This is a genomic window from Actinoplanes sp. KI2 (assembly GCF_025630775.1).
Lineage (GTDB): Bacteria > Actinomycetota > Actinomycetes > Mycobacteriales > Micromonosporaceae > Actinoplanes.
On the sequence record NZ_JAOSZE010000016.1, the window covers coordinates 1 to 112,346 of the forward strand.

114 protein-coding genes and 1 pseudogene are annotated in these 112,346 nt (G+C 71.8%); 54 read left to right on the plus strand and 61 right to left on the minus strand.

From position 1 onward, the window contains the following. The coding region (locus tag ODJ79_RS18015) for a LysR family transcriptional regulator (RefSeq protein WP_263024639.1) at positions 1–919 on the minus strand (919 nt) is incomplete at its 3' end. 144 nt (positions 920–1,063) lie between these two features. Between ODJ79_RS18015 and ODJ79_RS18020 the strand changes: the two genes are divergently transcribed. Genes ODJ79_RS18020 through ODJ79_RS18030 form a run of 3 tightly spaced genes read left to right on the plus strand, consistent with a single transcriptional unit; the run spans position 1,064 to position 4,407 of the window. Then, entirely contained in the window at positions 1,064–1,714 is a 651-nt protein-coding gene (locus tag ODJ79_RS18020; protein WP_263024814.1) for a succinate dehydrogenase cytochrome b subunit, read from the plus strand. A 6-nt stretch (positions 1,715–1,720) separates the two neighbouring features. Then, on the plus strand, positions 1,721–3,664 hold the full coding sequence (locus tag ODJ79_RS18025; protein WP_263024640.1) for a fumarate reductase/succinate dehydrogenase flavoprotein subunit: 1,944 nt from the start codon (positions 1,721–1,723) through the stop codon (positions 3,662–3,664). Further along, the gene (locus ODJ79_RS18030) at positions 3,664–4,407 is read left to right on the plus strand and encodes a succinate dehydrogenase/fumarate reductase iron-sulfur subunit (RefSeq protein ID WP_263024641.1); all 744 of its coding nucleotides are present in this window, start codon (positions 3,664–3,666) and stop codon (positions 4,405–4,407) included. The genes ODJ79_RS18025 and ODJ79_RS18030 overlap by 1 nt, the downstream gene beginning before the upstream one ends. Before the next feature lie 84 nt (positions 4,408–4,491). Here ODJ79_RS18030 and ODJ79_RS18035 read toward each other — a convergent pair whose 3' ends face one another. Next, entirely contained in the window at positions 4,492–5,067 is a 576-nt protein-coding gene (locus ODJ79_RS18035; RefSeq protein ID WP_263024642.1) for a TetR/AcrR family transcriptional regulator, read from the minus strand. A 35-nt stretch (positions 5,068–5,102) separates the two neighbouring features. Between ODJ79_RS18035 and ODJ79_RS18040 the strand changes: the two genes are divergently transcribed. From ODJ79_RS18040 to ODJ79_RS18055, 4 genes are all read left to right on the plus strand, one after another. Next, the gene (locus ODJ79_RS18040) at positions 5,103–6,470 is read left to right on the plus strand and encodes an FAD-dependent monooxygenase (RefSeq protein ID WP_263024643.1); all 1,368 of its coding nucleotides are present in this window, start codon (positions 5,103–5,105) and stop codon (positions 6,468–6,470) included. Between the two features lie 81 nt (positions 6,471–6,551). Continuing rightward, entirely contained in the window at positions 6,552–8,753 is a 2,202-nt protein-coding gene (locus ODJ79_RS18045; RefSeq protein WP_263024644.1) for an EAL domain-containing protein, read from the plus strand. A 148-nt stretch (positions 8,754–8,901) separates the two neighbouring features. After that, positions 8,902–9,381 carry a hypothetical protein gene (locus ODJ79_RS18050; protein WP_263024645.1) on the plus strand — a complete coding sequence of 160 codons (480 nt, stop codon included), beginning with the start codon at positions 8,902–8,904 and terminating at the stop codon, positions 9,379–9,381. A 70-nt stretch (positions 9,382–9,451) separates the two neighbouring features. Beyond that, complete coding sequence (locus ODJ79_RS18055) at positions 9,452–10,645, plus strand: MFS transporter (RefSeq protein ID WP_263024646.1); 1,194 nt, start codon at positions 9,452–9,454, stop codon at positions 10,643–10,645. A gap of 18 nt (positions 10,646–10,663) precedes the next feature. On the opposite strand, the gene ODJ79_RS18060 is transcribed toward ODJ79_RS18055, so the two are convergent. Continuing rightward, positions 10,664–10,972, minus strand: a complete 309-nt coding sequence (locus tag ODJ79_RS18060; RefSeq protein WP_263024647.1) for an antibiotic biosynthesis monooxygenase family protein — start codon at positions 10,970–10,972, stop codon at positions 10,664–10,666. 177 nt (positions 10,973–11,149) lie between these two features. On the opposite strand from ODJ79_RS18060, the gene ODJ79_RS18065 reads away from it, so the two are divergent. The 3 genes from ODJ79_RS18065 (at position 11,150) to ODJ79_RS18075 (ending at position 13,691) form a co-directional block, all read left to right on the plus strand. Then, positions 11,150–11,584 (plus strand): HNH endonuclease, encoded by a 435-nt coding sequence (locus ODJ79_RS18065; RefSeq protein WP_263024648.1) that lies wholly within the window; start codon positions 11,150–11,152, stop codon positions 11,582–11,584. Positions 11,585–11,691: 107 nt separating this feature from the next. Further along, entirely contained in the window at positions 11,692–12,159 is a 468-nt protein-coding gene (locus ODJ79_RS18070; protein ID WP_263024649.1) for a MarR family winged helix-turn-helix transcriptional regulator, read from the plus strand. A 50-nt stretch (positions 12,160–12,209) separates the two neighbouring features. Then, positions 12,210–13,691, plus strand: a complete 1,482-nt coding sequence (locus ODJ79_RS18075) for an MFS transporter (protein ID WP_263024650.1) — start codon at positions 12,210–12,212, stop codon at positions 13,689–13,691. Positions 13,692–13,696: 5 nt separating this feature from the next. Here ODJ79_RS18075 and ODJ79_RS18080 read toward each other — a convergent pair whose 3' ends face one another. Both ODJ79_RS18080 and metF read right to left on the minus strand, forming a co-directional pair. Then, entirely contained in the window at positions 13,697–14,341 is a 645-nt protein-coding gene (locus ODJ79_RS18080; RefSeq protein ID WP_263024815.1) for a CDP-alcohol phosphatidyltransferase family protein, read from the minus strand. A 151-nt stretch (positions 14,342–14,492) separates the two neighbouring features. Then, positions 14,493–15,458, minus strand: a complete 966-nt coding sequence (metF, locus tag ODJ79_RS18085; RefSeq protein ID WP_263024651.1) for a methylenetetrahydrofolate reductase [NAD(P)H] — start codon at positions 15,456–15,458, stop codon at positions 14,493–14,495. Between the two features lie 121 nt (positions 15,459–15,579). Between metF and ODJ79_RS18090 the strand changes: the two genes are divergently transcribed. Then, positions 15,580–16,638, plus strand: a complete 1,059-nt coding sequence (locus ODJ79_RS18090; RefSeq protein ID WP_263024652.1) for a polyprenyl synthetase family protein — start codon at positions 15,580–15,582, stop codon at positions 16,636–16,638. Positions 16,639–16,641: 3 nt separating this feature from the next. Here the strand turns inward: ODJ79_RS18090 and ODJ79_RS18095 are convergent, their stop codons facing one another. The 4 genes from ODJ79_RS18095 to ODJ79_RS18110 form a co-directional block, all read right to left on the minus strand. Beyond that, positions 16,642–16,941: a lycopene cyclase domain-containing protein gene (locus tag ODJ79_RS18095; protein ID WP_263024653.1), complete on the minus strand. Its 300-nt coding sequence runs from the start codon at positions 16,939–16,941 to the stop codon at positions 16,642–16,644. Beyond that, the gene (locus ODJ79_RS18100; RefSeq protein WP_263024654.1) at positions 16,938–17,264 is read right to left on the minus strand and encodes a lycopene cyclase domain-containing protein; all 327 of its coding nucleotides are present in this window, start codon (positions 17,262–17,264) and stop codon (positions 16,938–16,940) included. Before ODJ79_RS18100 ends, ODJ79_RS18095 begins: the two co-directional genes overlap by 4 nt. Further along, the gene (locus ODJ79_RS18105) at positions 17,264–17,614 is read right to left on the minus strand and encodes an Rv2175c family DNA-binding protein (protein WP_263024655.1); all 351 of its coding nucleotides are present in this window, start codon (positions 17,612–17,614) and stop codon (positions 17,264–17,266) included. The genes ODJ79_RS18100 and ODJ79_RS18105 overlap by 1 nt, the downstream gene beginning before the upstream one ends. Before the next feature lie 89 nt (positions 17,615–17,703). Then, positions 17,704–18,207, minus strand: coding sequence for a hypothetical protein (locus tag ODJ79_RS18110; RefSeq protein WP_263024656.1), 504 nt, complete (start codon positions 18,205–18,207; stop codon positions 17,704–17,706). 360 nt (positions 18,208–18,567) lie between these two features. Here ODJ79_RS18110 and pknB point away from each other — a divergent pair, with 360 nt between their 5' ends. After that, positions 18,568–20,499 carry a Stk1 family PASTA domain-containing Ser/Thr kinase gene (gene pknB, locus ODJ79_RS18115; RefSeq protein ID WP_263024657.1) on the plus strand — a complete coding sequence of 644 codons (1,932 nt, stop codon included), beginning with the start codon at positions 18,568–18,570 and terminating at the stop codon, positions 20,497–20,499. Next, a complete protein-coding gene (locus tag ODJ79_RS18120; protein WP_263024658.1) occupies positions 20,490–21,347 on the plus strand; it encodes a deoxyribonuclease IV in 858 nt (285 codons plus the stop codon). Before pknB ends, ODJ79_RS18120 begins: the two co-directional genes overlap by 10 nt. A gap of 316 nt (positions 21,348–21,663) precedes the next feature. Here ODJ79_RS18120 and ODJ79_RS18125 read toward each other — a convergent pair whose 3' ends face one another. Further along, positions 21,664–22,545 (minus strand): LysR family transcriptional regulator, encoded by an 882-nt coding sequence (locus ODJ79_RS18125; protein WP_263024659.1) that lies wholly within the window; start codon positions 22,543–22,545, stop codon positions 21,664–21,666. A 72-nt stretch (positions 22,546–22,617) separates the two neighbouring features. Between ODJ79_RS18125 and ODJ79_RS18130 the strand changes: the two genes are divergently transcribed. The 3 genes from ODJ79_RS18130 (at position 22,618) to ODJ79_RS18140 (ending at position 24,402) form a co-directional block, all read left to right on the plus strand. After that, positions 22,618–23,325 (plus strand): glutamine amidotransferase-related protein, encoded by a 708-nt coding sequence (locus ODJ79_RS18130; protein ID WP_263024660.1) that lies wholly within the window; start codon positions 22,618–22,620, stop codon positions 23,323–23,325. A 65-nt stretch (positions 23,326–23,390) separates the two neighbouring features. Beyond that, on the plus strand, positions 23,391–23,840 hold the full coding sequence (locus tag ODJ79_RS18135; RefSeq protein WP_263024816.1) for an excisionase family DNA-binding protein: 450 nt from the start codon (positions 23,391–23,393) through the stop codon (positions 23,838–23,840). Positions 23,841–23,844: 4 nt separating this feature from the next. Next, positions 23,845–24,402, plus strand: a complete 558-nt coding sequence (locus ODJ79_RS18140) for a PIN domain-containing protein (RefSeq protein WP_263024661.1) — start codon at positions 23,845–23,847, stop codon at positions 24,400–24,402. Positions 24,403–24,441: 39 nt separating this feature from the next. On the opposite strand, the gene ODJ79_RS18145 is transcribed toward ODJ79_RS18140, so the two are convergent. The 5 genes from ODJ79_RS18145 to ODJ79_RS18165 all read right to left on the minus strand — a co-directional run bounded on the left by ODJ79_RS18145 (position 24,442) and on the right by ODJ79_RS18165 (position 29,979). Further along, complete coding sequence (locus tag ODJ79_RS18145) at positions 24,442–25,437, minus strand: sialidase family protein (RefSeq protein ID WP_263024662.1); 996 nt, start codon at positions 25,435–25,437, stop codon at positions 24,442–24,444. Between the two features lie 18 nt (positions 25,438–25,455). Then, positions 25,456–25,905, minus strand: coding sequence for a hypothetical protein (locus ODJ79_RS18150; protein WP_263024663.1), 450 nt, complete (start codon positions 25,903–25,905; stop codon positions 25,456–25,458). Between the two features lie 42 nt (positions 25,906–25,947). Beyond that, positions 25,948–26,976 carry a threonine aldolase family protein gene (locus tag ODJ79_RS18155; RefSeq protein ID WP_263024664.1) on the minus strand — a complete coding sequence of 343 codons (1,029 nt, stop codon included), beginning with the start codon at positions 26,974–26,976 and terminating at the stop codon, positions 25,948–25,950. Then, positions 26,969–28,375: a class II 3-deoxy-7-phosphoheptulonate synthase gene (locus tag ODJ79_RS18160; RefSeq protein WP_263024665.1), complete on the minus strand. Its 1,407-nt coding sequence runs from the start codon at positions 28,373–28,375 to the stop codon at positions 26,969–26,971. Before ODJ79_RS18160 ends, ODJ79_RS18155 begins: the two co-directional genes overlap by 8 nt. Positions 28,376–28,500: 125 nt before the next feature. After that, the gene (locus ODJ79_RS18165) at positions 28,501–29,979 is read right to left on the minus strand and encodes a glycosyl hydrolase family 18 protein (RefSeq protein WP_263024666.1); all 1,479 of its coding nucleotides are present in this window, start codon (positions 29,977–29,979) and stop codon (positions 28,501–28,503) included. 272 nt (positions 29,980–30,251) lie between these two features. Between ODJ79_RS18165 and ODJ79_RS18170 the strand changes: the two genes are divergently transcribed. Continuing rightward, on the plus strand, positions 30,252–30,929 hold the full coding sequence (locus ODJ79_RS18170; RefSeq protein ID WP_263024667.1) for a DUF429 domain-containing protein: 678 nt from the start codon (positions 30,252–30,254) through the stop codon (positions 30,927–30,929). On the opposite strand, the gene ODJ79_RS18175 is transcribed toward ODJ79_RS18170, so the two are convergent. After that, complete coding sequence (locus ODJ79_RS18175) at positions 30,916–31,893, minus strand: zinc-binding dehydrogenase (protein ID WP_263024668.1); 978 nt, start codon at positions 31,891–31,893, stop codon at positions 30,916–30,918. The genes ODJ79_RS18170 and ODJ79_RS18175 overlap by 14 nt on opposite strands. A 55-nt stretch (positions 31,894–31,948) precedes the next feature. Between ODJ79_RS18175 and ODJ79_RS18180 the strand changes: the two genes are divergently transcribed. After that, positions 31,949–32,734, plus strand: a complete 786-nt coding sequence (locus tag ODJ79_RS18180; protein ID WP_263024669.1) for an AraC family transcriptional regulator — start codon at positions 31,949–31,951, stop codon at positions 32,732–32,734. Between the two features lie 27 nt (positions 32,735–32,761). On the opposite strand, the gene ODJ79_RS18185 is transcribed toward ODJ79_RS18180, so the two are convergent. The 4 genes from ODJ79_RS18185 to ODJ79_RS18200 all read right to left on the minus strand — a co-directional run bounded on the left by ODJ79_RS18185 (position 32,762) and on the right by ODJ79_RS18200 (position 36,123). Continuing rightward, positions 32,762–33,235 (minus strand): carboxymuconolactone decarboxylase family protein, encoded by a 474-nt coding sequence (locus ODJ79_RS18185; protein WP_263024670.1) that lies wholly within the window; start codon positions 33,233–33,235, stop codon positions 32,762–32,764. 29 nt (positions 33,236–33,264) lie between these two features. Continuing rightward, a complete protein-coding gene (locus tag ODJ79_RS18190) occupies positions 33,265–34,143 on the minus strand; it encodes a sigma-70 family RNA polymerase sigma factor (RefSeq protein ID WP_263024671.1) in 879 nt (292 codons plus the stop codon). A gap of 66 nt (positions 34,144–34,209) precedes the next feature. Continuing rightward, complete coding sequence (proC, locus tag ODJ79_RS18195; RefSeq protein WP_263024672.1) at positions 34,210–35,034, minus strand: pyrroline-5-carboxylate reductase; 825 nt, start codon at positions 35,032–35,034, stop codon at positions 34,210–34,212. A 60-nt stretch (positions 35,035–35,094) separates the two neighbouring features. Then, complete coding sequence (locus ODJ79_RS18200; RefSeq protein WP_263024673.1) at positions 35,095–36,123, minus strand: 6-phosphofructokinase; 1,029 nt, start codon at positions 36,121–36,123, stop codon at positions 35,095–35,097. Positions 36,124–36,359: 236 nt separating this feature from the next. Here ODJ79_RS18200 and ODJ79_RS18205 point away from each other — a divergent pair, with 236 nt between their 5' ends. Continuing rightward, positions 36,360–36,593, plus strand: coding sequence for a PLDc N-terminal domain-containing protein (locus ODJ79_RS18205; RefSeq protein WP_263024674.1), 234 nt, complete (start codon positions 36,360–36,362; stop codon positions 36,591–36,593). A gap of 8 nt (positions 36,594–36,601) precedes the next feature. Here the strand turns inward: ODJ79_RS18205 and ODJ79_RS18210 are convergent, their stop codons facing one another. Next, positions 36,602–37,090 (minus strand): polyadenylate-specific 3'-exoribonuclease AS, encoded by a 489-nt coding sequence (locus ODJ79_RS18210; RefSeq protein WP_263024675.1) that lies wholly within the window; start codon positions 37,088–37,090, stop codon positions 36,602–36,604. 24 nt (positions 37,091–37,114) lie between these two features. Beyond that, on the minus strand, positions 37,115–37,969 hold the full coding sequence (locus ODJ79_RS18215) for a phosphotransferase enzyme family protein (RefSeq protein ID WP_263024676.1): 855 nt from the start codon (positions 37,967–37,969) through the stop codon (positions 37,115–37,117). A 254-nt stretch (positions 37,970–38,223) separates the two neighbouring features. Between ODJ79_RS18215 and ODJ79_RS18220 the strand changes: the two genes are divergently transcribed. Then, a complete protein-coding gene (locus tag ODJ79_RS18220) occupies positions 38,224–38,904 on the plus strand; it encodes a Crp/Fnr family transcriptional regulator (protein ID WP_411267345.1) in 681 nt (226 codons plus the stop codon). Here ODJ79_RS18220 and ODJ79_RS18225 read toward each other — a convergent pair. Next, positions 38,855–39,595, minus strand: a complete 741-nt coding sequence (locus ODJ79_RS18225; protein ID WP_263024678.1) for a lysophospholipid acyltransferase family protein — start codon at positions 39,593–39,595, stop codon at positions 38,855–38,857. The two genes, ODJ79_RS18220 and ODJ79_RS18225, sit on opposite strands and share 50 nt — an antisense overlap. A gap of 162 nt (positions 39,596–39,757) precedes the next feature. On the opposite strand from ODJ79_RS18225, the gene ODJ79_RS18230 reads away from it, so the two are divergent. Further along, positions 39,758–40,543, plus strand: coding sequence for a DUF308 domain-containing protein (locus tag ODJ79_RS18230; protein WP_263024679.1), 786 nt, complete (start codon positions 39,758–39,760; stop codon positions 40,541–40,543). Positions 40,544–40,655: 112 nt separating this feature from the next. Next, entirely contained in the window at positions 40,656–42,092 is a 1,437-nt protein-coding gene (locus ODJ79_RS18235; RefSeq protein WP_263024680.1) for a trehalose-6-phosphate synthase, read from the plus strand. Here ODJ79_RS18235 and ODJ79_RS18240 read toward each other — a convergent pair. The 4 genes from ODJ79_RS18240 to ODJ79_RS18255 all read right to left on the minus strand — a co-directional run bounded on the left by ODJ79_RS18240 (position 42,078) and on the right by ODJ79_RS18255 (position 45,914). Then, positions 42,078–42,848: an alpha/beta hydrolase gene (locus ODJ79_RS18240; RefSeq protein ID WP_263024681.1), complete on the minus strand. Its 771-nt coding sequence runs from the start codon at positions 42,846–42,848 to the stop codon at positions 42,078–42,080. The two genes, ODJ79_RS18235 and ODJ79_RS18240, sit on opposite strands and share 15 nt — an antisense overlap. Next, a complete protein-coding gene (locus ODJ79_RS18245) occupies positions 42,845–44,188 on the minus strand; it encodes a flavin-containing monooxygenase (protein ID WP_263024682.1) in 1,344 nt (447 codons plus the stop codon). Before ODJ79_RS18245 ends, ODJ79_RS18240 begins: the two co-directional genes overlap by 4 nt. A 79-nt stretch (positions 44,189–44,267) precedes the next feature. Further along, entirely contained in the window at positions 44,268–44,912 is a 645-nt protein-coding gene (locus ODJ79_RS18250) for an endonuclease/exonuclease/phosphatase family protein (protein WP_263024817.1), read from the minus strand. Positions 44,913–44,963: 51 nt separating this feature from the next. Then, on the minus strand, positions 44,964–45,914 hold the full coding sequence (locus tag ODJ79_RS18255) for an ROK family glucokinase (RefSeq protein ID WP_263024683.1): 951 nt from the start codon (positions 45,912–45,914) through the stop codon (positions 44,964–44,966). A gap of 1,050 nt (positions 45,915–46,964) precedes the next feature. Between ODJ79_RS18255 and ODJ79_RS18260 the strand changes: the two genes are divergently transcribed. Continuing rightward, positions 46,965–47,363 carry a hypothetical protein gene (locus tag ODJ79_RS18260; protein ID WP_263024684.1) on the plus strand — a complete coding sequence of 133 codons (399 nt, stop codon included), beginning with the start codon at positions 46,965–46,967 and terminating at the stop codon, positions 47,361–47,363. Here the strand turns inward: ODJ79_RS18260 and ODJ79_RS18265 are convergent. After that, positions 47,360–47,812: an SRPBCC family protein gene (locus tag ODJ79_RS18265; protein WP_263024685.1), complete on the minus strand. Its 453-nt coding sequence runs from the start codon at positions 47,810–47,812 to the stop codon at positions 47,360–47,362. The two genes, ODJ79_RS18260 and ODJ79_RS18265, sit on opposite strands and share 4 nt — an antisense overlap. Before the next feature lie 81 nt (positions 47,813–47,893). Here ODJ79_RS18265 and ODJ79_RS18270 point away from each other — a divergent pair, with 81 nt between their 5' ends. Both ODJ79_RS18270 and ODJ79_RS18275 read left to right on the plus strand, forming a co-directional pair. Further along, positions 47,894–49,582, plus strand: coding sequence for a GAF domain-containing sensor histidine kinase (locus ODJ79_RS18270; RefSeq protein ID WP_411267338.1), 1,689 nt, complete (start codon positions 47,894–47,896; stop codon positions 49,580–49,582). Positions 49,583–49,589: 7 nt separating this feature from the next. Next, complete coding sequence (locus tag ODJ79_RS18275; protein WP_263024686.1) at positions 49,590–50,258, plus strand: response regulator; 669 nt, start codon at positions 49,590–49,592, stop codon at positions 50,256–50,258. A 4-nt stretch (positions 50,259–50,262) separates the two neighbouring features. Here ODJ79_RS18275 and ODJ79_RS18280 read toward each other — a convergent pair whose 3' ends face one another. Further along, positions 50,263–50,673, minus strand: a complete 411-nt coding sequence (locus ODJ79_RS18280) for a DUF4395 domain-containing protein (RefSeq protein ID WP_263024687.1) — start codon at positions 50,671–50,673, stop codon at positions 50,263–50,265. Positions 50,674–50,718: 45 nt separating this feature from the next. Then, positions 50,719–51,228: a MarR family winged helix-turn-helix transcriptional regulator gene (locus ODJ79_RS18285; RefSeq protein WP_263024688.1), complete on the minus strand. Its 510-nt coding sequence runs from the start codon at positions 51,226–51,228 to the stop codon at positions 50,719–50,721. Between the two features lie 67 nt (positions 51,229–51,295). Here ODJ79_RS18285 and ODJ79_RS18290 point away from each other — a divergent pair, with 67 nt between their 5' ends. Further along, positions 51,296–52,525 carry an MFS transporter gene (locus tag ODJ79_RS18290; RefSeq protein WP_263024689.1) on the plus strand — a complete coding sequence of 410 codons (1,230 nt, stop codon included), beginning with the start codon at positions 51,296–51,298 and terminating at the stop codon, positions 52,523–52,525. Here ODJ79_RS18290 and ODJ79_RS18295 read toward each other — a convergent pair. The 7 genes and pseudogenes from ODJ79_RS18295 to ODJ79_RS18325 all read right to left on the minus strand — a co-directional run bounded on the left by ODJ79_RS18295 (position 52,522) and on the right by ODJ79_RS18325 (position 59,366). After that, positions 52,522–53,214, minus strand: coding sequence for a thioredoxin family protein (locus tag ODJ79_RS18295; RefSeq protein WP_263024819.1), 693 nt, complete (start codon positions 53,212–53,214; stop codon positions 52,522–52,524). The two genes, ODJ79_RS18290 and ODJ79_RS18295, sit on opposite strands and share 4 nt — an antisense overlap. Positions 53,215–53,264: 50 nt before the next feature. Continuing rightward, positions 53,265–53,771, minus strand: a complete 507-nt coding sequence (locus ODJ79_RS18300) for an ATP-binding cassette domain-containing protein (RefSeq protein ID WP_263024820.1) — start codon at positions 53,769–53,771, stop codon at positions 53,265–53,267. 100 nt (positions 53,772–53,871) lie between these two features. Beyond that, positions 53,872–55,176, minus strand: a pseudogene (locus ODJ79_RS47015) (ATP-binding cassette domain-containing protein); the annotation flags it as partial. 100 nt (positions 55,177–55,276) lie between these two features. Continuing rightward, positions 55,277–56,404: a glycosyltransferase family 4 protein gene (locus ODJ79_RS18310; RefSeq protein ID WP_263024690.1), complete on the minus strand. Its 1,128-nt coding sequence runs from the start codon at positions 56,402–56,404 to the stop codon at positions 55,277–55,279. After that, positions 56,404–57,660: a M48 family metallopeptidase gene (locus ODJ79_RS18315; RefSeq protein WP_263024821.1), complete on the minus strand. Its 1,257-nt coding sequence runs from the start codon at positions 57,658–57,660 to the stop codon at positions 56,404–56,406. The genes ODJ79_RS18310 and ODJ79_RS18315 overlap by 1 nt, the downstream gene beginning before the upstream one ends. Positions 57,661–57,682: 22 nt before the next feature. Further along, positions 57,683–57,901: a hypothetical protein gene (locus tag ODJ79_RS18320; protein WP_263024691.1), complete on the minus strand. Its 219-nt coding sequence runs from the start codon at positions 57,899–57,901 to the stop codon at positions 57,683–57,685. A gap of 79 nt (positions 57,902–57,980) precedes the next feature. Further along, a complete protein-coding gene (locus ODJ79_RS18325) occupies positions 57,981–59,366 on the minus strand; it encodes an NYN domain-containing protein (protein WP_263024692.1) in 1,386 nt (461 codons plus the stop codon). 104 nt (positions 59,367–59,470) lie between these two features. On the opposite strand from ODJ79_RS18325, the gene ODJ79_RS18330 reads away from it, so the two are divergent. The 10 genes from ODJ79_RS18330 (at position 59,471) to ODJ79_RS18375 (ending at position 70,691) form a co-directional block, all read left to right on the plus strand. After that, entirely contained in the window at positions 59,471–61,255 is a 1,785-nt protein-coding gene (locus tag ODJ79_RS18330; protein WP_263024693.1) for a DEDD exonuclease domain-containing protein, read from the plus strand. Between the two features lie 108 nt (positions 61,256–61,363). Continuing rightward, positions 61,364–63,157, plus strand: coding sequence for a RelA/SpoT family protein (locus ODJ79_RS18335; protein ID WP_263024694.1), 1,794 nt, complete (start codon positions 61,364–61,366; stop codon positions 63,155–63,157). A 32-nt stretch (positions 63,158–63,189) separates the two neighbouring features. Next, the gene (locus tag ODJ79_RS18340) at positions 63,190–63,702 is read left to right on the plus strand and encodes an NUDIX domain-containing protein (RefSeq protein ID WP_263024695.1); all 513 of its coding nucleotides are present in this window, start codon (positions 63,190–63,192) and stop codon (positions 63,700–63,702) included. Between the two features lie 5 nt (positions 63,703–63,707). Next, a complete protein-coding gene (locus ODJ79_RS18345; protein ID WP_263024696.1) occupies positions 63,708–64,559 on the plus strand; it encodes an NDP-sugar synthase in 852 nt (283 codons plus the stop codon). A 95-nt stretch (positions 64,560–64,654) separates the two neighbouring features. Continuing rightward, a complete protein-coding gene (locus ODJ79_RS18350) occupies positions 64,655–64,942 on the plus strand; it encodes an Lrp/AsnC family transcriptional regulator (protein ID WP_127501252.1) in 288 nt (95 codons plus the stop codon). A 220-nt stretch (positions 64,943–65,162) separates the two neighbouring features. After that, entirely contained in the window at positions 65,163–65,768 is a 606-nt protein-coding gene (locus ODJ79_RS18355; protein WP_263024697.1) for a hypothetical protein, read from the plus strand. A 120-nt stretch (positions 65,769–65,888) separates the two neighbouring features. Then, entirely contained in the window at positions 65,889–66,320 is a 432-nt protein-coding gene (locus tag ODJ79_RS18360) for a DUF4259 domain-containing protein (RefSeq protein ID WP_263024698.1), read from the plus strand. A 132-nt stretch (positions 66,321–66,452) separates the two neighbouring features. After that, complete coding sequence (locus ODJ79_RS18365; RefSeq protein WP_263024699.1) at positions 66,453–67,991, plus strand: hypothetical protein; 1,539 nt, start codon at positions 66,453–66,455, stop codon at positions 67,989–67,991. Positions 67,992–68,023: 32 nt separating this feature from the next. Beyond that, entirely contained in the window at positions 68,024–69,133 is a 1,110-nt protein-coding gene (locus tag ODJ79_RS18370) for an FAD-dependent monooxygenase (RefSeq protein WP_263024700.1), read from the plus strand. A 10-nt stretch (positions 69,134–69,143) separates the two neighbouring features. Further along, positions 69,144–70,691: a hypothetical protein gene (locus tag ODJ79_RS18375; RefSeq protein WP_263024701.1), complete on the plus strand. Its 1,548-nt coding sequence runs from the start codon at positions 69,144–69,146 to the stop codon at positions 70,689–70,691. Here ODJ79_RS18375 and ODJ79_RS18380 read toward each other — a convergent pair. From ODJ79_RS18380 to ODJ79_RS18400, 5 genes are all read right to left on the minus strand, one after another. Continuing rightward, on the minus strand, positions 70,642–71,283 hold the full coding sequence (locus tag ODJ79_RS18380; RefSeq protein WP_263024702.1) for a hypothetical protein: 642 nt from the start codon (positions 71,281–71,283) through the stop codon (positions 70,642–70,644). The genes ODJ79_RS18375 and ODJ79_RS18380 overlap by 50 nt on opposite strands. Positions 71,284–71,449: 166 nt before the next feature. Beyond that, positions 71,450–73,066 carry a cytochrome b gene (locus ODJ79_RS18385; RefSeq protein ID WP_263024703.1) on the minus strand — a complete coding sequence of 539 codons (1,617 nt, stop codon included), beginning with the start codon at positions 73,064–73,066 and terminating at the stop codon, positions 71,450–71,452. Then, positions 73,063–74,166, minus strand: coding sequence for a ubiquinol-cytochrome c reductase iron-sulfur subunit (locus ODJ79_RS18390; RefSeq protein ID WP_263024704.1), 1,104 nt, complete (start codon positions 74,164–74,166; stop codon positions 73,063–73,065). The genes ODJ79_RS18385 and ODJ79_RS18390 overlap by 4 nt, the downstream gene beginning before the upstream one ends. Beyond that, positions 74,163–75,026: a c-type cytochrome gene (locus tag ODJ79_RS18395; protein WP_263024705.1), complete on the minus strand. Its 864-nt coding sequence runs from the start codon at positions 75,024–75,026 to the stop codon at positions 74,163–74,165. Before ODJ79_RS18395 ends, ODJ79_RS18390 begins: the two co-directional genes overlap by 4 nt. A gap of 49 nt (positions 75,027–75,075) precedes the next feature. After that, the gene (locus ODJ79_RS18400; protein ID WP_263024706.1) at positions 75,076–75,675 is read right to left on the minus strand and encodes a heme-copper oxidase subunit III; all 600 of its coding nucleotides are present in this window, start codon (positions 75,673–75,675) and stop codon (positions 75,076–75,078) included. Positions 75,676–75,784: 109 nt separating this feature from the next. On the opposite strand from ODJ79_RS18400, the gene ODJ79_RS18405 reads away from it, so the two are divergent. From ODJ79_RS18405 to ODJ79_RS18420, 4 genes are all read left to right on the plus strand, one after another. Further along, complete coding sequence (locus ODJ79_RS18405) at positions 75,785–76,744, plus strand: cytochrome c oxidase assembly protein (RefSeq protein WP_411267339.1); 960 nt, start codon at positions 75,785–75,787, stop codon at positions 76,742–76,744. Positions 76,745–76,793: 49 nt separating this feature from the next. Further along, on the plus strand, positions 76,794–77,231 hold the full coding sequence (locus ODJ79_RS18410; RefSeq protein ID WP_263024708.1) for a hypothetical protein: 438 nt from the start codon (positions 76,794–76,796) through the stop codon (positions 77,229–77,231). Between the two features lie 39 nt (positions 77,232–77,270). Beyond that, positions 77,271–78,335, plus strand: coding sequence for an anthranilate phosphoribosyltransferase (gene trpD / locus ODJ79_RS18415; protein ID WP_263024709.1), 1,065 nt, complete (start codon positions 77,271–77,273; stop codon positions 78,333–78,335). A 94-nt stretch (positions 78,336–78,429) separates the two neighbouring features. Then, positions 78,430–78,639: a hypothetical protein gene (locus ODJ79_RS18420; RefSeq protein WP_263024710.1), complete on the plus strand. Its 210-nt coding sequence runs from the start codon at positions 78,430–78,432 to the stop codon at positions 78,637–78,639. A 739-nt stretch (positions 78,640–79,378) separates the two neighbouring features. Here ODJ79_RS18420 and ODJ79_RS18425 read toward each other — a convergent pair. Together ODJ79_RS18425 and coxB are read right to left on the minus strand one after the other, a co-directional pair. Then, positions 79,379–79,804: a cytochrome c oxidase subunit 4 gene (locus ODJ79_RS18425; RefSeq protein WP_263024711.1), complete on the minus strand. Its 426-nt coding sequence runs from the start codon at positions 79,802–79,804 to the stop codon at positions 79,379–79,381. Between the two features lie 10 nt (positions 79,805–79,814). After that, a complete protein-coding gene (gene coxB / locus ODJ79_RS18430; RefSeq protein WP_263024712.1) occupies positions 79,815–80,741 on the minus strand; it encodes a cytochrome c oxidase subunit II in 927 nt (308 codons plus the stop codon). A 177-nt stretch (positions 80,742–80,918) separates the two neighbouring features. Here coxB and ODJ79_RS18435 point away from each other — a divergent pair, with 177 nt between their 5' ends. Further along, positions 80,919–82,055, plus strand: a complete 1,137-nt coding sequence (locus ODJ79_RS18435; protein WP_263024713.1) for a cysteine desulfurase family protein — start codon at positions 80,919–80,921, stop codon at positions 82,053–82,055. Continuing rightward, entirely contained in the window at positions 82,055–82,264 is a 210-nt protein-coding gene (locus ODJ79_RS18440; RefSeq protein WP_263024714.1) for a sulfurtransferase TusA family protein, read from the plus strand. Before ODJ79_RS18435 ends, ODJ79_RS18440 begins: the two co-directional genes overlap by 1 nt. An 18-nt stretch (positions 82,265–82,282) precedes the next feature. Here ODJ79_RS18440 and ODJ79_RS18445 read toward each other — a convergent pair whose 3' ends face one another. The 4 genes from ODJ79_RS18445 to ODJ79_RS18460 all read right to left on the minus strand — a co-directional run bounded on the left by ODJ79_RS18445 (position 82,283) and on the right by ODJ79_RS18460 (position 85,478). Then, a complete protein-coding gene (locus ODJ79_RS18445) occupies positions 82,283–82,783 on the minus strand; it encodes an AAA family ATPase (RefSeq protein ID WP_263024715.1) in 501 nt (166 codons plus the stop codon). A gap of 12 nt (positions 82,784–82,795) precedes the next feature. Then, the gene (locus tag ODJ79_RS18450; protein WP_263024716.1) at positions 82,796–83,773 is read right to left on the minus strand and encodes a carbohydrate kinase family protein; all 978 of its coding nucleotides are present in this window, start codon (positions 83,771–83,773) and stop codon (positions 82,796–82,798) included. 135 nt (positions 83,774–83,908) lie between these two features. Further along, on the minus strand, positions 83,909–84,277 hold the full coding sequence (erpA, locus tag ODJ79_RS18455) for an iron-sulfur cluster insertion protein ErpA (RefSeq protein ID WP_263024717.1): 369 nt from the start codon (positions 84,275–84,277) through the stop codon (positions 83,909–83,911). Between the two features lie 97 nt (positions 84,278–84,374). After that, positions 84,375–85,478: a glycerate kinase gene (locus ODJ79_RS18460; RefSeq protein WP_263024718.1), complete on the minus strand. Its 1,104-nt coding sequence runs from the start codon at positions 85,476–85,478 to the stop codon at positions 84,375–84,377. 68 nt (positions 85,479–85,546) lie between these two features. On the opposite strand from ODJ79_RS18460, the gene nadA reads away from it, so the two are divergent. The 3 genes from nadA (at position 85,547) to ODJ79_RS18475 (ending at position 88,972) form a co-directional block, all read left to right on the plus strand. Continuing rightward, complete coding sequence (gene nadA / locus ODJ79_RS18465) at positions 85,547–86,752, plus strand: quinolinate synthase NadA (protein ID WP_263024719.1); 1,206 nt, start codon at positions 85,547–85,549, stop codon at positions 86,750–86,752. Between the two features lie 207 nt (positions 86,753–86,959). Then, positions 86,960–88,315: a UDP-N-acetylglucosamine 1-carboxyvinyltransferase gene (gene murA, locus ODJ79_RS18470; RefSeq protein WP_317620673.1), complete on the plus strand. Its 1,356-nt coding sequence runs from the start codon at positions 86,960–86,962 to the stop codon at positions 88,313–88,315. A gap of 36 nt (positions 88,316–88,351) precedes the next feature. After that, on the plus strand, positions 88,352–88,972 hold the full coding sequence (locus ODJ79_RS18475) for a DUF3043 domain-containing protein (protein WP_263024720.1): 621 nt from the start codon (positions 88,352–88,354) through the stop codon (positions 88,970–88,972). Positions 88,973–89,038: 66 nt separating this feature from the next. Here ODJ79_RS18475 and ODJ79_RS18480 read toward each other — a convergent pair whose 3' ends face one another. Then, positions 89,039–89,347 carry an AzlD domain-containing protein gene (locus tag ODJ79_RS18480; protein ID WP_263024721.1) on the minus strand — a complete coding sequence of 103 codons (309 nt, stop codon included), beginning with the start codon at positions 89,345–89,347 and terminating at the stop codon, positions 89,039–89,041. Continuing rightward, positions 89,341–90,015, minus strand: a complete 675-nt coding sequence (locus ODJ79_RS18485) for an AzlC family ABC transporter permease (RefSeq protein ID WP_263024722.1) — start codon at positions 90,013–90,015, stop codon at positions 89,341–89,343. The genes ODJ79_RS18480 and ODJ79_RS18485 overlap by 7 nt, the downstream gene beginning before the upstream one ends. A 65-nt stretch (positions 90,016–90,080) precedes the next feature. Between ODJ79_RS18485 and ODJ79_RS18490 the strand changes: the two genes are divergently transcribed. Continuing rightward, entirely contained in the window at positions 90,081–90,635 is a 555-nt protein-coding gene (locus ODJ79_RS18490) for a helix-turn-helix domain-containing protein (RefSeq protein WP_263024723.1), read from the plus strand. 89 nt (positions 90,636–90,724) lie between these two features. Next, a complete protein-coding gene (locus tag ODJ79_RS18495) occupies positions 90,725–92,623 on the plus strand; it encodes an acyl-CoA dehydrogenase family protein (RefSeq protein ID WP_263024724.1) in 1,899 nt (632 codons plus the stop codon). Here ODJ79_RS18495 and ODJ79_RS18500 read toward each other — a convergent pair. From ODJ79_RS18500 to ODJ79_RS47180, 6 genes are all read right to left on the minus strand, one after another. Further along, positions 92,608–93,558, minus strand: coding sequence for an ATP-binding cassette domain-containing protein (locus ODJ79_RS18500; RefSeq protein ID WP_263024725.1), 951 nt, complete (start codon positions 93,556–93,558; stop codon positions 92,608–92,610). The genes ODJ79_RS18495 and ODJ79_RS18500 overlap by 16 nt on opposite strands. Then, positions 93,555–94,355 (minus strand): ABC transporter permease, encoded by an 801-nt coding sequence (locus ODJ79_RS18505; protein ID WP_263024726.1) that lies wholly within the window; start codon positions 94,353–94,355, stop codon positions 93,555–93,557. The genes ODJ79_RS18500 and ODJ79_RS18505 overlap by 4 nt, the downstream gene beginning before the upstream one ends. Continuing rightward, the gene (locus ODJ79_RS18510; RefSeq protein WP_411267340.1) at positions 94,348–95,208 is read right to left on the minus strand and encodes an ABC transporter permease; all 861 of its coding nucleotides are present in this window, start codon (positions 95,206–95,208) and stop codon (positions 94,348–94,350) included. The genes ODJ79_RS18505 and ODJ79_RS18510 overlap by 8 nt, the downstream gene beginning before the upstream one ends. Positions 95,209–97,334: 2,126 nt before the next feature. Further along, the gene (locus ODJ79_RS47170) at positions 97,335–97,655 is read right to left on the minus strand and encodes a hypothetical protein (RefSeq protein WP_411267341.1); all 321 of its coding nucleotides are present in this window, start codon (positions 97,653–97,655) and stop codon (positions 97,335–97,337) included. Between the two features lies 1 nt (position 97,656). Then, positions 97,657–98,250, minus strand: coding sequence for a hypothetical protein (locus ODJ79_RS47175; RefSeq protein ID WP_411267342.1), 594 nt, complete (start codon positions 98,248–98,250; stop codon positions 97,657–97,659). Then, positions 98,250–98,729 (minus strand): pentapeptide repeat-containing protein, encoded by a 480-nt coding sequence (locus ODJ79_RS47180; protein ID WP_411267343.1) that lies wholly within the window; start codon positions 98,727–98,729, stop codon positions 98,250–98,252. Before ODJ79_RS47180 ends, ODJ79_RS47175 begins: the two co-directional genes overlap by 1 nt. An 829-nt stretch (positions 98,730–99,558) precedes the next feature. On the opposite strand from ODJ79_RS47180, the gene ODJ79_RS47185 reads away from it, so the two are divergent. Beyond that, on the plus strand, positions 99,559–100,410 hold the full coding sequence (locus ODJ79_RS47185) for a WG repeat-containing protein (RefSeq protein WP_411267346.1): 852 nt from the start codon (positions 99,559–99,561) through the stop codon (positions 100,408–100,410). 14 nt (positions 100,411–100,424) lie between these two features. Then, positions 100,425–101,423: an aldo/keto reductase family protein gene (locus tag ODJ79_RS18520; protein ID WP_263024729.1), complete on the plus strand. Its 999-nt coding sequence runs from the start codon at positions 100,425–100,427 to the stop codon at positions 101,421–101,423. Between the two features lie 28 nt (positions 101,424–101,451). Here ODJ79_RS18520 and ODJ79_RS18525 read toward each other — a convergent pair whose 3' ends face one another. Together ODJ79_RS18525 and ODJ79_RS18530 are read right to left on the minus strand one after the other, a co-directional pair. Continuing rightward, positions 101,452–102,279 (minus strand): site-2 protease family protein, encoded by an 828-nt coding sequence (locus tag ODJ79_RS18525; protein WP_263024730.1) that lies wholly within the window; start codon positions 102,277–102,279, stop codon positions 101,452–101,454. A gap of 3 nt (positions 102,280–102,282) precedes the next feature. After that, positions 102,283–102,480, minus strand: coding sequence for a hypothetical protein (locus ODJ79_RS18530; protein WP_263024731.1), 198 nt, complete (start codon positions 102,478–102,480; stop codon positions 102,283–102,285). An 82-nt stretch (positions 102,481–102,562) separates the two neighbouring features. On the opposite strand from ODJ79_RS18530, the gene ODJ79_RS18535 reads away from it, so the two are divergent. Together ODJ79_RS18535 and ODJ79_RS18540 are read left to right on the plus strand one after the other, a co-directional pair. Continuing rightward, positions 102,563–104,566: a bifunctional adenosylcobinamide kinase/adenosylcobinamide-phosphate guanylyltransferase gene (locus tag ODJ79_RS18535; protein ID WP_263024732.1), complete on the plus strand. Its 2,004-nt coding sequence runs from the start codon at positions 102,563–102,565 to the stop codon at positions 104,564–104,566. After that, positions 104,563–105,306: an adenosylcobinamide-GDP ribazoletransferase gene (locus ODJ79_RS18540; RefSeq protein ID WP_263024733.1), complete on the plus strand. Its 744-nt coding sequence runs from the start codon at positions 104,563–104,565 to the stop codon at positions 105,304–105,306. Before ODJ79_RS18535 ends, ODJ79_RS18540 begins: the two co-directional genes overlap by 4 nt. On the opposite strand, the gene ODJ79_RS18545 is transcribed toward ODJ79_RS18540, so the two are convergent. Both ODJ79_RS18545 and gcvT read right to left on the minus strand, forming a co-directional pair. After that, positions 105,292–105,645 (minus strand): MmcQ/YjbR family DNA-binding protein, encoded by a 354-nt coding sequence (locus ODJ79_RS18545; protein ID WP_263024734.1) that lies wholly within the window; start codon positions 105,643–105,645, stop codon positions 105,292–105,294. The genes ODJ79_RS18540 and ODJ79_RS18545 overlap by 15 nt on opposite strands. Before the next feature lie 4 nt (positions 105,646–105,649). Next, positions 105,650–106,753 (minus strand): glycine cleavage system aminomethyltransferase GcvT, encoded by a 1,104-nt coding sequence (gene gcvT, locus ODJ79_RS18550; protein WP_263024735.1) that lies wholly within the window; start codon positions 106,751–106,753, stop codon positions 105,650–105,652. Positions 106,754–106,893: 140 nt separating this feature from the next. Here gcvT and ODJ79_RS18555 point away from each other — a divergent pair, with 140 nt between their 5' ends. Then, positions 106,894–108,429, plus strand: a complete 1,536-nt coding sequence (locus tag ODJ79_RS18555) for a leucyl aminopeptidase (RefSeq protein WP_263024736.1) — start codon at positions 106,894–106,896, stop codon at positions 108,427–108,429. Here the strand turns inward: ODJ79_RS18555 and ODJ79_RS18560 are convergent. After that, positions 108,426–108,746 carry a hypothetical protein gene (locus tag ODJ79_RS18560; protein WP_263024737.1) on the minus strand — a complete coding sequence of 107 codons (321 nt, stop codon included), beginning with the start codon at positions 108,744–108,746 and terminating at the stop codon, positions 108,426–108,428. The genes ODJ79_RS18555 and ODJ79_RS18560 overlap by 4 nt on opposite strands. A 135-nt stretch (positions 108,747–108,881) precedes the next feature. On the opposite strand from ODJ79_RS18560, the gene lpdA reads away from it, so the two are divergent. Together lpdA and sucB are read left to right on the plus strand one after the other, a co-directional pair. After that, the gene (gene lpdA, locus ODJ79_RS18565; RefSeq protein WP_263024738.1) at positions 108,882–110,303 is read left to right on the plus strand and encodes a dihydrolipoyl dehydrogenase; all 1,422 of its coding nucleotides are present in this window, start codon (positions 108,882–108,884) and stop codon (positions 110,301–110,303) included. 43 nt (positions 110,304–110,346) lie between these two features. Further along, the gene (gene sucB / locus ODJ79_RS18570) at positions 110,347–112,245 is read left to right on the plus strand and encodes a 2-oxoglutarate dehydrogenase, E2 component, dihydrolipoamide succinyltransferase (protein WP_263024739.1); all 1,899 of its coding nucleotides are present in this window, start codon (positions 110,347–110,349) and stop codon (positions 112,243–112,245) included. Positions 112,246–112,346: the final 101 nt, after the last annotated feature.

Genomic DNA, 112,346 nt, shown 5'->3' on the forward strand with positions numbered 1-112,346 from the left:
GCGGGCGTACGCCGGACGGCAGCTCCTCGGTCGCCACGTGAGCGAGCAACGTCGTACGCAAGGCCTCGGCGGCGTGCGGAAGCACGGACCGCTTGCGATGCGCCAGGGCGATGGTCCGCCGCATGCCCGGCGGCGCCAGCGGCGTCGCCCGCAGCAGCGGACGGTTGGCCAGCACCATGCTCGGCACCAGCGCCACGCCCAGCCCGGCCTCGACGAAGGCGAGCACCGCGTCCATCTCCCCGCCCTCGACCGCGAACTTCGGGGTGAAGCCGGCCTGCCGGCAGGCCTCGAGGGTGACGCCGCGGATGTCGTAGCCGGCCCGGAACATCACCAGTGGAGTGTGCTCGAGCTCGGAGAGCACGATCTGCGCCTGGGAGGTGGGCGGCGGCCGGTCGAAGGCGGACGCCACCACCAGGCTCTCGCGCAGCACCGGCGCGGTGACCAGGGCCGGGTCGACACCGTGGTCGGGCTGCACGATCAGGGCCAGGTCCAAAGTGTGCGCGAGCAGGTTCTCGATCAGGTCCTGGGAGCTGCCCTCGTTCACGTACAGCTGGATCTCGGGGTGTTCGGCGCGGAAGGTCCGCAGCACCTCCGGAACCAGCGACGAGCAGAGGCTCGGGGTGGCGCCCAGCCGGACGTCGCCGCGGCGCAGGCCGACGATGTCCTGCACGGCCTCGCGGGCCGCGTCGGCGTCGGCGACCATCCGCTGCGCCAGCGGCAGCAGCGTCTCGCCGGCCACGGTGAGCGCGACCGCCCCCCGGATGCGCTCGAACAGGGGCGCGCCGAGGCTCTGTTCCAGGGTGTGAATTTGTTTACTGAGAGTCGGCTGGGAGACGCCCAGATTATCCGCCGCTTGTGTGAAATGCCGGGTTTCCGCGACCGCCAGGAAGTATCGAAGCTGTTGCAACTGCACCTGCATAGCCTATCGCTATGAACACCTACCCGATCATGCATTAGACGAATCGCATAGGGACTTCCTACCGTCAAAACCGTGGCGGTAGACACGAGAACTCCCAAGGTGGCACGGGCCACCCCGGCGCCGGTCAAGAAGCGGACCTCGTCCGTGGCGCTCAAGATCTTCATGGCGGTGACCGGCATCACGCTGGTCCTGTTCCTGTACCTGCACATGATCGGCAACCTGAAGATCTTCTTCGGCGAGACGACCTTCGATCACTACGCGCACTGGCTGCGCACGATCGGCACCCCGGTGCTGCCCACCGAGTGGTTCCTCTGGATCCAGCGGGGCGGCCTCACGATCGCGGTCGTCGGGCACGTCGCCGCCGCCACGATCCTGGCCCGGCGCGCCCGCCAGGCCCGGCCGGTCAAGTACGCCCACCGACCCAAGGTGCAGGGCAGCTACGCCGCGCGCACGATGCGCTGGGGCGGGGTGATCATCCTGCTCTTCGTGATCTACCACATTCTGGACCTGACCACGCTCACCCTGAACCCGGCGGCCGAGGCCGGGCACCCGTACGCGAACGTGGTGGCCGACTTCGCCCCGAGCCGCTGGTACGTGACCCTCGTTTACCTGCTCGCGATCGTGGCCATCGGCTTTCACCTGCGGCACGGCCTGTTCAGCGCGGTTCGCACCCTCGGCCAGCAGAAGCCCCGCGGCGAGCGGGTCGCCCGCGCGACCGCGCTGTTTCTCAGCCTTGTCCTGGTCATCGGTTACCTGTCCGTGCCGTTCGCGGTCATGACTGGATTGGTGGGTTAAGCCGGAATGTCGGAATACTGGAACGACGGCGACCCGATCGCCGACACCGCCGCCCCGGACGGCCCGATCGAGACCCGCTGGGAGCGCCGCAAGTTCTCGGCGAAGCTGGTCAACCCGGCCAACCGCCGCAAGCTCACGGTGATCGTGGTGGGCACCGGCCTGGCCGGCGGCTCGGCCGCGGCGACCCTGGCCGAGGCCGGCTACCGGGTCAAGTCGTACTGCTACCAGGACAGCCCGCGGCGGGCGCACTCGATCGCCGCGCAGGGCGGCATCAACGCCGCGAAGAACTACCGCAACGACGGCGACTCGATCTACCGGCTGTTCTACGACACGGTCAAGGGCGGCGACTTCCGCGCCCGCGAGTCCAACGTCTACCGGCTGGCCAGCGTCTCGGTGAACATCATCGACCAGTGCGTGGCGCAGGGCGTCCCGTTCGCCCGCGAATACGGCGGCCTGCTCGACAACCGCTCGTTCGGCGGCACCCAGGTGTCGCGCACCTTCTACGCCCGGGGCCAGACGGGCCAGCAGCTGCTGCTCGGCGCGTACCAGGCGATGGAGCGCCAGATCGGGCTCGGCAACATCGAGATGAACGCCCGGCACGAGATGCTCGAGCTGATCATCGTGGACGGCAAGGCCCGCGGGATCGTCGTCCGCGACATGGTGACCGGCGAGATCACCACCGAGATGGCCGACGCGGTCGTGCTCGCCTCCGGCGGCTACGGCAACGTCTTCTTCCTCTCCACCAACGCCAAGGGCTGCAACGTCACGGCGTCGTGGCGGGCGCACCGCAAGGGCGCGCTGTTCGGCAACCCCTGCTACACGCAGATCCACCCGACCTGCATCCCCGAGTCCGGCACGCACCAGTCGAAGCTGACGCTGATGAGCGAGTCGCTGCGCAACGACGGCCGGGTCTGGGTGCCGAAACGCGCCGAGGACTGCAAGAAGCCGGCCGCCGAGATCGCCGAGGAGGACCGCGACTACTACCTGGAGCGGATCTACCCGTCGTTCGGCAACCTGGTGCCCCGGGACATCGCCTCGCGCGCCGCCAAGAACGTCTGCGACGAGGGCCGCGGCGTCGGCCCCGGCGGGCTCGGCGTCTACCTGGACTTCGCGGACGCGATCCAGCGACTGGGCAAGAAGGCGGTCGAGGCCAAGTACGGCAACCTCTTCGAGATGTACCAGCGGATCACCGGCGAGGACCCGTACGAGGTCCCGATGCGGATCTATCCCGCGGTGCACTACACGATGGGTGGCCTCTGGGTCGACTACGACCTGCAGTCGACGATCCCGGGCCTGTTCGTGGTGGGCGAGGCGAACTTCTCCGACCACGGCGCCAACCGGCTCGGCGCGTCGGCGCTGATGCAGGGCCTCGGCGACGGCTACTTCGTGCTGCCCACGACCCTGGGCAACTACCTGGCCGCCGGCCCGTTCGAGAAGATCGCGGAAGATCACGACGACGTGGTCGAAGCGCGCAAATCGGTCGAAGACCGTATTTCGAAGCTGCTGGCCGTCGACGGCGACCGGACCGTGGACTCGTTCCACCGCGAGCTGGGCCACATCATGTGGGAGTACTGCGGCATGGAGCGCACCGAGGAGGGCCTCACCAAGGCCATCGGCCTCATCCGGTCGCTCAAGGAGGAGTTCTGGCAGCGGGTCAAGGTGCCGGGCACCGGCGAGCAGCTCAACCAGAACCTGGAGAAGGCCGGCCGGGTCGCCGACTTCTTCGAGCTCGGCGAGCTGATGTGCATCGACGCCCTGCACCGCCGCGAGTCCTGCGGCGGCCACTTCCGCGCCGAGTCGCAGAGCGAGGACGGCGAGGCGCTGCGTCACGACGACGAGTACGCCTACGTCGCGGCCTGGGAGTACGCGAAGGCCGACGGCAAGCCCACCCTGCACAAGGAACAGCTCGAATTCGAGTACGTCCACCCGAGCACCCGGAGCTACAAGTAATGGACATCCAGGTACGCGTGTGGCGCCAGTCCTCCGCGGAGGACAAGGGCCGCATGGTCACGTACGACGTGAAGGACATCTCCCCCGACGCCTCCTTCCTGGAGATGCTCGACGTCCTGAACGAGAAGCTGATCCTCGACGGGGACGACCCGATCGCGTTCGACCACGACTGCCGCGAGGGCATCTGCGGCATGTGCAGCATGGTCATCGACGGCGTGGCGCACGGCCCCGAGCGGGCCACCACCACCTGCCAGCTGCACATGCGGCACTTCGCCGACGGCGACGTGATCGATGTCGAGCCGTGGCGGGCCGCCGCCTTCCCGGTGATCAAGGACCTGGTGGTGGACCGCACCGCGTTCGACAAGATCATCCAGGCCGGTGGCTACATCACCGCGCCGACCGGCGCGGCGCCCGAGGCGCACTCCACCCCGGTGCCCAAGAAGGACGCCGACCTGGCGTTCGAGGCGGCCACCTGCATCGGCTGCGGCGCCTGCGTCGCGGCCTGCCCGAACGGCTCGGCCATGCTGTTCACCGCGGCCAAGGTCGCCCATCTGGGCCTCATGCCGCAGGGCCAGCCGGAGCGGGACAGCCGGGTCATCGACATGCTCCAGGCGCAGGACGACGCCGGCTTCGGCGGCTGCACCAACGCCGGCGAGTGCACCACGGTCTGCCCCAAGGGTATCCCGCTGACCCTGATCGGTCGCCTGAACAGCGACTACCGCAAGGCACTGCGCAACAGGTAACGCAGGCTTCAGTCCGCTTTTGGGCGGCGGGCGGGGCGGTCGGATGGGCTCCGGGCCGGGCACAATGGCGTGCCCGGCCCGGCATCAACCGTTGATGCCCGCGTACAGAAAAGAAGTCAGGGTTTCGATGGCTTCCTGGTCGGGGAGCTTGTCGATCCAGGTGTCGGCGAACGAGCCGACCACGGAATTGAAGATCGTCGCCAGCACCATCGGGTCGGCCGACGGGGCGGTCTTGGCCATGTGGTCGGCGATGTGCCGCAGATCGGGCTCGAGCATCTCGCGCTGCACCCGGTCGAACTCCGGATCGACGATCGCCGCCTGCCGCAGCGCCGCCATGACCGTCCGGTGCCGGCGGTAGACCGTCCAGAACTGCTCGATGTGCCAGCGGATCGCGGCCCGGTCGGAGAAGTCGTCCGAGTGCCCGGCCGCGAGCGCGCCCTCGTCGCCGAGCGCCAGCAGGTCGGACAGCAGCGCCTCGAGCAGCTTCTCCTTGCTCGGGAAGTGCTGGTAGAACGAGCCCGTCGCGCGTCCTGCCTCCGCCGTGATGTCCGTGATCTTGGTGTTGAGATAGCCCACCCGCTCGAACACCCGGATCGCCGCGGCCTTGAGCTCCGCCTCGGTCTGCGCCGCACGCTGCTTGCGCACACCCGTCTCCGCCATTGACGCAGGATATCAACGCGCCGTACGGTGAACCCATGTTCAGTGAATCTAAGTTCATAATGATCGTCGGCGCCGGCCCGACCGGCCTCACCCTGGCCCGCGAGCTCCAGCGGCGCGGTGTTCCGTTCCGGATCGTGGAGCGCTCGGCCGAGCCGTTCACCGGGTCGCGCGGCAAGGGGCTGCAGCCGCGCACCCAGGAGGTGCTGGACGACCTCGGGCTGATCGACGCGTTCCGCGCGGCCGGCGGGGAGTATCCCGAGCTGCTCCTGCACCTGCCCGACGGGAGCAAGATGCGGCGGCGGATGGACCCGCTGCACGAGGCGACGGCCCAGGTTCCGTACCCGAACATGCTGATGCTTCCGCAGTGGCGGACCTGCGCGCTGCTGGCCGAGGGGGTGCCGGTCGAGCTCGGGGTCGGGGTCACCGGGCTGAAGCAGGTCGAGGGCGGCGTCCGGGTGACGCTGGACAGCGGCGAGATCACCACGGCCCGGTACGTGGTGGGGGCGGACGGCGGGCAGAGCACGGTCCGCAAGCTGCTCGGCGTGCCCTTCGAAGGGGAAACCCACGAGACCGAACGACTGACCATTGCCGACGTCCGAATTGAGGGTTTGAGTCGGGAAAATTGGCACATATGGCCGGACGGTCAGTCGTTCAAGCTCGGCCTCTGCCCCTTGCCCGGCACCGAGGACTTCCAGCTCACCGCCCCACCATCCGATTTGTCCATTGACGAGCTGGTCTCCGATGTCGGCATGAAGGTCACCCGCATCGGGTGGACGTCGGAGTACCGGGCCAACATGCGGATGGTGTCCCGCTACCGCGTCGGCGACGTCTTCCTCGCCGGGGACGCCGCGCACGTACATTCGCCGGCCGGCGGCCAGGGCCTCAACACCGGCATCCAGGACGCCTACAACCTGGGCTGGAAGCTCGCCACCGGCAACGACCGGCTGCTCGACACGTACGAGGAGGAACGCCTGCCGGTGGCGGCCGAGGTGCTCGGCATCAGCACCCGCCTGCACCGCGCCGCCGTCGACCGCGAGCCCGGCGCGATGAACCGCGAGGACCCGGTGCTGCGTCAGCTCTCCCTCACCTACCGCGGCGGCCCGCTGGCTGCCGAGTGCCGCCCGGCGCCGGGCTCCGTGCGAGCCGGCGACCGCGCGCCGGACGCACCCTGCGGCGACGTGACCGTCTTCGACCTGCTCCGCGGCCCACACCCGACGCTGCTCGCCTTCGCCTGGCCGGGCGACCTGCCGCACGCCCACCACATCGACGACCCCGCGGCCCTCGCCGCGTACGACATCACCGCCCCGACCCTGGTGCTGGTCCGGCCGGACAACTACCTCGGATGCGTCACCCACGACCCCGCCGACATCGAGCGCTACGAACGATCAATTTCGCCGATTTGATCGGGGCCGCCGAATCGCTATCATCGCTTGGCCCGCATTCGACAGCCCTCATCACGGAGGGCTCGATCCCGGGGACAATCGGTGACGGACAAGCGCTATGCGGTAGTTGTCGGAGTTGACGACTCCGCGATCGGCGCTGCCCTGCCCGCCCTGCGATACGCGGCCCGCGACGCCGAATCCGTCCGCGACCTGCTCTGCGATCCCGCGATCGGCACCTTCGACCCGGCCGATGTGGAGCTGTTCGCGGGTCCGTACACCAGCGTCGCCGCGATCAAGACGGCACTGCGCCGGATCGCGCTGCACTCCGACGCGTCCGACACGCTGCTGGTCTACTTCGCCGGCCACACGCTGACCCCGGCGTGGAGCCTCGGCAACGACCTCTACCTGGTCACCCCCGACCTCGACGAGGCCGCGCTCGGCGACGACCCCGACGCCGGGCTGCGGCTGTCCTACCTGCACCGGGACGTGCTCGAGCTGTTCGCGGGCGCGGCCACCCTGATCCTCGACTGCTGCCGGTCGGGCAGCCTGCGCGGCCGGCACCGCGACCCGATCGGCCTGGGCGGGCGATACTCGGCGCTCACCGTCTGCGCCCGGGACGGCGCCGCCCGGGAGGATCCGTCGCTCGGCCACGGCGTGCTCACCCATCACCTGCTCGAAGGGCTGCGCGGCGGCGCCGCCGACTCCACCGGACGGGTGACTTTCGCGGCCCTCAGCGGGTACGTCCTGGAGCGCGGCCTCGACCCGCAGCCCGGCGTCATCCTCCAGGAGTGGGCCACGACCACGGCGCTGACCAGCTCCGGCCCCGAGCTGATCATCACGACCCCGGTGCCGGCGCCACGCGTCCCCGAGCCGGTCGAGGTGCTACCCCTGGAAAACCCGATCGACCGGCACGCCACGGCGATCGCCGGCCTGATCGATCGACTGTCCCGGGCCGCCCGCGAGCCGCGGCTCTCCGGCGCGATGCTGCGCGCCGACCGGGTGCACTACCTTCGGGCCGCGACCGGAGCCGAGTCGGTGGCCCTGCTGGAATACACCGCCACCGGCATCACCACGATCGACGCCACCGCGCGCTTCGACCAGGCATCGGTGCAGGACCTGTTGCAGTTCACCGACGACCCGTCGAGCCTCGAGTGGTTCGGCCGCATCTTCCGTGACACCAGCCGCACCCTGCTGTGCGTACCGGTCAGCCGCAGCGACGACACCGTGCTGCTGCTCGCCGTGGTCAATCCGCCCGCCGCCCTGGTCGCGATCGGCCAGCCGATGGCGAAGGTGATCGAGACGATCTGGCGCACCGACTTCGCCGCCTCCCCCGCCGAGGCCGAGATCCAGGTGCTCACCGCCCTCCGCGAGACGTTCGGCCGGCTGCCCACCCCGCTCTACGAGCGCTGCTTCCGCCTCTACCGTGAGGTGCTGAGCTCGTTCCGCATCGTCTTCCAGCCGGTCGTCACGATCGGGCCGGCGGTCGCGAACGTCGGCGTGCACAGCTACGAGGCGCTGGCCCGCCGCTCGCTCGACGAGTCCCGCGCGCCGGTCGCGATGCTGCAGATCGCCCGCATCTGGGGCGACCGCTTCGTCGTCGAGCGCGACAAGGTCATCCTCCGCACGGCGCTGCGCTCCTACGCCGAGGCGAACGCCGCCGGCCCGTGGGACGAGCCGAAGCCGGTCTCGGTCAATGTCTCGGTGCGCGCGCTGCTCAGCGACTCGTACGTGGAAACCCTCCGGATCGCGATCGCCGAGGCCGGGCTCACCCCGGCCGCCGTGACCCTGGAGATCTCCGAGCAGGACCCGATCGAGCCGCGCGACGGCGAGCAGTGGCCGGACGAGCCGCACGCGTACTTCCACAAGCGGCTGGCCACGATCGCCCGCGACGTCGGCGTGGCCTTCGCCGTCGACGACTTCGGCACCGGGTACGCCTCGCTCTCCCGGATGGCCGAGCTCCCGCTCACCCAGATCAAGGTCGACCGCGCGATCCTGCATCACCCGCAGGCGTTGCAGGAGCTCGCGCTGGTGGTGTCGGTCGCACGCGACGCCTCGCACACCCCGCGCGTGGTCATCGTCGAGGGCGTCGACGACGAGTCCCCGCTCACCCTGCGCCAGATCTTCGAGCGCAAGATCAAGCACGTCCAGGGCTACATCACCCGCGAGCCGGCCGCCCCTCGCCTGCGCCGGCTGCGCCCCGAGGCCCGCAAGGAGATCGCCGCCCGGGTCCGTGGCGACGACGGCCACCGCCCCTCGCGCCTGGCCGACGAGGGCGGCGTCTTTCCCTTGCAGCGCGGCGCTTAAAAACCTTTTCCCGTACGCGTCGGCAAAGTCCCCGGTGCGGCGCCACGCGCCGTCGCTGGTCACCCTCCGACCGCGGCCGCCGGGTTGTCCTGCATGGTTCCGCTCCTCATCGTTGTCAACTGTTCGTTGACAACTCTAGAATTGCGCCATGGCCGACCTCACCGCGCTCCGGGCGATTCCCGCCGAGCGAGCGCGCCTCGACGCCCACGAGCTGGCGCTGATCGACCAGGCTCGCCGGGCCGGCGCCACCTGGGTGGAGATCGCCGAGGCCCTCGGGCTGGGCAGCCGCCAGGCCGCCGAGCAGCGCCGCCTGCGGCTGACCACCGCCGTGCATCCGGCCGCCACCGAGCTCGACCGAGGCCTCGGCTCGCAGGTCAGCGAGCTGCGGGCCGCCGCCGCCGACCTGCACCGGCGGATCGGCGCCGATCGCCGCTGGGACCGTCGTTTCACCCGCGCCGCCCTCGTCCGCCAGACTCTCGCCACCGCCCCCGACGCCCCGGTCTCCGCGCTGTTTGCGCTGGTGGCCGACGCCGTGTCCGACCTGTCCGCGGCCGGCGCCCCGCTGCCCGCCGCCACCCGGGCGGCCGTGTCCCGGCTGAGCGCCGCGCTGGAGGCCGCCACGCCATAGACTTGACAGCTTGCCACTCAACTCTTGAGGATGTGAGTCCAGCCGACTCACCCCTCGGGAGGTCCCTGCCGTGCGCCGGAACGCGTCCCTGTTCGTCCTCATCTCCCTCCTGTCCGGCCTGGGCAGCACCGCGATGACCCTGGTCGCCCGCGTCTGGGTGCTCGACCTGACCGGTTCGGTGGCCCTGGCCGCCCTGACCGGCCTGTGCATCTACGCCCCCACCTTCGCGGCGCCGTGGCTGGGCACCCTGGTCGACCGCCTCCCGCGCCGCACGCTGCTGATCGCGGTGGATGTCGTCCTGGGCTTGCTGATCCTCGGCCTGCTGCCCGCGTCCTCCCCGGGCGCGGTCGGGCTGATCTTCGCGGTCCTCGTGGCCCGCGGCCTGAGCTACGTCCTGCTGGACGCCGGCGAGTCGGCAATCCTCCCGTCCGCCGTGCCGGCGACGTCGCTGGGCGACGTCAACGGCTGGCGATCGAGCGCCCAGGAGGGCATGAAGATCGTGGCGCCGCTCCTGGGCGCCGGCGTCTACGCCTGGCGAGGTCCCATCCCGGTGGTCCTGGCCTGCGCGGCGCTGCCCCTTCTGACCGCGACCTGCTACGCCCTCCTCCGTCTCCCGCGGACCCCCGCCGCGCCGGTCGCGCACGGCGCCGGAGGACGAGTCGACTGGTCGGGGCGCGGGGAGGTGCGGGCCGGGCTGCGCGCGCTCTTCGGCAATCCGGCCGTGCGCGGCCCGGTCCTCGTGGCGGCCGCCGCGATCGGGCTGTCCGGCCTGGTCAACGCCGCGCTGATCGGCCAGGTCGTGCACGGCCTGCACCTGCCCGCGACCCGGCTCGGCGTCCTCTCGACGGCCCAGGGCGTCGGCTCGATCGTGAGCGGTTTGCTGGTCGGCCGCCTCCTCGCCCGCCTGTCCCCACCGGCGGTGGCCGCCCTGGGCACGGCCATCTTCGCCGCCGCCTGCGTCTGCTCCTCGATCCCCTGGTGGCCCGCACTGATCGCCGGCGGCGCCCTGTCCGGCCTGGGCCTGGTCCTGGCCCTGATCGCCGGCGTCACCGCGGTACAGACCTGCACCCCCGGCCACCTGCTGGGCCGGGTCTCCGCCACCTCGAACACCGTCATGTTCGGCCCGGTAGCCGTCGCGATCCCGCTCGGCTCCGCCCTGGTCGGCTTCGGGCCGACCCCGCTGTTCCTGGCCGCCGCCGCGCTGGCGGCCGCCGCGGCGCTCTACCGCCCCCGGTCACCGGCCGTCCAGCCCAGCTCCGTGTGACGGCCGGCCCGCGATCGGTCAGATCAGGTCGGCGACCACCTCGTGGTGGCTCACCCGGTCGTCCCAGCGGCTCAGCACCCGCCGCGCCTCGTCCTCGAGAACCGGCAGCTCGGGCCGCTCCCCCGCGAAGCCCCGCACCGCGTCCATCCCGTCGAAGAACGTCATCGTGGTGAACATGACCTCGTCCCCGGCCGGCAGCGCCAGCAGCCGCGCGCCCCGGAAGCCGGGCACGCGGCGCAGATGCGTCGCCACCTCGCTCTCGAAATGCCGCCGATAGTCCTCGGCCGTCGCCCGCGAGGCCCAGCCCCGCCAAGTCCGCGCGATCATCCCCGCCTCCTGAAGACATCTCCTGTCCACAAGCTACGGCTGAGCTGGGCTTGATCGTTATTCGGTTGTCCGGGGTGGAGCCCGAACCTACCGTGTTCCGTGACACAGCCGATCGACAAAAGCGCGATCGGCCGTACCGACAAATTTCTACATTGCCTGTGGGGGAGGTGGGCCACGATGAGCGCGGTGCTGGTGCTTAACGCCGACTGCGGACCGCTGCACCGGGTCAGCCTCCGGCATGCCATCCGGATGCTGTTCCGTGAGGTCGCCGTCGTGCACGAGGCCGAGCCGGACCAGCGGATCGGCATCTATCCGATACCGACCGTCGTGCGGCTGGTCAGCTACGTGGTGACGCGGTGGCGACACAGTCGCGGGCCGGTCTGGTCGCGGGCCGGCGTGCTCGCGCGGGACGGGCGGAACTGCGCGTACTGCGGCGGGGCGGCGTCGACCATCGACCACGTGCTGCCCCGGTCGCGGGGTGGCCAGAACGAATGGGCCAACACGGTCGCGGCCTGCGGGCGGTGCAACAACCGCAAGGGTGACCGCACGCCCGGCGAGGCGCGCATGCCGCTGTTGGTGCGGCCGTACGCGCCGACCTGGTTCGACGCCTGATCGAGCCGCACGAGACGGCGACCGGTGGGCCGGCACGGGGGCAGGCCCGCCGGTCGTCCAGCGCACGGATCATCTACTAGCAGACGACCCGGCGGTAGGATAGGCCCATGGCAGCACCCCTCCGCACCGAGCGCGACATCACCGGCCTGCTCAACATGGCCGGTCATGCGCTGTCCAACCGGCTGTCCGCCGCCCTCGCGGACGTCGATCTCACCCCGCGTATGCAGTGCGTGCTGATTCACGCGCTCGAGGAGGAGCGCACCCAGATCCAGATCGCCGCCCTCGCCGATCTGGACAAGACCACCATGGTCAGCACCGTCGACGAGCTGGAACGGCGCGGCCTCGCCGAGCGCCGCCCGTCCACCACCGACCGGCGGGCCCGGATCGTCGCGGTCACCGAGAAGGGCCGGCTCGCGGCCGAGGAGGCGCAGCGGATCGTCGACCGGGTGCACGCGGACGCGCTCGGCGGACTGCCGGCCGACAGCCGGGCCGCCTTCGTCGAGGCGCTCGGCACCCTGGCCGGGACGACGCGTGATCCCGGGCCGCAGCCGATCCGACGGTCCCGGAACCGATGAAGCTCCGTTAGCAGATAGTCCACTACAGGATCATCTGCTAACGTCGAGCCATGGATACCAGCCGCCGCGCGGCCCTCGCCGTGCTCTGCGCCATGTCACTGATGATCGTGTTGGACAGCACGATCGTCGCCGTCGCCGTTCCGGACATCCAGCGCGATCTGGGCTTCTCCCCCACGGGCGTGGCCTGGGTTGTCAACGCGTACCTGGTCGCCTTCGCCGGCCTGCTGCTGCTCGCCGGTCGCCTCGGCGACCTGGTCGGCGCGTGGCGGGTCTTCCTCGCCGGTCTCGGCCTGTTCACGGTGGCGAGCCTGCTCTGCGGCCTCGCCCGCACCGCCGGCCTGCTGGTCGCCGGCCGCTTCGCCCAGGGCGCCGGCGGCGCGCTGGCCGCCGCGGTCGTGATCGGCATGATCGTGCGCCTCTTCCCCGCGCCCGCCGAGCAGGCCCGGGCCATGGGCATCTACAGCTTCACCCAGGCCGCCGGCGCCACGGTCGGCTTCGTGGTCGGCGGCGTGCTCACCGACGCGGTCGGCTGGCCGGCGATCTTCCTGGTCAACGTGCCCATCGGCGTCGCGGTCTGGCTGGCCGGCCGCCGCCTGCTGCCCCGCGAGACCGGCCCGGGACTGGCCGCCGGCCTCGACCTGCCCGGCGCGTTCCTGATCACGGCCGGCCTCTCGCTCGGCGTGTACGCGATCGTGCGTACCGGCTCATCGGACGCGGCCGTGCCCGCCACGCTCAGCGGAACCACCGCGGTGGTCCTGATCCTCGCCTTCCTGCTGCGGCAACGCCTCGCCCGCCGCCCGCTGATCGCCCTGCGCGTGCTGGCCCGCCGCTGGCTGCTCACCGCGAACGCCGCCGTGCTGCTGGTCTTCGCCACCGGCATGGGGTTCCAGTTCCTGAATGCCCTGTTCGTCCAGCGGGTGATGGGCTACGACGCGCTCGGCACCGGCCTCGCGTTCCTCCCGACGCCGCTGGTGATCGGTCTGGTGTCGCTGTTCGTGGCGCCGCGCGTGACCGGCCGCCTCGGCCCGCGCCCGGTGCTGATCGCCGGCCTGTCGCTGCTGCTCGTCGGCCTGGTGCTGCTCGGCCGGATGCCCGCCGACGTGTCCTACGTGGCCGACCTGCTGCCGCCGCTGATCGTGATGGGCCTGGGCGTCGGCGTCACCGTCCCGGCGATCATCATGCTCGCGATGGCGGGCGCCGCCCCGGCCGACACCGGCATGGTCTCCGGCTTCAGCAACACGGCCCAGCAGGCGGGTGGTGCGCTCGGCCTGTCGGTGCTGGCGGTGGTCGCGGCCGCGCACACGTCCGACCGGGCGGCCGCGGGGGTCCCGGCCGTGACGGCACTGCACGACGGATACGTCAGATCGTTCCTGGTGGCGGCCGGTTTCGTGGTGGCCGCCCTGCTGATCACGACGTTCCTGCTCCGCCGCCCGCCGCAGCCCGAGGCTCCGGCTTCGCACTGCGCCGCGCCCGCGCTGGATCCGGTCGCGCCGGCCGCGGATCGCGCGGCCCTCTGCAACACAGGCGCATGACTCGGTCAGGCGGCCAACGCACGACGGATCGCCACGCCCAACTGGGCCAGGCCGACGAGCCCGAGCCCGAGCCAGACGGCCGCCGCCACCGTCGTCGCGATCGGGACGACCGCCGCCGCCAGCAGGCCGAAGATGGCGACCAGCACCCGGGTCGGCCGCTCGGCGACGGTCACGACGCCGAGCTCCGCCATCCCCGCCGCCGTGGCCCGGGCCCTCGCGTACTCCTGCAACCAGCTCACCGTCCCGGCCGCGACCACCAGCCAGCCCGGCGCCCCCACCAGCCAGAACGCCAGCAGCCAGGCCACCTCGCCGAGCCGGTCGGCCACCGAGTCGTAGACGTAACCGAGCCGGGACGCCCGGCCGCTCACCACCGCGACGGCGCCGTCGAGCCCGTCGGCCAGCGCCGCGAGCAGCACCAGCGCCGCCCCGAGCGCCGCAGGGGCCCGGCCCAGCGCGGCCACCAGCGGCACGCACCAGCAGAGCACCAGCCCGGCCGTGGTCACCGCGGACGGCGCCACCCGCCGGGCGCCGAGCCACGAACCCATCCGGTAGGCCACGCGCACCCACCCCCGCACCACCGCGGAGGCCGCCCTCGGGTCGAAGCCGCCGTGCAGCCGAGCCCAGGCCGCGCAGTACGCCTCCCAGGTCACGGCCGGGTCAGGCGGCCCCGGCTCGTCCCCGGACACCGCCGGGTCAGGCGGCCGCGGCTCCTCTCCGGTCACGGCCGGGTCAGGCACCCGCGGCTCGTCCCCGGTCACGGCCGGGTCAGGCGGCCGCGGCTCGTCCCCGGACACGGCCCGGTCAGGCGGCCGCGGCGATCTCGCCTGTGCCGTCGCCGGCGGGCGGCGTGGAGGAGCCGACCGCCTTCGGCGAGAGCAGCTGCCACACCTCGCGGGTCGCCGTCGAGCGGTTGAGCGTGATGAAGTGGATGCCCGGCACGCCCTCGTCGAGCAGCCGGGCGCACATCTCGGCGCACAGCTCGACACCCAGTGCCCGCACGGCCGCCTCGTCGCCGGCCACCCGCTCGAAGCGCTCGAGCAGGTGCGGCGGGAACGGCGCCCCGGACAGCTGGCTGGACCGCTCGATCGTCGCCATCCGGGTCACCGGCATCACGCCGGGCACGATCGGGGTCGCGCAGCCGGTGGCGGTGACCCGGTCGCGAAGGCGCAGATATTCCTCCGCGTCGAAGAACATCTGGGTGATGGCGAAGTCGGCGCCCGCGCGGCATTTGCGGACGAAGTTTCGGGTGTCGCTCTCGACGTCGGGCGAGCGGGGGTGCTTGTAGGGGAACGCGGCCACCCCGACGCTGAAGTCGCCCGACTCCTTGACCAGGCGCACGAGGTCCTCGGCGTAGAGCACGCCGGCGGGGTGGCGCACCCACTCGCCCATCGGGTCGCCCGGCGGGTCGCCGCGGACCGCGAGCACGTTGCGGATGCCCGCGCCGGCCAGCCGGCCGATCACGTTCCGCAGCTCGGCGACCGAGTGGTTGACCGCGGTGAGGTGAGCCATCGGCAGCAGCGTGGTCTCGCTCGCCACCCGCTCGGTGACGGCGACCGTGGTGTCCCGCGTGGTGCCGCCGGCGCCGTACGTGATCGAGACGAAGCTGGGCAGCAACGGCTCGAGCTCGCGGATGGCCCGCCAGAGCAGCTGCTCGCCCTCGGGCGTCTTGGGCGGGAAGAACTCGAAGGAGAACGTGGGATCGGCGGCCCGGATCAGCTCACCGATCGCCGGTGTGCGGGGGAAGCGTGAGGGGAGTCCGAGTGCCACGACGAAGACTGTACCGGCTGCCCAAGATATTTGTGAGGTGGCATAAAGCGCACAAAACGGTAACCCCGGGTCGGGTACCCGGCCGATGGCCGCCCGGGGCGAGCCGATTAGCGTCTGACGGGTGACTTCCCCCGTTGAGCTGGCCGGACTGCGCCCGCGCGTCGACAAGGCGCTCGCCGCGTTCCTGGCCGAGCAGCGCACCCGGCTCACCGCGATCGACCCGGCGCTGGCGGAGGTGTCTGACGCGCTCGAGGACTTCGTGCTCGGCGGCGGCAAGCGGCTGCGCCCGGCGTTCGCCTACTGGGGCTTCCGCGGCGCCGGCGGCACCGACTCGGACGCCGTGGTGGCCGCCGTGTCCGCGCTCGAGCTGGTGCAGGCGAGCGCGCTGATCCACGACGACCTGATGGACGCCTCGGACACCCGGCGCGGCGAACTGTCGGTGCACCGCCGGTTCGAGCATCGGCATCGGCTGGCCGATTGGCGGGGGAAACCGTCCGGGTTCGGCGAGAACGCCGCGGTGCTGCTCGGCGACCTGGCGCTGGTCTGGTCGGACGAGCTGCTGCACGCCTCGGGGCTGGGCCCGGCCGAGCTGGTCCGGGCCCGCCCGGTCTTCGACGAGATGCGCACCGAGGTCACCGTCGGCCAGTATCTGGACGTGCTGACCCAGGTGACGGCGGACACGTCGCTGGAGCGGGCCGGCAAGGTGGCCCGGTTCAAGTCCGCGAAGTACACGGTCGAACGCCCGCTGCTGCTGGGCGCCGCGATCGCCGGCGGGACGTTCGAGGTGGCCGCGTCGTACACGGCGTTCGGCCTGCCGCTGGGCGAGGCGTTCCAGCTGCGCGACGACATCCTGGGCGTCTTCGGCGACCCGTCGCAGACCGGCAAGCCGGCCGGCGACGACCTGCGCGAGGGCAAGCGCACGTACCTGATCGCCGCCGCCTTCGGCCTGCTCGGGGACGCGGAGAAGGTCGAGCTCGACGCGGCGCTGGGCGACCCGGAGCCGGACGTTCCGCGGCTGCGCGCGCTGATCCGGGAGTGCGGGGCGCTGGCCGCCACCGAGCGCCGGATCGACGAGCTGATGTCGGCCTCGCTGGCCGCGCTCGAGGCCGCCCCGATCGACGAACAGGCCCGCACCGTGCTGCACGCCCTCGCCGACGCCGCCACCCGCCGTACTGTCTAGTTCCTAGTTCACGCCGCGGCGGCCCCACCACACCCACAGGTCGAGGGTGAGCAGCACCATCGCGAACCCGAACAGCAGGTCCTCCACCGGCGCGTACGCGATCCGCCACCCGAGGATCGCGCCCGGGTCGTACCGCACGATGGCGCGGCCGGTCAGGATGCCGTTCGACAGGAGCTGGAAAAAGAGGATCAGCGGGTACGTGGCCCAGAAGACCACCCGCCCCAGCAGCCGGACGCGCAGCACGAACAGGTCGAGCGCCACCGCGACCAGGACGCCCAGGACCGCCGCCGCCGTGTAGGTCATTCGTCGCCGGCCGGGCGGCGCAGCACCTTACCCACCGCCTCGAAGCCGAGCACCGCGCAGACCGGCACCACCAGGAAGAACAGCACCTCGTCGAGCGGCAGGCGGCCGGGGAACACCACCCCGGTCATCTGCGACTCGTCGAAGTGCCAGTGCCCGGCCGCGATCGCCGCCAGGTCCCACAGCACGAAGACCCCCGCGACCGGCAGGACGGTCAGCAGGAGCCGGCGCCACCGCCGGAACACGCCGACCCGCAGCACGGGCTCCAGCCAGATCGCGGCGAGCAGGCAGCCGGCCAGGACCGACACGTACGCCAGATGGCGCATCAGAAACCGAGGGCCTGCGCCCGCCGCTTCACCTCGCGGGCCCGGGGGCCGCCCAGGCCGAGCGCCGCGTTGCCGTCGAGATCAGAGTCGGGCTGGTACAGCCACCGGAGGGCCTCTTCGTCGTTATACCCGGCGTCGCGGAGCAAGGTCAGCACGCCCGGGAGGTGTTTGAGCACGGTGCTGTTAGCCAGCAGTTCGGCCGGAACCTGCCGGACGCCGTCGTGCTTGACCGCGAGCAGCTGCCCGTCGCGGATCATCTGGTGCACCTTGCTGATCGACACGCCGAGCTTCTCGGATGCGTCCGGCAGGTTGACCCAGGCGGACGGCGCGGCGGTAACGGATTCGCTCACTCCTACAGCGTGCCAGATCGGAGAACCAACGCGATGAGCCTGTTGCGGACAGTCCGTGCCGAGTGGTCCGGAGCGCTTCGATCGGTGCGCTACGACGTGAGCGGGCGGCCGGCCGAGCCACCGGAGCGCGGTCCGGACGTGACCTCGACCGGAATGAACACCTTCGGCGGGCTGCTGTCGGCCGGGGAACCCGCCCGGAGGCCTTCGGCCCGCGGTCCGAAGGTCCGCAGGTCGCGGCGGGCCGCGCTGGTCACGGCGCTGGGCGCGCTCACCGTGGTGGGTGCGGCCGGCGCGTACCTCGGGGTGGTGAACGGCCTGGGTTCGTTGCTGAACGGCCCCGAGGCGGAGGCGGGCACGGTCCCGGCGCGGGCGGGCGCCGCCGATGCACCGAACTCCGGGATCGGCCGCGGCCCGGCCAGGCCGAAGAGTCCGGCCAGCCGAAGCGGGCCGATACCGGCGACGACGCCGATCCCGGCCGGCTCCGCCGCGCCGGCCGCCGCCACCAGCCCCGCGACCGCCGCCGCGGCCGCCACGACCGGTGCCACCCCCACGGCGGCCGCCGCGGCACGCAACGCGACTCCGACTTGGACCACCGGTCCCGCGGCCGGTGAGTGTTTCACCTTCCTCGACCTGAGCGCCCGGTTTCGGGTGCTGGGCGCGTGCAGCGCGCCCCCGGTCCCCACGCCGACCGCTCCGCGGAGCGTGCCCACGCCCAGCGAGTCCGCGAACCCGGGCGACGACAACGACGACCTGTGGCCGAGCGAGACCTTTGCCACACGCAGCGATTCGGCCGATCCGCGCTATTACCCACATGCCTGGCATCGGCGTCGACACCACTAAATCAGCTTTTGTCGGGGCAGAACACCCGCGGGTCGCCGCTGTGCGTACCCGTTTGGACTCAGCTATGACATCCTGATCTGCCCTCAGCCGAAAGACACATACACTTCACGCCGATGGACACCACAGTCGCCGACACGTTGATCGGCACCACGATTGACGGCCGCTACCGGATCACCGGTCGCGTGGCTCGTGGTGGCATGGCGACCGTTTACACCGCCGTTGACCAGCGACTCGAGCGCACTGTCGCCTTGAAGATCATTCATCCTTCGCAGGCGACGAATGTCCACTTCGTGGACCGGTTCACCGACGAGGCCAAGACGATCGCCCGGCTCACCCACCCGAACGTGGTGGCGGTCTACGACCAGGGCCGGCACGTCGGCCTGCCCTACCTGGTGATGGAGTACGTGCAGGGCAGCACCCTGCGCGACCTGCTCAACGAGCGCCGCCGGCTCAGCCCCGTCGAGGCCTGCGCGATCCTCGAGCAGATGCTCGCCGCGATCGCCGCCGCGCACCGCGCCGGCCTGGTGCATCGCGACGTGAAGCCGGAGAACGTGCTGGTCGCCGCGGCCCCCAGCGGCGGCGCGGCCAACCTGGTCGACGCCGTCGTGAAGGTCGCCGACTTCGGGCTCGCCCGCGCCGTCGAGGCGAGCAGCGTCGACGAGTCCGGCCAGCTGATGGCCACGGTGGCGTACGTCGCGCCCGAGCTGGTGACCGACGGCCACGCCGACGCCCGCACCGACGTCTACTCGGCCGGCATCGTGCTCTACGAGATGCTCACCGGCCGCGTCCCGTTCGACGGCGAGGACCCGGTCGCGGTGGCCTGGCAGCACGTCGACAACGACGTGCCGCTCCCGTCGCAGACCGTCAAGGGCGTGCCCAAGGCGCTCGACGACCTGGTGGCCTGGGCCACCCGGCGCGACCCGGGCGCCCGCCCCACCGACGCCGGCGCGATGCTCTCCGCGGTGCAGTCGGTGCGCGACGACCTGGGCGCGCAGAACGTGCAGACCGCGCTGCTGCGCCAGGTGGCACAGACCCGGCACGCCGCCGCCGACGCGACCGCCATGGTGCCGGCGGTGACCGACCGGCCGAGCTGGGCGCGCCTGCCCGAGCAGAGCCGCAACGCGCAGACGTACCGGCGCGGCGACCCCGGCCTGCGCCCGGCCGGCGGGATCGACCGGCGGCGCATCTTCCTCTCCGCGGCGATCGCGGTGATGGTGCTCGTGGTCGTCGGCAGCACCTGGTGGGTGACGCTGGGCCGCTACACGGAGACGCCGACGCTGGTCAACATGACCAAGGAGCAGGCGCAGCTGTACGCCCGGCAGCACAACTTCGAGCTGCTCACCGCCGACGGCACGTACAGCGAGACGATCCCCAAGGACACCGTGGTCAGCCAGAAACCCGGCCCGCAGGAGCGGATCGTCAAGGGCGGCGCCATCACGATCACCCTGTCCCTGGGTCCGGAGCGCTTCGAGGTGCCCGACCTGGCCGGCGTCGAGGTGGCCTCGGCCAAGACCGAGCTCGCCCAGGCCCACCTGCAATACAAGGAGGGCGCCGGGCAGTACAGCGACACCGTGCCCGAGGGATCGGTGATCTCCACCAACCCGGCGAAGGGCACCGAGCTCAAGAAGGGCGAAACGGTCACCGTCGTGGTCAGCAAGGGCCGGGCGCCGATCCAGGTGCCCAACCTGGTCGGGATGAACATCAACGCCGCCCGCAACCAGCTGCAGAGCCTCGGCCTGACCGCCGTCGAGCGCTACAAGGACAGCGACCAGCCGGCCGACAATGTCATCGCGCAGTCGCCCAAGCCGGGCACCGGCGCGGCCAACGACGCCGAGATCACCCTCGACGTGAGCAAGGGCCCGCCGCTGGTCACCGTGCCGGACGTGAGCAACCAGCAGTGCCAGCAGGCGCAGCAGACGCTGCAGCAGGCCGGCCTGCAGGTGCAGATCGTCGGGTTCAACCCGAACGGCTTCGTCCGCGGGCAGAACCCGCCGGGCAACACCCAGGTGCAGCCGAACTCGCAGGTGGTCATCCAGTGCTTCTAGACCGCCGGATCGGGTCGCACACCAAGACGTCGGGCGGCCTGGCCAAGGCGGCCCTCCCGTACGTGGACGCGGCCGGGTCGGAGACGCTGCAGGTCTACGTCTCCAACTCGCGCGGATGGGCGTTACCGCCGGGCGACCCGAAGCAGGACACGCTGTTCCGCGACGGGATCGGCGAGCGCGGGCTTCCGGCGTACATCCATGCGTCGTTGCTGGTGAATTTGGGCTCGCCGACCGAGCTGACGGTCGAGCGCTCGGTCGCCACGCTGGCCCACTCGCTGGAGCGGGGCAGGGCGATCGGCGCGAGCGCGGTGGTCTACCACGCGGGCAGCGCGGTCGACGCCGAGCACGAGGCGAAGGCCCTGCATCAGCTGCGCGAGGCGCTGCTGCCGCTGCTCGACGACGCGGCCGCGCGCGGCCTGCCCAAGCTGCTGGTCGAGCCGAGCGCCGGCGGCGGCCGCAGTCTCGCGTCGAAGGTGCAAGATCTCGGCCCCTACCTGGCCGCCGTCGAGCGCCACCCGTGGCTGGGCGTCTGCTTCGACACCTGCCACGCCTGGGCGGCCGGCCACGACCTGGCCACCCCCGGCGGCATGACGGCGACGCTCGACGCGCTGATCGCCACGGTCGGCCCCGACCGGCTCCTGCTGATCCACGCCAACGACTCCAAGGACGAGTGCGGCTCCACCCGCGACCGCCACGAGACGATCGGTCAGGGCCGGATCGGCACCGCGGCGTTCGCGGAGCTGATGACCCACCCCGCGACCGCCGGCATCCCCGTCATCGTCGAAACCCCCAGCGTCGAGCACGAGGGCCACGCGGCCGACATCGCCCTGCTGAAGTCGTTGCGCTAAAGATCAAATTCATTTTCCGGTACGGGACGGTCGAGTCCCCGGTGCAGCGCCTCGCGCCGTCGTGGGTCACCCTCCGCGCGCGGCCGCCGGGTTGTCCTGCATGGCTTCGCGGCGCTGCCGCCCGTCACCCTCGACGTGCGGCCGCCCCGCCGGCGCGCCGTCACCCGTCACCCTCGGCGTGCGGCCGCCCGCCGGCGCGCCGTCGCCCATCACCCTCGATGTGCGGCCGCCCCGCCGGCGCGCCGTCGCCCGTCACCCTCGTCCCTCGGCCGCCCCGTCGCCGTCGTGGCGCGGCCGCCCCGCCGTCGCGCGGAGCTCACCCGGCCACGCCGAGCAGCGCGGCGAGGCGGTCGGCCGGTTCGTCGGCGACCGCCGCCGGCAGCCGCAGCAGCTCGACCCGGTGCACGAGCCGGGGTGCGCCGATCGGCACGCCCGCGAGCCCGGGATGGGTGGCGACCAGCGGGCCGGGCAGCACCGCCAAGCCGTGGCCGCCGGCCACCAGGCCGGCCAGCACCGCCGCGTCGGTGCCGTCGTAGCGCAGGCCCGCCCGCAGGCCGTCCACCGGCAGCCGGGCGAAGGGCGCCACCTCGGGTGCGTCGATCCAGTACGCGTCGGCCAGGTCGGCCAGGTCCACCGAGGACCGCCGGGCCAGCGGATGCGCCGCGGGTACCGCCACCACGGCCGGGCTCTCGGCCAGGCCCAGCGCTCGCGGGCCGCCCGCGCCCGGCTCGGGCAGGCGCAACGGATCGTTCGGGGCGGTGAAGCCGTCCACCAGGCCCAGGTCGATCTCGCCGGTGGCGACCGCCTCGACGATCCGATCCCGGTCGGCGACCCGCACCCGGGTGCGCAGCCGCGCGGACTCGGCCCGGATCGCGGCCAGCGCGCCGGCCACCGGGTCGGACCAGGCGAGCGGGGTCAGCCCGGCGATCAGCCGGCCGGGCGGGGCGACGGCCCGGGTCACGTCGGCGCGGGCGGCTTCCAGGCGTACCAGAAGAAGGTTTGCGTGCCTTCTCAGCCGCTCGCCGGCCGGGGTCAGCGCCACCGGGCGGCGACTGAACAGCGGGGTGCCCAGGTCGGCCTCGAGCGCGGCGACCTGCTGGGAGACCGCCGACTGGGTGTAGCGCAGGCGCTTCGCGGCGGCCGAGAACGAGCCGGTGTCGGCCACCGCGAGGAACGTGCGAAGCAGGTGAGGGTGCACATAAGCGATGCTAATGCCGCGACCGTTTTTCATCGTTAGACGTGATCTCGGATCGGGCCGCAGCATGGACGCATGATTTCGATTGCCCTGGTGGGAGACCGCTCCCCCGCCGTGCGCGCGCATTCGCGCATCGCCGTCATCCTGGACGCGCTCCGCGAGCAGGAGCAGATCGACCTGGACGCCTACTGGATACCCACCCCGGACGCGACCGACCCGGCGGCGCTGCGCGGGTTCGCCGGCATCTGGCTGGTGCCGGGCAGCCCGTACCGCAGCGAGCAGGGCGCGATCGTCGCGGCCCGCACCGCGCGCACCGAGCGGATCCCGTTCCTCGGCACCTGCGGCGGCTTTCAGCACGCGATGCTGGAGTTCGCCCGGGACGTCTGCGGCCTGCCCGCGGCGCGGCACGCCGAGAACTCGTCCGACACCGGGCCGGATGCGCTGATCACCGAGCTGTCCTGCTCGCTGGCCGGGCACGAGGGCGCGATCAACCTGGTCGCCGGGTCGCGCATCGAGCGCCTGCTCGGCACCACCCGCACGATCGAGCGCTACCACTGCGCGTACGGCGTCGCGGCCGGCTACATCGACCTGCTCGCCGCGCACGGCATGCTCTTCTCCGGGCACGACGACGCCGGCGAGGTGCGCGCCGCGGAACTGCCCGGCCACCCGTTCTTCCTGGCCACGCTCTTCCAGCCGGAGCTGCACACGGACGGCGTACACCCGGTGGTCCGCGGCTTCGCCCGAGCCGCGGTCACCGCCGCCGGCGCCCTCCAAGCGCAGTAGGCCATCGGCACCGTTGCGGTTGTTGCGTTGGTTGCGGATAATTCGTTTACGGTGGGGAGGTGGAGATGTCAGTAACGAGCCAGGTCAAGCCGGATGCCGAGGCGATCGCCGTGGCGGCGGAGGCGCTGCCCCGAGTCCAGGAGTACCTCCGCACCCATCCGCAGGGGCCCGCCATCGTGCAGATCGTCGACGACGAGGGCAACGAACTCGTCGTCCCGCGCGGTGCCGTCGAACTCCTTGCCCGGGTTCTGGCGCATATGGCGAACGGTCACAGCGTCTCGGTCGTGCCCGATCACGCCGAGCTCACCACCCAGCAAGCTGCCGAACTGCTGAACGTGTCGAGGCCCTACCTGATCGGCCTCCTGGAATCCGGCGAGATCGAGTTCCGCAAGGTTGGTACTCATCGACGCGTGATGGCCGGCTCGCTGATGGAATACAAGCACCGGGATGACCTCAGACGCAGAGTCGCGGCAGACGAACTTGCGCAGATCGCACAGGACATGGATCTGAGCTGACGCCGTGACCTTCGTTGTCGTGTACGACGCTAGCGTTCTGTACCCCGGCACGCTGCGAGATTTGCTTCTCCGGATCGCACAGTCGGGTCTGGTGCAAGCCAAATGGACCGACGACATCCTCGACGAGATGTTCTCGGCGCTACGTCGGCAACGCCCCGATCTCGACGCCGCACGGCTGGACCGAACCCGATCGCTGATGGGTACCGCTGTCCGAGATTGGAAGGTCAGTGGTTATGCAGATCTCATCGAGACGGTGAAGCTGCCCGATCCAGATGATCGGCATGTGCTTGCGGCGGCGATCAAGGCACGGGCGCAGGTCATCGTTACGGCGAACCTGCGTGACTTCCCCACGGCGGACCTACACAATTGGGACATCGATCCGAAATCACCTGACGAGTTCGTCCGAGATCAGATCAGTCTGGACCGCGGCAAGATTTACGCTTCCTTGCAGCAGATCGCAGACTCGTGGAAGAGACCGCCCGGCACCATCGAGGATGTGCTCGATCGGCTCGAACGCTCCGGCCTGGCAATCAGCGTCGCGGAGCTGCGGGCTCGACCGTGACTTACGCCGACGAGCGTGACGGGAATCCAACCCACCCGGTCAGCTTGGGAAGTCGGCAGCCTCGGTAAAGACGCCGACGACCGTCGCGGCGGGCACGTCGAAGCCCAGCGTGAGGAAGCGGCCCGGCGCGACCTCGGCGCTGGACGGATTGGCCTGGTCGGGGTGGCCCGAGTCGTAGAGCAGCACGTCCGGGTAGCCGTCCCAGTCGCCCGCCGGGTCCCGCACCAGCCGGCCCACGGTGAGCCGCCGCTCGGCGAACCGCTTGCCGACATCCCCGTACGTGACCAGCACCTCGCCGGTGCTCAACGGCAGCGCGTGGTGCGAGGAGGCCGGCATGTCGGTCCGCTTCGGCTCGCTCCACGTGCGGCCGCCGTCGGACGAACGGGACAGGTACGCGTGCACGACATCCGTCCGGATCAACGACACCACCTCGTCGCCGACCACGGTCAGCGTCGGCTCCTGGAAGTTGATCCCCTCGCCCGCCGCGATCGTCACCTCGCCGCCCCAGCTGCGACCCCCGTCGGAGCTGCGCACGGCCGACGCCTGCCACCACTTCTCGTCGGCTCGGTGGCCGTAGATCGGATACAGCAGGTCACCGCCCGGCAGCTCGACGACCGCGCCGTGCGAGGCGTGCCAGGCGTCGATGCCGCCGCCGGTCATCCCCATGCCCGCCACGACCGGCTCGCCCCACGTGCGGCCGCCGTCCTCGCTGCGCCGCACGAACGTGCCGTGCGTGGTGTGCCGAGGACCGCCGCTCCAGTCGATCACGAAGTAGCTCAGCAGGACCGTTCCGTCCGCGAGCCGGGCCAGCTTGGGATCGCGGTCGTCGTACGAGCCGTCGACCGCGACCCGCGGCTCGCCCCAACTGCGGCCGCCGTCCTCGCTGTCGACCACGCTGATCCGCCCGTGCGGGCCTAAGTGGCCGGTGCCCTCGCGAAAGGCGGCCAGCAGGCGGCCACCGCCGAGACTCACGACGTCGGGAAAGTGGGCGACCAGACCGTCACCGGCCCGGGCCACCACGATCGGCTCCGGCACGCCCCCGACGTTACCCGCTCAAAGGAAACCGATCGCGTCCGCGTAGTAGAGCGAGTCCTCCAGATGGAAGGCGATCTCGCGCGGCGTCCAGGCGTCGCGGTCGCGCCGGTCGAGCTGGGCCGGGCCGAGCGCGCCCAGCCGCACCGCGTAGATCTGGGCGAGCCGGGTCAGCCGGCTGCGGGCCTCGTCCAGGTCCTCGGCGGTGAACGGGGCGAGGTCGGCCGGGGTGGTGCTGGCCGACGCGTGCCAGTGGTCGGGAATGGTCGGCACGCCGGCCACCCGGGCCTCGATCTCGGCGAGGTGGTCCACGAGGTGGTCGGCGACCCGGCGGATCGCCTTGTGCGGGGTGTAGATCCGGTCGTCGATCGGCCGGGGCACACCGTCCCAGGCCGTCCAGGTCGCGGCCCGGTCCAGTACCTGCTCGACCAGCGTCGTCACCACGCCCGCCGGATCCCGTTGCTCAGTCATGCCGGTCAGTAGAGCGCGCGGACGCTTCGGTGCCCGCCGAACCTACCGGCTCCGGTCGAGGATCTCGGAAAGCACCGTGATCGCCTGGTCGAGGCCGTTGTCGTCGACGTCCAGGTGGAACACGACCCGGGCCAGGTGGGGCAGCATGGCCGCGATGTGGACGTCCCGCTTCGCGGCCTCGGCGGCCAGGGTCGGTGCGTCGATCGAGGTCGCGCCGAGGTCGACCGGGACGAGATTGGTGCGCACGTCGTCCGGATCCACCACGCCGAACTTCGACAGGGCGGCCGCGAGCTTGGCCGCGCGGGCATGGTCCTCGGCCAGGCGGTCGACGTTGTGCGTCAGCGCGTAGTCGCCGGCCGCGGCCAGGATGCCGGTCTGCCGCATGCCGCCACCCATCCGCTTCCGGATGACCCGGGCTCGCGCGACCCGCTCGGCGCTGCCGACCACCAGCGAGCCGACCGGGGCGCCGAGCCCCTTGGAGAGGCACACCGAGAGGGTGTCGAAGAGCGCGCCGTACTCGGCCAGCGGAACGCCGTCGGCGACGTGCGCGTGCCAGAGCCGGGCGCCGTCGCAGTGCAGCGACACGCCCGCCTCGTCGGCCGCCTCGCGGAGCGAGCGCAGGGTCGCGAGCGGGACGACCCCGCCACCGCCGAGGTTGTGCGTCTGCTCCACCGCGATCGCCGCGGTGGGCAGCGACGGATAACCCCGCGGGCGGATCATGCCGGCGATCTGCCCGGCGTCGAGGCCGGCACCCACCGCCGGCCAGGTACGCGTCGAGATGCCGCCGATCGCCGCGGCGGCACCCAGCTCGTACGTCACGACGTGCGCGTCCGCGCCGGCCAGCAACTCGCCGCCGGCCGGCGTCACGAGTTGCAGGGCGATCTGGTTGGCCATCGAGCCGGACGGGGCGAACAGCGCCGCCTCGTGCCCGAAGAGCTCGGCGACGCGCGCCTCCAGCGCGTTGACGGTCGGATCGTCGCCGAAGACATCGTCCCCGACGACCGCCTCGGCCATGGCGCGGCGCATCCCCAGGGACGGCCGGGTCACCGTGTCCGAGCGCAGGTCAACCACGGAGCATCTCCGCCACCAGGAACGCGAGCTCGAGGCTCTGCTGCGTGTTCAGCCGCGGGTCGCAGGCCGTCTCGTACCGGTCGGGGAGGTCGAGGTCCTCGATGCCCTGCGCGCCGCCGAGGCACTCGGTGACGTCCTCGCCGGTGAGTTCGATGTGGATGCCGCCCGGATGGGTGCCCAGGCCGCGGTGCACCTCGAAGTAGCCGAGCACCTCGTCGACGATCCGGTCGAAGTGCCGGGTCTTGTAGCCGTTCGACGACTCGTGGGTGTTGCCGTGCATCGGGTCGCACTGCCAGACGACCTTGGCGCCGGCCGCGGTCACCTTCTCCACGACCGGGGGCAGCGTGTCGCGCACCTTGCCGTTGCCCATCCGGCTGATCAGCGTGAGCCGGCCGGGGATGTTTTCCGGGTTGAGCTTCTCGCACAGCTCGATCGCGGTCTCCGGGCTGGTGCCGGGGCCGAGCTTGACGCCGATCGGGTTCGCCACCCGGCTGATGAAGTCGATGTGCGCGTGGTCGAGCTGCCTGGTCCGCTCACCCACCCAGAGAAAATGACCACTGAGACCGTACGCCCGGCCGTCGCTCACCCGGGTCAGCGCGCGGTCGTACTCCAGCGCCAGCGCCTCGTGCGAGCAGTACAGGCTGACCGTACGCAAGGCCTCGCTGTCGGTCATGCCGCAGGCGCGGATGAAGTCGAGGGCGCGGTCGATCTCGCGGGCGATCGCCTCGTACCGCTCGCCGGCCGGCGAGGCACGGACGAAGTCCTTGTTCCAATCGTGCAGGCCGTGGAGGTCGGCCAGCCCGCCGGACAGGTACGCGCGGAGCATGTTCATCGCGGCCGCCGAGTTCGCGTACGCCCGAATCATGCGCTGCGGATCGGCCACCCGGGCCGCCTCGGTCGCCTCCAGCGAGTTGATCAGATCGCCGCGGTACGCGGGCAGACCGAGCGAGTCGGTCGGCGCCGAGCGCGGCTTCGTGTACTGGCCGGCGACCCGGGCGACCTTCACCACCGGCATCGACGCGCCGTAGGTGAGCACGACCGCCATCTGCAGCAGCGTGCGCGCGTTGGCCAGCAGGTGGCTCTCGGTGTTGTGGTCGAAGGTCTCGGCGCAGTCGCCGCCCTGCAGCAGGAAGGCGCGGCCCTCGCACACGTCGGCCAGCTTGGCCCGCAACTGGTCGACCTCGTACGGCGCGACGATCGACGGGACGTTGTCGAGGACCTTGCACACCGAGGCCACCTCGTCCATGTCCGGCCAGGGCGGCATCTGGACGCGCGGCAGCGACCGCCAGCGGTCGAGGCCGAGCGCTTCGTCCTCGGCGGAGTCGGTGGACGGGCGGGACGTCTGGAAGGCCGGGTTGCCGACCCCGGGGTAGCTCAACTGGTGCCACTCTCGGCGCATGCGGAAAGCCTACGAAAGCGGGGCACCCGGCGTGCGCCCGGTGCCCCGCTTCTCACCTGAGGAGATGAGAATTCAGTTCAGTCTTCAGTCCGCTCAAGGGCGGCGGGTGGGGTGGTCGGATGGGTTTAGAGGTTGTTCTTGATGGCGGTGATCAGTTCACCGTTGCTCGTGTCGCCGGAGAACTCCCAGAAGAAGGCGCCCGCGAGACCCTGGTTCTTCGCGTACGTCATCTTCCCGGCGACCGTCGCCGGGGTGTCGTAGCCCCACCAGTTGCTGCCGCAGTAGGCGTACGCCGTCCCGCCGACCGTGCCGGTGGCCGGGCAGCTGTTCTTGAGGACCTTGTAGTCCTCGATGCCCGCCTCGTAGGTGCCGGGCGCCGCGCCGGTGGCCGTGCCGCCGGGCGCCGACTGGGTGACCCCGGTCCAGCCGCGGCCGTAGAAGCCGATGCCGAGCAGGATCTTGTTGGCCGGCACGCCCTTGGACTTGAGCTTCTGGATCGCCGCGTCCGCGTAGAAGCCGGCCGTCGGGATGCCCGCGTACGAGGTGAGCGGCGAGTGCGGCGCGGTCGGGCCCTGCGCGTTGAACGCCCCGAAGTAGTCGTACGTCATCGGGAAGACCAGGTTGAGCTTCTGGATGCCCGACGCGTAGTCGGCCACGTCGAGCTTGCCGCCGTTCGAGCCGTCGGCCGAGATCGCCGAGGTGATGAGGAAGCTCGAGCCGAACTTGTTGCGCAGCGCGGTGATCACGTTGTTGTACGCGGCCGGCCCGGACGCGTCGCACTGGAGGCCGCAGGCGTTCGGGTACTCCCAGTCGATGTCGATCCCGTCGAAGACGTCCGACCAGCGGGAGTCCTTGATCAGGTTGTAGCAGGAGTTGGCGAACGCGGTCGGGTTCGCGGCGGCCTGGGTGAAGCCGCTGGACCAGGTCCAGCCGCCGAACGACCAGATCACCTTGATGTTCGGGTACAGCTTCTTGAGCTTGCGCAGCTGGTTGAAGCTGCCGCGCAGGGCGCCCGCGTCCCACGTGTCGGCGACGCCGTCCACGCTGTTGGCGGTCGTGTACGCCATGTCGTAGTCGGCGTACGAGTCGCCGATCGAGCACTGCCCGTTGGAGGTGTTGCCGAACGCGTACAGGATGTGGGTCAGCTTGGCCGCGGAGCCGGAGGTGACGATGTTCTTCACGAAGTACTGGCGGCCGTAGACGCCCCACTCGGCGAAGTAGCCGACGACGTTCTTGCCGCTGGGGCCGGAGGTCGGCGACGTGGTGGGCGGCGTCGTCGGCGCGGTCGTGGGTGCCGTGGTCGGCGCGGTGGTGGGTGCCGTGGTCGGGGAGGTGGTCGGGGTCGTGCCGCCGTCACAGGCGCCGTTGTCGATCCAGACGTCCCACTGGCCGCTGTGGGTGGCGGGGGACTCGTTCTGCGTCCACCACTTGGCGGTGTAATTGTGACTGTTCTGAGAAGCGACGTTGTCCTTGACGTACACGGCGGTGGAGGACCAAGCGGGGGCACAGGCCACCGCGGCCGAGGCCTGGGTGAACGGCACCATCGCGGTGGCGGCCACCGCGAGGACACCGGCCCAGAGAGCGCGGCGGAGGGATGTCTGCACTTCTTCGTCTCCTCGTGAACGGTTAAGAAACTTTCCAAAAAGTTTGCTGTTGAGACGGTAGTCACACGTATTCACAATCGTCAAGATGCGAAATCCGGATTAAGCATGGTCGTAACTTCCCGCCGACGATCCGTACGGGGTGCACACGAACGGACACTGCGCGTAGTCTCTCGTCATGACCATCTACGACGTCGACCTGAACGCCCTCACCGGCTCCGCGCTCCCGGTGGTCAATGTGGCCGCAGGCTGCGGGCCGACCCGCTGAGCGGCCGATGAGCATCCACGTCATCGGCGTCGACGCGTACGCGCTCGGCTGGGTCGGGGTCGAGCTGCGCGACGGCCTGTTCGGCCGGGCGGTGCTCGCCGCCTCGCTGTACGAGATCGTCACCAGCAGCTCGGGCGCCGCGGTGATCGGCGTCGATATCCCCCTCGGCATGCTCCCCGACCGCTGGCGGGCGGCCGACACGCTCGCCGCCGACCAGCTCGGCCCCCGCCGCGGCAGCATCTTCCGGGTGCCACCGCGCGCGGTCTGGCAGGAGGCCGACTTCGCGGCGGCCAACCGGGCCTGCCGCGAGCTGACCGGCTCCGGCCTCAGCCGGCAGTCCTGGGCCCTGCGCCCCAAGCTGCTCGAGGCCAACGCAATCTGGGAGCGGCACCCCGGCCTGCTCTTCGAGGCGCACCCCGAGGTGTCCTTCCGGGCGATGGCCGGCGAGCCGCTGCAGCACGCCAAGAAGACCTGGGCCGGCCAGGCCCGGCGCCGGGAGCTGCTGGCCCGCAACGGCATCGTGCTGCCCGACCAGATCGGCCCGGCCGGCCAGGCGCCGCCCGACGACATTCTGGACGCGGCCGCGGTCGCCTGGTCGGCGCATCGGATGGCGACCGGCACCGCGCTGAGCCACCCGTCCCCGCCCGAGGAGTGCAACGGCTCGAAGATCGCTATCTGGTACTGACGACCACCTTGCCGGTCGCCTCGTCGTTCTCCAGGTAGCGGTGCGCCGCGACGATGCCGTCCAGCGGGAAGACCCGGTCCACGTGCGGCCGGTAGACGCCGGCCGCGACCGCGTCGACGACCCGCTGCAGCGCGGCGGCGTCGCCCTTGACGTCGTCGCTGTGGAAGGCGGTGAGCCGGGTGCCGGACGGGATCATCGCGATCGGCTCGAAGTCCGCGATCAGCCACCCGCTGAGCGAGCCGGCGACGCAGACCGTCCCGCCCCGGCGGACCAGGCGCAGCGAGTCCACCGCCGTGCGCGCCCCGACGAGGTCCAGCACGTAGTCGGGCCGGCCCTCGTCGCCGTCGCCGTGAACCTGCCCGAGCGGCCGGCCGTCGTCGATGAGGACCTGCCCGGCTCCGGCCGCCCGCAACGCGGCCGCCTTGTCGGGCCGGCGAGTGGTCGCCGCGACCTCGACCCCGTGAGCCGCGGCGATCGACACGGCGGCCATCCCGACCGACGAGGTGCCGCCCCGGACCAGCAGGCGGCTCCCGGACCCCATCGCCAGCGCATCCAGTGCGCCCCGCGCGGTCAGGTACGTCTCCGGTAACGCGGCCAGCGTGTCCCAGGGCAACATCGTGCTGACCGGCATCAACAGAGCGTTCGGCAGCAGCGCATACTCCGCGTAGCCGCCGTCGAACTGCCGGCCCATCTCCCCCATCACCGCGGCGACCGTCGCACCCTCGGGCACCGCCGGATCGGTCGATGCCGCCACCACACCGACGCACTCGATGCCCAGTACCCGCGGGAACCGCACGCCCGGCGAGTGCCCCTGCCGGGTGCGCAACTCGGAGCGGTTCAGACCGGCGGCCATCACCCGCACCAGGCTCCAGCCCGGCCGGACCGCCGGCACCGGCAGCTCGCGGATCTCGAGAACCTCCGGGCCCCCGGCCCGTACGCAAACAGCGGCTCGCATCGTCGTCATGCCGTGAACTGTCGCCGGGCGGGGGCGCGGCGGCCTACCGATAGAATGCCAAGTTATGCCCGTATCACGCCTGTGGCCGTCGGCGGGCATGCACCTGTGGCCCTCCGGCGGGACAAGTCCGGTCGACTCCCACTCCCGCGGACACCTGGTGTACGCGGCCCGCGGCGTCCTGTCGGTGCACACCGACCACGGCACCTCGGTCGTCCCGGCCAACCGGGTCGCCTGGACCCCGGCCGGCTTCACCCACCAGCACCGCGCCCACGGCGACACGGACATGCGCATCGTCTTCCTGCCGGCGTCGATCGCCCGGCTCGTGCCGGACCGCCCGGCCGTGTTCCTCGCCTCCGGCCTCGCCCGCGAGGCCCTGCTCGCGCTGGCCGGCCCCCGCGACTTCGACCGCGCCGGGCGAGCCCGCCTCCAGCGTGTGCTCGTCGACGAACTGCGGGAGGCGCACGAGGAGCCGCTGCATCTGCCGGAGCCGCGCGACGACCGGCTGCGGGCCGTCGCACGGCTGCTCCACGAGAACCCGGCCGACAACACGCCGCTGGCCGGGCTGGGCCGGCAGGTCGGTGCCGGCGCCCGTACGCTCAGCCGGTTGTTCCACGACGAGCTCGGGATGACCTTCTACGAGTGGCGCACCCAGCTGCGGATCTACCACGCGCTGGTGCTGCTCGCCGACGGGCACGACACCACGCGCGTCGCGCACGCCTGCGGCTGGGCGAACCCGAGCGGGTTCATCGCGGCCTTCACCGGGATCCTCGGCGTCACCCCCGGCCGCCATCGGCACGCGGCCGGGCTGACCGGCGCCTCGCCGGCCGCCATCGGCACGCGGCCGGGCTGACCGGCGCCTCGCCGGCCGCCACCGGGCTCAGATCGGCAGGTGGCCGGGCTGATAGTCGCCGCCCGGCTGGCGGGTCATGACGTTCATCCGGTTGAAGGCGTTGATCAGCGCGACCTGGCAGACGATGGCCAGCAGCTGCGGCTCGTCGAACTGCTTCGCGGCGCTCGCCCAGGCCTCGTCCCCGACCCCGCCGCCGTCCGCGAGCCGGGTGCCCAGCTCGGCCAGCTCGAGCGCGGCCCGCTCGCTCTCGGTGAACACGGTCGCGTCCCGCCAGGCCGCGACCAGGCTGAGCCGCAGCGGCGTCTCGCCCGCCGCCAGGGCTTCCTTGGTGTGCATGTCCAGGCAGCCGGAGCAGCCGTTGATCTGGCTGGCCCGGATCCGCACCAGCTCCAGCGTCGCCGGCGGCACGCCCGCGGCGGCGGTGGCGGTCGCGGCCGCGATCAGGTGCTTCGCGAACCTCGGGACGAACTCGATGTCGAAGGGGTTGAGCCGGGCTTCCATGGGGACCTCCTCGTCGGTGGTGCTTCCACCTACTTGGACGAGGACGGCTGCTCCGGCGTAACACCGAGGGCCGCCAGGCGCCGCGGGTTGCTGATCGACACGATCTCCACGATCCGGTCGCCGGCCACGGTGCACGCCAGCAGGCCCACCGCCTTGCCGCTCGGGGTCCGGACCACCACGCCGGGCTCGCCGTTGACCAGTGCCGGGTGCGCGGTCACCGTGGCCCGGAACCCGCGCCGGACCGCGGCCACCACCTCGGCCGCGCCGTGCCGGACCACCAGTCCGTGCGCGTAGTGCGAACGCCAGGTCACCTCGGGGTCGAGCACCCGCATGAGCCCCTCGAAATCGCCGTCGTGCGCCGCGGCGAGGAAGGCGTCGACCACGGCGCGCTGCCGGCGCCGTTCCGCGGCCGGGCGATCCGTTCCCCGGACCTTCCGGCGGGCCCGGCTGGTCAGCATCTTGGTGGCGTCGGTTGACCGGCCGATGATCTCGCCGACCTCCGCGAACGGCACGCCGAACATGTCGTGCAGCACGAAGGCGAGCCGCTCGGCGGGGCCGAGGGCATCCAGCACGACCAGCAGCGCCGACCCGACCGACTCGGCCAGCAGTGCCTCCTGCTCGGGCAACGTGCCGTCGTCCTCGAGCACGATCAACCCGGGCAGCCCGTCGTCGTACGACGTCTCCGGCCGGGCCGCGCGCGAGCGGAGCACGTCGATGCAGACCCGGCCGACCACGGTGGTCAGCCAGCCGCTCAGATTGCCGATCGTGCCCGCGTCCTGGCGGGCCAGCCGCAGCCAGGCCTCCTGCACCGCGTCCTCGGCGTCGGCCCGCGAGCCGAGCATCCGCTGTGCCACCGCCACGAGGCGGCCGCGCTGCTGCTCGAATGCTCCCGCCAGTGCGTCGGTCATGCTGTCACCTTTCCCGAACCGTTCCCGTCTTGAAGGTGACGAAACCGGTCCGACCCGGGTAACAGATCAGGGCTTCGGCTGGGCCATCTGGACCGCTATCTCGGACGCGCGGTCGCGGGCGGCCTCCAATGCGGACAACAGCGCCGCGCGTACGCCGTGCTTCTCCAGCTCGCGGATCGCCGAGATGGTCGTGCCCGCCGGCGAGGTCACCGCCTCGCGCAGCTTCACCGGGTGCTCGCCGGTGTCGCGCAGCATCACCGCCGAGCCGACCGCGGTCTGCACGATCAGCTCGTGCGCCACCTGACGCGGCAGGCCGAGCAGGATGCCGGCGTCGATCATCGCCTCGACCAGCAGATAGAAGTACGCCGGGCCGGAACCGGAGAGCGCCGTCACCGCGTCCTGCTGCGACTCGGGCACCCGCAGGGTCTTGCCGAGCGGCTGGAAGATCTCCTCGGCGATGGCCAGGTGCTCCTCGGTCGCGTACGGGCCCGGGGAGAGCACGGTCATCGCCTGGTCGACCAGCGCGGGGGTGTTGGTCATGACCCGCACGATCGGGATGCCGCCGGGCAGCCGGTCGGCGAAGAAGCTGGTGGTCAGCCCCGCGCAGAGCGACACCACCAGCGTTCCCGGCGGAACCTTCATCCCGAAGTCGTCCAGCAGCTTCGCCGCGTCCTGCGGCTTCACCGCGATCAGCAGCACGTCGGCCTGGGTGACCGCGGTCAGGTTGCGCACCGGGCGGATGCCGTAGCGCTCGGCCAGTTCGGTGGCGCGCTCGGGACGCCGGGTGGTGGCCAGCACCTGCTGGGTCGGCCAGCCGGAGCGCAGCAGTCCGGAGAGGACGAGCTCGCCGAGCTTGCCCGCACCGATCACCGCGACACTGTGCTTGGTCATATGAGCCTTCCCGAAAAATGAGGGGCGACCGCGCGGCCGCCCCTCATTCCGAACGCCGGATCAGCTACCGAAGAAGACCTCGGCCTCTTCGTAGCGGGAGAGCGGGACGGTCTTCAGCTCGCCGGTGCCCTCGATCAGCGGCACGCGGACGATGTCGGTGCCCCGCAGCGCCATCATCTTACCGAAGTCGCCCTCGTGGACGGCGTCGATCGCCTGCAGGCCGAACCGGGTCGCGAGCACCCGGTCGAACGCGGTCGGGGTGCCGCCGCGCTGGATGTGACCGAGGACGACCGTGCGGGCCTCCTTGCCGGTCTTCTCCTCGAGCTGCTCGGCCAGCCACTGGCCGATGCCGCCGAGGCGGACGTGGCCGAACGAGTCGAGCTCCTGGCTGACCAGCTGCATCTGGCCCTCGAGCGGCTGCGCGCCCTCGGCGACCACGACGATCGGCGCGTACTCGACCTGGAAGCGCTTGGTCACGTAGGTGGCGACCTGCTCCACGTCGAAGTTGCGCTCCGGCAGCAGGATCACGTTGGCACCGCCGGCGAGGCCGGCGTGCAGCGCGATCCAGCCGGCGTGCCGGCCCATGACCTCGACGACCAGGGTGCGGTGGTGCGACTCGGCGGTGGTGTGCAGCCGGTCGATCGCCTCCATCGCGATGTTCACCGCGGTGTCGAAGCCGAACGTGAAGTCGGTCGCGTTCAGGTCGTTGTCGATCGTCTTCGGCACGCCGACGACGTTCACGCCGAGGTCGCTGAGCTTGGTCGCGACGCCCAGCGTGTCCTCCCCGCCGATCGCGACCAGCGCGTCGACGCCCTGCTCGGCCAGGTTGGCCTTGATCTTCTCGACGCCACCGTCGATCTTGAACGGGTTGGTGCGCGAGGAGCCCAGGATGGTGCCGCCGCGCGGCAGGATGCCGCGGACCTCCGCGATGCCGAGCGGCTTCGTCAGGCCCTCCAGCGGGCCCTTCCAGCCGTCGCGGAATCCGACGAACTCGTGACCGTACGCGGCGACGCCCTTACGGACCACCGCCCGGATCACCGCGTTGAGACCGGGGCAGTCGCCGCCTCCGGTGAGCACGCCGATACGCATGTTTTGCTCGTCCTCCCTGAATCGGGTTGCGAGAAGCTGATAGCCCGTCGAGCCCCAGGGAGCGTTCTCTTTCGGCAGCGCTGCCGGCCCGGGGCGGGCCGCAAGCGAACTCTAGCTGCCCGCGGCGTCGCCGGTTCATCTGGCCCGGGCGAAAGCGCCCCCCGCCGACCAGCCTAGACACGTGCCGAGCCGCCGGGGTGCAGACTTGGCACGATGCGAGCACTCGGGAGGGTGAGATGACGCAAAAGCCGTCACCACGCGAGCGGTGGAACGCCATGGCGCCGTGGCAGCGCACCGGCACGGTGGTGCTGGGCGTGCTCGAGATCGTCGCCACCACGGCGGCCGTCGTCGACCTCGCCCGCCGCCCGGCCGGCCTGGTCCGCGGCCCGAAGGCGCTGTGGTGGCCGGCGCTGGTGGTGCAGCCCTTCGGCCCGCTCGCCTACCTGCTGCTGGGCCGCCGCGAAGACTGAGCGGCCCCCTAGCCCTTCATGGCATTCCAGCGGGCCAGGTTGTGGCGGGCGTCGACCAGGGCGTCGTGGCGGCCGGACATCGCGGGCAGATGCGGGCGGCCCTGGTCGTCCCAGAGCTGGCGCAGGTCCTTGGTGAAGCGGGGGATCTCGCGGGGCAGCGCCGGCATCGCACCCCACAGCTGGGCGAGGGCCACATGGTCGTACGCCGCGAACCAGGCCCACAGCTCCATCTGCTCGTCCCGGCCGCGCAGCGGCTCCATCAGGAACGCGTACAGGTCGTCGCGGATCCGCTCGCGGGAGCGCCACGCCCGGTCCGAGGGGGACGGGAGCTTGTCGAGCACGTTGCGGCGTACCCAGGGAATCGCCTTGGTGTCGTCGAACTCGGTGCTGACCGCGTAGAACTCGCGGCCGAACTCGTCGACGACGCCGATCGACACCAGGTCGACCACCCGGCCGTCCTCGATGAACTCGCAGTCGTAAAAGTATCGGTACGTCATCTCGCCCACCATCCTGGCCGATGGTCAACCCGCCGTCGCCTCCAGGGCCTGTTTCGCGCGGTCCAGCGCCTCGGTGTCGCCGCGCCGGGCGGCCCGGTCGGCACGCACCGCCCAGCGCAGCCGGAGCAGCACGGGCAGCGCCGCCTCCAGCTCGTCGCGGCGTACCGGGCCGGCCGCCAGGTAGCCGTCGATCAGGTCGGTGGCGCGGTACGGGCCGCCGACGTACAGCACGGCCGCGGCCACGTCGTAGACCAGCGGCCCGACCCCGCCGGCGCCGCAGTCGAGCAGCCCGGCGCGCCCGGTGCCGGGGTCGACGACGAAGCTGCTGGGCGCCGGGTCGCCGTGCAGCACGCCGTAGGTGAGCCGATCGGTCACGGTGAGGCGGGTGGCCGCGCCGGCCGCGTCGGCCACGGCCGCGCGGAGCCACGGCTCCGCGGCCAGATGGGGCGCCCGCGGGTCGAGCGGCTGCCACGGACGCAGGCCGGGATGGTGGAAATGCTGCAGGGCCCGGTGTACGGCACCGAGCCGGTCCCCCCACCACTGCTGGTCGATCGGGTCGCCGCCGTCCAGCCGCCGGCCGGGCACCCGGCGCAGCAGGGCGAGCGCCCCGGCCGGGGTCGGCGCGGTGAGGCCGCCGCCGAGGGTGCGGACCGGCTCGCCGACCGCGATGTCCCGGATGCGCAGCCGCTCGGCGGCCAGCAGGCCGGCCTCGACCGGTTGCCGGGCGCCGGCCTCGGCGAGGCGGCAGACGTACCGCTGCTCCCCCGCGGTGATCTCCCAGCCTTGGGACAGCAGCTCCGCCGGCAGGGCGGTTATCTCGCCGGGAGTCAGATGCCACTGGTCCCGCAGGGTCGATCGAACAATGTCCTCATCCGGCACCGCGGGAGTATCTCGGCAAACATCGAAAATCCGACGGACAGGGTGGGCGACAATCACGCCTTGCTATCGAGAGGTTTACAGATAGCGACGCGCGCGGAATGATCGTACGAGGCCTCGACGGCTTGCCTACACAGAAATGGCGTAGGAGGGCTGCTGCGTGCTATTAGTGATCGTTCGCGTCGAGGGGCCGACGCCGGCCGGGGTACGTCGACGCGGTCCCCGCCTGGGGGAGGGATAGCGCCGTGGACCATCGCATGCCGGATTCCGGCGACGCGCTGACCGGCGTGGAGATGTTCGCGGGCCTGGAGCCGGATGTGCGGCAACGGGTCATCGCCACCGCGGTTCCACGCACGTATCGCAAAGGTCAGATCATCTTCGTCGAGCACGATCCCGGCGAGTCTCTGATCATCCTGAAGCGCGGCGCCGTCGCGATCTTCCGCACCGCGCCCACGGGGGAGCGCGCGGTGCTGACGGTCGTGCGGCCGCCGGACGTGCTCGGCGAGGTGTCCCTTCTGGACGCCGCGACCCGCAGCGCGTCGGCCGAGGCTATCGAGGACTGCCAGGCGCTGACCCTGTCCCGGGCGGCGTTCATGGATCTCGTGCACTCGAACCCGCGGATCCTGGATGCCGTGATGCGTTCGGTCGGCGCGCTGATCCGCCGGCTCACCGAGCAGAACACCGATCACGTCTTCCTGGACCTGCCCGGCCGGGTGGCCAAGACGCTGGTGCGGCTGGCCGGCGAGAGTCAGGCTCCGATGATCACGATCGAGCTCAACCAGAGCCAGCTCGCCGAGATGGCGGGCGGCTCACGGCAGAGCGTGAACCAGGCGATCGGGTCGTTCGCCAGCCGCGGCTGGCTGCGCACCGAGGGCCGCCGGATCGTGGTCACCGACCTTCCGGCGCTGAGGCGTCGAGCGGGGATGGCTGTTGCGTAGCCCTCGGCGTGGGCGCCTCGACTGACGTCTTCAGCTTGCTGGCGTAGACGTCGACGTACGGGCGGCCGGAGAGCACCATCAGCTCGTACATGATCTCGTCGGTGATCGCCCGCTCGACGAAGCGGTCACCGCGAGAGCTGTCGTAGCGCGAGAAGTCCAGCGGCGACCCGAACCGCATCTTGACCCGCTTGATCTTGGGCACGATGGTGCCGGTGGGCTGGATCTCGTCGGTGTTGAGCAGCGCGACGGGCACCACCCGGGCGCCGCTCTCCAGCGCCAGCCGAGCGACGCCGGTCTTGCCGCGGTAGAGCCGGCCGTCCGGCGAGCGGGTGCCCTCGGGGTAGATGCCCGCGATGCCACCCTCGCGCAGGACGCGCAGCAGCGTGTCCAGCGCCGCCTGGGCGGCCTGGCCACCCGAACGGTCCACCGGGATCGTCCCGGTCGCGAGGAAGAAGTGCCGCATCAGTCGGCCCTTGATCCCCCGGCCGGTGAAGTACTCCGCTTTGGCGACGAACGTCACCCTGCGCGGGACCATCAGGGGTGTGAAGATCGAGTCAGAGAAGGAAAGGTGGTTGCAGGCGAGAATCACCGGGCCGCCGGCGGGCACGTTTTCCAGGCCACGCACGTCGGGCCGGAAGATCATCCGAAGCAGCGGGCCGAGGAGCACGTACTTCAGCAGCCAATAGAACAAGGGTGTCCTTTCGTCGCAGAGAAAGGGTACGGCCTCCGGTCCGGCCCGGAGGGGCGGGCAGGGTAGTCGGATGCGAAGCGGGACGGCGCGCCACAACGCACTCCCGCAACCGGTGCTCGGCGTGTCACCATTCAAGTCACGGTCGGCGAGGGAGTGTGCAGGGTGACAGCGGGTGGCGCCCGCCGCGGCAGGCGGGACAACGGGCTGGACGCGGCCGACTTCGCCGTGGCCGGCGACGTGGATCCGCGCGTCGGTGAGCACCTGCTCGACGTGCTGCAGGCGGCCGGCATCGCGGCATACCTTCAGCCCACGGCCGATCTGAACCCGATCCTGCGGGCCACCACGCTCCCGCCCCGGCCGACCGATCGGTTGTACGTGGACCGCGCCTACCTCGACGCCGCCCGGGCACACCTGCTCAAGGAGACCGGCGGCCAGCCGCCCACCACGCCGGCCGACCCGACCCGCGAGCCCGACATCGAGGCCGAGTGGGCGAAGATCGTGGCCGGCTTCCACACCACGGTCGACCCGACCGTCGCGCCGTGGCCCGCCTCCGAGGACCTGCCGGCCGCGCCCGAGCCGCCGCCGGCCCCGACCGAGCCGGTCCAGCACAACCGGCGGCGTACCGACAAGCCGGCCGAGCCGACGGTGCTGGAAAACTTCGACGCGTTCGACGCGGACCTCGACGAGGACGACGACGAGGACGAGGACCGCTTCATCCCGCCGCCCCCGCCGCCGCTGCCGCACTTCTCCAAGTACGCGGTGATCAGCGTGCTCGCCGTGCTGGTCGGCTTCGTGCTGTTCCTGTTCCCCAACCTGCTCCCGATCGACCGCAACTACGTCATCACGCTGGGCTTCGCGGCCATCGTCTCCGGCGCGGTGATGCTGGTCTGGCGGCTGCGGTCGGGCGATGACGACGAGGACGACTTCGACGACGGCGCGGTCGTCTGAGACCGAGCGGCGTGGTGCGTCCGCCGCAGTGATTCTGCGCCCCGTGTGCCGTCTCCTGTCGAATTGACCACTGTCGGTGTAGCTGACTGCGGGGTTCCGGTAACCTACGGTGATGCGCCAGAGCTCGTTGGTCGTGGTCGCCAACCGTCTCCCGCTCGATGACAACGCCGCTCCCGATGGCGCCTGCGAGTGGCGGCGCAGCCCGGGCGGCCTGGCAAGCGCGCTGCACGCGATCCTGGAGAGCACCCCGGCCACCTGGGTCGGCTGGGGCGGCGGGGTCGGCTCGGCGCCCGCCCTGCCCGACATCGGCACGCTGCGGCTGCGCCCGATGCCGCTCACCGAGGACGAGCTACGGGGCTACTACGAGGGCTTCGCCAACTCGACGCTCTGGCCGCTCTACCACGACGCCGTCGAGCAGCCCGTCTTCGACCGGGGCTGGTGGGAGACGTACCGCTCGGTGAACCGCCGCTTCGCCGAGGCCGCCGCCGAGGTGGCCGAGCCCGGCGCCGCGGTCTGGGTGCAGGACTACCACCTCCAGCTCGTCCCGCAACTGCTGCGCGACCTGCGGCCGGACGTGCTGATCGGCTTCTTCATGCACGTGCCGTTCCCGCCGCCGGAACTGTTCATGCAACTCCCCCGCCGGACCGAGCTGGTGCGCGGGATGCTCGGCGCCGACCTGGTCGGCTTCCAGCGGGAGCAGGCCGCGCACAACCTCGCCCAGCTGGCCGAGAAGCTGGTCGCCGCCGAGTACACCGAGAACACCATCCGGGTCGACGGCCGGGTGGTCCGGACCGGCGCCTTCCCGGTCTCGATCGACGTGACCGAGATGGAGTCGCTCTCCGCCCGGCCGTACGTGCGCAACCAGGCCCACAAGCTGCGGCACGACCTCGGCGCGCACAAGAAGGTGCTGCTCTCGGTCGACCGGCTGGACTACACCAAGGGCATCGAGCACCGCCTCACCGCGTACAGCGAGCTGCTGCGGGACGGGCGATTGAAGGTGCACGACACGGTGATGGTGCAGGTGGCGGTGCCGAGCCGGGAGCGGGTGGAGAGCTACCGCGGGTTGAAGGACCGGATCGAGAGCGAGGTCGGCCGGATCAACGGCGAGTACGGCCGGGTCGGCGAGCCCGCCATCCACTACCTGAACCAGCCGTTCGACCGGGCCGACCTGGCCGCGCTCTACCAGACCGCGGACGTCATGGTGGTGACCCCGCTGCGGGACGGGATGAACCTGGTGGCCAAGGAGTTCGTGGCGGCCCGCGGCAACGACACCGGCGCGCTGGTGCTCAGCGAGTTCGCCGGGGCGGCCGCCGAGCTGGAGGACGCGTTCCTGGTGAACCCGCACGATCTGGACGGGCTCAAGGAGACGCTGCTGAGAGCGCTCGACGCCGACCCGGCCGACCTGGCCCGGCGGATGTCGGCAATGCGGGCGCACATCACCGACCACGACATCCACGCCTGGGCCCGGGCGTACCTGACGGCCCTCGACCACACCGGCCGCCTCGCCCAGCACCTGCCTCGGCAGCGGCGGTCGCTAGCGCGGCGCTGACAGCTGCTTGGTCAGCCAGTCGAGGATCGCGTCGATGGGCTCGGCCCAGCCGGCGTCCAGCATCAGGTCGTGACCCATGCCGGGGAACAGCAGCGGCGCCCCGCCGTACTCCGCCGCCGTCCTGTCGAGCGTCTTCCGGGGCACGATCCGGTCGTCGGGCGATCCGATGACGAGCACCGGCGGGTCGCCCACCGGACTGGTCAGATTTTTCGGAATTGTCAGACGGCGGCCGAAGGTCATGCGCTCCCGATAGGCGTCGGCCTCCTCGACCGGGAGCTCGGCGCTGAACAGCTGACGGCGGTTGAGCCGCCATTTTCCGGCGAAGAGCGCGGGCAGCGTACCCACCGGATTGGTTTTGAAGGAAGCCCACCGGCTCGGCGCCGGCGCGGCCAGGACCGCCGCCCGGGCCGGGTAACGACCGAGGGCCCGGGAGACCACCGGCGCACCCTCGCCGTGGCCGATCAGGACCGCCTGCGTGGGCAGCGAGGCGGCCACCTGGACGACGTCGTGGACGTGGGCGCGCAGATCGCCTTGCTCGCGCGGGGTCAGCGCGTACGCCGGAAAACCCCGCTGTGCCGCGTGGCCCAGCCAGCGCTCGGCAAACGCCCAGGCGCCATGGCGTGGGCCGCAGACGAACAGCAGCGGCGGCTGCTCTGCGTCCGCTTCGCCGTCGACGACCAGGCGGGACACGACCTCGCGCTCGACCGGCGGCACCGGCGAGATCCAGTCGTCGAAACGCAGCAGCCGATCGCTCACTTGACCGGCTCCATCTCGCGCAGCAGACCGTCCACGGCCTTGAGGTAGGCGACGTGGTCCACCTCGAACCAGTGCCGGCGGGTCGGCACCACCTGGCGACGCGACCAGCTGCGGACCGGGCGGCCCGACTCCTTCTGCTGCACCGCGGCGGCGCGGGCCGGGTCCTCCCGGCGCAGGCGCAGCCAGCGGGCCACCGCCACACTCTGCCAGTGTGCGAGCGGGAGCAGCCCGGCGTCCGGCTGGAGCAGGCCGATCACGGCCAGCGTCGGGTGCTTGCGGGCGAACGCGTGCAGGTGCAGGTCGGGCCGGCCGTCCGCCTCGCTGTCCAGCAGTTCGGGGGCGAGGAACTCGAAGCGCGGCAGGTATCCGGTCGCGGTGATCACCAGGTCGGGGTCGATGCGGCGGCCGTCGGCCAGCTCGACCTTGCCGTCGACGTACCGGGTCACGTCCGGCACCGGCTTGATCCGGCCGTGGCCCAGGTAGTACGGCAGCTGCGAATTGACGATCGGGTGACTTTCGTACGGGCGGTGGTCGGGCGCGGGCACGCCGAACCGGGTCAGGTCCCCGGTCGTCAGCGCCAGCGTGCGGCGATACAGCCACTGCCGCAGGCGCAGCGGCAGCCGCCACCTCAGCAGGCGGTCGTTGACCTGGTCGGCCGGGCGGCCGAGGACGTACTTGGGGGCATACCAGTAGCCGCGCCGGGTCGAGTGCCAGACCGTGGCGGCCTGCTGGGCGGCCTCGACCGCGATGTCGCAGCCGGTGTTGCCCCCGCCGATCACCAGCACCTTGCGGTTGCGCAGCTGGGCCGGGTCCTTGTATTGCGCCGAGTGGATGACCTGGCCGCGGAACTCGCCCGGGATCTCCGGCTTGGCCGGCGCCCAGTTGTGCCCGTTGGCGGCGATCACCGCGGCGTAGCGCTGGGTGCGGGACGAGCCGCCGCCGGTCGACTGGGTGGTCACGTCCCACCGGCCGTCGCCGACCGGGACGCAGGACACCACCTCGGTGCCGAACCAGATGGCGTCGGCCAGCCCGAAGTGCTTGGCGTAGCGCTCCAGATAGGACAGCAGCTGGCTGTGGTGCGGGTAGTCGGGCCAGCTGTCCGGCATCGGGAAATCCGGGAACTCGGTGAGCGGCCGGGACGAGATCAGATGGGTGGCCGCATACACCGGGCTGCGGTCGTGCCGCCAGTTCCAGGCGCCGCCGACCGACGTCTCGCGCTCGTAGCAGTCGACGGCGAAACCGTTCTCGCGCAGATTCTTGATCGCGGCGAGACCGCTGGCGCCGGCGCCGATGACGCACACCGCGTCCCGACGGTCGGCGATGTCCGGAGTGTCGTGCACGCGGGGATACTGCCAGAACTTGACCCCTACGCGGAAGCCATCCGACCGCCCCACCCACCGCCCTTGACCGGACTGAAGGCTAGATCCTCAAATCGGCCAGAACAGGAAGATGATCACTGGCCCGGCGGGCCAGATCGCTCTCCACCACCTCGTACTTCTCGACCGTGATGTCCGGCGTCACGAACAGGCCGTCGATGAGCCGGGCCGGCAGCGTCGCCGGAAAGGTGAACCGGCCGGCCGCCGAGGAGACCAGCCCGTCCTCGACCGTCCGCCAGGCGCCACCGCCCGGCCCCTCGTTCAGATCACCGGCGGCGATCACCGGGCCCTCGATCGCGTCCAGGGCGTCCTTCCAGAGCATGGCCTGGGCCGGCCGCTCGGCCGGATCGGTGGCCAGGTGCGAGCCGGAGACGGTGAACCGGCCGCCGCGCACCGAGCCGCGCATGAACGCGGCGCCGCGCATGTGCCGTCCCGGGGTCAGCGGGAACCGCATGCACCACGTCTCGTGCACCTTGACCCGCATGCTCACCAGCACCAGGTTGCCGAGGGCGGGCAGACCACCGGCCGCCACCACCAGCCCGGCGTCGTCGGCGAGCGCCGCGCACTTGTGCCGCCAGCGGAACCGTCGCGGCGCCTCCTGCACCACCAGCACGTCCGGGGCGAGCTCGCGGACCAGCTCGATCAGCGCCGGCCGGTCGTCGCTCAGGCCGTGCACGTTGTAGCTCATCACCCGCAGCGGCACCCCGGACACCGTTGTCCCTTTCTCGCGTGGCTCGACTCAGATCCGCCGGGCCAGGTCGGCCGCGCCGACCACGCCGGCCGTGTTGCCGGTCTCGGCGGCCACCACCTCGGCGACCGGGAACCGGCCGCGCTGCTTGAGCTGATCCCGGTACGTCGTCTGGGTCGGGGTCATCAGCAACTCCCCCGCGTCGACCACGCCGCCGCCGACCACCAGGATCTGCGGGTCGAGGGCCTGCGCGAGGTCGGCCATCGCGACGCCGAGCCAGTAGCCGATCTGCGCGAACGCGTCCCGGGCCACACCGTCGCCGATGCGCGCCGCCTCGGTGATCTGCCGGCCCGAGATCGCCAGCGGGTCGCCGCCGGCCATCTCGAGCAACTGCCGGGCCCGCTCGGGCTCCTGCCGTGCGCCGGCCCGGGCGAACCGGACCAGGGCGTTGCCGCTCGCGTACTGCTCGAGGCAGCCGAGCCGGCCGCAGCCGCAGGGGTGGCCGTCCGGCACCGACTGGATGTGGCCGAGCTCGCCGGCGATGCCGTTGGCGCCCCGCCACAGCTTGCCGTTGAGCACGATGCCGCCGCCGATCCCGGTACCCACGGTGATCATGACCATCGAGTCGTCGGCGTGCCGGGCCACCCCGAACCGGAACTCGGCCCAGGCCGCGACGTTCGCGTCGTTCTCCAGCACGGTGGGCAGGCCGACGGCCTTCGCCACGTAGTCGCGCAGCGGCTCGTCCCGCCAGGCCAGGTTGGGCGCGAACAGCACGGTGGCGCCGGGGGCGTCGATCCACGCGGCCGCGCCGATGCCGATCGCGGTGGCCTGCGGGTACTGCCTGGCCAGCTCGGCGGCCACCTCGACGATGGTGTCCCGGGTACCGGCCGGGTCCTCGGCGGGCGTGTCGCGGCGATTCGACGCCAGCACGGTGCCGTGCTCGTCCACCACCCCACCGGCCACCTTGGTGCCGCCGACGTCGACTCCGATGGTCAGCGTCACGCCTTCTCCTCTACCTGCTCGAACTCACGCCGTGCCGTCGCCGACCGCATCGTCGCGTTCCGTGACACCCGGGCCATCATGATCCACCGTCGGGGGTTCCACCCCATCGCCATCGCCCGCGTCGGCGGTGGCAGCGGCCCATACATCAAACCCTCGAGGGTTACGCGAAGAGCGCCCGCCCCCACCCTCGGTGGCCAGGATCTCCCCGGACCGGCTCGGCCCCGCACTCGCACCCGTCCCGGCCGCCGATCCCGAGGCCGCGCCGCCCCTGCCGGACCGGTCACCGGTGCGCGACGCGCGGGCCTTCCCGGCCGCGGACCCCCCGGCCGCACCGGTCGCGTCGCCGGTGGGCGCCGTGCGCGCCTTCCTGGCCGCGGATCCCCCAGCCGCACCGGTCGCGTCGCCGGTGGGTGCCGTGCGCGCCTTCCCGGCCGCACCGCCCGCGCCGCTGGACGCCGTGCGCGCCTTCCCGGCCGCAGGCCCCCCGGCCGCACCGGACGGGTCGCCGGCCGATGCCGTGCGCGCCTTCGCGGCCGCGGCCGCCGCCGCGGCTTCCGCCACGCGCTGGGCCGCCTCGGCCGCCGCGGTACGTGCCCTGGCTGCTGCCTCGCGTCGAGCCTTCGCCGCCGCATGCGCCTGCTCGGCCGCCGCCTGCCGTGCGGCCTCCGCGGCCGCGTGCTCCTCGGCGACCTCGGCCGCCGACGCCGCCGACGCCGCTGCCCACGGGTCCGCGTCCGGCGACCGATTTTCCGGATTTATCCAGGAATTGCCGGTTGAGTCCGTTCGGCGGGTCGCGGCCGACCACGCCTCATCCGGAGACGGCGAAGGTGAGCGAGCGGGCGGCGGAGCCGGCCTGGATGCCCGCCTCGGCCGGTCGCCCGCGAGGCCGGAAAGCCCACGCATGATCCCCGCGAGCCCGGTGGCGATGTCGCCGGCGCTGGTCGCGATCCGCACCGCCGTCGCGGGGCTGGGGTCGCGCACCGCCGCGATCGCCCGGCACAGCGGGCACACACAGCACTCCGCGCTCCCGGTGGCCCAGCCGCCGCCCGAATGCCACGCGCCGGCTCCCGGCCGATGCTCGCCCGCACCGGGCCTGCGCTCACCCGCGGCCGGCTCGAACCCGCCCGCACCCGGCCGACGCTCGCCCGCACCGTGCTCGCGCTCGTCTGCCGCGCCCGGCCCGCGCTCGCCCGGCCCGCGGTCGTCTGCTGCGCCCGGCCGGCGCTCGCCCGCGCCCGGCCCGTGCTCGTCTGCTGCACCCCGCCCGCGGTCGCCCGCGCCCGACCGGTGCTCGCCTCCCGCGACGTGACCGACCGCGTCCCCGACCGCGTCACGGACGGACTCGGCGATGCCGCTCAGTCCCGCGGTGTCGGCCACTGCCATCAGGGCGGCGACCAGCCGTTCCGCCTCCTCCCGCGCCGAACTCGGCATCGCACCCACCCTGCCTAACTCGCCAGAAGGCTCTCGACCCGGCGCTTGAGCTGCTTCAACGCCGTATCCATGATGATCTTTTCGGCCTTGCGGCGGAACATGCCGAGCATGCCGATGGAGAGCTCGACCTCGAGCGAATAGGTCACCGTGGTGGTGCCGTCGCCGTTGTCGGCGAGGTCGTAGGAGCCCTCCTGGGACTTCTGCGTCTTGGACGGCTCGACCAGGTGCCACTCGATGCGGGTCAGGTCCTCGGCATATGCGTACTCGAGGGTGTAGTCGTCGGCCATCACCGCGGCGTCGATCACGAACCGGACACGCGCCGCATAGCCGTCCTCATACTCCTCGAGGACCTCGATCTGCTTGAGCGCGTCGACCCACTCGGGATAGCGCGGGAAGTCGCAGATCACCGCCGCCACGCGGTCAACGGGCGCATGAACCTGGATCGACTGCGTCGAGGTGTCCGCCATGCACGGAGGCTACCGCGTCGCTATGACAATCCCGATGACCGGGCCGAGCCGTATCTTGCAGCGGCGACTACCATCCGTCAGGTGCCGGTGCTTGCCAGTGTTTCCGCGCGTGTCCAGCCGCTCGCCGTAACCGCGCGCGTCATCATGCTGGTGCTGATCGCCGCCCTCACCCTGATCGTGACCCGGGACCCCGCGCAGCTGCGCTGGATCGCGCTGCTGGTGGTCGCCGCGCTGCCCGCGTTCCTCGCGCCGGATCACCGCGTGCTCGCGCCGCTGGGCCGGTTCGCCGAGGTGGCGATCGTCGGGCTGGCCGCGGGCTCGGTCGCGGCCGCCGCCGACCGCACCGGCACGCTGCCCGCCGGCTTCGGCGCCTGGGCGGTCCTGCCCTACCTGGTGGTCCCGCTGCTCTCCGCGGCGCTGCGCCGGCGATCGACCGAGGGCGCCGCGCTGCTCGGGGTCGCGGCCGTCTCGATGGTGGCCGGCGGCGTGCTGCTCGGCGAGGTCAGCCCGATCACCCAGCCCGGCTTCCTGGCGGCCTGTGGGCAGTGGCTGGTGCTCGGCGCGATCGTCACGTTCGCGGCCGACGCCATGCGCCAGCTCATGCAGCCGGCCGAGCCGACCCCCCAGCCGTACGCGGAGGCCACCCGCCTGCTCACCCAGCTGCGCAGCGTCGCCCGCTCGCTGCCGGGGGCCACTCTGGACCCGGGCGGCATCTCCGAGCACCTGCTCGAGGAGCTGCGCATGGTCGCCGCCGCCGACCGCGCCGCCGTGCTGTCCACCAGCGGCGGCGGCCGGCTCGTCGTGCTCGCCCAGACCGGCGCCGACCGGGTCGACTGGGAGACGACGCTCGACTCCGACTCGGCGATCGCCGACGCCTGGGCCACCCAGCAGCCGCAGGTGGCCAACCGCTCGCAGGGCCGGTCGAGCCGCCGGGGCGAGGTCTCGTCGCTGGTCGTCCCGCTGGTCGCGGGCGTACGGACGATCGGGCTGGTGATCCTGGAGGCGGATGTCTCCAACGCGTACCCCTCGTCGGTGGTCTTCGATGTCACCGGGGTGACCGAGCCGGCCGCCATCCGGCTCGAGGCCGCCCTGCTCTTCGACGACGTGCGCTCGCTGGCCACCAATGAGGAGCGTCAGCGCCTCGCCCGCGAGATCCACGACGGCGTCGCGCAGGAGCTCGTGATGGTCGGCTACGGCATCGACAACGCGCAGGCGACGCTGCCGGAGGGCGCCGAGGAGACCGCCGAGGAGCTGCGCACCCTGCGCAACGAGGTCACCCGGGTCATCACCGAGCTGCGGCTGAGCCTGTTCGAGCTGCGCTCCGAGGTGGACCGCAACGGCGGTCTGGCCGCCGCGATCGCGGAGTACGCGCGCACCCTGGGCACCTCGGCGGGCCTGCGGGTGCACTTCACCTTCGACGAGTCCACCGCGCGGCTGCCCGCCGCGACCGAGGCCGAGCTGCTGCGCATCGCCCAGGAGGCAATCACCAACGCGCGTAAGCACGCCGGAGCCTCTAATCTGTGGGTTACCTGCACCGTGGACCCGCCGTACGCGGAGATCGAGGTCTCCGATGACGGCAAGGGCTTCGCCGACGACCGCCCGGACGGTCGTTACGGCCTGACGATCATGGCCGAGCGTGCGGAACGGATCCGGGGCCGATTGAAAATCACGCCGCGACACCCCAGCGGGACTACCGTTGCCGTAGTGCTTGGATCGCCGGGGAAGCGCGATAGCGTGCGGGATAGCGTTTCCGCTCCAGAAGGGGAGTAACCCAGGCATGTCGACCAGTCCTGCGCCGACCGGGCGCACCAAGGTTCTCCTTGTCGACGATCACGACCTGATTCGTAAGGGGCTGCGACACGCATTCGAGCGCGACCGGCAGTTCGAGGTCGTCGGTGAGGCGGCCACGGCGGCCGAGGCGGTGCGCCAGGCGGGCGCCCTCCAGCCCGACGTTGTGATCATGGATCTACGGCTGCCCGACGGCAGCGGCCTCGAGGCGACCAAGGCGCTGCGGAAGAACAACGCCAACATGGGCATCGTGGTCCTCACCATGTACGCTGGCGACGACCAGCTGTTCGGCGCGCTCGAGGCAGGGGCGAGCGCCTTCGTGCCCAAGACCGCGCCCGCCGACGAGGTGGTGGCGGCCGCCCGGCACGCCGCCTCGGCGCCCAGCGCGTTCACCGCGGCCGACCTGGCCGAGGCGATGAAGCGCCGGCTCGCCCCGTCCGGCCCGCAGCTCTCCCCGCGCGAGGGTCAGGTGCTGCGTCTGCTCGCCGACGGCATGAGCGTGGCCGGCATCGCCAAGCAGCTGTTCGTCTCGGAGTCGACCGCCAAGACCCACATCTCGAAGCTGTACGAGAAGCTGGGCGCGGCAAACCGGGCGCAGGCGCTGATGACGGCGCTGCGGCTCGGGCTGCTGGAGGCGCCGGACGCCCCGAAGTTCTAGTCGATCAGGCGGCGGTGCGAAGCCGCCTGATCAGCAGGTAGGCCTCGCAGCCCAGGCAGAGGCCGAAGGCCGCGTTCAGGAATGCCGCGAGCAGACCGAACGCGGTAAACACCACGCCCAGCGCGGTCAGCCCGGTGAGGTATCCGACCGTGGCCACGGCCAGGAAGGTGAACCCGACGGTCTGGGCGAAACGGACCGGGGCGGCGGGTTCGCGCTCGGCCGGCGGACCGAGGCGCGGCAAGATCAAAGCGCGATAGAGGTACGCGTAGGGGCCCTTCCGCGGGTCGAGGGCCGTGATCGCGAAGACGACGGTCTGGGCAAGGGCCAGCCATCCCCACCCGGTGGCCAGCACCACGATCAGGACGGTGCTGGTCAGCGTGGCGGCGAAGCGCTGACCACGGGGGTCGAGTTCCATGTCTGACAGTAAAGACGAGTGTCCGCCCAATCTCTACTGAGCCCATCAGCTTTCGAGAGATCTCACAATTTTCCGCAGCAGGCCGTTGAGCTGCACCAACTCGTCGTACGTCAGGGCTGCCAGCAACTGCTGATCGCGCTGCATGCCCTCGGAAATATGCGTGTCCCACGCCTCGCGACCGCGGGCCGTGGGCCGCACCAGCACTCGCCGCCGGTCGGTCGGGTCGACCTCGCGGGTCACCAGGCCGGCCGCGACCAGCCGGTCGAGGCGGCTGGTCATCGCCGCCCGGGTCACGTGCGCGGCCTCGGCGAGCTGCGCCGGCGTCGCCTCGGTCGGGTCGGGCTGCACCATCAGCGCGTGCAGGGTTTTGTAGTCCTCCAGCGTGAAGTCGTCGTTGCCGGCGAAGGCCGCCGCGTCCGCCCGGCGGGCCCATTTCTGGATGTCGTACATCCGCACCAGCGCGCCCTCGATCTCCGGCGCGAACCGGGGGTCGTCCTTCCAGAACGCCGCCCAGCGCGCCACGTGCGCGTCCACCCCGTCCCGCTCGTCCGTCATGCCGCCCATTGTTCCATGGCCGATATTTAGCTTGCTAATAGTTCGACGCCTAATTATTCTACGTTGCATGATCTCCGACTTCCGACTGCTCGCCACCGGCCAGACCCTGTCCTGGATCGGCAACGGCTTCCAGACCGTCGCCCTCGCCGTCGCGATCTTCGGGGCCGGCGGCGGCGCCGGCGATCTCGGCACCGTGATGGCCTGCTCGTTCGCGACGCTGCTGGCCTGCTCGCTGTTCGGCGGCGTCTGGGCCGACCGCCTCCAGCCGCAGCGCGTCATGGTCGTCTCCGACCTGATCCGCCTGCTCGCCGCGGCCGCGATGGCCGTGATGTTCGCCGGCGGCGGCTATCACCTGCCGCTGCTCTGCGCGCTGGTCGCGGTCTCCTCCGGGGCCGGCAGCTTCTTCAACCCGGCGATGACCGCGCTGCGCCCGCTGCTGGTCCCCGCCGATCGCCTGCAGTCGGCCAACGCCACGCTGAGCATGCTGCAGACCGGCAGCTCGGTGGCCGGGCCCGCGATCGGCGGCCTGATCGTCGCCGCGTTCGGCGCCCCGGCCGGCTTCGCGGTGAACGCGGCCAGCTTCCTCGCCTCGATGGCCGCCTGCCTGCTGCTGCGCACCCGGGCCACCCGCGGCCCGCGCTCGCCGATGCTGCACGAGCTGCGGGCCGGCTGGCGCGAGGTCAGCAGCCGCGACTGGCTGATCGGCGGCCTGTTCAGCGCCACCGTCTACCACATCGCGAACGGGGTCATCCTCGTGCTGGTGCAGATGATCGCCGTGCAGCGGCTCGGCGGCGCCCCCGCCGCCGGCTTCATCGCCGCCGCCGAGGGCCTCGGCGGCGTCATCGGCGCGGCGGTCGCGTTGCGCTGGAAACCCCGCCGTTTGCTCCGGGCGGGCTGGCTCACGCTCATGCTGATGCCGATCTGGGCCTTCGCGTACGTGTGGCCCGCCACCCTCGTGGCGGTGCTGGCCGGCGCGGTCATCGGCTGGGCGGGCCTGATCTTCTTCGACGTGGCGTGGGAGACGGCCATCCAGGATCAGGTGCCCCGGGCGGCCCTCGGCCGGGTCGCCTCCTGGGACACGCTGACCTCGTTCCTCGCCATGCCGATCGGCAACGCGCTGGCCGGCCCGCTGTCGGCCCGGTTCGGCGTGCACCCGGTCCTGACCGTCTGCGCCGGGATTCTGCTGGCGTCGGCGGTGTCGCAGCTGCTCATTCCGGGCGTCCGCACGCTGACCCGGGCGGACGCCACGCCCCCGGCACACACCCCACCGGAACTGGTCGAGGCGGCGGCCGCCTAAGACTCGGCGGGCGGCATCAGTTCGCCGATCGCCGCGATCAGCTGCGGCTTGCTCGGCACGCCGGTGGCCCGCTTCGCCACCCGTCCCGCACGGTCCAGGACGAGCAGGGTCGGGGTACGCCAGATGCCCAGCTCGCGGACCTCGTCGAGGTGGCTCTCGGCATCGATCTCGACGTGCTGCACGCGCGGCAGCAGCTCGGCAACCTCGGCGCTGACCCGGCGAACGGCCCGGCAAGGCGCGCAGAACGCCGACGAGAACTGCAGCAGGGTGACCTCCGCCGGGCCGATCCCCAGGCGGTCCAGCAGGCCCGGGGCGAGCCGGGCACCGGCCGCGCTCGGATCCGCCGCCGAGTCCTCGACGACGCCGGGCTGCTCGTCCCGGTCCGGCACCACCGTCCCGGGCTCGACTGCGGCGATCGGGCGGACCGGCGCGGGCCCGGCGGGCGTACCCTGCAGCGCCACGGCCGCCGCGGCCGAGGCCGCCTTGGCCGCGACGGTCGCCGTCGACGCGGGCGCCGAATGGTCGGGCAACTCGACCGCATCGAGGCCGGCCGCCGCCAGGATCTCGGCGCGCCTCTTCCTGTCCTCGGCCTCGTCGCGAATGATGCCGTCGGTGCGCCGCCGCCACAGACCGAATGTCGTGGCGACCAGCAGAACGGCGACGATGACCGCCAAGCCCAGCGGGTCCATGAGAAAACTCTGCCACGAGAATGTTGCGGCGCACCCCGGTGCGACGGGGCTCACGCCGACTGGTACGCGCTGGCCTGCAGGGTGAACAGCTGGGCGTAGATCCCGCCGGTCGCCATCAGCGCCGGATGGTCGCCCTCCTCGACGATCGCGCCGTGGTCCAGCACGTAGATCCGGTCGGCGTCCCGCACGCTCGCCATCCGATGGGTGATCAGCACGACCGTACGGCCCGCCGCCAGCTCCCGCAGCCGCCGATAGACGTCGTGCTCGGCGCGCGCGTCCAGGTTCGCGGTCGGCTCGTCGCAGATCAGCAGCGGCGCATCCCGGTAGAACGCCCGGCTCACCGCGAGCCGCTGCCACTGCCCGCCGGAGAGGTCGGCGCCGTCGGTGAAGTGCCGGGACAGCAGCGTCTCGTACTGCCGGGACAGCTCCATCACGAAGTCGTGCGCGTCCCCGGCCCGGGCCGCGTCGTGCACGGTCTGCAGGGTCACCGCCCGATCGTGCCGGCCGATGGTGATGTTGGCGCGGGCGGAGAGCGGCCACCGGGTCGGCTCCTGCATGACCACGGCGACCCGCTCCCGCAGCGTGTCCGGGTCCAGCCCCGGTCACGTCGTACCCGTCCCAGGTCACGCTCCCCTCCTGCGGGCGGTACAGCCCGGCGATCACGGCGGCGAGCGTGGACTTCCCCGAGCCGTTCTCGCCGACCAGCGCGATCACCTCGCCCTGCCGAAGCGTCAGGCTGATGTCTCGTACGGCCGGATTGTCGGCATCGGGATAGCGGAACGTGACCCGGTCGAGCTTGATCTCCCGGAAGCCGTGGGGTGCGACGCCGCCCGGCGTCGGTTCGGCCCGCAACCGGGACAGCTCGCAGAAGCCCTGGAAGTCGTCGAAGTAGAGGCCCTGCTCGAAGAGCCGGTTCGCGGTGAGGCTGAGCTCGCGGAGCTTCCCGATGCCCATGTTGATCGCGTACGCGGCGGCGCCGCCCGCGGCCAGCTCCATCCGCCCGGTCCAGAGCAACCAGAACAGCACCGCGTACGTGAGGCCGGTCGCGACCGCGCCGAGCGCCGTCCCGATCAGCGAGGTGCGCACCCGCCGGGTGTTGACCCGGATCTCCTCGTCGGTGGAGAGCTGGAGCAGCCGGCGCACCTGGGCGAGCATGAACTCGCGCAGGGTGAAGGCGCGCAGCTCGGGCGCCGGCTCGCGGGCGGCGAGCAGCTCGTAGAGCATCCGCTGCCGCCGCCACAGCGCGATCAGCCGCAGCACCCGGCGGCGCTCGAGCCGCGCGGACCGGACCGCCGCCCAGGTCACCGGCAGCACCGAGAGCACCAGCATGGGCAGCAGGACCGGGTGCAGCACGGCGAGCACGCCGGCCGCGGCGGCGATGCCGACCAGGTCGGTGGCGAGCTCGACGGCCAGGTCGACAAGCTGCTCGGCGGCGTGGATGCCGCGGTCGCGGGCGCGTTCCATGGCGTCCCGCCAGGACGGGTCGTCGAAGGTCGGCAGGTCGACCCGGGTGGTGAGGGTGAGCAGCCGCATCTCGGCGGCCTGGTAGACCTTGGGGGTCAGCCGGCCGTTGGCCGCGGCGGCCGCCGAGGTGAGCGCGCCGCGCAGCGCGGCCGCGCCGATCAGCAGGAGCAGCGAGGGGATGGCGGCCCGCACCCGCTCCGGCGTCGGCCCGGCCGTCAGCAGCCCGTTGAAGACGCCGACCACGCTGATCAGCCCGAGCGCACTCGCGGCGCCGCTCGCGATCTGGAGCACGGCGACGCTCGCGGTGGTGAAGCGGTCGGCCCGCCAGGCGAGCAGCCACGCCTCGCCGAGCAGTTTGGGCAGCCGGCGGACCATCGTCCAGAACGAGGTGTTGGCCGCTTCCTCGGTGCTGGTCAGCCAGTACGGGAGGGCCAGCTCACCCTCTTCGAGCTCGTGCTGGACTTCGTCCTGCGGGGCGGGGGATGTCGCGTCCGGCATCGGAGGCTCCGTTTCGGGGGTCTCTGTGCCCTTCCTACGCCCACCCGCCGGGCGCGTCTATCGGGTTCCGGCGTTCACTCATCCCCTTCACTCATCCCCTTCACTCAGCCTCGAGAAGGCGACTCATCCGCTCGGCCTGCTTCTCCCAGCGCCACTCCTGCTCGACCCAGGCCCGGCCGGCCGCGCCCATCGCCTTCGCCCGGGCCGGATCGGCGAGCAACTCGGTCAGCCGGGCGGCCAGCGCGTCGACATCCCGGCCGCCGACCACGTAGCCGGTCTCGCCCTCGCGCACCGCGTCCGGCGCGCCGCCGGAGTCGCCGCCGACGACCGGCAGCCCGGTGGCCGACGCCTCCAGGTAGACGATGCCGAGCCCCTCCACGTCGAGCCCGGCCGCGCGGGTGCGGCACGGCATCGCGTACACATCGCCGGCCGCATAATGCGCCGGCAGCTCGGCCCACGGCACCGAACCGGTGAAGACCACATCGGACTCGACGCCCTGCTCGCGGGCCAGGCGCTGGAGCTTGGCCCGGTACGGCCCGCCGCTGACCAGCAGCAGCGCCGCGCCGGGCACCCGGCGCCGGATCGCCGGCAGCGCCCGGATCAGCATGTCCTGCCCCTTGCGCGGCACCAGCCGGGAGACGCAGACGATCACCGGGCGGTCGGTGAGGCCGTGCTTGGCGCGGACCGCCGAGCCGTCCACGCCGGGGTGGAACGCCGTCACGTCGACGCCGGGGGCGAGCCGTTGCAGGTCGGTGAGCCCGTGCAGGGCGCGGTCGAGCCGGGTGCGCTGGTACTCCCCCAGGTAGGTCACCACGTCGTTGCCGCGGGCGATGCGCCGCAGCAACTGCCGGGCGCCGGGCAGTGCGGCCCAGCCGATCTCGTGCCCATGGGTGAGCGCGACCGCGCGGGTGATCCCGGCGGTGCGCCGCAGCCCGTCGGCGAGCAGCCCGAGCGGGGCGGCCGCACCGAACCACACCCGGTCGCAGCCGTGCTCCCGGGCCAGCGCCGCGGCCCGCCGGGCCACCCCGGGCGTGGGCAGCAGCACCCCGGTCGGCTCGCGGACGACCTCGAACGGCTGCTCGGCGTCGAACTTCTCGGCGCCCTTCCACGTCGAGGCGTAGACGACGAGCGACCCGGCCGGCTGGCGCACCGCCAGGTTGTGCACGAACTGCTGGATGCCGCCGGGCCGGGGCGGGAAGTCGTTGGTCACCAGCAGGGTGCGGCGCATCAGCGCTCACCCCGGGCGTAGGCGCGGGCGGCGGCCATCCGCTCCACCGTGGACGGATGCGAGGCGGAGATCACGTACTCCCAGGTGGGCGGGTCGGGGTCGGACAGGTTGACCGTGCCCAACCGGCGCTGCATCGCCTCGAAGGTGGCCGGGGCGCCGGTCAGCGCCAGCGCGTGCGCGTCGGCCCGGGCCTCGATGCGGCGCGACACGTACGCCTGGGCCGGGCCGGCCACCAGCCCGGCCAGCGTGACCACGGCGAGCATCAGCCCGATGGCCTGCGGCGAGCCGATCGAGTCGACGTTCGCCAGCCGCAGCAGACCCGACCACGAGCCGAGCAGGAACAGCGCGATCACCGCGGCGGCCGTGCCGAGCGCGCCGAGGACCGTGCCGATCAGCACGTCGTTGTCCTTGGCGTGGCCCAGCTCGTGCGCCACCACCGAGACCACCTCGTCGGGCGCGGCCTCGGTGAGCATGGTGTCGTAGACGACGATGCGCCGGGTCGGGCCCAGCCCGGACACGTACGCGTTGACCGCCCGGGTACGCCGGGACGCGTCGGCCACCAGCACGTCGCGCACCGGCACGCCGTCCCGATCGGCGAGCGCGATCAGCTCGGTCCGCAGCGGGCCGGCCGCCATCGGGGTGAACCTGTTGAACACGGGCTCGACCAGCACCGGCAGCACGAACGACAGCAGCACCACCAGCCCGGCCGCGCCGACCGCGCCGAACGCCCACCACCAGTGCGGCGCGAAGTGGGTGATCGTGTAGAAGCCGAGCAGCGCCACGCCGCCGATGACCGCGCCGACCGCCCACGACTTGAGCAGGTCGACCGTCCAGGAGCCCCAGGACTGGGTGGAGATGCCGTAACGCACCACGATGACGTGCCGCCAGGCCGCGAACGGCAGCGTGCTCACCTCGGCCACCAGCACCACGGCGAGGCCGCCGAGCAGCGCCTGGGCGATCCAGTTGCCGCCGAACGGCCGGCCGGCCTGGGTGACGATCCAGGCGCCGAGCGGGGTGAGCCCGAGCACCAGGGCGACGACCAGGCCGATGGCCATCGCGCCGTACGACCCGGGGCGCAACGCGGCGTGGAACTGCCGGGCCCGGGCGACCTTGTCGGCCGGCAGCGAACCGAGCGCGGCCAGCTGGTCGGCCCGGGGCGCGGGCGGCCGATGCCACGGGATGGACACGGCGGCGAAGACGGCGAGCACCACGAGCAACACAACGAGGGTGCCGACGGCCCAGGCCCGCGACGTCATCATCCGGACAATCCTAGAGAGATCACGCCACGTGACGGCGGGGGAACATCGGCACCACCACCGGTGGCTCCGGGGTGTCCAGAATCTCCACGTCGAAGCCGGCCAGCTCGAACGTCTCGATGGCCCGCAGCTCGCCGGGCGTCAGGTCGGCTATCCCGTCGGGGGTGTCCAGCAGCGCGCTGACCAGGCAACCCCGGCACGCGTCGGACCGACCGGCGCAGCGACCGCAGTCGACGATCATCACTCCTCCTCACCCGGGTGGCCCTGCGACCACCACCGGTGACCGTCACGCTAGGCAAGGGGTACGACAAAAAATCCAATCAACTGCGAGCGAGGCGCCTGAGCAGGGAGTCCGCGCCCATCGGGTAGGCGCCGTGCCGCCGCACGCCGTCCGCGACCTCGCGATCGGACGAGATCACCACGATCGGGCGGCCGGCCGGCTCGGCCCGCACCAACTGCCGGACGAGCTCGTCGGCGGTGTCGCCCTTGCGGGAGAACAGCACCCGGACGCCCCGCGGCGTCGGTGGCAGCCCGTGCACCCGCTCGGCGCCGTCGAAGACCACCGTGACCTCGTCGCCGGTCTGCGCCGCGATCCCGCCCAGCCCGGTGATCAGCCGCTTGCGCTGCTGCTCGAGCGACATCTCGGCGAAACCGCGCTTGGTCACGTTGTATCCGTCCACGATCAGGTGCGCCCGGGGCAGCGCGAGCAACTGGTCGAGCCGGCCGGGGTCGTCGGTGTCCTGCGCGCGGGCCCGGGACCGCTCGGGCGAGCCGGGCCGGTCGGCGGCCGCGTCCGCCACGAAGTCGGCCGGCAGTTTCTCGGACGGGCCGAGGGCCAGCTCGCGGCGCAGCCCCGAGGCGGCCTGCCCGATCGTCTCGACGAGCAGCCAGAGGCGGGCGTCGTCGGCGGCCCGGGCATCCTTGGCGCTCTGCTTGCCGGTGGCGGCCAGCGCCTCCGCCTCGGCCAGGCGCGCCTTCAGCCGGCGTACCTCTGCGTCATGATCGGCCGCGATGCGCGACGCGCGTCCCTTCTCGGTGGCCAGCAGGTCGCTCGCGCGTTTCTGCGCCACCTGCGTCTCGCGCAGGGCCTTGGCGGTGGTCCGCGCCTCCTCGCGCAGGGCGCCCAGCTCCTCGCGGACCCGGGCGAGCTCGTCGCGCAGCTTGTCGGCCTCGACCTTGGCGACCGTCCGGTCGTGCTCGGCGCGCACGGCCCGCTGCTCGGCCTCGCGGATCTGGCTCGCCACGGCGGCGCTGTCGGCCTCGGCCCGGACCGCCTCGCCGGCCCCCTCGATCAGGTCCCGCCAGCCCTCCGGCCGGGTCAGGTAGGCCAGCGCGGCGACCTCGACCGGGTCGGCGGCGGCCGGCGCCATCCCGGCGACCACGGCGGCGCCCAGATCACCCGCCTCGGTGACGATCCGGCCGCTGATCCGCTGCCGGAAGAGCGGATCGGAGGTGAGCTGCGCGGCGATCTCGCGACCGCCCAGCCGAGCCCGGCGATTTGGGGCGAAACGGGCGACCCGTCGCAGCGCCACGGGAATCTCGTCGGCCGGCAGGCCCGGCAGGACCGCCGCGGCGAGAGCGGTGATCCGCTGACGGACCGGCTCGGGAAGGATCGGTTCCGGGACAAATTCCACGTCCTGAGCCAGCTCCGCCGGGACAGCTGCCTCCGCATCGGGGCAGTCGGCGGGAAACGCGGGCTCGGACATCTACCCATTCTCACACCGTGGACCGCAAAAAAGCTTGTCGAAGCAAGCGATCTTTCTCGCCCGGCCCGGCGTTCTTGTCGTACCCCCGCTCTAATCTCCCCGCCGTGGCACAACCCGCATATGTCCAGGGCACTCTGGACACACTTCTCGCCGACCCGGCGGCGCAATCGCTGGCCGAGACCACGTTCGTGGTGCTCGACCTGGAGACGACCGGCGGCGCCGCCGACGGCGCCGGCGTCACCGAGATCGGCGCGGTCAAGGTGCGCGGCGGCGAGGAGCTCGGCGTCTTCGCGACCCTGGTCAATCCCGGCGAGCGGATCCCGGCGTTCATCACCGTCCTGACCGGCATCACCGACGCCATGCTGGCGCCGGCCCCGGCGATCGAGACGGTGCTGCCCAGCCTGCTCGAGTTCCTGCGCGGGTCGGTCCTGGTGGCGCACAACGCGCCGTACGATGTCGGCTTCCTGAAAGCCGCCTGTGCCCGGCACGGCTATCCCTGGCCCAATCCGCGGGTGCTCGACACGGCCGCGCTGGCCCGCCGGGCGCTGACCCGCGACGAGGTGCCCAACCGCAAGCTCGCCACGCTCGCCCACTTCTTCCACGCCGCCGTCCAGCCCACTCACCGCGCGCTCGACGACGCCCGGGCCACGGTCGACGTGCTGCACGGCCTGATCGAGCGGCTGGGCAGCTTCCGGGTGCACACGCTGGGCGACGCGATCGAGTTCGCCAAGGCGGTCACCCCCACCCAGCGCCGCCAGCGGCACCTCGCCGAGGGCCTGCCGCACGTGCCCGGCGTCTACGTGTTCCGGGCCGCCGACGACTGGCCGCTCTACGTCGGCACCTCGAAAGACATCGCCACCCGCGTCCGCAGCTACTTCACCGCGAGCGAGAAACGGGCCCGGATCTCCGAGATGCTCGGCGCCGCCACCCGGGTCGAGGCGGTCGAGTGCGCCCACTCGCTCGAGGCCGAGGTCCGCGAGCTGCGGCTGATCGCGGCACACTCCCCGCCGTACAATCGCCGGTCCAAATATCCCGAGCGGGTGGTGTGGCTGAGGCTCACCGACGAGCCGTACCCGCGCTTGTCGATCGTCCGCCGCCTCACCGACGACGGCTCGGCCCATCTCGGCCCGTTCTCGTCGCGGCGCACCGCCGAGCTGGCCGCCGCCGGGGTCTACGACGCGCTGCCGCTGCGCCAGTGCGGTCACACCCTGTCCATCCGCACGCCCACGCCGGCCTGCGCGCTGGCCGAGCTGGGCAGGTGTCCGGCGCCGTGCGAGCACAAGATCACCCCGGAGCTGTACGCGTCGACGGCCGCCCTGCCGTTCCGCACCGCCATCCACGGCGACCCGGGGATCGTCGTCGCCGCGCTGATGGGCCGCATCGACGCCCTCTCCGAGCACCAGCGCTACGAGGAGGCGGCGGTCCTGCGCAGCCGTCTGATCGCCCTGCTCCGCGCGACCGTCCGGATGCAGCGGCTGTCAGCGCTCACCCGGCTCACCGAGGTGGTCGCCGCCCGCCGGGACACCGTCGGCGGGTGGGAGATCATCGTGGTGCGGCACGGCCGGCTCGCCGCCGCGGCCACCTCGCCGCCCCGCGAGCATCCCCGCCCGACCCTCGACGCGGCCCGGATGACCGCCGAGACGGTCCTACCCGGACCGGGTCCGGTGCCGGCCGCGAGCGCCGAGGAGACCGAGCGGATCCTCGCGTGGCTCGAGCGGCCCGACACCCGGTTGGTGGAAACCTCCGGCGACTGGGTGTCACCGGTTCGTGGCGCCGCGCGGTTCACCGCCCTGCTCAATCGGGCAGAAGCCGCGGCTTCGGGGAAAGACTCGTCCGTTCGCTCATCCGTAACTGACCGTTCGGATGACGCTCGCTCGCTTAGGCTGTAAGGCAGGTGCAATCCCCGTGTTGGTTCGGGTGATTTCACGGTGATTTGCCAGGCGGATCGCTCGGGACCCCTACAAGGCCCGGGCGACCGAGCGGTGAGGGGGTGTCCAGTGGACGTCGACGCCGGCCACGGCGCCGCCCTTGGACGTGCCCTCCCCACGCAAGCGCCCACCAGTGGTTCCCTCTCCCAGCGCCTCCGCTCGTTCCTGAGCTTCCCGGGCAACGACGACGACCCGGTCGTTCGGCTCGCCAAGACCCACCGCGGCATCCACCCCTCCGCCGACGCCGGCGTCCTGCGCCGCGGCTACGCGATCGCGGAAAACATGCACCGCGGCCAGATGCGCAAGTCCGGCGATCCGTACATCACGCACCCGCTCGCCGTCGCCCAGATCTGCGCCGAGCTCGGCATGGACACCACCACCCTGGTCGCCGCCCTGCTGCACGACACGGTGGAGGACACCAGCTACACGCTGGAGGCGCTGCACAGCGACTTCGGCCCCGAGGTGACCCACCTGGTCGACGGCGTGACCAAGTTCGACAAGGCGTTCTACGGCAAGGCGGCCGAGGGCGAGACCATCCGCAAGATGATCGTCGCGGCCGGCAAGGACGTCCGGGTGCTGGTGATCAAGCTCGCCGACCGGCTGCACAACATGCGTACGCTCGATGCCCGCTCCCCCGCGAGCCGCGCCCGGATCGCCACCGCGACCCTCGACGTGCTGGTCCCGCTCTGCGACCGGCTCGGCATCCAGGCCCTCAAGCGCGACCTCGACGACGTGGTGCTCTACCACCTCGAGCCGGAGTCGTACGCGCGCATCGACGACCACGTCCGCAACCGCCCGGGCTGGGACGACTACCTCAACGAGGTCTCCGCGAAGGCCCGCAGCGCGCTGCGCCGCCAGCGAGTATCGGCCGAGGTACGGGCTCGGCCCCGGCACTACTACTCGATCTGGAAGGACACGGTCGCCGGCGACCATCAGGTCCCGTTCGACCTGCCCCGGATCGCGGTGATCGTGGACGGCCCGCCGACCGACTGTTACGCGGCGCTCGGCGCGATCCACGGCCAGTGGCGCCCGGTCGCCGGCCGCTTCAAGGACTTCATCGCCTCCCCGAAGAACAACCTGTACCGCTCGCTCCACACGACCGTCACCGGCCCCGACGGCCGCCTGGTCGAGGTGCTGATCCGCACCGAGACGATGCACCAGTACTCCGAGTACGGCGTCGCCACCAGCTACCGCTATCCGAAGGTCGCCGAGACCCACGACCCGTCCGGCGCCGACCAGCTCTCCTGGCTCAAGCGGGTGCTCGACTGGCAGCAGGACACCACCGACGCCGCCCAGTTCCTCGCCTCGCTGCGGTGCGACCTCGCCGAGGCCCAGATCACCGTCTTCGCCCACGGGCAGGGGTTCGAGCTGCCCAGCGGCTCCACCCCGGTCGACCTGGCGTACGAGCTGAGCCCGGAGACCGGCGACCAGTGCCTGGCCGCCACGATCAACGGCCGCCTCGCCCCGCTGAGCTCGCCGCTGCGCGACGGCGACGTGATCGAGATCTTCGCCGAGTCCGACGGCCACGTCGAGGTCGAGCCGAACGCGCCGCGCGGCCCGCGCAAGGAGTGGCTCGGTTTCGTCAAGTCGAGCACCGCCCAGCTCCAGATCAACAAGTTCTTCGACGACAAGAACGAGCCCGGCATGAGCATCGCCGACAAGGTGCGGCTGGGCCGGGCGACGATCGGGCTGACCCTGCGCAAGCACGACCGGGGCCTGGCCAGCGAGGTGCCGCTGCGCCGGCTCGCCGAGGAGCTGGGCTACCCCGACCTCGAGACGATGCTGGTCGCCGTCTGCGAGCGCACCCTCGAGCCGGACGCCGTGGTCGAGCAGCTCATCGCCCTCGTCGACCACCCGGACTGAGCCACTCGGCGATCGCCGTTAGCCTTGCTGACGTGAGTTTCCCTCGGCGAGTGCGCGGACTGGCGTACCTGACGTTCTATCGGCTGCCGCTGCCCGTACGCCGTGGGCTGGCGAAGCTGATCTCGCCCCGGTACGTGGTCGGCGCGGTCACCATCCTGCGCGACTCGGAGGTGGCCGACGGTCCCGACCGCCTGGTCCTGCTCCGCCAGCCGCACCGCGGTGGCTGGGGCCTGCCGGCCGGCCTGCTGAAGAAGCACGAGCAGCCGGTGGTCGGCGCGGCCCGCGAGCTCTTCGAGGAGACCGGCGTCCGGGTCGACCCCGCCGACATGACCGCCGCCTCGCCGAACGCGGTCATTCACGTGGTCGGCGTCGTCGACACGGTCTTCCTCGCCTCGGTCCCGGCGTCGACCACGCCGCTGGTGGTGGACGGCGCCGAGGTGCTGGAGGCGGCCTGGTTCCCGGTCGACGACCTCCCCCGGCTCAGCGCCAACACGGCCCTGCTCCTCGGCCGCTACGGCATCGGCCCGATGGCCAACGCCGAGTGAGCGACATGCCCGAGATCGGCGCCGTGATCCTGGCCGCCGGCGAGGGTCAGCGTCTCCGCCCGCTGACCGAGGAGCTGCCCAAGGCGCTCTGCCCGGTCGGCAACGTCCCGCTGCTCGACCGGGCGCTGGCCCGGGTGGCCGCGCTGGGCCTGCCCGCCGCCGTCAACGCGGCCTACCTTGCCGACCGGATCGTCGCCCATGTCGGCGACCGGGCCCATCTCTCGGTCGAGCCCGCGCCGCTGGGCACCGCCGGCGGCGTGGCCCGCCTCAGATCCTGGATCGACGGCCGCGGCGTCCTGATCGGCAACGCGGACGCCTACCTCGCCGACCCGCACCGCTCCCCCGGCGAGGACCTCGCGGTCATGCTGGACGGCTGGTCCGGCGAGACGGTCCGGCTGCTCACCAAGCCGGTCCTGCCGGGCGCCACCGGCGGGTTCAGCGGCCGCCGCTTCGCCGGCTTCTCGCTGCTGCCGTGGCGCTACGTCCGCGACCTCCCCGACGGCCACGGCGACCTGGTCCGCACCGCGTGGCGTCCCGCCGAAGCGGCCGGCGAGCTCGAACTGATCCCCTACGACGGCGTCTACCTCGACACCGGCACTCCCGCCGACTACCTGAGAGCCAATCTGCACGCCGCGAACGGCCGCGCCTTGATCGACCCCACCGCCGAGATCCTCGGATGGGTCAGCGAATCCGTGATCGGCCCGCACGCCCGCGTCCACGGCAGCGCCACCCGCACGGTCCTCTGGCCGCACGCCGAGATCCACGGGGGCGAGCACCTGACCGACGCCATCCGGGCCCCCGGCGGCCTGACCGTCCACGTCCCCCGGATCGCGTCGCCGCACGACCTGAGCGTCTGATCGCGGTCCGCGATCGACCCGTCCGGATCCCACGCCTGCCGCGCGCCGATAGCATGGTCGCGACCGTTCCGCTCTCAACGCCGAGGAGCCACCAGGTGAACACCGCGATCGTGCACATCGACTGCGCCACCGACTCGATTCCCGAGGTGGCCGAGGCGCTGGCGGCCCTCGACGGCGTCAGCGAGGTCTACTCGGTGGCCGGCAACGTCGATCTGATCGCCATCGTCCGCGTCTCCCGCTTCGACGACATCGCCGAGGTCATTGCCGGCAAGATCTCCAAGACCCCCGGCGTGGTCAACACGGAGTCACACATCGCCTTCCGCGCCTATTCCAAGCACGACCTCGAGGACGCCTTCGCCATCGGCCTTCCCGACGCTGACTAAAACCACCATAAAATACGGGATTTACGACAAGTCCCGCCAAACGCGCCCGGCGCCGTCGTGGCTGACGCTCCACGCGCGGCCGCCGGGTTGGCCCGGCCCAAGACCTCCCGCGCACCCGGCGAGCCCGACGCGCGGATCGCGGCGTCCATCGCCTCCTCGGGCAACGACGGGCGTGAGTAACTCGTCTATGATCCCCGGACCAGCAACGGGGAGCGCGCGCATGTGGGACTGGGATGCCGAGCAGGCGGCCAAGAAGAAGTCGGCGCCGAAACCGGCCGGCGCCTGGCTGGGCGGCGGCGTCGGCGGTCTGATCGGCGTCGTCATCGTGGCCCGGCTCGTCCTGCTCGTGCTCCACTCCGGCCACTCCGGCGAGACGACCGGCCACCCGTTCTCGCTCGGCGGCGCCGCGCCGGCACAGCAGACCGAGGGCCCCTCCGAGGAGGAACTCGAGCGCGTCGCCGGCATCCTGCTCGACCAGGGCATGACCCCGCGGAACCCGAACGCGCAGAACCTCGGCCCGACCGAGACCCTGGTGCTGGCGGACGCCGACAACGAGCTGCACCTGACCCCCGGCGCCGTCACCGTGTTCAACGCGCCCTGCTTCGGCGGCCCGCTGATAGCGATCCGGCTGACCGCGACCGTCACCGAAGGCTCCCCGACCTGGGAAACCACCGACTTCAAGCTGCTCGACAACGACAACCACGAGCTGCGGCTGCTCACCCAGTGCGCCACCGCCAACGAGCTCGACTTCCCGGCCACCGCCGCGAGATGGCTGGTCTACGCCCCGGGCGACGGCCCGCCCGAGGCCCGCTGGCGTCTGTCCTAATCGGCCTCGGCCGCGGCATCCGGCGGGTGCCGCCACAGCCCGAGCCGCCACAGCCCGAGCCGCCACAGGATCCGTGCGATCCTGCCGTCGGAACAAACATCGATCCTGTTGGAGCATCCAGTGGGCACTTGGGACATCGGTCCGTTCGACAATGACAGCGCCGCCGACTGGTGCGGCGATCTCGAGGACGCGACTCCGGCATTGCGGCCCGCCATGGTGCGCAGTGCCTTCACCGCGGTCCTCGACAACGGCGACGACTACCTCGACAGCGATCTGGCGGTGGACGCCATCGCCGCGGCCGCGATCGTCGCCTCCCAGCTGCCCGGCGGCGCCGCGATCACCTCCCCGTACGCGCCGGAGTTCCTCCTCGACGGCGGCAGCATCGACGTAGCGGGCGACGTCCCGGCCCTGGCAGTTCGAGCCCTGGATCGCATCGTCGGCGACGATTCGGAGTGGCACGAGCTCTGGGCGGAAACCGAGGAAGAAGCGCCGGCCCTCGCGGTCGTCCACCAGCTGCGCGCCTCGATCGACGCCGCGGTGACGCAGCTTTAGGGCTCCGCGATCGAGTGGGACAGCGGGTGCGGCGGTCGATTGCTAACATCCAGCATCTCAACTGGATCAGGGGCTGGAGTTGGCGTGCGGCGCATGTACAAGTCGGTGGTGGCCGGTCTGTGTCTTTTGCCGATGGCCCTGCTGACTACCACCGGGTCGGCCTCGGCGGCCACCAACTCGCTCACTGTCGCGACCTACGACCGCACCGGCGCGAAGGTCTCCACCGGGCTGACCGTCGTCAACGTGGCGACCAACGAGGAGTACAAGGGCACCGGTAACAAGACCCGGTGGGTGCTGCCGAAGGGCATCTACGCGATCGTCGGCGACATCTGGACCAGCCGCGACCAGAGCGACACGATGAGTGCCCGCGTGGTGACGGTCTCGGGGACCACCAAGACCACGCTCGACGCCCGGTGGGGCAAGCCGCTGACGGTCAACCTGGACAAGGCCCCCGGGCCGGCGTTCAACCAGACGCTGAACGCGTTCATCTGCGTGGGGCCGGACTCCTTCGGGCGGACGGGCGCCTGGAACAAGCCGGGGAAGCTCTACGTCATTCCGCACAATTCCAAGTACCTGCGGTTCGCCTACTCCTCGGACTGGCAGAACCAGCAGGATGCCCTGCACAACGAGGCCTACGTCGTGGCCGGCTCCGCCACGACCGTTCCGACGACGCTGACCCACACCTTCCACACGGCGTCGCTCGCCACGATTACCAACTACGTTCGCAGCGGCCCCTCGGCCGGGGACAGTGTGGGCGTGCGGATGACCGCGAGTGGTGCGTGCCAGGACGGCAACAGCATCACGATGTACAGCGGGGAGATGCCGGCCGTGGCCAAGGTGCACGCGATGGCCGGGACGTGGACCGTGGACACCGACTGGTCCGCGGTGCAGAAGAACGGCGAGCAGGCCTTCATCGGCTTCCTCCCGCGTACCGTCAAGCTGGTCGGCGGCAAGTCCACCGCGCAGGCGCTGCTCAGCTCGGCGTGGGGCCCGGCCCGGGAACTGCCCGCGGTGGGCAACGGCTCGATCGGCTTCATGACGTCGTCGATGTTCACCGACCCCTCGGCCGGGACCTGGGGCAGCGAGGGCAGCGAGCGATCCCTGGTGACGCTCTACGGCCCGGACAACAAGGTGATCAGGTCGCTGTGGCGCACCGACTGGCGCGACGGCGACCCCTATTTCTCCGCGAAGGTGACGAAGAACGGCTGGTACACCCTGAAGGTCAACGGGCAGCGGTGGCGGCCGGACCAGGCGTACCCGTCGACCATGCTCTCCACGCGCGCCGACGCGACCTTCCGGATGTACGTGACCGCGAAGGCGCCGGCCCGGGTGGCCGACGTGATCATTCCGCAGCTGATACCGCTCGGCCTGAGCCTGACGAACAGCGCGAAACCCGGCACGAAGACCACCGTGCAGATCCGCCCGGACCGGCGCTACCCGGGCCCCGACCTGCGCTTCGGCTCGGTCACGGGCAAGTCCGCCACCCTGCTCTCGTCCTCCGACGGCGGGAAGACGTGGCGCTCGGCCGCCGTACGCAAGGTCGGCTCTTCCTGGCTGGCCGACGTGACGAACCCCGGCCAGGCCGGCTACGTGAGCCTGCGCGCCCGCCTGCTCGCCACCAACGGCCAGTGGGTCGAGGTGACGATCACGCGGGCCTACCGCGTGAGCTGAGCGCCGCAAAAGACCCGCACTACGCTGGCCTCATGATCAACGGAACAGCGACCGTGGTGGGCGGCGGCATCGGGGGGCTCGCCGCGGCTGTGGCCTTGCACCGGGCCGGCTGGAAGGTCACCGTCCTGGAGCGGGCCGGCCGTTTCACCGAGGTCGGCGCGGGCCTGTCGCTGTGGCCGAACGCGCTGCGGGCACTAGAGATGCTCGGCCTGCGTGAGCAGGTGACTGCCGTGGGCGCCGTCGAACGCTGCGGCGGCGTCCGGGATCGCGCCGGGCGCTGGCTGTCGCGTACCCACGCGGCCGAGCTGGAACGTCGCTTCGGCTACCCGCTGCTCGTGGTGCACCGCGTCGACCTCGTCGAGGTCCTGCTCGCGGCGTTGCCGTCCGGCGCTCTCCGCGCGGGTGCCGAGGTCAGCGCCGTACCCGAGGGCGACCTGGTGGTTGCCGCCGACGGTATGCGCAGCGTGCTGCGGGAACAACTCTGGCCGGGGTACGCCCCCCGCTACGCCGGGCACACCGCCTGGCGCATGGTCGCCCGGCCGGCACAGGCGCCGGCCGAAGGCGCCGTCGTCTGGGGGCGTGGGGCACGGTTCGGGTACACGACGATGACCGGCGGCCGGGTGTACTGCTTCGCCACCGCCAACACGCCGGAGGGCTCCGCCGGCCCGGACGGCGAGTACGCCGAGCTGCGCCGCCGGTTCGGCGACTGGCCCGACCCGATCCCCGCTCTGCTGGCGGCCACACCACCGGACGGCGTGCTGCGTCACGATCTGTACGACCTGCCGCCCCTGCCGTCGTTCGTCTCGGGCCGCACGGCGTTGCTCGGCGACGCCGCCCACGCGATGACGCCGAGCCTGGGCCAGGGCGCCTGCCAAGCGCTGGAGGACGCCGCGACGCTGGCCGCCTGCCTCGCCGACGCCGCGGACACCGCGGGCGCGCTCGCCCGGTACGACCGGCTGCGCCGCCCGCGTACCCAGGCGATCACCCGCCGCTCCGCCCGGCTCGGGCGTGCCGGGCAACTGAGCTGGCCACCCGCGACCCTCGCACGCGACCTGGCCGCCCGGCTGATTCCGGAGCGCGTCACGCTGAGCGCGATGGCTCCGGTTCTGGGCTGGGGTGGGCGACCGGGGCCGATTGTGTGAGCATGGCGCGGTGCCGGACTGGACGTACCACCCGCTTCGCCCGCTCGCCGCGGCGCTGCTCGGCCGCCGCCGCTCACAGCGCGCGGCGCTGCGGGCGCTGGCCACGCTGACCTCCCTGCCCGGAGGCGCCCGGCTGATGGGCCGGGCGTTCGCCCACCCGGAGCCGCCCCCGCACCTTGTCGGCCGGCTCGGGGCGACCGTGCCCGTGTCGGTCGCGCGGGACGCGATCCGGGCCCTGCCGGTGCAGGGCGCCGGCGTCATCGAGGTCGGTCCGGTCGGGCCCCGAGACGTCCCGGCGGTCCGCCGGGCCACGGCCGCACGGCGCTGCACGGTCATCGCCCGGGTCACCGATCCGGCGGTCGGCGCCCAGGTGGCACCCCACGTCGACCGGGTGGTCAGCGGCACCGAACCGGACCTGGTCCGCCTCGACCAGCCGGCGGTCGCCGCGGCGACGACCGCACTCGGCGATCCGGACGTGACGGTCCTGGCCACCCCCGGCGTACTGGTCAGCGCCGGTCCGGGCTGGTTCCAGCGGGTGATCGAGGCCGAAACGCCGACCGGGACGCCCGACAGCCTGCGCGACGTTCCCGGCGATCCCCGCGGCTGGCCCGCCTGGGTGTGGGGCGTTCTGGTGGGCCTGGGCATGATCGGCGCGGGCCTCGGCGCCGCAGCGATCACCCTGGGGCCGTTGCTGATGTGGTACGACAACGACTACCTCGGCATGCACCGGGAGCACCTGCTCGCCCTCAACGGCCGGCTGCCGCCGTTCCTCCAGCACGACCGGATCACCATGGCCGGCACCATGGTGGCGATCGGAGTGCTCTACGGCGGGCTCGCCTGGGGCGGCATCCGGCACGGCTGGCGCTGGGCCCGGGACGCCTATCTCGTCTCCGGCGCCGTCGGCTTCCCCACGCTGTTCTACTTCCTCGCGTCCGGGTTCCTGGAGCCGCTGCACACCGCCGTCACGGTGGTGCTGTTCCCCATGTTCGCGCTCGCCGTGTGGCGCCGCCCGGCGGCACCCCGGTGGCGTCTTCGCCGGGGCGGCCCGGAGCACCTGCGCCGACGAGCCCTGACCGGCCAGCTCCTGATGATCAGCACCGGGCTGGGCCTGCTCATCGGCGGCGCGGTGGTCTCCGTCGTCGGGCTCACGTCGGTCTTCGTCCCCACCGACCTGGGATATCTGGGCGTCGAGGCCGCCCATCTGCATGCGGTCAACCCGCGGCTGATGCCGTTCATCGCCCACGATCGGGCCGGGTTCGGCGGCGCCCTGATGGCCGCCGCGCTCGCGGTGATCCTGCTCAGCGCATGGGGGTGGCGACGCGGCGAGGCATGGGTGTGGTGGGCGCTGGCGCTCGCCGCCGCCGCCGGTTTCGGCCCGGCCATCGCGGTGCACATCGCGATCGGCTACACCGATCTCGTCCATCTGGCCCCGGTCTACCTCGGGGTCCTGCTCACGACCGCGGCCCTGGTGCTGGCCCGCCCGTTCCTGTGCGCGCGCACCGACGATGTCACCAGTCGTCCCGTTCGCGGCGGCGCTGCTCGAGCTGCCAGGTCATGAGGTACTGGCGCACCTGCTGGCTTTCCTTCTCGCCGAGCTCGTACGAGATCACTGCCTCGTACTCCCTCCGCGCGATTTCCTTGGCGGACAGGACCATCCCACTGGCCTCGACGAGGTCATCGCCGAGAGCGATCTGGACCTCGATGGTCTCTCCGGCGATCGGTTGCAGGTTCACGCAGCGAAAGCGCACACCACCTTCGCTGAGGTTCACCACCCGGGCTTCGTTCCACAGCGGCGAGCCCACAGCGCGCAGCATGATGTCTTCGCCGCCACCACCGCGGAAGAACGAGCGACGGGTGCTCGGTTTCGGCTCACTGGTCGCCCTGAGCTCCCATTCGGCGGCGGTCGGGCTGACCGGGCCGACGAACACGGCGTCGATCAGGTAGCGGCTCGGCGGAATGTTCCAGCTGACGTGTACCTCGGTCCCCGGTGGCGGAGGCGCGAACCGGTCGTCGCCGCTGGCAGCGACGACAAAGAGGGTGTCGCCGCTGGTGGCCTTGGCCCGAAACACCCATTCCTGGTCGTCGCCGGCCACGTGTAACAGGGACCCGACCTTGACGTCGACGTTCTCCGGCACCAGCTCTCCCGCCATAGCTCCTCACCCATCCCCATCGCCAGGCCGAACCCGGCCGGTGAGAGGCGTTGGGCCCGTCCGCAGGGCTGAAAGTCCCGAACCCGGACGATTTTCCCAGCGCAGGGGCGACGAGCGCAGCAAAAGGGGCCCGCCGGAGCGGACCCCTTCTCGTATGACTGGCCGGTCAGTGACCGGTGGTGATCTCCTCGCGCTCCCCGCCGGAGACGGGAGGCAGGGCCGGCGAGACCGGGGCCTCGGCCGGCTTCTCGACCGGGAAGAAGAAGCCCTTGATGGCGGGGGCCAGGGCGCCCACCCGGTTCATCTTCTTGGGGACCACCCAGCCGCCGTACGCGAGCGGGACCGGGTGGCCGTGCTCGTCGACCGGGCCCAGCGGCTGGTGCACCTCGATGAACTGGCCGTTCGGGAGGCGGCGGATGATGCCGGTCTCCACGCCGTGCGCCAGGACCTCGCGGTCGTGCTGCTGGAGGCCCAGGCAGACCCGGAACGCTATGAAGTACGCCAGCGGCGGCAGGATCAGCAGGCCGATGCGGCCGCCCCAGGTCATCGCGTTCAGGCTGATGTGGAACTTGTCGGCGATCACGTCGTTGCCGCCGGAAAGCGTCGCCACCAGGAAGAACGTGAACGCCATCGCGCCGATGCCGGTGCGCTCGGGGTTGTCCCGCGGGCGCTGCAGCAGGTTGTGGATCGACTTGTCCTTGGTGCGGCGGGCCTCGATCTGCGGGTAGAACATCGGGATCGTGGTGAGCGCGCCGAGGCCGACCACCGCGGGCCAGAACAGCGGCGGGATGCTGTAGCCGTCGCCGATCGGGATGTAGATCTGCCAGGCCGGCATGAGACGGACCAGGCCGTCCATGAACATGACGTACCAGTCGGGCTGGCTCGCCGAGGACACCTCGGACGCCCGGTACGGGCCGAACAGCCAGATCGGGTTGATCTGGAAGAGGCCGGCCATCAGGGCCACGGTGCCGAACACCGCCATGAAGAAGCCGCCCTGCTTGAGCGCGTACCGCGGGAACATGCGCTCGCCGACCACGTTGGTGTTGGTGCGCATCGGGCCGGGCCACTGGGTGTGCTTCTGCTTGAAGACCAGGCCCAGGTGGACGCTGATCAGCGCGAGCAGGGCGCCCGGGATGAGCAGCACGTGGGCGATGTAGAACCGGCCGATGATCAGGTGGCCGGGGAACTCGCCGCCGAAGATCGACGCCGAGATCCAGGTGCCCGCGACCGGGATGGACAGCATGATCGCCGAGGCGATGCGCAGGCCGGTGCCGGAGAGGCCGTCGTCCGGGAGGGAGTAGCCGGTGAAGCCGGCCAGGAAGCCGAGCAGGAACAGCAGGACGCCGATCGCCCAGTTCGCCTCGCGCGGCTTGCGGAACGCGCCGGTGAAGAAGATCCGGGCCATGTGCACGACGATCGCCGCCACGAACAGCAGCGCCGCCCAGTGGTGCATCTGCCGCAGGAACAGGCCGCCGCGCACCTCGAAGGAGAGGCGCAGGGACGACTCGTACGCCGCCGACATCTCGACGCCACGCAGCGCCGCGTACGGCCCGCGGTAGACGACCTCCTGCATCGACGGATCGAAGAAGAGGGTCAGGAAGACACCGGTCAGGAGCAGGATGATGAACGAGAAGAGCGCGATCTCACCGAGCAGGAAGGACCAGTGGTCGGGGAAGACCTTGTTGAGCAGCGCCCGCAGCGGGGTGGCCGCCTGGTAGCGCTCGTCCGCGCCCTTCGCGAGGTTGCCCGGAACCTGTGCGAGGTCGACTTTCCGGCGTTTCATGATGGCCGCTCCCAGAAATCGGGTCCGACGGTGTCCTTGTAGCTGTAGTCACCAGCCGCGATGAAGAAGCCTTCCTCGTCCACCGTAAGCGGCAACATGGGTAGGCGGCGAGTGGCCGGCCCGAAGATGGGCTGCGCGTTCTCCAGGATCTGGAACTGCGACTGGTGGCACGGGCAGAGCAGACGGTTGGTCTGCTGCTCGTAGAGGCTCGCCGGGCAGCCGGCGTGCGTGCAGATCTTCGAGTACGCGATGTAGTCGCCCCACATGTGGTCCTTGTTGACCGGGTCGGCGTCCGCGTTCCGGCGCGCCACCTCGGCGTCCTCCGGCCGCAGGTGGATCAGCAGGGTGGGCGAGTCGGCCCACTCGTTGGTCGCGCCGCCGGGGATGCCGGGGAACACGGTCAGCTGGCCACCGGTGCTGACGTCCTCGGGACGCAGCGGCGTGCCGTCCGCCCGGGTCAGCCGCACCGGCTTGCCGCCGTTGTGCGCCGGGTTGAACCCGGTCGTGTACAGCGCCGGCGGGCTGTCCTTGTGCGGGTTCTGGATCAGGCCGCCGATCAGCGGCGCCGCGGCGGCCAGGCCGAGCGGCGCCATGCCGAGTGCGATCGCGCCCTTGAACAGCGGCCGGCGCTGCACGCCCTGGCCGAGCTCGTCGGCCACGAAGAGCATCGTCTGACCGGTGATCTTCTGCTCGTCGGAGGGCGACTCGCCGTCGTGCCGCTTCTGGATCGACACCTCGTGCGGCAGCAGCTTCTTGGCCCAGGCCAGGATGGCGAAGCCGATGCCGAACAGCGCGATGCCCAGCGAGATGCCGAGCAGCGGCGTGTAGTAGTCGCTCAGCGTGTGGCCGAGCTCGAACTCCCACGGCCACCAGATGTAGAAGCCGAGGAAGGCCAGGCCGGCTATCCCGGCGATGAGGAACAGCAGGCTGATGTTGCGGACGACGCGCCGCTCCGCCTTCGAGTCCGTGCCGTGGAACTGCGACTCGTACGTGACGATCTCGATGTCGTCACGCCGGGCGCCCTCCTGGACGATCTCGAAGCGGCTCAGGCGCGGGTCGCTGACGTCGACCGGCTGGGACTCGTCGTGCAGCGTCGTCATGACTTCCCCGCAATCCACAGCGCCGTGAAGACCAGGATCGTGATGCCGACCCCGAAGATCGCCAGCCCCTCGGTGACCGGGCCGTACCGGCCGAGGTTGAAGAGGCCGCCGGGATCCTTGTCATCTTGCAGCTGCACCGTGATGTACGTGATGATCTCGCGCTTCTGCTCGGGGGTGAGCTCGTTGTCACCGAACACCGGCATGTTCTGCGGGCCGGTCAGCATCGCCGCGTAGATGTGGTCGGGCGAGACGTCGTGCAGGCTCGGTGCGTACTTGCCCGAGGAGAGCGCGCCGCCGGCGCCGCCGAAGCCGTGGCAGGACGTGCAGTTGAGGCGGAACAGCGCGCCGCCGCGGGCCAGCGCCTCCGGGTTCTGCGTCAGATCCTCGGTGTAGACGCCGTCCTTGGGCAGCTCGGGGCCGCCGCCGAGCTCCTGGATGTACTGGGCCAGTTGCTTGGTCTGGGTCTTGTCGAAGGCCGGCTTCTTCTTCTCGGCCTGGCCCTCCTGGCGGGCGGCCGGCATGCGGCCGGTGCCCACCTGGAACTCCACCGAGGCCGAGCCGACGCCGATCAGACTCGGACCGCGACCCTCGACACCCTGCGCGCCCCGCCCATGGCAGGTGATGCAGCTGTTGTCGTACAGCTCCTTCCCCTGTTGCGCGGTGGCGGAGAGCTGCGTCGTGCCGTCCTCGGCGAAGGCGCCGGGCGCGAACGCGGTGTATACGCCGCCGGCGAGCGCGAGCGCGGCGAGCATGCGCACCGCCGCGCCGATGCGCCGACGCGCCCGGCTGGGCACGCCGCGCTGCCGGGTGAAAACACCCCGGAACAGGCGCCGCCGCCCGGCGGGGGATCCTGAAGTCATCAGCTGTGTCCCTCTGGTTCTTGACCTGAAACTCATGGGCGGGTGCGGGTCAGCGCAACCAATAGATCATGGAGAAGAGCGCGATCCACACGACGTCCACGAAGTGCCAGTAGTACGACACGACGATCGCCGACGTCGCCTGCGCCGGAGTGAACTTGCCCATCGTCGTACGGATCATGTAGACGATGAACGCGATGAGGCCGCCCGTGACGTGCAAGCCGTGGAAGCCGGTCGTCAGGTAGAACATCGAGCCATAACCGTCGCCGTTGAGCGTCACGCCCTCGTGGATGAGGCTGCGGTACTCGTTGGCCTGGCCGAGCACGAAGATCAGGCCCATCACGAACGTGATGGTGAACCAGCGCCGCAGGGCGAACACGTCGCCCTTCTCCGCCGCGAAGACGCCGAGCTGGCACGTCACCGACGACAGCACGAGGATGATCGTGTTGGTCGTCGCGTACGGCAGGTCGAGGATCGGCGTGTGCTTCTCCCACATGCTGTAGTCCGCCGCGCGGATGGAGAAGTACATGGCGAACAACGCCGCGAAGAACATGAGTTCGCTGGAAAGCCACACGATCGTCCCGACGCTCACCATGTTCGGTCGCGTCAGCGAGTGGATCCGGCTCTTGTCGATGGCTGGGGCCGCTGTCACGGGCTCATTATTGCCCCGCGATCAGTCCAACGTGCCGCGGGGGGTGGAATCCGGCACGAGTCGCAGCCCGGAGGAACCGGCGCCGACCGGATAGGCCTAGCCTCAGGTGGTGCAGTTAGTCGAAACGCCCACGTTGCTGGCCACCGGCGGGGATACTGATCTACCGCCGTTCTCACCGGCCACCATCTTCACCGAGATCAATCCGGTCGGCCTGGTCTCGCTGCTCCTGCTGGTCGCCGCCGCGGTCTACGGGTACGGCGTCTACCGGCTGAGACTGCGCGGCGACCGCTGGCCGGTGGGCCGGACGGTGGCCTTCGTCGCCGGCGGGCTGGGCAGCATCGCGGCGGTCACGGTGACCGGCATCGAGGCGTACGACGACACGCTGCTCTCGGTGCACATGGTCCAGCACATGGTGCTCACCATGGTGGGCCCGATCTTCCTGGCGCTGGGCGCCCCGGTGACGCTCGCCCTGCGTACCCTGCACGGCACGAGCCGCAAGACACTGCTGTCGGTGCTGCACAGCCGGTTCGTCCGGGTGGTGACGTTCCCGCTGGTCGCCTTCGGGATCTTCATCGCGAACCCGTTCGTGCTGTACTTCACCGGCCTGTACCGCGCGACGCTCGAGCACGCCTGGCTGCACGAGTTCGTCCACGTGCACTTCATCGTCACCGGCTGCCTGTTCTTCTGGCCGCTGCTGGGCCTGGACCCGCTGCCCAACCGCTGGCCGTACCCGGCGCGCGCGCTGCTGATGGTGCTCTCCGTGCCGTTCCACACAGTTCTCGGCCTGACCATCATGCAGAGCAAGACGCTGCTGGCCGGTGACTACTACCCCAACCTGCACCTGAGCTGGGCAAACCCGTGGGACGACCAGGTTACGGCGGGCGGCATCCTGTGGGCCGGCGGCGAGATCGTGAGCGTCGTCATGCTCGGCGTTCTGGTCCTGCAATGGATCAAGCAGTCCGAACGGGAGGCCCGCCGCATCGACCGGGCGCTGGACCGGGCCGAGGCCGAGGAGGCCGCTCGGGCGGCGACCGCGACCAAGATCACAAACCCGCCGGACGTCCGATAATCACGTTCGGTACGATCAGGCCGCACCTACGACAAACCCGGGGCCTTTCATGAGCGACGCACAGCCGAACACCTACACGGTCCTGCTCTACAGCGACGACCTCGCGGTACGGGACCGGATCCGGATGGCCATCGGCACCCGCCCCGCGGCCGATCTCACGGTCGAGTTCGTGGACGCGTCCACCTGGGAGGAGTGCCGCATCCTCCTCGACACGTACGTGATCGACCTGATGGTGCTGGACGGCGAGGCCACCCCCGCGGGCGGCCTCGGCATCGCCCGGCAGACCAAGGACGAGTACGCGACGCCCCCGCCCGTCTGCGTGGTGCTGGCCCGGGCCGCCGACCGCTGGCTCGCGGCGTACGCGCAGGTCGACCAGACCTTGTCCTACCCGCTCGACCCGGTCACCACCGGCCAGGCGGTCGCGGGCATGCTGCGCGCCTACCGCGCCGGCGCGGTCCCGCTGGGAACCCTCGGCCACCTCGGCTGATCGACTTCAGTTTTCAAAACCCCCCACGGAGGCCCCGTCATGGGCGCACGCACCTGGCCGAACCTGACGAGCGCCCTGCTGCGCGGCGAGGAGCTGGAGCCCGCCGACACCGGCTGGGCGATGGGCGAGATCATGGTGGGCAACGCCACGCCGGTGCAGATCGCCGGGTTCGCGACGGCGTTGCGCGCGAAGGGCGAGACGCCGGGCGAGCTGGCCGGCCTGGTGCAGGCCATGCTGGCCAGCGCCACCCTGGTCGAGCTGCCGGAGAAGACCCGCACCGACGCGGTCGACGTGGTCGGCACCGGCGGCGACCGGGCGAACACGGTGAACATCTCCACGATGGCGGCGATCGTCACGGCCGCCTCCGGGGTCACCGTGGTCAAGCACGGCAACCGCTCGGCCTCCTCCAGCACGGGCACGGCCGACCTGCTCGAACACTTCGGCATCCCGCTCGACCTCGGTCCCGAGGGCGTCTGCCGGACGGTTGCCGAGGCCGGCATCGGCTTCTGCTTCGCCGCCCGCTACCACCCCGGCATGCGGCACGCCGCGGTCACCCGGCGCGAGCTGGGCGTGCCGACGTTCTTCAACATGCTGGGCCCGCTGACCAACCCGGCTCGGCCGACCTCGGCCATGGTCGGCTGCTTCGACCTGCGGATGGCGCCGGTGATGGCCGCCGTGTTCGCCCGCCGCGGCGACTCCGCCCTGGTGGTACGCGGCGAGGACGGGCTGGACGAGTTCACCACCGCCGCACCGACCCGGATCTGGATGGCCCGCTCCGGCGCCGTCGAGGAGCTCGTGATCGACTCGGTGGAGCTGGGCCTGCCCCGCAGCCAACCCGCCGATCTGCGTGGCGACGACGTGACGTTCAACGCCCAGGTGGCGCATCGGGTGTTCGCCGGCGAGCCGGGCCCGGTCCGCGACGCCGTGGTGCTCAACGTGGCGGCCGCCCTGGCCGCGCACGACGGCTTCCCCGGCGACTTCAGAGACACGCTGCGGGCCGGAATAGCCCGGGCACAGGAGACGATCGACTCCGGCGCCGTGACCGCTCAGCTGGCCCGCTGGGTGGAGTCGGCGCAGGCGGCGAAGGCGGCCGAGGAGAAATAGCGGCGGACACGCCGCCGGTAATGCTCCGCGATGCCGGAATTCCGTGGCAGCGTCTGATTCACATTCGGGTAATCCCCAACCAGAGGAGCCACCCGTGTCCGAACGCGAACTGCGCTGTGTCATTTGCGACGGCGACATGATGTTCGAGGTGCCGCCCTGCTTCGAGGGCCACGACGACTGCCCCGAACTGGTCTGCACCCGCTGCGGCGCCGCCGAGGTGGTGGCACCCATCGTGGTCCACCTGTGGTGGAAGCCCGAGGCCCCCCGCCGCACCATAGCCCCCCAACAACGCCGAGCCGCCTAACCACACACACCCCGCACAAGCCCGCCGTCTGCGGCCCACACAAACCGCAGCGTCTGCGGCCCACACAAACCCCAGCGTCAGCGGGCCAGCACAAACCCCAGCGTCAGCGGGCCACACAAACCCCAGCGTCAGCGGGCCAGCACAAACCTCAGCGGTCTGCGGCCAGCACAAACCTCAGCGTCTGCGGCCCGCGCAAACCCCAGCGTCTGCGGGGCGCCCCTCGACCGGGAACGGCCCGCGATCGCCCCGCTGATGACGAGAGGCCGGTTTTCGGCGCCGCGGGGTTTGCGGTGTCGAAAACCGGCCTCTCGTCATCAGCCTAAAAGGGGCGATCGCCCGCGGAGCGAAGCGGAGCCAGCCAGCTCAGCCGCACGGGACACTCCCCCCACGCGACTCACCCGGCCAACCGCAACCACCGCCCAGCGGGCCAGCCAGCCCAGCCGCACGGGACACTCCCCCACGCGACTCACCCGGCCAACCGCAACCACCGCCCAACGGGCCAGCCAGCCCAGCCGCACGAGACAGTCCCCCTACGCGACTCACCCGGCCAACCGCAACCACCGCCCAACGGGCCAGCCAGCCCAGCCGCACGAGACAGTCCCCCACGCGACTCACCCGGCCAACCGCAACCACCGCCCAACGGGCCAGCCAGCCCAGCCGCACGAGACAGTCCCCCCACGCGACTCACCCGGCCAACCGCAACCACCGCCCCACCTGGAGCGAAGCGGAGCCGGCCAGCTCAGTGCTCGGCGGTGTGGCGGGTGCCGGAGTAGTACTCGAAGAGCATCGCGCTGGCCGCGACGATCACCATGATCAGGCCGGCCGCGATCAGCCACCACATCCAGAACACCAGGCCCATGCCCGCCACCGAGGCCGCCAGCGCGATGCCGAACGGCCAGTAGCTGCCCGGGCTGAAGAAGCCGATCTCGCCGGCGCCCTCGGCGATCTCGCCGTCCTCCCGGTCCTCCGGGCGGGGCTCGATACGCCGTGACACGAACCAGAAGAACGTGGCGCACATCGAGCAGAGCAGGCCGGACAGGATCAGCGCGACCACGCCGATCCACTCCATGTGGCCGGTCGCGCCGTGCGTCCAGAAGCCGTACAGGGTGGCGGCGGCGAACAGGAAGCCGGCCACCCCGGCGAAGATCTTGTATTCGGTCCTCACGTCGCTTCCCCTACTTTCCCGAAGCCACGGCGTTGCTCTGGTTCCAGCTGTTCGCCTGGCGCCGCGTGTTCAGCGGCTCCGTCGTTGTCGCGTACGGCGGCTCGCCGATCGCCACCATGGCCTGCTGGGTGGAGGCGCCGCCCTTGCGGGCGGTCATGTACTGGTCGAACTTCTCCGGCGAGACCACCACCAGCTCGAACTGCATGAACGCGTGGTACGTGCCGCACAGCTCGGCGCACCGGCCGACGTAGTGGCCCGTCTTGTCGAGGGTCACCTCGAAGACGTTGCGCACGCTGCCCGGGAAGACGTCCCGCTTGAACAGCAGCTGGGGCACCCAGAAGGAGTGGATGACGTCCTTCGAGGTCTCCTCGAACCGGATCTTTTCCCCGACCGGCAGGACCAGCAGCGGGATCACGTCGGCCGAGCCGATGGTCGAGACCACCGTGTTGGCGTCCTTGCCCATGCCGTCGCGGTAGTCGAACTCCCACTGCCACTTGAACGCCGTGACCTGGACGATCTGGTCGGGGTTCTTGGAGAGCTTGTCCACGTCGGTCTGGACGATCGCGGTGTAGTAGAAGAGCACCGCCACCACGAGGATCGGCGTGACCGTGTAGAGGACCTCCATCGGCATGTTGAACCGGGTCTGCACCGGCAGCTCGTCGCTGCGCTTGCGGTACCGGATGATGCACCAGAAGATCAGGCCCCACACGAAGATGCCGACGACCAGGGCCGCGATCACCGCGGCGATCCACAGGTCGTACATCCGGTGAGCCTGCAGGCTGATGCCGTTGCTGGGCCAGCCGAAGTTGCCGAACGCGCTCCCGAAACTCTGCAGCGAACAGCCCGAGAGTAGGAACAGCAGCCCCACGGCTCCGAGACCGAGCCCGGCGATCCGGACTGCCGCTCGCGGCCGCGCGGCCGAACTCTTTGCGCCCACCTGCTTCTGCCTCCCTTAGCCGCGTCGCCCTCGCCCGAAACGGACACGGGCGGCAAGGCGTCACCGACGGTCGCACACTACTCGACCAGGCCCTACCGTCCGGTTCCGGGGGGTCGGATCTTCAACGCCCGCGCAACCCTTCAACATCCGGACGATACCGTTCGCAGGGTGGAATACATGGGCGTTCCCGCCGGAGCAGCGGCCTACATGGACGCGGCGACCGCTGTTCCACTGCATCCGGTGGCGGCGGAGGCGCTGGTCGCGGCGCTGGCCGACGGCTGGGCGGACCCGTCGCGCCTGTATGCCGCGAGCCGGCGGGCGCAACAGCTGAGAGAGGCGGCGCACGCCGCGTTCGCCGAAGCATTGAGCGTACGCCCGGACGAGGTGTCGATCTGGTCTTCCGGTACGCAGGCGGCGCAGGCAGCGGTGCTAGGTGGACTCGCCGGCGGACGGCGCCGGGGCGACACGCTGGTCCACTCGGCCATCGAGCATTCGGCCGTCCTGCACGCGGCCGCCAAAGGTCAGGCCGTGGCGGTCGGTGTGGATCAACTCGGCCGCCTCGACCTGGCCGCCTGGGAAACGGCTGTCAGGACGCCCGGGGTGGCCCTGGCCAGCCTGATCAGCGCCAGTCACGAGGTGGGGACGGTGCAGCCGGTTGCCGCGGCGGCCGAGCTCTGCGCGGAGGCCGGCGTCCCGCTCTACGTCGACGCCGCCCAGTCGATCGGCCGCCACCCGGTCCCGCCGGGCTGGTCGATGCTCAGCGCCAGCGCGCACAAGTGGGGTGGGCCGCCCGGGGTCGGCGTCCTGGTGGTGCGCAAGGGTGTGCGGTGGATCTCACCGTACCCGCAGGATGATCTTTATCGCCCCGGCGCGACCGGCGCCCTCGACCTGCCGGCCGTGGTGGCCGCCGCGGCTAGTCTGCGGGCCGTGCTGGCCGAGTCGCGGGCCGAGACGGCACGGCTGAGCGCGCTGGTCGACCGGATCCGGGACCGGGTGGCGGCGACCGTGCCGGACGTCGAGGTGGTCGGCGACCCGGCGGACCGGCTGCCGCACCTGGTCACCTTCTCCTGCCTGTACGTGGACGGCGAGGCGCTGCTGCACGCGCTGGACCGGGCCGGTTTCGCGGTCTCGTCCGGCTCCTCCTGCACCGCGTCGACGCTGCGGCCGAGTCACGTGCTGGAGGCGATGGGCGTGCTCAGCCACGGCAACGTGCGGGTCTCGCTGCACCGCGGCACGACCGCCGCGGAGGTCGACAGGTTTTTGTCCGTTCTGCCGGGGATGGTGGAAGAAATCAGGAAGCAGGCCGGCCTGTAATGGTGATCGACTGCCTGGGCCAGAAGTGCCCGCTCCCCGTGATCGCCCTGGCCAGGCACATCCGGGAGGTCGGCGTGGGTGAGGTCATCCGGGTGCTGGCGGACGACCCGGCGGCGGCGAACGACATCCCCGCGTGGTGCCGGATGAAGGAGCAGGAGTACCTCGGCTCCCCCGAGCGGCATGCCTTCGACGTCCGCCGGATCAGCTGAGGTACTCGACCAGCCGGATCAGCTGAGGTACTCGACCACCGGCGCGACCGGCTCCACGGCCAGGCAGGTGTCCACCACCAGCCGCGGCCCGAGGTACGGCTCGTACTCGCTCTGCCGCTCCAGCACCCGCACCCAGTCCGGGACGCCGTCGTGATCGCGGGCCGCGTACCGGGCCTCGACCCGCCGCCGGTGCTCGGCGTCGTCGCCGCAGACCACCTCGACGACGCGCAGCGGCACGCCGAGCCGCTCGGCCAGCTCGACCCAGAGCTGGCGGGCCGCCTTCACCGGGTTGACCGCGTCGATGATCACGTGGTGGCCGATGCGCAGCTGCACCTCGGCCAGCGCCGCCACGATCCCGTACGCGGCATAGCCCGGCCGGGACTCGGTGACCTCGTAGCGCTGCATCGTGAAATCGACCGTGTCGACGGGGAGCACCGCGGCGGGCAGCTCGGCGGCCACCCGCTCGGCGAGCGTGCTCTTCCCGACACCGGGCAGCCCGGCGAAGACGGCGAGGACCATGGACGTGACCGGTCAGGCGGGCAGGAACGGCTTGATCTCGGCGGCCGCCACGTCACCGTACGAGTCGGCGAAGCGCTTGCCGAACTCGTCGCCGCGGATGTCGTACTCCTGCGGGCCGACCGATTCCAGCACCAGCGCCGCCACCAGCGAGCCCACCTGCGCGGCCCGCTCGAGCCCCAGCCCCCAGGAGACGGCCGTGAAGAAGCCGGCCCGGAAACCGTCGCCGACGCCGGTCGGGTCGCCGGGGATGACGTCCCGGGCGACCGGCACGTGGATCCGCTCGATGTCCCGGCCGGTGATCTCCACGCCGTCCTTGCCGAGCGTGGTCACCCGGATCTTGACCTGCTCGAGGACCTGCTCGCCGGTGAGGCCGGCCTTGGACTCCAGCAGCGAGCGCTCGTACTCGTTGGTCAGCAGGTAGTCGGCGCCGCTGATCAGGGTCAGCACGTCGCTGCCCTCCATCCGGGCGAGCTGCTGCGACGGGTCGGCCGCGAACTTGAAACCGCGGTCGCGGCACTCCTGCGAGTGGCGGATCATCGCCGCCGGGTCGTTCGCGCTGATCAGCACCAGGTCGAGGCCGCCGGCCCGCTCGTCGACCGGGGCGAGCTCGATGTTGCGGGCCTCGGCCATCGCGCCCGCGTAGAACGAGGCGATCTGGTTGAGGTCGTCGTCGGTGGTGCAGACGAAGCGGGCCGTGTGCGCCACCTCGCTGACGTGCACCGAGTCGCAGTCGACGCCGTGCCGCTCGAGCCAGGATCGGTAGTCGGCGAAGTCCGCACCCACCGCGCCGACCAGGATCGGGCTGAGGCCGAGCTTGCCCATGCCGAACGCGATGTTGCTGGCCACCCCGCCGCGCCGGACGACCAGGTCGTCGACGAGGAACGAGAGGGAGACCTTGTGCAGCTGGTCGGCGATGAGCTGGTCGGCGAACCGGCCCGGGAAATGCATCAGATGATCGGTCGCGATCGAGCCGGTAACGGCGATCTTCATGTCGGCCCTCGAGGTCGGGAACAGGGGGCGAGCTTGCCTACGCAGCCTACCGGCACGTTACGCGACGCAGGCCGCCCCGTTAACGGGACGGCCTGCGGAGGTTTCCGCCTGATCGTGCAATATCAGCGGGACGGATCAGTGGAACGAGTCGCCGCATGCGCACGAGTTCTGCGCGTTCGGGTTGTCGATCGTGAAGCCCTGCGCGTCGATCCGGTCCGCGAAGTCGATGGTGGCGCCGGCCAGGTAGGGCGCGCTCATCCGGTCGACGACGACCTCGACCCCGCCGAAGTCGTTGACGACGTCGCCGTCGAGCGAGCGCTCGTCGAAGAAGAGCTGGTAGCGCAGGCCGGAGCAGCCGCCCGGCTGAACGGCGATACGCAGGCGCAGGTCATCCCGGCCTTCCTGCTCGATCAGGGCCTTGACCTTCACAGCGGCGACGTCGGTAAGGATGACGCCGGTGGGCGCGGCGGCCTCGGTCGACTCGGTGTGCGCTTCAGTGGTCACTGCGTATCTCCCTGCCACGGTGGGGTCTGCGGTGGTCTGCAGTACCACCCAACGCTAGCCCCTGTTCCGATGATTCCCAATCCGGGTGGCTTTCCTCTCACCTACTCCACTGACGGGACAGCCTGCCGGCGAGTTCGCGCAGGCCACGGGCGGGCTCGGCCAGCGCGATTTCCTCCGACCCGAAGTGATCCGTCAGCGACAGGGTCTCGGTGACCCCGGCACCGGCCGCCTCCCGGTAGCCGGTCTCGTTCCGGCCGCACACCACGACGCAGGGCAGCCCCCGGTCGCGGGCGCCGTTCGCGATGCCGGCCACCACCTTGCCGCGCAGCGACTGATGGTCGAACGACCCCTCCCCGGTGATCACCAGGTCGGCGGCGTCCAGCTCCTTCTCCAGCCCGATCAGCGTGCCGACCAGGCCGATGCCCGAGGTGACCCGGCCGCCGAGGGCGATCAGCGCCGCGCCGATGCCGCCGGCCGCGCCGCCGCCGGGCGCGACCTCCAGGTCGGTGAGCCCGAACGCCTGCTCGAGGACGCCGGCGAACTGCTCCAGCGCGGCGTCCAGCCGGAAGACGTCCTCCTCGGTGGCGCCCTTCTGCGGGCCGTAGACCTTGCTGGCGCCGTGCAGGCCGGTCAGCGGGTTGTCGACGTCGGTGGCGACGACGATGCGGGCCTGCCGCAGCCGGGGCTGTCCGCCGAGCGCCACCGCGGCGCTGAGCACCGCCCCGCCGTACGGGAGGGCGTTTCCGGCCACGTCGATCGGGGCGGCGCCGAGCGCGGCGAGCATGCCCGCTCCCCCGTCGTTGACCGCCGAGCCGCCCAGGCCGATCACCAACTCGGCCGCGCCCGCCTCGACCGCGGCCGTCATCAGCAGGCCCAGGCCGTACGAGGTGGTGATGTTGGGATCGCGCTCCTGCGCGGTCAGCAGGTGCAGGCCGCAGGCCTGGGCGCTCTCGAGGTACGCCGTGGTGCCGGAGAGCAGGATCTCGCCGCGCGCCGGGCGGCCGAGCGGATCGACGGTCTCCACCGGCAGCCGCCGGCCGTCCAGCGCCCCGGCGAGCACCTCGACGAAGCCAGGGCCACCGTCGGACAGGGGACGCTGAACGAGGTGATCTTCGCCCAGCCAGCCCGCGGCGACGGCGGAAGCGACATCGGGGGCGGAGAGGGTGCCGGCGAACTTGTCCGGACAGATCAGTACGCGCACCTCCTGAGTGTGGCAGGCCACTTTTGAGCGACGGGGAAGACCGTGCCCCGCTGTGCCACTATGGCGGCGTGACCTGGATCGAGCCTGCTGACACCGCTACCGCGTTGCTTTTGCTCGGCCGTGGCAGCGACCCCGCCTCCGAGCGCGGCGTCGACTGCCCCGGCGAACTGCCCGCACCGAGCGACCCCGACCTGGTGGCCCGGGCCACCGCCGCCAAGGCCGCGCTCGGCGACCGCGTCTTCGTCCTGGGCCACCACTACCAGCGCGACGAGGTCATCCAGTTCGCCGACGTCACCGGCGACTCGTTCAAGCTCGCCCAGCAGGCCGCGGCCCGGCCGGATGCCGAGTTCATCGTCTTCTGCGGCGTGCACTTCATGGCCGAGAGCGCCGACATCCTGACCAAGCCCGAGCAGAAGGTGATCCTGCCCGACCTCGCGGCCGGCTGTTCGATGGCCGACATGGCCGTCCTCGGCCAGGTGCAGACGGCCTGGGAGCACTTCGAGGACCTGGGCATCACTGCGCCGACCCGCGGCGGAAAACCCCAGAACAAAACCATCGGAAACGAGATCGTCCCGGTCACCTACATGAACTCGTCGGCCGACATCAAGGGCTTCGTCGGCCGCAACAAGGGCGTGGTCTGCACCTCGTCCAACGCGAAACGGGCGCTGACCTGGTCGTTCGAGCAGGGCTCGAAGGTCTTCTTCCTGCCCGACCAGCACCTGGGGCGCAACACCGCCGTACTGGAAATGGGCTTTGATCTTGAGGATTGTGTGCTCTACGACCCGCACAAGCCGAACGGCGGCCTGACCGACGAGCAGCTGCGCAACGCCCGGATGATCCTGTGGCGCGGGCACTGCTCGGTGCACGGCCGGTTCACCATCGACAGCGTGCGCGAGGTGCGCGAGCGGGTGCCGGGGGTGAACGTGCTGGTCCACCCGGAGTGCCGGCACGAGGTGGTGCAGGCGGCCGACCAGGTCGGCTCGACCGAGTACATCATCAAGGCCCTGGATGCGGCGCCGGCGGGTTCGGCGTGGGCGGTGGGGACCGAGCTCAATCTCGTACGCCGGATGGCGCTCGCCCACCCGGACAAGCAGATCATGTTCCTCGACCGAACGGTCTGCTACTGCTCGACGATGAACCGGATCGATCTGCCGCACCTGGTCTGGGCGCTGGAGGAGCTGGCGGCCGGCCGGGTGCCCAACCAGATCACGGTCGACGAGGACACCGCGCACCACGCCCGGATCGCCCTCGACCAGATGCTCGCCCTTCCATAACACAGAGTAACGGTAAGAGCGCCCTCTGAGTGGCGGCGCCTTTACAGTGTCTTAATCATCAGCATTTCTTCACTGCGCGGGCGTTGTCCGACTTCCCTTATCGTCACGCAGCGCTATGCTTCCCCGGTTGCAGACACGGGTACCCCCGCCCGAAGCCTGCCCCTCGTTCACTTTCGGGCCCCGATCGCCCGCCGGCTGGAGGTTACGTTGACCGACGATGTCCTGGTCGTGCACGGCGGTGCACCGCTACAGGGTCAGATCCGGGTCCGTGGCGCCAAGAATCTCGTCTCCAAGGCCATGGTCGCCGCCCTGCTGGGCGAGACGCCGAGCCGCCTCTACGACGTGCCGCGCATCCGCGACGTCGAGGTCGTCCGCGGCCTGCTCGAGCTGCACGGCGTCAAGGTCACCGACGGCGCCGACGACGGCGAGATCGTGATGGACCCGACCAACGTCGAATCGGCCAGCACCGACGAGATCAACGTGCATGCCGGGTCCAGCCGGATCCCGATCCTGTTCTGCGGCCCGCTGCTGCACCGGCTGGGCCGGGCGTTCATCCCGGACCTGGGCGGCTGCCACATCGGCCCGCGGCCGATCGACTTCCACATCCAGGCGCTGCGCGAGTTCGGCGCGGTCGTCGACAAGGCCCCCGAGGGCATGCACCTGAGCGCGCCGAACGGCCTCAAGGGCGCCAAGCTCGAGCTGCCCTACCCCAGCGTCGGCGCCACCGAGCAGGTGCTGCTCACCGCCGTCCGCGCCGAGGGCGTCACCGAGCTGCGCAACGCCGCCATCGAGCCGGAGATCATCGACCTGATCTGCGTGCTGCAGAAGATGGGCGGCATCATCACGGTGCACACCGACCGGGTCATCGAGATCCAGGGTGTGCCGAAGTTGCACGGCTACGCGCACAAGCCGATCCCGGACCGGATCGAGGCGGCCAGCTGGGCCGCGGCGGCGCTGGCCACCAAGGGCGAGATCGAGGTGCTCGGCGCCCGGCAGGCCGACATGATGACGTTCCTGAACGTGTTCCGCTCGATCGGCGGCGAGTTCCAGATCACCGACGACCGGGTCGGCCGGACCGGGGTGACCGGCGCCGAGGGCGGCATCAAGTTCTGGCACCCGGGCGGCGACCTGCAGCCGGTCGCGCTCGAGACGGACGTGCACCCCGGTTTCATGACCGACTGGCAGCAGCCGCTGGTGGTCGCGCTGACCCAGGCCCGCGGCCTGTCGATCATGCACGAGACGGTGTACGAGCAGCGGCTCGGCTACACCGAGGCGCTCAACCAGATGGGCGCGACGATCCAGGTCTACCGGGACTGCCTGGGTGGCACGCCGTGCCGCTTCGGCCGCCGCAACTTCCGGCACTCGGCGGTCATCGCCGGCCCGTCCAAGCTGCACGCGGCCGACCTGGTGATCCCCGACCTGCGGGCCGGCTTCGCGCACCTGATCGCGGCGCTGGCCGCCGAGGGCACCTCGCGGGTGTACGGCGTCGACCTGATCAACCGGGGCTACGAGGACTTCGAGAACAAGCTCGCGGCCCTCGGCGCGCACGTCGAGCGCCTCTGATACAGGTCGGCTGAACCTACCGGCTACTCTCCTACCGTGTCCTCGCTCTTTCGCCGTAAGCCCGCCGACGTCGCCTCCTCCGAGCCTGTGCCGGAGGAGGTGACCGACGACGCGCCCAAGCCGAAGAGCTACACCCCCAGCAAGCGGGAGCTCGGCCAGTCCACGCCGAAGCGGCAGAGCACGGCTCGCAAGGTCAACGCCGAGGCCCCGGCGAACCGCCGCGAGGCCATGAAGCAGATGCGCGAGCGGCAGCGGGTGGAGCGTGCCGAGGCCGCCGAGGGCATGCGCGCCGGCGACGAGCGCTACCTGCTGGCCCGCGACCGCGGCCCGGAGCGCAAGCTGGTCCGCGACATCATCGACTCGCGCCGTACGGTCGGCACCTGGTTCTTCGGCGGCGCGGCGGTGGTGCTGATCGGCTCGATGATCCGGATCCCGATCATCCAGCTGGCCAGCAACCTGCTCTGGGCGCTGCTCGCGGTCGCCGTGATCGTGGACAGCGTCCTGATCTCCCGCCGGGTGAAGAAGCTGGTGCGTGAGCGCTTCCCGAAGACGACGCAGCGGATGGGCTCGCTCCAGCTGTACGGCGTGATGCGCGCCCTCTCGTTCCGCCGGATGCGGGTGCCGAAGCCGCAGGTCGGCCTCGGCGACAAGATCTGAGGCACGTCGGCCCGGCCGGAGGCGACAAGGTCTGAGGCACGTCGGCCCGGCCGGAAGCGACAAGATCTAGGGCACCCCGGCCAGTCGGAGCAGCGCTGCGGTACCGGCCGCGGCCAGCACCACCACGACGAACGGCGCCTTGCGCCAGGCGAGCACGCCGCCGACCAGCACTCCGGCCGGCCTCGCGACGCCGGCGAACTCGACACCGGCCATCAGCGCGGCCGTGCCGGCCAGGGCGGCGAGCAGCGCCGCGGCGGCCATCTGCAGGACGCGCTGAACCGCAGCGGAGAGCTTGAGCCGGCCGCGGAGCAGCACCCCGCCGAGCCGCATGCTGTAGGTGCCGACCCCCAGCGCGACGATCGCCGCGATCAGCATCGTTTCGCCCTGACCAGCGTCAGCAGCCCGACCAGCGCGCACAGCACCGGCAGGCCGGCCGGGAGGACCGGCGTGAGCAGCACCGCCACCGCCGCCCCGGTCAGGGCCACGACGCGGGTGGCGCGATCCCGCAACGACGGCATGATCAGCGCCAGCAGGGCGGCCGGGAACGCGGCGTCCAGGCCCAGCGCGTTCGGGTCGCCGGTCGCGCCGCCGAGGAGGACCCCGAGGGCGGTGCCGATGTTCCAGGACGTGAACAGCGTCGCCCCGATGATCAGGTAGACCCGGCGACGTCGTACCGGATCGGTCTCGGCCAGGGTGAAGGCGGCGACCTCGTCGGTCAGCACGTGGCTGCCGATCACCCGGGTGCGCAGGCGTGGACCCAGCGCGTCGCCGACGGCCAGGCCGAACGGCAGGTGGCGGGCGTTGAGCAGCAGCCCGGCGAAGACGGCGGCGAGCGGGTTGCCGGCCGCGAGCAGGCCGACCGCGAGGAACTGCGAACCGCCCGCGAAGACGACCGTGGACATCAGGAACGGCACCCAGGTGGGCAGCCCGTACGCGATCGCGATGGCCCCGAACGACGCGCCCACCGCGACCATGGCCGCCGCGATGGTCGCCGCGTCGCGCAGCAGGGCGCGATCCTCGACCGTTCGCTGTACCGTACGCATGGTTTGAAATATTGAACGACGGACTACCGTTCGTCAAATCGAACGACCCGATCGATGGAGCGAACATGCAACAGCCGGCGCCGCCGCTTGCCACGATCGCCACCGCCCTGCGCCGCGAGCGCGAGCGGGCCGGCATCTCGCTGGCCGAGCTCGCCCGCCGGGCCGGCCTGGCCAAGTCGACGCTCTCCCAACTGGAGGCGGGCACCGGCAACCCGAGCATCGAGACACTGTGGTCGCTCGGGGTGGCGCTGGGCGTGCCGTTCAGCCGGCTGGTCGAGCCGCCCACCGCCCAGGTACGGGTGATCCGGTCCGGCGAGGGTCAGCGGCTCGAGGCGGACCAGGCCGATGTGCTGGTCAAGCTGCTCGCGGCCGGTTCACCGCACACCCGGCGGGACATCTACCTGATGGAGCTCGAGCCCGGCCAGCCCCGGACGGCGGCCGCGCACATCCCGGGCAGCGTCGAGCATCTGGTGCTCGGGGCCGGCCGGCTCCGGACCGGACCGGTCGGCGAGGAGGTCGAGCTCGCGCCCGGCGACTACGTGACCTTCCCCGGCGACGTGCCGCACCAGTACGAGGCGCTGGAGACGTCGTGGGCCGTCCTCGTCATGGAGCATCGCTGAACACAAAAGGTTGTTTCGGCGCTACCGCGGGGTAACACGCCTCGGTAACGTGGCGACGAGGAGCAACGTGGCGACCGAGGAGGTCTGCGATGACCGCGACCCAGCGCAATGTCTCCGAGAAACAGGCCCGGCAGGTCGCCGAGGCCGCCCGCGAGTCCGAGTGGCGCAAGCCGAGTTTCGGCAAGGAGCTCTTCCTGGGCCGGTTCCGGCTCGATCTGATCGACCCGTGGCCCGCCGAGCAGCCCCGCCCGGATGCCGACGAGTTCCTCCGCAAGCTCGACGCGTTCGCCCGCTCCGAGATCGACGGGCAGCGGATCGAGCACGACGCGCGCATCCCCGACGAGGTCTTCCAGGGCCTGGCCCGGCTCGGCGCGTTCGGCATGAAGATCGATAAGGAGTACGGCGGGCTCGGGCTCACCAATCTGCACTACTGCCGGGCGCTGACCCTGGTCGGCTCGGCCAACGCCTCGATCGGCGCGCTGCTCTCGGCACACCAGTCGATCGGCGTGCCGCAGCCGCTGAAGCTGTTCGGCAGCCCCGAGCAGAAGAAGAAGTTCCTGCCCCGGCTCGCGGCCGGCGAGGTCTCCGCGTTCCTGCTGACCGAGCCGGATGTCGGCTCCGACCCGGCCCGGCTCGGCACCGTCGCCGAGCCGGTCGAGGGCGGCTTCAGGCTGAACGGCGTGAAGCTGTGGGCCACCAACGGCACGGTCGCCACCCTGCTGGTGGTGATGGCCCGGGTGCCGGGCAAGGGCATCACCGCGTTCGTGGTCGAGGGCGACGCCGACGGCATCACCGTCGAGCGGCGCAACGAGTTCCTCGGGCTGCGCGGCCTGGAAAACAGCGTGACCCGGTTCCACGACGTGTTCGTACCCGAGGCCAACGTCATCGGCGGGCTCGGCAAGGGGCTCAAGATCGCGCTGACCACGCTGAACACCGGCCGGCTCTCGCTGCCTGCGATGTGCGTGAGCGCCGGCAAGCGGTCCCTCGCGATCGCCCGCGAGTGGTCGGCCGACCGGGTCCAATGGGGACGCGCGGTCGGCATGCACGAGGCGGTGGCCAAGAAGATCGCCTTCATCGCCGCCACCACGTACGCGATGGAGTCGACCCTCGACCTGTGCTGCATGATCGCCGACGACGACCGCAACGACATCCGGATCGAGGCGGCGCTGATCAAGCTGTTCGCCAGCGAGATGGCCTGGCAGGTCGCCGACGAGCTGATCCAGATCCGGGGCGGCCGCGGTTACGAGAAAAACGAGTCGCTCATCGCCCGCGGCGAACGCCCGGCCGAGGCCGAGCAGCTGCTGCGTGACCTGCGGATCAACCGGATCTTCGAGGGCTCCACCGAGATCATGCACCTGCTGATCGCCCGCGAGGCGGTGGACGCCCACCTGTCGGTGGCCGGCGACATCATCGACCCGGAGGCCGGCCTCAACCGCAAGGCGCGGGCCGCGGCCCGAGCCGGCGGCTTCTACGCGAAGTGGCTGCCCACCCTCGCCGTCGGCAAGGGCCAGGCGCCGACCGCGTACGGCGAGTTCGGCCCGCTCGCCGCACACCTGCGGTACGTCGAGCGCGCCTCCCGCAAGCTGGGCCGCTCGACCTTCTACGCGATGTCCCGCTGGCAGGGCAAGCTCGAGCGCAAGCAGGGGTTCCTCGGCCGGATCGTGGACATCGGCGCGGAGCTGTTCGCGATGTCCGCGGTCTGCGTGCGGGCGCACGCCGAGCGGGCCCACCGGCCGGAGGGCCGGGAGCTGGCCGACCTGTTCTGCCACCAGGCCCGGCTGCGGGCCGACGCGCTGTTCGACGCGCTCTGGGACAACACCGACTCGCTGGACGTACGGGCGGCGCAGCGGGTGCTCGACGGGCGCTACACGTTCCTCGAGGACGGCGTGGTCGACCAGCCGAGCGACCTGGCCTGGGTCGCCGCCTGGGAGCCGGGCGCGGCCACGGTCGAGGACGTGCGCCGGCGGATCCCTCAGGCGGAGGCGTAAAGGCGCGCCACCACGTCCTCGATGTCCGGCTCCACCACGGACAGATCGCGGACCGCGGCGGTGGCCACCAGACCGGCCACCGCCTCCCCGGCCGACGCCGTGTCCAGGGCGAACGTCACCCGGTGACCGTCCGCCTCGGCCCCGAGCAGCGTCGCGCCGGGCAGCGTGAAGCCGGGCGCGAGCGGCCGGTCGAGGTCGACCACCAGGCTGCGGCGCGAGCCGTACCGGGCGTGCAGGGCCTCGATCGTGCCGTCGTGCACCACCCGGCCGTGGTCGATCACCACGAGCCGGTGGCAGAGCCGCTCGATGTCGGCCAGGTCGTGGGTGGTCAGCACCAGCGTGACGTCACCGCTCGCGCCCAGCTCGGCCAGGAACGAGCGGACCGCCTGCTTGCTCACGACGTCCAGGCCGATCGTCGGCTCGTCCAGGAACAGCACGCCCGGGCCGTGCAGCAGCGCCGCCGTCAGCTCGCCCCGCATCCGCTGACCGAGCGACAGCTGCCGCACCGGGGTGTCCAGGAACTCGTCCAGGTCGAGCAGCGAGCGGCAGCGGCGCAGCCGGGCCTCGTGCTCGGCGGCCGGCACCCGGTAGATGTGCCGCAGCAGCCGGAACGACTCGCGCAGCGGCAGGTCCCACCACAGCTGCGAGCGCTGGCCGAAGACCACGCCGATGCGCAGCGCCAGCCGGGTGCGCTGCGGCACCGGGGTCAGCCCGAACACCGACACCTCGCCCGCGGTCGGCGCGAGCACGCCGGTCAGCATCTTCAGCGTGGTCGACTTGCCGGCGCCGTTCGGGCCGATGTAGCCGACCATCTCCCCCGGCTCGATCGTCAGGCTCACCCCGTCGACGGCCGGGACCGTGCGTTTCTCCCGGAACAGCCGGCCCGCCTTGACTCGTACGGTGAAATCCTTGCGAAGGTCCTGCATGCGAATCATGAGCCGGTGCTCCGGTAGTGACGGATGCCGGTGCGCCAGACCAGCGCGGCCACGGCAACGGCGGGCAGACAGACCAGCGGCGCCGCATAGCCGGCCCAGGCCGGCAGACCCAGGGGATCGGTCCGGCCGAGCAGCGCCAGCGCCGGCTGGTAGGAGACCAGACCAAAGCCCAGCGCGTACGCGAAGACGTCGCGGAACCAATCGCTGTAAACCGTGATCGGGTACGAGGTGAAGTCGCGCCCGCCATACGTGAAGGCGGCGCCGATCTCCCCCGACTCGACCCACCAGAAGGCCAGGCTCGCGGTCAGCACGAAGATCGCCCCGAAGAACACGGCGGCAGCGATCGGCGCGACCACGGCGAGCGCGACCCGGCCGGCGGTCCAGTGGATGCGGTTGGCGACCAGGGCCGTCACGTACACGAAAATGCCGAAGGCCAGCCGCAGCAGCTTGCGCAACGGCAGGTCCATGCAGATCAGCTGGGGCAGCACCCGCAACGGCCGGATCAGCACGGTGTCGAGGGTGCCGGCCCGCACGTACCGCTTGAGGTCGTCGATGTTGCCGACGGTCAGGTCGGCGAGCACGAAGCCGGCCGCGGTCAGCCCGGTCATCAGCAGCGACTCGGCCAGCGTGAACCCGCCGACCACCGCCGTCGCTCGGTAGAGGACGAAGACGGTCACCACGTCCAGCACGGTGCTGCCGAGGTTGCTCAGCAGCTCGATCGCGAAGGACGTGCGATAGGCGGCCATCGAGCGGGCCTTGCCGCCGAGCAGGACGGCGTACGCACGCAGCTCACCCACCCTGCACCACCAGCTTCCGCTCGGCCCGGCGCTGCACGTGGGCGGCGAGCGCGAGCAGCACCACCGCCCAGACCGCTTGCAGCGCGACCAGGCCGGCCTGCCGCATCGGTGGGTCGCGCTCGACCAGCACGTCCAGCGGGGTCTGCAGCAGGCCCGGGAACGGGGTGGCCACCCAGAGCGTCACCGCCAGCCACTCGGGGAGCAGGCGCAGCGGGAAGTAGAGCCCGCAGAGCACGCCCGAGCCGAGCGTCCAGAGCACCAGCGGCCCGCGGGCGTCGTGCAGCCAGTAGGCGGTCGCGTTGATCAGGAAACGGCACCCGAAGCTCCCGATCGTGGCCAGGGCCACCGACACCAGGAACAACGGCACGGTCTGCGGGCGGGACGGCACCGCCAGGGTGAAGAAGATCGCCCCGACGATCACCGGCCCCACCATCCGGGTGAGCACGGCGTGGCCGAACCGCCCGAGATCGGCCGCCAAGTAGGCCGTCACCGGCGGGACCGGACGTAACAAATCGGACGCAACATCACCGGTCCGGATACGGTCCGAAAGATCCGGCGGACCCCAGATGCCCACCACGCTGAGTAAGCCCTGCCCCACCCAGACGTACGTGGCCAGTTGCGCGGCGTCATACCCGCCCGGGCGTCCCCCGGCCGCGCCGTCCGCCACGGCCAGCAGCACGTAGCAGCGGAGGAAGCCGAAGACTATGTTGGTGAACGATCCGGCTATGGTGGCCTGCCGATAGGTCGCGTAGCGCCGGAAACCCGACCACACCAGTGCACCGAAAGTAGTGACGGAGGCGCGCAACGGACGACCGGGAGAGATCGTCAGCCCGCTGGCGTCAATCCCACCCACGCCGTTAATCTCCTTCCAAACCCCGCAGTGGAGCCGGGAGACTCTACCCGGGTCTCCGGACGGCCACCGCACATTTTCTGACGAAGAAGTGGACTCGACCGTGACGGAGCGTTGCCAATCACCGGGCCTGTATCTGGGTGCCCGATGAACGGCTGGAGCTCCCAACGCGGGGACGAGCGCTGGGGCGACGAGCCCGCCTGGGTCTACGAGATCACCTGGGAGTGGGAGCCGCAGACCCCCGGCCAGCGCTATCCGGGCGATCCGGGGCGCCGGAAGGCCGTGCACACACCGGTCTACGAGGCCTCCCAGCCCGATTCCGGGCCACGCCCGCCCGCCTCCCGCGACGAGCGCGCCCAGGAATCGCGGCCCGCGCCCGGCCGGGAAAACCCGGGCTACCCGCAGCGTGGCGCCCCGGCCCCGCAGCAGCGCGACGAGCCGTCGTGGAACCGGCCGGCCGGGATGGTGCCCGCGCCCGACCAGCGTCGCGGGTCCGCGCCCGTCTACGGTCGGCAGTCGCCCCCGTCCGCCGAAGGTCAGTACCCGCCACCGCCTCGCGGGCAGTTCCGGCCGGGGCCGCAGGTGCCGGTCAGCCCCGGTCCGACCTCGCACGGCGGGCGCGCCTCGGTTTCGCCGGTCTCCGCTCCGTCGGGGCACCCGCAGTCCGGGCCGCCGGGATCGCCGCAGCGGCCGCCTGCCATGCCACCCGGCTCGCCGCAGCGGCCGCCTGCCATGCCACCCGGCTCGCCGCAGCGGCCGCCTGCCGGGCCGCCGGGATCGCCCCAGCGGCCGTCCGCCATGCCACCCGGGTCGCCACAGCGGCCGTCCGCCATGCCACCCGGGTCGCCACAGCGGCCGTCCGCCATGCCACCCGGGTCGCCGCAGCGGCCGTCCGCCATGCCACCCGGGTCGCCACAGCACCCCCACGGCACGCCGCCGGGGTCGCCACAGCGGCCGTCCGCCATGCCGCCGGGGTCACCGCAGCGCGGGCCGGGCGCGCCGCAACACGGGCAGTCCTTGCCGCCCAATGGACCGCGCCCGCCGGTCATGCCTGGGCCGCCGCAGCAGTCCCCCGGCACGCCGCCGGGGTCGCCGCAGCACCTCCACGGCACGCCGCCGGGGTCGCCGCAGCCCCTCCACGGCACGCCGCCGGGGTCGCCGCAGCGGCCGGCCGCCATGCCGCCCGGGTCACCGCAGCACTCCCCCGGCACCCCGCCGGGGTCACCGCAGCACGGCGGGTTCGCGGCGCCCGGGTCGCCGCAGCGTGGGCAGGCCATGCCGGCCGGCGGGCCGCAGGGACCGCGGCCGCCCGCTGGGCGGGTCGGTGGGCCGGGCGTCGCGCCCGTTTCGCCCGCCAACTCCGGGACGTATGGCGCCGCTCGCCCCTATTACAGTGATTCGCCCGATCGTGCGGGACGGCCGCAGTCCGACGGCCGCCCACCCATGGACACTCGTCCGGCCGCCGGTCCGTGGCCGGTATCGCCGGCTTCGGGGCCACATGTTTACGGCAGCGCCCGGCCCGCGCCCTCCGATGCCTTCCCGACCCGGCCCGCGCCCTCCGATGCCGTCCCGACCCGGCCCGCGCCCTCCGATGCCGTCCCGACCCGACCCGCGCCTTCCGATGCCGTCCCGACCCGGCCCGACGCCCCGCCGGGACGGCGACCGTCGGACGGGCCGTTCGACCTGCGGCCGGCGCCCGAACTGGGCTCGCCCGCGCCTGCCCGGCCCGCGGCGCAGCCCACCCGGGTCACGCCGTCGCATCCGGCCATGCCGCCCGCGCCCGTCTACCCGCCGACGCCGGCCGAGCCGGTCTCCGGCCCGGCCCAGCCCCGGCCGGAACACCCCTGGGCCGCCGCATCGACGCACGCGGCTCCGCCATCTGCGGCTTCCGGTCCGGCCCAGCCCGGGCTGGAGCACCCGTGGTCGGTGCCGCCGACTCATGCCGGGCCGTCCGAACAGCGGCGACCCGCCTCCGCGCCGGCCCAGCCCCAACCCGACTCCCCGCGACCAGTCTCCGCACCCACCCAGGCGGGACCGCCCGAGCAGCCGCGCCCAGTCTCCGCGCCCGCTCAGGCGGGACCGCCCGAGCAGCCGCGACCGGTCTCCGCACCGAGCCAGGCCGGACCCGACTACCCACGGCCGGTCTCGGCGCCCGCCGAGCAGCCTTTCCCGGCGTCGGGGGCGGGCGTGTTCGCTCCCCGGAGCTCGGGCGAGGCGGAGCCGTTCGACCGGAGCGTCGAGCCGGTCACCGCACCGCCCGCCTCGGAGTGGGTGGTGCTGCCGGACGGGCCGGTCGCGGGTTCGGGGATCGAGCCGGTCACGGGGCCGCCGGCCCAGTCGTCGGCCGAGCCGCCAGCCGATTCGTCGGCCGAGCCGCCAGCCGGTTCGTCGGCCGACGAGGAGTCGCACGGGCTCGGGTGGCTGCTGTCGCAGAGCGGGCTCGGGGCCACATCACCGGTGCCGATCGAGGCGATTCCCGACGAATCCGAGCCGGAGCCGGCGGTCGAGCCGGAGCCCGAGGCGGTCGCCGACGACCCGGCGCCGGTCAGCGGGGCGTCGCTGAAGCAGAACTGGTTCGTGCCCGGAACCGGCTCCCAGCCGATCATCACCCCGGCCGGGGTCGAGGAGACCGACCCCGAGCCGGTCGAGGCCGAACCGATCGACGCCGAGGTGGCCGAGGACGAGCCCGTCGACGCCGAGCCGATCGACGCCGAGCCGGTCTACGCCGAGGTGGCCGAGAACGAGCCCGTCGACGCCGAGCCGATCGACGCCGAAGTGGCCGAGGACGAGCCGGTCTACGCCGAGGTGGCCGACGACGACTCGGTTTACGCGGAGGTGGCCGGGGACGAGCCGGTCGACGTGGAGCTGGTCGAGACGCCGGCCGAGCGCGTGCCCTTCGAGGAGCCGGCCGTCGTGTCCTTCGAGGACGAGCCGATCGACGCCGAGATCGTCGAGCCGGTGGTCGGTGCCGAGCCGGTCGCGGATGAGCCCGACATCTTTGCCGCGCCGGTCAGCTCGGGGCCGCTCGAGCCCACGGCGTATCACTACTCCGACCTCGACGAGCCGGCGGCGGAACCCTTTGACGTGCGGCCGACCAGCGCCATGCCGGTCAGCTCCACCCTGGACGACGCCAGGCCGGTCAGCGCCACGCCCACCAGCACCCACCCAGTCAGCGGCACGCCCGCCGACGCCCACCCGGTCAGCGCAGCCCCGGTCAGCGCGGCACCAGTCAGCGCCGCACCGGTCAGCGCAGCCCCCATCAGCGCCGCTCCGGTCAGCGCAGCCCCCATCAGCGCCGCACCGGTCAGCGCAGCCCCCATCAGCGCCGCTCCGGTCAGCACGGCACCCGTCAGCGCCACCCCGGTCAGCACGGCACCCGTCAGCGCCGCACCCGTCAGCGCAGCCCCCATCACTGCCACCCCGGTCAGCTCGGCACCCGTCAGCGCCGCACCGTTCAGTGCCGTGCCGATCGAGGCGGACGCCGTCGAGGCCGAACTGGTCGACGTCGAGCCGGTCGATGCCATGTGGGTCGAGGCTGAGCTGCCGCCGAGCGTCGAGGACCGCGTCGAGGCGGCCGCCGCGGAGCCGCCCTCGGCGGACGAGCCGGAGCACCTCGACGAGACCGCGGCGCACACCGAAACCGAGCCCGAGCCGGTCGACCACGACGACGAGGACGACGAGGACGACGAGGACGCTGCCGGGGACGACGCTGCGCCCGAGACCGAGCCGTCGGTCGTGGCGTTGATGGCGGACCCGGGACGGCCGGAGCCGGACGCACAGGACAGCGACGCCGAGCGGGAAGCGCCCTCCGGACGGGACGGGAAACCGGCGGCGACTGTCCCGCTCGTACTCAATCAGGCGCGGAAGGTTATTCGCCAGCGTGGGGAAACCGCCGGCGCAGCCGGCAATCGGCGGGCCGATCCGGAGCAGGTCCTCGCCAACTACCCGTGGGGCTTCGACACCGAGACGCTGCGCGAGCGGATCGACGACCCGGACCAGATGTGGGTGGTCATCGATCGGCTGACCGACAAGCTGGAGTACGCCGAGCGCGACGCCGTCCGCGCCCGCCTGCTGAGCCTGCGCGCGGTGGCCGAGCGCCTGGTGGAGGACCTGGACGCCGCCCTGGAGGACGCCCGGTCCGCGTTGACGCATGCCCGGTCGGTCGGCGAGCTGCGGCTGACCACCACGGTGCGGGCGCGGCTCGCCCATGTGCTGCAGTGGCGCGGCGAGTACGCCGAGGCCGACCGGCTCTACGCCGAGGCCGCCTCCCCGGAGCTGCCGTCCCGGCTGCGCGCCGAGATCCACGAGCTGGCCGGGCGGTCGGCGTTCGATCAGGGGCGCTACCTGGAGGCGATGAACCACTTCGAGACCTCGCTCGACCTGCGCAAGGGCGCCGACCCGGAGCTGGTGGAGCGGATCGAGGCGGCGCTCGACACGATCACCCGGCGCACGAAGGGCGGCGACTGGGGGCCGTACCCGCGGACCGCGGACGAGATCCTCGGGCGCACCGAGCCGCCGCGGCCGATCCGGGACGAGCGGTCCGGTCTGTGGGGCTATGTGGGCGCGGTGCCGCCGCGGTACGCGCAGGCGCAGCCGTTCGCGGACGGCCTCGCCTGGGTACGCCGGCCCGAGTCGGCGGCCTGGGAGCTGATCGACCGGTCCGGCGAGACGGTGATCGACGCGTCGACCGGCTATCTCGCGGCCGAGCGGTTCGCCGAAGGGCTCGCCTGGGTGTCCCGGGACGAGGCGGGCGGCTGGTACGCGATCGACCGGCAGAACCGGCTGATCATTCCGGGTGGCTTCGACGACGCGAAGGCGTTCCATCACGGGCTCGCGCTGGTCAAGCGGGGCGGCTGGGGTGTGATCGACCGGCACGGGCGTCTCCTGGTGCAGCCGCGGTACCGGTCGTTCGTGACGCCGCTGGTGTCCGGCGGGCCGATCGAGGGCTTCACCGACGAGGGGCTGGCCGTGGTCGACGCCGGGGAGATCTTCGGCGTGGTGGATCGGGCCGGGCAGCTGGTCGTGCCGGCCGAGCACGCGGCGATCGTGATCCACCCGTCGGCGTTCCTGGTCGCCGACCGGTTCGGGCTGTGGGGCGCGCTGGACCGCAACGGCGAGCCGCTGGTCGAGCGGAAGTATCGGGAGCAGGCGGAAGTGCTGGAACAGATCGATCGTCTGCTGGCCGATGAGCGCCCGGTTCTCTAAGTAGAGTCACCGGCATGGAGTTCCGTCATCTCGGCCGTTCCGGTCTACTCATCAGCGAGATCGCCTACGGCAACTGGATCACCCACGGTTCCCAGGTCGAGGAGGAGGCGGCAGTCGCCTGCGTGCGCGCCGCTCTCGACGAGGGCATCACCACCTTCGACACCGCCGACGTGTACGCCGGGGGCCGCGCCGAGGAGGTGCTGGGCCGCGCGCTGAAGGGGGAGCGCCGCGCGGGGCTGGAGATCCTCACCAAGGTCTACTGGCCGATCGGGCCCGGCCCGAACGACCGCAGCCTGTCCCGCAAGCACATCCTGGAGTCGATCGACGGTTCGCTGCGCCGGCTGCAGACCGACTACGTGGATGTCTACCAGGCCCACCGCTACGACTACTCGACGCCGCTCGAGGAGACCATGCAGGCGTTCGCCGACGTGGTACGCCAGGGCAAGGCGCTGTACATCGGCGTGTCCGAGTGGTCCGCCACCCAGCTGCGGGCCGGCTGGGAGATGGCGCAGGACCTGAAGATCCCGTTCGTCTCCAACCAGCCGCAGTACTCGGCACTCTGGCGGGTCATCGAGGCCGAGGTGGTGCCCACCTCGATCGAGCTGGGCATCGGCCAGGTGGTCTTCTCGCCGATCGCGCAGGGCGTGCTCACCGGCAAGTATTCGGTGGGTCAGCAGCCGCCGGAGGGGTCGCGGGCGACGGACGAGAAGAGCGGGGCGAACTTCATCTCGCGCCTGCTCGGCGACGACGTGCTGACCGCGGTGGCCGCGCTGAAGCCGCTGGCCGAGCAGGCCGGCCTGTCGATGGCGCAGCTCGCGGTGGCGTGGGTGCTGCAAAACTCGAACGTGTCGGCCGCGATCATCGGGGCCTCGCGGCCCGAGCAGGTCCGGGACAACGTCAAGGCCTCGGGCGTACGCCTGGAGGCCGACCTGATGAAGGCGGTGGACGCCGCGCTCGACCCGGTCGTCGAGCGCGACCCGGCAAAGACCGTTTCCCCGGCGAAACGCCCCTGACCTGGCCGCTTCTGGAACGGGGGGATAACTAACCCCCCTTCCAGAAGCGCATCAGCTCCAGTCCGACCTGGATGGCTATATCGTCGATGTGGAGCCGGTCGGCGATCCAGAACATCGCATCCGTGAACCAGATACCGATCTTCGTCTGCCACAGGATCAGGAAGAGCATGATGAAGCCGTACGGGGCGAACAGTCCCCAGGCGCGCTGGTAGGCGGGGCTCATCCAGGGCAGCAGGATGCTGCCGCCGTCGAGACCGGGAATCGGCAGGAAGTTGAGCGCGCTCGCGGTGATCTGCAGGAACCCGAGGGCGGCCAGCGCGCACCAGAACTCGGGATGCGCGCCGGACAGGCCCACCTCACCGGTCGGCGTCCGGTACAGCTCGACTCCGCCGAAGCCGGCCAGGAACGGCACCGCCACCGCCAGCGCGAGGATCACGTTGGTGAGCGGACCGGCCGCGCTGATCAGCGAATGCTTGGCCCGGTGGTTGATGTACTGGTGGTCGATCCAGACCGCGCCGCCGGGCAGGCCGATGCCGCCGAGCACCACCACGACCACCGGAAGCACGATCGACAGCAGCGGGTTGGTGTATTTCAGCGGGTTGAGCCGCAGGTAGCCACGGTCGGCCACGCTCCGGTCGCCGGCGAAGAAGCCGACCACGGCGTGTGCGTACTCGTGCAGGCAGAGCGACACCAGCCAGCCGGTCACGATGAACAGGAAGACGTCCACCCGGACGTTGCCGAAGTGCGTCCAGGTCATCACGCCGCTGACGACGAAGACCGCGACGATCCCGACGAAGACCGGGCTCGGGACGAACGCGTTGCGCGGGGTACGCGTGTAAACCGGCTCGTAGGTCACTTGTCAGTCCGCCGGCAGCAGGCTCATCCGGTAGTCGACCCGATCGTCCTCGACCAGGACGACCTGGGCGACCCCGGCGTCGGCGAGCTCCCGCCACTCCTGGCCGATCCACGACTCGGCGTCCGACTGGCTGCTGAACGTCTCACCCGGGCCGGAGACCGGCTCACCGTCGCCGTTCTCGTACCGCCAACTCCACGGCATCCGCCGCTCCCCCTCACGTCTGGGCTCGTGCGTCTCCACCCTACGGCGTCGGCCTGTGCGGTCCGGCCTTAAGGTACGGAGCATGTCCGATGATCGGTGGAACACCGCCCTGGTGCTCGGCGGCATCCGCTCCGGCAAGTCAGCGTTCGCCGAGGCCCTGGTCGCGGACGCGCCCACGGTGCGCTACGTGGCCACCGCCCCGGGTGGGGAAAACGATCCGGAGTGGCTCGCTCGGATCGAGGCGCATCAGCGACGCCGCCCGCAGTCCTGGTCGACCGAGGAGACCGGTGCCGATCCGGCCCGGCTGACCGCCCTGCTCACCGAGGCGAAACCGGACGACACGCTGCTCGTCGACGATCTCGGCGGCTGGGTGACGGCGCTGCTCGACCCGGCCCGCCAGCCCAACGACGACGAGGCCGACGTCGCCGCGCTGGCCCACGCGGTGCGCGGCTGCCCGGCCCGGGTCGTGCTGGTCAGCCCCGAGGTCGGGCTGGCCCTGGTGCCGACCACGCCGATCGGGCGGGCGTTCGCCGACGCGCTGGGCGCGGCGAACCAGGCGCTCGCCGAGGCGTGCGACCGGGTCGCGCTGGTCGTGGCCGGCCAGCACATCTGGCTGAAAACCGAAGAATCGTACTTGTCCGAAGATGCAGGCATCGAAGCCATCGCGGCCGGCGGCGGCGGCGCGGCGGTCGTCGGCATCACCGAGGACCTCGACGACATCGAGATCCCCTTCACGCCCCAGGTCGTCGAGCCGGCCGCCGCCGAGACCGTGGCGGCCCCGACGGACGCCGGGGCGACGGTGCTCGACGAGCAGACCCAGTTGCTGCCGGTGATCGGCCGCGGGGTGGACTTCGAGGCGGGCCTCGACCTGCCGCTGCCCGACGGCGAGGCCGGCCCGGACGCCCGCGACCGCCTGATGGACGTCGACTTCGCCGGCGCCGGCCTCGGCGACCTGGTCGAGGCGGTCGAGTTCGCGGCGGCCACCCAGGGCACGACGATCCCCCGCCCGTGGGCGTCGGTACGCGTGCTGCTGGTCGCCGGCAACCACGAGGGCGGCGCGGCGGCCGGCGACGACCCGGACGACGTCGAGCGACGGATCGCCGAGGTCGAGCAGGGCGAAGGCGTGCTGAGCCGGCTGGCCGGCCAGGCGGGCGCGGACGTCGCGGTGCTGCGGGTGGCCCGCTCCGGCGCGATGGAGACCGGCCCGGTGATCGGCGAGAGCGCGCTGGAGGTGGCGCTGCAGCAGGGCTGGCGGCTCGCCGAGGCCGCCGCGGACGCCGGGCGCGACCTGCTGCTGCTCGCCTCGGTCGGGGTTGGCACCGACGCGATGGCCGCGGCGGTCTCGGCGTCGATCACCGGCGCCGAGGCGGTCGAGGTGCTGCCGCGGGTGCTCCGGCCGGGCGGCCGCTTCGACGACGAGTCCTGGATGACCCGCTGCGCCGCGGTGCGCGACGCGCTGCACCGGATCCGGCAGGAGGCGCGCGGCGCCAAGGGCATCCTCCGCCAGCTGGGCGGCGCCGACCTTGCGGTCCTGGTCGGCGCGCTGCTCGGGGCGTCCTCCCGGCGGCTGCCGGTGCTGCTGGACGGCCCGGTCGGCGTCGCCGCCGCGCTGGTCGCCCGCGATCTGGGCAGCCAGGCCCGGCACTGGTGCATGCTGCCGGACGCGGGCCGCCTGACGCTGGTCGCCAAGGGCGCCGACGTGCTGGGCCTGACCCCCGTGCTGGACCTGGGCCTCGGCCTGGGCGAGGGTGCGAACGCGCTGGCCTGCCTGCCGCTGCTGCGCACCGCGATCGGCTTGGCCGCGGCGGCGCCGGTGCATCCGGCGCTGCTCACCGAGCCGGGCGACGCGGGCCTCACCGACCTGATCGTGCCGAACGACGAGGACGTCGACTTCGCCGAGCCCGAGCCGGCCGGCCCCGGCCCGACCACCACCATCGACGCCGCCGAGGCGGAGCCGGAGGCCGAGGCGGAGCCGGAGGCCGTGGCTGAGCCGGAGGCCGAGGCGGAGCCGGCGGCCGGGGCCAAGTCGGGGGCCGAGCCCAAGCCCGAGCCGGGCGGCTCCGGCCCGGCCACGACCGAGGGGTGAGCGACGCCGCGGCCGGCGCCCGGCTGGCCGTGACCACGCTGACCGTGCTGCCGGTCAGGGGCGGCCGGGTCGACCGGGCGGCCGCGGCGTGGGCGATGGGCCTCGCGCCCGCGGTGGGCGCCGTGCTGGGCGCGGTTCTGGCCGCGCTGCTCTGGGCGCTGCGGTCGGCCGGCACTCCCCCGCTGGTGGCGGCGGCCGTGACGATCGCGGCCGCGGCACTGCTGACCCGCGGCATGCACCTGGACGGCCTGGCCGACACGGTCGACGCGCTCGGCTCCTACCGCTCCGGCGATGCCGCCCTGCAGATCATGAAAAAGCCGGACATCGGACCGTTCGGGGTGGCGGCCATCGCGCTCATCCTGCTGATCCAGACCGCGGCCGTTACCGGCCTCGGCGCGACGGGGCTCATCGTGGCCTGGGCGGCCGGCCGGCTGGCGATCACGGTGGCCTGCGCCCGCGGCGTGCCCGCGGCCCGGCCCGAGGGTCTGGGCGCGCTGGTCGCCGGGACGGTGCCCCGCCCGGCCGCGGCCCTCATCGCGGCCGTCGTGGTGGTCGCTGCCGCGGCGGCGACCCCGGACCGTCGGTGGCAGGGTCCGGCCGCCGTCGTCGCGTCGCTGGCCGTCGTGCTTGCTCTGCTGCGCCATTGCGTACGCCGTTTCGGCGGCATCACCGGCGACGTTCTGGGTGCGGTGGTGGAGGTGGCCACCACCGTGGCCCTGGTCGGCCTATCCCTGGGCTGAGTCGTACTCCTTGACGACCCGCTTGGGCGCGGTGCGCCGCCACGCCTCGGTCACCACCTGGCGCAGTTCGGCCGGGTCCGCCCGGGTCAGGTCGACCCGCACCCAGCCGTATCGGCCGGTGTAGGCCGCCTTCTCGTAGACGTCCGGCGCCCCGGCGATCAGCTCGGCCTGCTCCTCGAGGGACGCCTTGACCGAGGCGTACGACGACTCGGGGCTCCCGGCCGCGAACATCTTGTCGCCGTACCGCAGCGTGGGGTGTCCCCAGCTCTCGACGTGCACCTCCCGGCAGCCGGGCAACGCCAGCACCCAGTCGCGGAGTTGCTCGTACGTGACGGACATCGGGTCACCGCACCGAGGGCTGCACGAACGGCGGCTTGACCACCTTGGCCTCGATCCGCCGGCCCCGGACGTCGATCTGCACCAGGTCGCCGTCGGCGATGCCGGCCGCGGTGTCGATCAGAGCCAGCGCGATGCCGACCTTCTTCGTCGGCGAGAACGTGCCGCTGGTGGTCTCGCCGATCGCCTGGTCCCCGGCGTACACCGGCATGTGACCGCGGGGGATCCCGCGGCCGGTCAGTTCCAGCCCGCGCAGCACGCGACGCGGACCCGCGGCCTTCTCCGCCAGCAGCGCGTCGCGGCCCCAGAATGCGGGCTTGGACCAGCCGACCGCCCAGCCGGAACGGGCCTGCACCGGCGAGATGTCGAGGGAGAGGTCCTGGCCGTGCAGCGGGTAGCCCATCTCGGTGCGCAGCGTGTCGCGCGCGCCGAGCCCGCACGGCTGCACGCCGGCGCCCACGATCGCGTCCCACACCGCGAGCGCGTCGTCCCACGGCACGACCAGCTCGTAGCCGTGCTCCCCGGTGTAGCCGGTGCGGCAGACGATCAACTCGGCCTCGCCGAGCCGGGCGGTCGCGAACGACATGTAGTCGTGGTCGGTGGGCAGCCCCAGCTTGCCGAGAACGTCGGCCGAGCTCGGACCCTGCACGGCCAGCACCGCGAACTTCCGGTGCTCGTCCTCCACCGTCAGCCCCTCCGGCGCCGCGGCCCGCAGGCGGCGGACCACCTCGGCGGTGTTGGCCGCGTTCGGGATCAGGAAGACGTGGTCGTCGGCGAACAGGTACGCGATCAGGTCGTCGACCACGCCACCGCTCTCGTCGCAGCAGAGCGTGTACTGCGCCTTGCCGGGGCCGATGCGGTCCAGGTCGTTGGTGAGGCAGGAGTTGACGAACGCGGCCGCACCCTGCCCGCGGACCCGGGCCTTGCCCAGGTGCGAGACGTCGAAGACGCCGGCCGCCTCGCGTACGGCAGCATGCTCGCGCAGTACCCCGCCGCCGGCGTACTCCAACGGCATCTCCCAGCCGCCGAAGGCGGCGAGCTTGGCACCGAGCGCGAGGTGGCGTTCGTGCAGCGGAGAGCGGAAAAGGTCGTGGACGGCGTCGGCAGACATGACAGTGAACTTACCCGTGACCTTGCAAGTCGTTATTGTCGCGGGGACACCCTTCCCCCGTCGCCATCGCGACCGGGACCACCAGACCAGCCGGCGAGCTCAAGAAGCCGCCGGCCCCGAAACGCCCGCGGAGTGCCCGAGTGAGCCAGCCCAGCCTCAGCCTGGTCGACACTGACCCGGCCGAATTGGTCGTCGACGCGATCGTCATCGGCCTGCACAGCCAGCCCGACGAAGGGGGCGCCCTGCTGCCGGCTGCCGGGGCGGAGAGCATCGCCGCCGCGTTCGACGGCAAGCTCACCTCGACGCTGGCGCTGCTCGGCGCGAGCGGAGCCCCGGGCGAGGTGACCAAGCTGGCCACGCTCGGCACCATCGCGGCGCCGCTGATCGTCGCGGTCGGGCTCGGCGACGAGCCGTCCGGCTCCGCCCCCGAGCGGGAGAAGCTGCGTCGCGGCACCGGCGCGGCGGTGCGCGCGCTGGCCGGCAGCGCGACGGTCGCGCTGGCCCTGCCGGTGCCGGACGACCAGGACGCGCCGGGCGTGCTGCGCGCGATCCTGGAGGGCGCGCTGCTCGGCGGCTACCGGTTCGCCGGCTACAAGACCAAGGCGCAGCCGCGGCGCCGGGACCCGGTGGCCGCGCTGCAGGTGCACGTGCCGGACGCGGCCGACGCGGCGGCCGGCGCCGAGGTGACCCGGGCCGAGATCGTCGGCCGGTCGGTGCGGCTGGCCCGGGACTGGGTCAACATGGCGCCCAACGAGCTGCGCCCGCCGCAGTTCGCCGACGCGGTGGTCGCCGCCGTGCAGGGCACCGGCCTGCAGGTCGAGGTGCTCGGCCTGGAGGAGCTGAGGTCGGCCGGCTACGGCGGCATCGTGGCGGTCGGCCAGGGCTCGGAGGCGCCGCCGCGGCTGGTCAAAATCACCTACGTGCCCGAGGGGGTGTCCTCGCCCAAGAAGGTCGCGCTGGTCGGCAAGGGCATCACCTTCGACACCGGCGGCATCAGCATCAAGCCGACGGCCGGCATGTGGGAGATGAAGTCGGACATGGCCGGCGCGGCCGCGATCGGCGGGGCGATGCTGGCGATCGCGGCGCTCAAGCCACCGGTGGCGGTCAGCGGATACCTCGCGATGGCGGAGAACATGCCGTCCGGCTCGTCGTACCGGCCGGGCGACGTGATCACGATGTTCAACGGCAAGCGGGTCGAGGTGTTCAACACCGACGCCGAGGGACGCATGGTGCTCGGCGACGCGATCGCGCGGGCCTGCGCGGACGGCGCCGAGTACGTCTTCGAGGTGTCCACCCTGACCGGCGGCCAGGTGGTCGCGCTGGGCAAGCGGATCGCCGGGCTGATGGGCTCGGCGGACGCGGTCGAGCTGATCCGGGCGGCCGGCGACAGGGTCGGCGAGCCGGCCTGGCCGATGCCGCTGCCGGACGAGGTCCGCAAGGGCATGGAATCCGACATCGCGGACATCTGCCAGACCAACAACGCGATGGACCGGGCCGGGCACATGCTGCAGGGCGGCGTGTTCCTGCGCGAGTTCGTGGCCGACGGGGTCGAATGGGCGCACATCGACATCGCCGGGCCCGGATACAACGCGGGCGAGGCGCACGGGCACTGGACCAAGGGCGGTACGGGGGTCCCCGTCCGCACCCTGCTCCAGGCCGTGGAGGACTTGACCTAGCTGGTCCGGCGCTTCTGCCTGGCGTTGTAGTCGCGCATGCGCTGGGGGTAGCCGAGCAGGCGGACGTCGTAGATCGGCAGCGACAGCTGGTGGGCCCAACGCCGGGCGATCTCGGGCGACTCGATGCGGCGGCGGGTCCACTCGCCGTCGTGTGCGACGAGCAACACCGTGGTCTCGGTCACGGTCGTGCGGGGCTCGATGAATGCCTCGACGCCCCGGCGAGTGCGGACGAACTCCGCAAGGTACTCGAGATCGGCACGATCGACCGGTCGACCCGCCACCCGCTGGGGCGCGGTGCGCCGCCGAAACCAGGCCACTGCCCGCTCCTCACGCTCGATTTCCGCAAGGGTACGACGAGCGGGCACGCCGATCGGCACCTGGCTGCATCGATGGCTTCCACAAGTGACAAGATGGCTTGGACATACTGTGACCGTTTCCTTTGTGTGACCCACATGGCGACGGATGTGACCACTGGAGTCAACGTGAGCCAGCCGAACGGCGAAACCTTCGACATCGTCATCCTCGGCGCCGGCAGCGGCGGCTACGCGGCTGCTCTGCGCGCCGCTGAGCTCGACCTCTCCGTAGCGCTGATCGACAAGGCCGAGCTGGGCGGCACGTGCCTGCACCGCGGCTGCATCCCGACCAAGGCGCTGCTGCACGCGGCCGAGATCGCCGAGCAGACCCGGGAGAGCGAGCAGTTCGGCATCAAGGCCGAGCTGGTCGGCATCGACATGGCCGGGGTGAACGCGTACAAGGACGGTGTTGTCTCCCGTCTGTTCAAGGGTCTCACCGGCCTGCTCACGCACAACAAGAACATCACCGTGGTGGCCGGCGAGGGCAAGCTCGTCAGCAAGGACACGGTCGAGGTGGCCGGCAAGCGCTACACCGGCCGGAACGTCATCCTGGCCAGCGGCTCCTACTCGCGCTCGCTGCCCGGCCTCGAGGTCGACGGCAAGCGGGTCATCACCAGCGAGCACGCCCTTCGCCTCGACCGCGTGCCGTCGTCGGCGATCGTGCTCGGCGGCGGCGTGATCGGCGTCGAGTTCGCCAGCGTCTGGAAGTCGTTCGGCGCCGAGGTGACCATCCTGGAGGCGCTGCCCCGCCTGGTCGCCGCCGAGGACGAGGACATCTCGAAGCAGCTCGAGCGCAACTTCCGCAAGCGGAAGATCAACTTCAAGGTCGGCAAGCCGTTCGAGAAGGTCGAGCACACCGAGAACGGCGTGCGCGCGACCATCCAGGGCGGCGAGACGGTCGAGGCCGAGGTGCTGCTGGTCGCGGTCGGCCGCGGCCCGACGACCCAGGGCCTCGGCTACGAGGAGCAGGGCATCACGCTCGACCGCGGCTTCGTGATCACCAACGAGCGGCTGCACACCGGCGTCGGCAACATCTACGCCGTCGGCGACATCGTCCCCGGCCTCCAGCTCGCGCACCGCGGCTTCGCCCAGGGCATCTTCGTGGCCGAGGAGATCGCCGGCAAGCGCCCGGCGGCCATCGACGAGGCGGGCATCCCGCGGGTCACCTACTGCGACCCCGAGATCGCCTCGATGGGCCTGACCGAGGCCAAGGCCAAGGAGAAGTACGGCGCCGACAAGATCTCGACGTTCAACTACAACCTCGGCGGCAACGGCAAGAGCCAGATCCTCAAGACCCAGGGCTTCGTCAAGCTGGTCCGGCTCGACGACGGCCCGGTCCTCGGCGTGCACATGATCGGCGCGCGGATGAGCGAGCAGGTCGGCGAGGCGCAGCTGATCTACAACTGGGAGGCCTTCCCGGAGGAGGTCGCCCAGCTCGTGCACGCCCACCCGACGCAGAACGAGGCGATGGGCGAGGCGTTCCTGGCGCTCGCCGGCAAGCCCCTGCACGTACACGCCTGATCTAGTCGTTAACCAAAGACGAAGCGGTTAAGGAGTTCGGAGAATGCCGGTATCGGTCACCATGCCGCGGCTGGGTGAGAGCGTCACCGAGGGCACCGTCACGCGCTGGCTCAAGCAGGAGGGCGAGCGGGTCGAGGCCGATGAGCCGCTGCTCGAGGTCTCCACCGACAAGGTCGACACGGAGATCCCGTCGCCGGCCGCGGGCGTGCTGACCCGCATCGTCGTGGGCGAGGACGAGACCGCCGACGTCGGCAGCGAGCTGGCGGTCATCTCGGGCGACGGGGAGGACGCGGGCGCCGCGGCGCCCGCCCCGGCCGCCGCCCCGCAGGCCGAGGCCGAGCCGGAGCCGCCGGCGCCGACCACCCCCTCGACCGAGAAGCCGGTCGAGGCCGAGGCTCCCGCGCCGCAGCAGGACGCCGCGCCGCAGCAGGACGCCTCGCCGTCCGCGGGCGGCGAGGGCACCGACGTGAAGATGCCGGCGCTCGGCGAGAGCGTCACCGAGGGCACCATCACGCGCTGGCTCAAGCAGGTCGGCGAGACGATCGAGGCGGACGAGCCGCTCCTCGAGGTCTCCACCGACAAGGTCGACACCGAGATCCCGTCGCCGGTGGCCGGCACGGTCCTCGAGATCAAGGTGCAGGAGGACGAGACCGCCGACGTCGGCGCGGTGCTCGCGGTGATCGGCACGCCCGGCTCCGCGGCCCCGCAGGCGCCCGCGCCTCAGGCCGCTCCCGCCCCGCAGCAGGAGGCCCCGCGGCAGGAGGCCCCGAAGCAGGAGGCGCCGAAGCAGGAGGCCCCGAAGCAGGAGGCGCCCGCTCCGCAGCCGCGGATCGAGTCGGCGCCCGCGCCGTCGTTCGCGCCCGGCGACTCGTACGCGGAGCCCTCGGCCGCGGCGGAGACCGCCAAGGACCCGTCGGCCGCCGAGCGCAGCGCCGAGCCGCCGGCCGCGGCCGCCACGCCGACCCGCGAGGCCGCCAAGGCCAACGGCGCCGGCGACGCCGGTTACCTGACCCCGCTGGTCCGCAAGCTGGCCGCCGAGAAGGGCGTGGACCTCTCCAGCCTGACCGGCACCGGCGTCGGCGGCCGCATCCGCAAGCAGGACGTGCTCGACGCGGCCGAGGCCGCGGAGAAGGCCAAGGCCGCCCCGGCTCCGGCAGCGGCCGCCGCCCCGCCGGCCGCTGCCCCGGCTGCCCCGGCCGCCAAGCCGGCCCCGAGCCCGCTGCGCGGCCGCACCGAGAAGCTGACCCGCATGCGCCAGACGATCGCCCGGCGCATGGTCGAGTCGCTGCAGGTCTCGGCCCAGCTCACCACGGTGGTCGAGGTGGACGTCACCAAGATCGCCCAGCTGCGGAACAGGGCGAAGGCCGCCTTCCAGGCCAAGCACGGCGTCAAGCTGACCTTCATGCCGTTCTTCGCCCTCGCCGCGGTCGAGGCGCTGCAGCAGCACCCGACGGTCAACTCGTCGCTCGACCTCGAGGCCAACACGGTCACCTACCACGACGGCGAGCACCTGGGCATCGCGGTGGACACACCGCGCGGCCTGATCGTCCCGGTGATCCGCGACGCCGGCGACCTCAACCTGGCCGGCCTGGCCAAGCGGATCGCCGACGTGGCCGACCGCACCCGGAACAACAAGATCGGCCCGGACGAGCTGTCCGGCGGCACGTTCACGCTGACCAACACCGGCAGCCGGGGCGCGCTGTTCGACACTCCGATCATCAACCAGCCGCAGGTCGGCATCCTCGGCACCGGCGCGGTGGTCAAGCGGGCCGTGGTGCTCAGCGACCCCGACCTCGGCGAGATCATCGCGCCGCGCTCGATGGTTTACCTGGCGCTCAGCTACGACCACCGGATCGTGGACGGCGCCGACGCGGCCCGCTTCCTGGTCACCGTCAAGGAGCGCCTGGAGGGCGGCCAGTTCGAGGCCGAGCTCGGCCTGTAAGCGGGACGGACGCGGCTGGCAAGCGGACGAACGCGGCTGCTAAGCGAACGGACGCGGCTGCTAAGCGGACGAAAGGGGGTGTGCCGGATTGATCCGATCCG

Coding starts and splice junctions, on each gene's coding strand:
- ODJ79_RS18275 (WP_263024686.1), top strand. CDS start 49,590: ATGTCGACCAGTCCTGCGCCGACCGGGCGCACCAAGGTTCTCCTTGTC.
- ODJ79_RS18060 (WP_263024647.1), bottom strand. CDS start 10,972: ATGATCGCGCGGACTTGGCGGGGCTGGGCCTCGCGGGCGACGGCCGAG.
- ODJ79_RS18440 (WP_263024714.1), top strand. CDS start 82,055: ATGGTGATCGACTGCCTGGGCCAGAAGTGCCCGCTCCCCGTGATCGCC.
- ODJ79_RS47185 (WP_411267346.1), top strand. CDS start 99,559: ATGAACCACTTCGAGACCTCGCTCGACCTGCGCAAGGGCGCCGACCCG.
- ODJ79_RS18300 (WP_263024820.1), bottom strand. CDS start 53,771: ATGCAGGAGCCGACCCGGTGGCCGCTCTCCGCCCGCGCCAACATCACC.
- ODJ79_RS18490 (WP_263024723.1), top strand. CDS start 90,081: ATGCAACAGCCGGCGCCGCCGCTTGCCACGATCGCCACCGCCCTGCGC.
- ODJ79_RS18135 (WP_263024816.1), top strand. CDS start 23,391: ATGTCAGTAACGAGCCAGGTCAAGCCGGATGCCGAGGCGATCGCCGTG.
- ODJ79_RS18025 (WP_263024640.1), top strand. CDS start 1,721: ATGTCGGAATACTGGAACGACGGCGACCCGATCGCCGACACCGCCGCC.
- ODJ79_RS18065 (WP_263024648.1), top strand. CDS start 11,150: ATGAGCGCGGTGCTGGTGCTTAACGCCGACTGCGGACCGCTGCACCGG.
- ODJ79_RS18260 (WP_263024684.1), top strand. CDS start 46,965: ATGCCACGCGCCGGCTCCCGGCCGATGCTCGCCCGCACCGGGCCTGCG.
- ODJ79_RS18280 (WP_263024687.1), bottom strand. CDS start 50,673: ATGGAACTCGACCCCCGTGGTCAGCGCTTCGCCGCCACGCTGACCAGC.
- ODJ79_RS18450 (WP_263024716.1), bottom strand. CDS start 83,773: ATGAAGATCGCCGTTACCGGCTCGATCGCGACCGATCATCTGATGCAT.
- ODJ79_RS18435 (WP_263024713.1), top strand. CDS start 80,919: ATGGGCGTTCCCGCCGGAGCAGCGGCCTACATGGACGCGGCGACCGCT.
- ODJ79_RS18445 (WP_263024715.1), bottom strand. CDS start 82,783: ATGGTCCTCGCCGTCTTCGCCGGGCTGCCCGGTGTCGGGAAGAGCACG.
- ODJ79_RS18200 (WP_263024673.1), bottom strand. CDS start 36,123: ATGCGTATCGGCGTGCTCACCGGAGGCGGCGACTGCCCCGGTCTCAAC.
- ODJ79_RS18040 (WP_263024643.1), top strand. CDS start 5,103: ATGTTCAGTGAATCTAAGTTCATAATGATCGTCGGCGCCGGCCCGACC.
- ODJ79_RS18320 (WP_263024691.1), bottom strand. CDS start 57,901: ATGATCGTCGACTGCGGTCGCTGCGCCGGTCGGTCCGACGCGTGCCGG.
- ODJ79_RS18265 (WP_263024685.1), bottom strand. CDS start 47,812: ATGGCGGACACCTCGACGCAGTCGATCCAGGTTCATGCGCCCGTTGAC.
- trpD (WP_263024709.1), top strand. CDS start 77,271: ATGGGCGCACGCACCTGGCCGAACCTGACGAGCGCCCTGCTGCGCGGC.
- ODJ79_RS18390 (WP_263024704.1), bottom strand. CDS start 74,166: ATGACGACGCTGCACGACGAGTCCCAGCCGGTCGACGTCAGCGACCCG.
- ODJ79_RS18190 (WP_263024671.1), bottom strand. CDS start 34,143: ATGACCGACGCACTGGCGGGAGCATTCGAGCAGCAGCGCGGCCGCCTC.
- ODJ79_RS18345 (WP_263024696.1), top strand. CDS start 63,708: ATGCCCGAGATCGGCGCCGTGATCCTGGCCGCCGGCGAGGGTCAGCGT.
- ODJ79_RS18175 (WP_263024668.1), bottom strand. CDS start 31,893: ATGACGACGATGCGAGCCGCTGTTTGCGTACGGGCCGGGGGCCCGGAG.
- ODJ79_RS18185 (WP_263024670.1), bottom strand. CDS start 33,235: ATGGAAGCCCGGCTCAACCCCTTCGACATCGAGTTCGTCCCGAGGTTC.
- ODJ79_RS18130 (WP_263024660.1), top strand. CDS start 22,618: ATGATTTCGATTGCCCTGGTGGGAGACCGCTCCCCCGCCGTGCGCGCG.
- ODJ79_RS18410 (WP_263024708.1), top strand. CDS start 76,794: ATGAGCGACGCACAGCCGAACACCTACACGGTCCTGCTCTACAGCGAC.
- ODJ79_RS18075 (WP_263024650.1), top strand. CDS start 12,210: ATGGATACCAGCCGCCGCGCGGCCCTCGCCGTGCTCTGCGCCATGTCA.
- ODJ79_RS47180 (WP_411267343.1), bottom strand. CDS start 98,729: ATGGCATCGACCGGCTCGACGTCGACCAGTTCGGCCTCGACGGCGTCC.
- ODJ79_RS18355 (WP_263024697.1), top strand. CDS start 65,163: ATGTGGGACTGGGATGCCGAGCAGGCGGCCAAGAAGAAGTCGGCGCCG.
- ODJ79_RS18310 (WP_263024690.1), bottom strand. CDS start 56,404: ATGCGCCGCACCCTGCTGGTGACCAACGACTTCCCGCCCCGGCCCGGC.
- ODJ79_RS18035 (WP_263024642.1), bottom strand. CDS start 5,067: ATGGCGGAGACGGGTGTGCGCAAGCAGCGTGCGGCGCAGACCGAGGCG.
- lpdA (WP_263024738.1), top strand. CDS start 108,882: ATGGCGACGGATGTGACCACTGGAGTCAACGTGAGCCAGCCGAACGGC.
- proC (WP_263024672.1), bottom strand. CDS start 35,034: ATGACCAAGCACAGTGTCGCGGTGATCGGTGCGGGCAAGCTCGGCGAG.
- ODJ79_RS18365 (WP_263024699.1), top strand. CDS start 66,453: ATGGCCCTGCTGACTACCACCGGGTCGGCCTCGGCGGCCACCAACTCG.
- ODJ79_RS18370 (WP_263024700.1), top strand. CDS start 68,024: ATGATCAACGGAACAGCGACCGTGGTGGGCGGCGGCATCGGGGGGCTC.
- ODJ79_RS18495 (WP_263024724.1), top strand. CDS start 90,725: ATGACCGCGACCCAGCGCAATGTCTCCGAGAAACAGGCCCGGCAGGTC.
- ODJ79_RS18500 (WP_263024725.1), bottom strand. CDS start 93,558: ATGATTCGCATGCAGGACCTTCGCAAGGATTTCACCGTACGAGTCAAG.
- ODJ79_RS18160 (WP_263024665.1), bottom strand. CDS start 28,375: ATGCGCCGAGAGTGGCACCAGTTGAGCTACCCCGGGGTCGGCAACCCG.
- gcvT (WP_263024735.1), bottom strand. CDS start 106,753: ATGTCTGCCGACGCCGTCCACGACCTTTTCCGCTCTCCGCTGCACGAA.
- ODJ79_RS18290 (WP_263024689.1), top strand. CDS start 51,296: ATGATCTCCGACTTCCGACTGCTCGCCACCGGCCAGACCCTGTCCTGG.
- ODJ79_RS18395 (WP_263024705.1), bottom strand. CDS start 75,026: ATGACTTCAGGATCCCCCGCCGGGCGGCGGCGCCTGTTCCGGGGTGTT.
- ODJ79_RS18050 (WP_263024645.1), top strand. CDS start 8,902: ATGGCCGACCTCACCGCGCTCCGGGCGATTCCCGCCGAGCGAGCGCGC.
- ODJ79_RS18530 (WP_263024731.1), bottom strand. CDS start 102,480: ATGCCGTGGAGTTGGCGGTACGAGAACGGCGACGGTGAGCCGGTCTCC.
- ODJ79_RS18385 (WP_263024703.1), bottom strand. CDS start 73,066: ATGAAACGCCGGAAAGTCGACCTCGCACAGGTTCCGGGCAACCTCGCG.
- ODJ79_RS18480 (WP_263024721.1), bottom strand. CDS start 89,347: ATGCTGATCGCGGCGATCGTCGCGCTGGGGGTCGGCACCTACAGCATG.
- ODJ79_RS18205 (WP_263024674.1), top strand. CDS start 36,360: ATGACGCAAAAGCCGTCACCACGCGAGCGGTGGAACGCCATGGCGCCG.
- ODJ79_RS18210 (WP_263024675.1), bottom strand. CDS start 37,090: ATGACGTACCGATACTTTTACGACTGCGAGTTCATCGAGGACGGCCGG.
- ODJ79_RS18070 (WP_263024649.1), top strand. CDS start 11,692: ATGGCAGCACCCCTCCGCACCGAGCGCGACATCACCGGCCTGCTCAAC.
- ODJ79_RS18380 (WP_263024702.1), bottom strand. CDS start 71,283: ATGGCGGGAGAGCTGGTGCCGGAGAACGTCGACGTCAAGGTCGGGTCC.
- sucB (WP_263024739.1), top strand. CDS start 110,347: ATGCCGGTATCGGTCACCATGCCGCGGCTGGGTGAGAGCGTCACCGAG.
- ODJ79_RS18095 (WP_263024653.1), bottom strand. CDS start 16,941: ATGACCTACACGGCGGCGGCGGTCCTGGGCGTCCTGGTCGCGGTGGCG.
- pknB (WP_263024657.1), top strand. CDS start 18,568: ATGGACACCACAGTCGCCGACACGTTGATCGGCACCACGATTGACGGC.
- ODJ79_RS18315 (WP_263024821.1), bottom strand. CDS start 57,660: ATGACGTCGCGGGCCTGGGCCGTCGGCACCCTCGTTGTGTTGCTCGTG.
- ODJ79_RS18295 (WP_263024819.1), bottom strand. CDS start 53,214: ATGGACCCGCTGGGCTTGGCGGTCATCGTCGCCGTTCTGCTGGTCGCC.
- ODJ79_RS18030 (WP_263024641.1), top strand. CDS start 3,664: ATGGACATCCAGGTACGCGTGTGGCGCCAGTCCTCCGCGGAGGACAAG.
- ODJ79_RS18285 (WP_263024688.1), bottom strand. CDS start 51,228: ATGACGGACGAGCGGGACGGGGTGGACGCGCACGTGGCGCGCTGGGCG.
- ODJ79_RS18520 (WP_263024729.1), top strand. CDS start 100,425: ATGGAGTTCCGTCATCTCGGCCGTTCCGGTCTACTCATCAGCGAGATC.
- ODJ79_RS18535 (WP_263024732.1), top strand. CDS start 102,563: ATGTCCGATGATCGGTGGAACACCGCCCTGGTGCTCGGCGGCATCCGC.
- ODJ79_RS18325 (WP_263024692.1), bottom strand. CDS start 59,366: ATGTCCGAGCCCGCGTTTCCCGCCGACTGCCCCGATGCGGAGGCAGCT.
- ODJ79_RS18220 (WP_411267345.1), top strand. CDS start 38,224: ATGCCGGATTCCGGCGACGCGCTGACCGGCGTGGAGATGTTCGCGGGC.
- ODJ79_RS18150 (WP_263024663.1), bottom strand. CDS start 25,905: ATGACTGAGCAACGGGATCCGGCGGGCGTGGTGACGACGCTGGTCGAG.
- ODJ79_RS18180 (WP_263024669.1), top strand. CDS start 31,949: ATGCCCGTATCACGCCTGTGGCCGTCGGCGGGCATGCACCTGTGGCCC.
- ODJ79_RS18100 (WP_263024654.1), bottom strand. CDS start 17,264: ATGCGCCATCTGGCGTACGTGTCGGTCCTGGCCGGCTGCCTGCTCGCC.
- ODJ79_RS18485 (WP_263024722.1), bottom strand. CDS start 90,015: ATGCGTACGGTACAGCGAACGGTCGAGGATCGCGCCCTGCTGCGCGAC.
- ODJ79_RS18235 (WP_263024680.1), top strand. CDS start 40,656: ATGCGCCAGAGCTCGTTGGTCGTGGTCGCCAACCGTCTCCCGCTCGAT.
- ODJ79_RS18545 (WP_263024734.1), bottom strand. CDS start 105,645: ATGTCCGTCACGTACGAGCAACTCCGCGACTGGGTGCTGGCGTTGCCC.
- ODJ79_RS18170 (WP_263024667.1), top strand. CDS start 30,252: ATGAGCATCCACGTCATCGGCGTCGACGCGTACGCGCTCGGCTGGGTC.
- ODJ79_RS18250 (WP_263024817.1), bottom strand. CDS start 44,912: ATGAGCTACAACGTGCACGGCCTGAGCGACGACCGGCCGGCGCTGATC.